Genomic DNA, 113,055 nt, shown 5'->3' with positions numbered 1-113,055 from the left:
CGCTGATGGTCAGGCTCCCGTCGGTGCTCAGCCCCCGGCGGGCGGCACCGGAACCGCACCTCCCGCAGGCGGCGGTCAGCCACCCGCGGCAGCAGGCACCCAGCCCCCTGCCGGTGGCGCACCTCCGGCCCAGGGCGCCGCGCCTCCGCCAGGCGGAGGCGGCTGATGCCAACCAGGCCACGCCCGCGTGCCGTCACCACCCCCGACGACACGCGGGCGCAGCATGCCGCGCATGCCCCGCGCGTGGTCTACGGCCGCGCCACGCCGCCACGGCAGACAAACCACCCCGGCGGCGCACGCGAACCAGCGCGGGGCGGGCTGGCGAGCAGTTGGCTGGCGGGTGGCTTGCAGGCTGGCGGCCGTTGGGCGAGTTCCCAGCCGGACAATGGTCGGTTGGCGAGTGGCTGGTGGGCGGGTAGCGGATCGCCTGGTCGTGGTGTTGCGGGTTGCTGGTCGACTAGTGGCCTGGCGAGTGGCGGATCGGATGGTGGGTCGGCGGGTCGGCAGGCTGGCGTTGGGTCAGAGGAGTTCGGGCTGGCGAGTGGTTGGTGGGCGGGTCGCGGGTCGTCTGGTTGTTGGTTGGTGGGTCGTGGGCCGGTTGATGGTGGCGGACTCGGTTGTGGGTTGGTGGGTCGCGGGTTGGCCGGCGGTGGGGTGGCGGGTTGCCGGTTGACGAGTGGTGGGCCGGCGAGTGGCGTGGGTGGCGGGTCGTCTGGTTGTTGGTTGGTGGGTCGTGGGCCGGTTGATGGTGGCGGACTCGGTTGTGGGTTGGTGGGTCGCGGGTTGGCTGGCGGTGGGGTGGCGGGTTGCCGGTTGACGAGTGGTGGGCCGGCGAGTGGCGTGGGTGGCGGATCGGCTGGTCGTGGGTTAGCGGGTCGCGGGCAGGCTGGTCGTGGCTTGGCGGGTTGCCAGCAGGCGAGTGGTCGGTTGGCGAGTGGCGGATCGGGTGGTGGGTTGGCAGGCGCGCAGAGCGAGACGCTCGCGCCCTCGTCCTTCCGTTCCGTCAGCAAGGGGCGCGTTGCGGGGCTTGGAGTTCGTGCTGCTTTGGCGGTCCGAGGGTGTGATCGCCGCGCGGTGGTTGGTGGGTGTGAACACCGCGTTGGGGGGCGTGGGGTTGGTCTGGATTGGGTGGGTGCGTGTGAGGTTTGCGCCGTAGGGCGTGGGGTTGAGTGGGCTTGGACGGTGTGGGAGCGCCGTGAAGGTGTGGGGCTGGCGGCTGGGCGGCGTGGGAGTGCCGGTACGGCCGCTGGTTTGGTGAGTTCCGGGCAGGATGAGGGTGTCTGATGTCGGGTCGCAACGGGGAGCCGCCGAGCCGAGGTGACTCGGCACGCGATGGGGAGTCGCGGGGTGCTCAGCCGAGGGGGGCTGGAGGCGGTTCGCCGCCTCGCGGGTCTGGGGGTGCGCAGGGCGCTGGGAATGCGCGCGGGCGTGGTGATCAGCGGGCTGCGGGGAGCGGTCGTGGTGGCTCCGGCGCCGGTGGACACGATGGCGGTGGCAGTAGTGCAGGCGGCCGAGGTGCAGGCCGTGGTGTGGATCCCCGGGGCGCTGCTGGGCGTGGCGGGGAATCTGGAGTCGCTGGATCTGGTGGTCGTCGGACGCCAGGTGGAGTCGGGCAGAACGGTCGGGGGAGCGCACGCGGTGGCACCGGCGCTGGTGCTCGTGGCGCAGCAGGCGGTGGGCGGGGTGTGCCGGGTGGCCGTGGGGCCGCAGGCGGAGCCGGGCGCACTGGTGCCGACGGAGGCGGTAGGGGAACTGGCGGCGGGCAGGCCGGTGGGGTCGGGCATTCCGGTGCTGGTGGTGGACGTCCTCGTGTCGATGGTGGTCATTCGGGGGCCGGCGGACGGGGTGTCGGGGAAGCAGGGCGCGTTGGCGGGGGAAGCGGTGTGGGCGCGCGCGGGGGGTATGGCCCCGGCGGGGGCGAGGGTGGTGGGGGTCGGGTAGGCGGGAGCGGGTATCGGGACGGTGCCGGCCACCCGGGTGGTGGGCGTGGTGCTGGGAGCCGTTCTGTCGCGGGTGGCGGCGGTGGCCGTGGTGCCGGTGCGCAAGGGGGCGTTGGTGGCGGGCGCGCTGTGGATGGGCGCGGCGGGGCTGGCGGCGGGCGTGGTGCCGTCGACGGGCGCGGTGGCGCAGTGGGTGGGCCTGGATCTTCGGGTGGGCGCGGTGGCGCTGGTACTGGGCGTGGCGCCATAGGGCGTGGGGGTGCTGGTGGCGGGCGTGGAGTTGTTGGCGGGCAAGGGAGTGCTCGCGGTGGACGTGGGGCTGTTGGCGGGTACGGAGCCGTAGGCGGGCGTGGGGGCGCTGGTGGTCGGGGTGGGCCTGCGCGGGGTGGCATGGTTCGCGAGTCGCCTGCGCCGGGGCGGATGCGGCAGGTTCGGAAGCGGGCGCAGGGGACTGATCATCGGGTTCGGGTTGTGGTGATTCGGTTCCTGCTGATCGCCTCGCTGGTGGCTGCCGGGTTGAAGTTGGTGCAGGTTCAGGTTTTCGAGGCCGACGCGTTGGCGGCTCGGGCTGAGCGGCAGCGAGTGGTGCCTATTCCCATTCCCGCGCGGCGGGGGTCCATTGTGGACCGGAACGGGGTGGAGCTCGCGTTCAGTGTTGAGGCGCGCGCGTTGGCTTATCGGCCTATCGCTGAGAAGGCGGCGTTGGAGGAGTTGCGGAAGAAGGAGCCTGCGACGCCGAGTTTTGAGGATGAGACCGCGCTGATCGCTCGGCGGGTGCATGAGGTTGTCGGGGAGGCGGCGCCAGAGGCGACGATTCTCGGGAAGTTGCGGGAAGACAAGAAGTTCGTCTACCTGGTCGAGAACGTCGAGCCCGCGAAGGCTCGGGAGTTGAAGACGAAGTTTCCGCAGCTCAACGTCGAGTACCGGGCACAGCGGGAGTACCCGGGGGTAACCTCGCGGCGAACATCGTTGGGTTGGCCAACTGGCGCAAGGACGACCCCGACATCAACAAGCACGCGTTGCACGGGCTCAGTGGGCTGGAGAACCTGCGGGACAACCAGTTGGCGGGGCAGCCGGGCAGACAGATGGTCGAGACCGACGAGCGCACCAGCGCCGTCATCCCGGGCAGTGAGCGCGACCTGCAGTCGGCGGTCGACGGGTCTGACCTCCAGTTGACCATCGACGCCGACTTGCAGTTCTTCCTGCAGCAGAAGGCGGCCGAGTTCGCTCAGCGCAGCCAGTCCAAGAACGTCAGTGTTGTAGTGATGGACGCCAAGACCGGCGAGGTCTACGCGTTGGCCAACGACAAGACGTTCGATCCGACCGCGCCCGGTGGGGTGGATCCCAAGGAGATGGCCGATCCGGCCGTGACCACGCCGTTCGAGCCGGGGTCGGTCAACAAGATCGTCACCGCGATGGGCGCGCTGGAGTACGGGGTCACCACGCCGGATGCCGTGTTGTCGGTGCCGGGGTCGATCAAGGTGGCCGACCGGGTGGTCGCCGACGCCTGGGATCACGGGCGGATCAATCTGACGACGACCGGGGTGTTCGCCAAGTCGTCGAACGTGGGGACGTTGCTGCTGGCTCAGCAGGTCAACGAGAACCGCTACGCCGAGCTGCTGGCCAAGCTCGGGCTCGGTACGCGAACCGGGGTCGGCCTGCCCGGCGAGAGCCCGGGCAGCGTGCTGCCGCGCAACCAGTGGTCGGGCAGCACCTTCGGCAACCTGCCCATCGGGCAGGGCCTGTCGATGACCGTCCTGCAGATGGCGGGCATGTACCAGGCGATCGCCAACGACGGGATGCGGGTTCCGCCACGGATCGTCAAGGCCACTGTCCGGCCGGACGGCACTCGGGTGGAGGAGCCGAGGCCGGAGGCCGTTCGGGTCGTTTCGCCGGAGACGGCGCGGACGGCGCGGGACATGTTCCGGGCGGTGACCCAGAAGGCGCCGCACCAGAACTCCGGCACCGCGCCCGCGGCGGCCGTGACCGGGTATCAGATCTCGGGCAAGACGGGCACCGCGCAGCAGTTCGACCGCGCGGCTGGCCGCTACAGCGACTCCAAGTACTGGATCACCTTCGCCGGGATCGTGCCCGCCGACAACCCGAGGTTCGTCGTCGGCATGGTCTATGACACGCCGAGCTACTCGACGCCCGAGGGGCACACCGCGGCGCCGTTCTTCCACGACGTCGCGTCGTTCCTCACGCAGCGCTACAACATCCCGACGTCCAAGGAGCCGACGCCGATCGTGCCGCTCGTCGTCCCGTGAACCGAACGAGCAGAACGACCAGGACACCCATCGCCACAGTCCGCTGAGGACGGTGAGCGCCCATCGGGCGGCGACTCGGCGAGTCGACGAGGGGTGTTCGAAACATGCGTTCGACTTTACCGGACGAATCCGGGATTTGAGCGGCGGAAACGCGAATCACCCGATCGTGTTGGAATCGGGTCTACCGCATCACCGTGGACGGTCGTGATCGAGGGGCGAGCGGGCTCAGCTTCCGCGCAGAGGTAGCCTTCGCGACGTGCCCGCCAAGCTCGAGGGCAAGGCTGTCACGGCACCGCCTCGCCCCACCCACACCGACCCTGTCGCGCTCTCCACGCTGGCTGACGCCGCGGGGGCCCGACTGATCGCGACCACCGACGGCACCGTCGTCACCGGTGCGACCCTGCGCGCCCAGCACGTGCGCCCCGGCGACCTGTTCGCCGCGCTCCCCGGCGCGCGGGCGCACGGCGCCGACTTCGTCGCGGACGGCATCGCCGCGGGCGCCGCCGCCATCCTGACCGACGAGGCGGGTGCGTCCCGCCCGGCCGTGCGGGACGCGGGCCTCCCGGTCCTGGTCCACGCTGATCCGCGCGCCGCGCTCGGCTCCCTCGCCGCGACCATCTACGGCGAGCCGTCCCAGCGACTCAAGGTTCTCGGCATCACCGGCACCTCGGGCAAGACGACCACCAGCTACATGGTCGAGGCCGGGCTCGCCGCCGCGGGCCGCACCACGGGCATGATCGGCACCGTCGAGACGCGCATCGCGGGCGAGCGCCTGGCCAGCGCGTTCACCACACCGGAGGCCCCGGACCTGCAGGCGCTGTTCGCCGTCATGGTCGAGCGCGGCGTGACGCACGTGCCGATGGAGGTCTCCAGCCACGCGCTCGCGCTCGGCCGGGTGGCGGGCACGAGCTTCGCCGTCGGCGCGTTCACCAACCTGTCCCAGGACCACCTCGACTTCCACACCGACCTCGAGGACTACTTCGCCGCCAAGCGCCTGCTGTTCGACGGCCGGTCCGCGCGCGAAGTGGTGTGTGTGGACGGTGAGTGGGGTCGCAGGCTGGTCACGCCCAAGACGGTCACCGTCGCCACGACCGGCGAAGCGCACTGGACGGCGAGCGACGTGCGCACCTCTCTCTCGGGAGAGCAGACTTTCGTGCTTCACACCCCAGCAGGCGAGGCGGTCCCCGCGTCGCTGCCGATGCCGGGCTCGTTCAACATCGCCAACGCGGTGCTGGCCGCGGCGATCCTGGCCGAGGCCGGGGTCCCGGTCGAGACGATCGTGCGTGGACTGTCCTCTGTGCGCGTTCCCGGCCGGATGGAGCGGGTCGACGTCGGCCAGGACTTCACCGCCGTCGTGGACTACTCGCACAAGCCCGAGGCCGTGGCGCTCGCGCTGGACGCGATCCGGGCGCGGGCCGACGGCAAGGTGATCGTCGTGCTCGGCTGCGGCGGCGACCGCGACACCGCCAAGCGCCCTCTGATGGGCGAGGCGGCGGCGCGGCGCAGCGATCTGCTGGTGGTCACCGACGACAATCCCCGCAGCGAGGACCCGGCGGCGATCCGGGCGGCGATGCTGGCCGGGGCCCAGGCGGTCGCGGCGGCCGAGCGGGGCGAGGTGATCGAGATCGGTGACCGGCGACAGGCGATCATCGCCGCGGTGGCCAGGGCGGGCGCGGGCGACGTGGTGGTCGTGGCGGGCAAGGGACACGAGACGGGACAGGAGATCGCGGGTGTGGTGCACTCGTTCTCCGACCGGGACGAGCTGGCCGCGGCGATCCGCGGGACAACATCGTGATCGGCAGGCAACCGGCGGCGGTGCGCGGCGTCGTAGTCAGTTGGAAAGGCAGCGCGACGACCGGCAGGGGGACCATGACGGCGGCCGGTTGTCCGCTGACCGAGGTGACCGGGCTTTGAATTCCGGGGAGGCGGACCAGTGATTCGTTTGACCTTGCGCGAGGTCGCCGATGCCGTGGGCGGCACGCTGCATCAGGCGACCGGGGATGAAGTCGTTGCCGGGTCGGTCGAATTCGACTCCCGCTCCCTGACCGAGGGCGGTCTGTTCGTCGCCATGCCGGGCGAGCGGGTCGACGGGCACGACTTCGCCGCGGCGGCCGTCGAGGCAGGTGCGGTGGGTGTCCTCGCCGCGCGGCCGGTCGACGCGCCCGCGGTGATCGTTCCGCCCGTGACCGACGCGCACACGCGCTCGGTGGCGCTCAGCGGTGACACGGACGGCTCCGGCGCGGCGGTTCTGGCTGGTCTCGGCGCACTCGCGCGAGCCGTGGTCGACCGGCTCGACGTGACCGTTGTCGGCGTCACCGGGTCCTCCGGCAAGACCTCCACCAAAGACCTCATCGCCCAGCTGCTGGCCCCGATGGGCCCGACCGTGGCCCCTCCCGGCTCGTTCAACAACGAACTCGGCCACCCCTGGACCGTCCTGCGCGCCGACGAGGCCACCAAGCACCTGGTCCTCGAACTCTCCGCGCGCGGGCCCGGGCACATCGCCGCGCTCTGTGACGTCGCGCCGCCGCGGATCGGGGTCGTGGTCAACGTCGGCAGCGCCCACCTCGGCGAGTTCGGGTCGCGGGCCGACATCGCCGAGACCAAGGGCGAGCTGGTCGAGAAGCTGCCCGCCGACGGTGTCGCGGTCCTCAACGCCGACGACCCGCTGGTCGCCGCCATGGCCGACCGGACTCGGGCGCGGGTCGTGCTGGTCGGCGAGGCCGCCACCGCCGAGGTCCGCGCGGAGAAGATCGAGCTGGACGAGCAGGCCCGCGCCTCCTTCACCATGATCACCCCCAAGGGCGACGCCGAGATCAGCCTCGCCCTGCACGGCGCCCACCACGTCGGCAACGCGCTCGCCGCGGCCGCCGTGGCGCTGGAGTTGGGGGCCTCGCCGCGGGAGATCGCCGAGCGGCTCTCCGGGGCCCGGCGGGTGTCGGCGCGGCGCATGGAGGTGACCACCAGGGCCGACGGCGTCACGGTGGTCAACGACTCCTACAACGCCAATCCCGAGTCGGTACGCGCCGCGCTGAAGACGTTGGCGACGATGGCGCGCACGGGCGATCGACGCCGGTCTTGGGCCGTTCTCGGCGTGATGGGCGAACTCGGCGACACAGCGGTCGCCGCGCACGACGAGATCGGCAGGCTCGCGGTGCGGCTGGACATCAACCGGCTGGTGGTGGTCGGTGATCAGGCCCGTGCGATGCACCAGGGCGCCCATCTGGAAGGTTCGTGGGGAGAGGAGTCGGTGCTCGTGCCCGACGTCGATGCCGCGGTGGCGCTGCTGCGCGCCGAACTGGCACCCGGTGACGTGGTGCTCGTGAAGGCGTCCAAGTCCGCCGCGCTGTGGCGGGTCGCCGACGCACTGCTGGAGGACACCAAGTGAAAAGCATCCTCATCGCGGCGGCGATCGCGATGGTCGTGTCGATCTTGCTCACCCCGTACCTGATCAGGGTCTTCTCCCGGCAGGGCTTCGGCCAGGAGATCCGCGAGGAAGGCCCGCAGGGGCACAAGTCCAAGCGCGGCACCCCGACCATGGGCGGCGTGGCGATCGTGGTGGCCATGTGGGCCGGTTACGGCACCTCCCACATCGTCAACGCCATGTCGACCCCGCGCGGCGAGTCGCCGACCGCGTCCGGCCTGCTGGTGCTGTTCTTGGGCACCGGTCTCGGCGTGGTGGGTTTCCTCGACGACTTCATCAAGATCCGCAAGCAGCGAAACCTGGGCTTGAACAAGACCGCGAAGATGGTCGGACAGCTCGTGGTGGGTATCGCGTTCGCCGTGCTGGCGCTGCGGTTCCCCGACGAGCGTGAGCTGACCCCCGCGTCGGATCACCTGTCGTTCGTGCGCGACATCGCCATCGTGTCCTTCGGCGGCATCGGCTTCATCGTCTTCTGCTACCTCGCCGTGTCCGCGTGGTCCAACGCCGTGAACTTCACCGACGGCCTCGACGGTCTGGCGGGTGGCTCGTCGGCGATGGTGCTCGGCACCTACGTCGTCATCTCGTTCTGGCAGTTCAGCCACGACTGCGCGCGGGTCCGCGAGGCCGCGTGCTTCGACGTGCGCGACCCGCTGGACCTGGCGGTCGTGGCCGCCGCGGCGATGGGCGCGTGTATCGGCTTCCTGTGGTGGAACGCCGCGCCCGCCAAGATCTTCATGGGCGACACCGGCTCGCTCGCGTTGGGCGGCCTGGTCGCCGGTCTGTCCATGGCCACCCGCACCGAGCTGCTGATGATCGTCATCGGCGGTCTGTTCGTGGTCGAGATGGTCTCGGTGGTCCTGCAGATCGCGGTCTTCCGCACGACCCGCCGACGGCTGTTCCGAATGGCGCCGTTCCATCACCACTTCGAGCTGGCCGGGTGGGCGGAAACCACGGTCATCATCAGATTCTGGCTGCTCGCGGGCGTGTGCGCGATGTTCGGGCTCGGCCTGTTCTACGCCGACTGGCTCGCACTCGGCGGCGGCGTGTGACCGACCTGAACGGCAGCGCCGTCCTCGTCGCGGGGGCCGGGGTCACCGGGAGGTCGGTCGCCGCCGCCCTCAAGGGCCTTGGCGCGAACGTCACGGTCACCGACGCCAACGCCGAGCGCCTCAACGAGCTGGCCGACATCGGCGTCGCGCTGGTCCCCGGCCTCAGCGCGCCCCCCGAGGGCACCGATCTCGTCGTCACCAGCCCCGGATGGCGCCCGACGAGCCCGCTGCTGGTCGCCGCCGAGGCCCAGGGCATCGAGGTGATCGGCGAGGTCGAGCTGGCCTGGCGGATCGGCCGGACGCTGCCCCGGCTGCCGGTCTGGCTGGCCGTCACCGGCACCAACGGCAAGACGACCACGGTCGGCATGCTCGAAGCGATGCTCACGGCCCACGGCGCCAACGCGGTGGCCTGCGGCAACGTCGGCCTGCCGGTGATCGACGCGGTGCTGGCGGGCCACGAGGTGCTCGCCGTCGAACTCTCCAGCTTCCAGCTGCACTGGCAGTCGTCGCTGCGGGTGCACGCGGGCGCGGTGCTCAACCTGGCCGAGGACCACCTCGACTGGCACGGCTCGATGGACGAGTACGCCCACGCCAAGGGCAGGATCTACACCGGGGCGAAGTTCGTCGTGCGCAACACCGCCGACGAGTGGTCCGAGCGGCTCGCCGCCGAGCACGATGGCACCCAGATCGGCTTCCGGCTCGACACCCCGCTGCCCGGTGAGCTGGGCGTCGTCGAGGACCTGCTGATCGATCGCGCCTACACCGAGGACCCCCAGACCAACGCCGTCGAGCTGGCCACCCTGGCCGATGTGCGCCCGGCGGGCTCGCACAACGTCGCCAACGCGCTGGCCGCGGCCGCGCTCGCCCGCTCGTACGGCGTCTCGACCGAGGCCGTTCTCGCCGGGCTCAAGGCGTTCGTCCCCGGCGCGCACCGGGCCGTCCCGGTCGGCACCGCGGCCGGGATCTCCTACGTCAACGACTCCAAGGCCACCAACCCGCACGCCGCCGCGGGCTCGCTGCGCGCGTTCGAGTCGGTGGTGTGGATCGCGGGCGGGCAGCTCAAGGGCGCCTCGATCGACGCGCTGGTCGCCGAGGTCGCTGGCCGGTTGCGCGGCGCCGTGCTGCTCGGGGTCGACGCCGAGGTGATCTTCGGCGCCCTGGCGCGACACGCCCCGGATGTCCGCGTCGAGCGGGTGGGTCCGGGAGACGATGAGCCCATGATCGCAGCGGTTCGCGCGGCACGCGCCATGGCCCGACCGGGTGACGTCGTCCTGCTCGCGCCCGCGGCGGCCTCCCTGGACATGTATCGCAGCTACGCCCATCGGGGTGAGGCGTTCACCGAAGCCGTGCTCGGGCTTCTGCGGGAGGACGACGGCGACACCGGGGCGGCGTGATGACCGTGACCGAGACCCCCGCCGCCGTACGGCCGCGACGCGCCGTCCGGGCCGCGGGGAAGCTGGGCGCGGTGCGCACCGCGCTGACGGCGTGGCTGGGCAGGCCGCTGGCCTCCTTCCACCTCGTTCTCGCCGTGTTCGGCCTGCTCACCGCGCTGGGCCTGGTCATGGTGCTGTCGGCGTCCTCGGTGGTCTCGTTCAACACCCCCGGCTTCGGCCTCTACACCGTCTTCAAGAAGCAGTTGCTCTACGTGCTCGTCGGCACCGTTCTGTTCTGGGTCGGCCTTCGCACCCCGTTGGCGAAGATCCGGGCACTGAGCCCGATCGCGCTCATCGGCGGCGTGATCATGCTGGTCCTGGTGCTGACCCCGCTGGGCGCCACGCTCAACGGCACCCGCAGTTGGTTCCGGTTCGGGCCGATCTCGTTCCAGCCGATCGAGCTGTGCAAGCTCGCGCTCGCGCTCTGGGGCGCGCACGTGCTGGTGGTCAAGCGGGCCGTCCTGCACCGCTACCGGCACCTGCTCGTCCCGGTCCTGCCGGTCGCCCTGGTGCTGTTCGCACTGGTCATGCTCCAGCCCGACCTCGGCGGCACGGTCACCCTCGGCGTCGTGCTGATCGCCCTGCTGTGGTTCGCGGGCGCCCCGCTGCGGCTGTTCGCGTCCTTGGCCCTCGGCGCTGTCGCGGGCGTCCTGCTGCTGGCGGTGGGCACCAACTACCGGCTGGACCGGGTGCTCAGCTTCCTCAACCCCGACGAGGACCTGAGCGGGCGGGGCTACCAGGCGCTCCAGGCGCAGTACGCGCTGGCCGACGGCGGCTTCTTCGGCAGTGGCCTCGGCCAGGGGTCGTCGAAGTGGAACTACATGCCCAACGTCCACAACGACTTCATCTTCGCCCTCATCGGCGACGAACTGGGCCTGCTGGGCTGCGGCCTGGTGCTGGGCCTGTTCGCGATGCTGGCCGTGGTCGGCATGCGCATCGCCACCCGCAACATCGACCCGTGGATCCGGATGGTCGCCGCGACGCTGACCGTCTGGCTGGTCGCCCAGGCCGCGATCAACGTCGGCTATGTGGTGGGCCTGCTGCCGGTCACCGGCATCACGCTGCCGCTCATCTCCTCCGGTGGCACGTCGGTCGTGGTGACCATGCTGGTGTTCGGGATCCTCGGCAACTGCGCGCGCCATGAGCCTGAGGCCGTGTCGGCACTACGCTCACAGGGGCCGGGTCGGTTCGGCAAGCTGCTGCACCTGCCCGCACCGGACCCGTACCAGCCGCCCAAGAAGCGCAAGCCGGTCCGGCCGACCGCACCGCCGCGCGGCGCCGAGCAGCGCAAGCGCGGCACGCCAGAACGAGCTAGGCAGAAGTCCGGCCGCGGGAACCCGCGGACCCCTAAAGGAGGACGTCGTTGACCGGTGGGAGTCAGGCCGCCCGTAAAGGCCCCTGCGTCGTGATCGCGGGCGGCGGCACGGCCGGACACATCGAGCCCGCCCTGGCCTTGGCCGACGCGGTGATGCGGCTGCGGCCCGACGCGCGGGTCGTCGCGTTGGGCACCGAGCGCGGCCTGGAGAAGACGATCATCCCGGCGCGCGGCTACCCGCTGGAGTTCATCCCGCCGGTGCCGATGCCCCGCAAGCCCAACGTCGAACTGCTCAAGCTGCCGCTCAAGGTGCGCTCGTCGATCAAGGCCACCCGCGAGATCCTCGACCGGGTCGGCGCCGACATCGTGGTCGGCTTCGGCGGCTACGTGGCCCTCCCGGCTTATTTGGCCGCGCGCGGCAGGCTGCCGATCATCGTGCATGACTCCAACGCCCGGGTCGGCCTGGCCAACAAGGTCGGCGCCCGGTTCGCCGAGCGGGTCGCGGTCGCCGTGCCCGACTCGGGGCTGCCCAACGCCGAGGTCATTGGCATCCCGCTGCGCGAGTCGATCATCAACCTGGACCGGGCCGCGCTGCGCGCGCAGGCCCGCGAGTTCTTCGGCCTCGACCCACACGCGCCGACGCTGCTGGTTTTCGGCGGCTCCCAGGGCGCGCGGTCGATCAACACCGCCGTATCCGGCGCCGCGCGGGCCCTGGCCGACGCCGGGATCGGCGTGCTGCACGCACACGGCCCCAAGAACTCACTGGTCGTGCAGGAGGTCCCGGGGGCCCCGAAGTACGCCACCGTGCCCTACCTGGAGCGCATGGACCTCGCCTACGCCGCCGCCGACGCCGCGCTGTGCCGCTGCGGGGCGATGACGGTGGCCGAGGTGTCCGCGGTCGGCCTGCCCGCGGTCTACGTCCCGCTGCCGCACGGCAACGGGGAGCAGGCGCTCAACGCCCAGCCTGTGGTCGACGCGGGCGGCGCGGTCATGGTCCCCGACGCCGAGCTGACCCCGCAGTCGGTGGCCGAGCTTGTGGTCCCGATGCTGACCAACCCCGACCGCCTGGCCTCGATGAGCGCGGTGGCCCAGGGCAGTGGCCACCGGGAGGCCGCCGACGTGCTCGCCCGGATGGTGCTCGACTCCATCGACAAGAGGTCCCGATGACCACCACCGACCGCCTGCTCGCCCGCGCCCACCTGATCGGCATCGGTGGCGCCGGGATGAGCGGCATCGCCCGGATTCTGCTGGCCCGCAACCGGATGGTGTCCGGATCCGACGCCAAGGAGAGCCGCACCTTCCTCACGCTGCGGGCCCAGGGCGCGAAGATCGCCATCGGCCAGGCCGCGGCGAACCTCGACCTGCTTTCCGAGCCGCCCACCGCGGTCGTGGTGTCCACCGCGATCAAGGAGGACAACCCGGAGTTGGTGGAGGCCCGCAGGCGCGGGATCGTCGTCGTGCACCGGTCCGAGGCGCTGGCCGAGCTGATGCGGGAGCACCGGGTCGCGTGCGTGGCGGGCACCCATGGCAAGACCTCGACCACGTCGATGCTGACGGTCGCGCTGCAGCACTGCAGGCTCGACCCGTCCTTCGCCATCGGCGGCGACCTCAACGAGTCCGGCGCTAACGCCCACCACGGGTCCGGCGGGATCTTCGTGGCCGAGGCCGACGAGAGCGACGGCTCGTTCCTCGCCTTCCGCCCCGAGGTCGCGGTGGTCACCAACGTCGAGGCCGACCACCTCGACCACCACGGCACCGTCGAGGCCTACACGGCCGTGTTCGACTCGTTCCTCGACCAGATCACCGCCGACGGCGTGCTCGTGGCCTGTGCCGACGACCCCGGCTCGGCGGCTCTGGCCGACCGCGCTGAGGCCAAGGGCATCCGCGTGCGCCGCTACGGCCGGACCGCGACCGCCGAGTCGGACGCGACGATGCTCGACTACCGGCCGCGCGACGGCGGGGGAGTCACCCGCGTCTCGCTCGACGGCCGCGAGTTCGAACTCGGCGTTGCCATGCCCGGCGAGCACATGGCCCTCAACGCGCTGGCCGCGCTGGTCGCGGGCCTGGAGCTGGGCGCGCCGCTGATCGAGCTTGGCGAGGGCATCGCCGCGTTCGGCGGGGTGCGCAGGCGCTTCGAGTTCAAGGGCCGGGTCGGCGGCGTGCGGGTCTACGACGACTACGCCCACCACCCGACCGAGGTCGCCGCGCAGCTCTCGGCGGTGCGGCCCGCGGCAGAGGACGGGCGGGTCGTGGTGATCTTCCAGCCACACCTGTACTCCCGGACCAGGCAGTTCGCCGCCGAGTTCGCCGAAGCGCTATCGCTGGCCGACGTCGTCGTCGTGCTCGACGTGTTCGGCGCCCGCGAGCAGCCCGAGCCCGGGGTGAGCGGCGCGCTGATCGCCGACGCCGTCACCGCCCCGGAGGTGCACTACGAGCCCGCGTTCGACCGGGTCACCACCCTGGTGGCCGACCTGGTGCGCGACGGTGACCTGGTGCTGACCATGGGCGCGGGCGACGTCACCTCCCTCGGCCCTGAACTGCTCGCGGAGTTCGACCGGCGCGCGAGCACTCCGTGACCAGTACAGGGACCACCGCGGCGTCGATCTCAGCGACCCGGCGCAGGCCCCGGCAGACCGAGCGGCCGGTCACCCGGGGCCGCTACCTGATGCGCCGGTGGGCCGTGCTCGGTGGGGTCCTCGGCGTGCTGGGACTGCTCTACGTCGTGCTGTTCACCTCGGTGCTGGGCGTGCGCGGCGTCGAGGTGCTGGGCAACACGGTGCTGACCGCCGACGAAGTGCGCGACGCGGCGAAGGTCGAGCCGGACAGCCCGCTGGTGCGGCTCGACACCGACGCCATCGCCGCGCGGGTGGCCGCGCTGCCCAGGGTCCGGTCGGTGGATGTGCGTCGGTCGTTCCCGAGCACAGTGGAGATCATCATCGTGGAGCGGTCCGCGGTGGCGGTCGCGATCGCCCCGGACGGGTTCCACCTGGTCGACGGCGCCGGGGTCGACTACAGCGTCGAGACCGCGGCCCCACCCGGATTGCCGCAGGTCACGGCTCCGGACCCGGCGACGACCAAGGCCGCGGTCGAGATACTGGCCGCCGTGCCGGAGCCGCTGCGGCCGCAGGTGGTGTCGGTGGTGGCGGAGACGGTGGGCAACGTGCGGCTGACGCTGACCGACGGCCGGGTGGTCAAGTGGGGCGGCACCGACGAGTCCGCCCGCAAGGCCGCGGTGCTGGGCCCCTTGCTGACCAGGCCGGGCAAGACCTACGACGTGGCCACGCCGGACTTCCCGACCGTCGCCTGATTCGTCCACTGTAGAAATTGCGATGCGGGCCGGGGCCGCTTCGGTGAGACTTCCGCCCATGACTTCCACTGAGACTGCCACTGACTCCCGGATCGATCCTCCCCGCACCGGCGGCGAACTCGACCAGCTCACCGCGTTCCTGGACTACCTGCGCGGCACCGTCGTGCGCAAGACACTCGGACTGTCCGAAGAGGACGCTCACCGGGTGCTGCTGCCGTCGGAGCTGATGACCGTCGCGGGCCTGCTGTCGCACCTGCGCTGGGTCGAGGCGTGGTGGTTCGACGTCGTGCTCAACGGCAGGCCCGACCGCGCCCCGTACACCGAGGAAGACCCCGACGGCGAGTTCCGCATCGCCGCCGACATGACGGTCGCGACGCTCGTCGCCGACTACGAAGAGCAATGTTCGGTCAGCCGCGGGATCGTCGCCGGTCTCCCGCTGGACCACGTGGCGACCTACCTGGACGGCAAGCAGGTGAATGTGCGGTGGGTGTTGATCCACATGATCGAGGAAACCGCCCGCCACGCAGGCCATATGGATATCATCCGGGAGCAGCTCGACGGCGCGACCGGGGAGTGAGCCTTACGTCCCGTGACGAACATCCGCGGCGCCGCACGGCGTGGCGGCTGGATCGACGGTCGAGGTATGCCTACCTTCCTTGCGTAGTCCGGGGTTGACATAACTCTCAGGCTCTGGTTGAGGTCGAGAGTTCCAGAGCCAGGACAGCATCATGCAGGACACGATCAGGAAGGCGGCCGTCATGACGCCCCCGCACAACTACCTCGCCGTGATAAAGGTCGTCGGCATCGGTGGCGGCGGCGTGAACGCCGTCAACCGGATGATCGAGGTCGGCCTCAAGGGTGTCGAGTTCATCGCGGTGAACACCGACGCGCAAGCGCTGCTGATGTCCGACGCCGACGTCAAGCTCGACATCGGCCGCGAGCTCACCAGGGGCCTTGGCGCGGGCGCCAACCCCGACGTGGGCCACAAGGCCGCCGAGGACCACCGCGAGGAGATCGAGGAGGTCCTCAAGGGGGCCGACATGGTCTTCGTGACCGCGGGCGAGGGCGGCGGCACCGGTACCGGCGGCGCGCCTGTCGTGGCCTCGATCGCGCGCAAGCTCGGCGCGCTCACCATCGGCGTGGTCACCCGCCCGTTCTCCTTCGAGGGCAAGCGGCGGGCCAAGCAGGCCGAGGACGGCATCACCGAGCTGCGCAACGAGTGCGACACGCTCATCGTCATCCCCAACGACCGGCTACTGCAGCTCGGCGACGTGGGCGTCTCCCTCATGGACGCCTTCCGCTCGGCCGACGAGGTACTGCTCTCCGGTGTCCAGGGCATCACCGACCTGATCACCACCCCCGGTCTGATCAACCTCGACTTCGCCGACGTCAAGAGCGTCATGTCGGGCGCGGGCAGCGCTCTGATGGGCATCGGCTCGGCCCGCGGCGAGGGCCGCGCGGTGCAGGCGGCGCAGAAGGCGATCAACTCGCCGCTGCTGGAAGCCTCGATGGACGGCGCCCACGGCGTGCTGCTGGCCATCGCGGGCGGCTCCGACCTCGGCCTGTTCGAGATCAACGAGTCGGCGTCGCTGGTCCAGGAGTCCGCGCACCCCGAGGCCAACATCATCTTCGGTACGGTCATCGACGACTCCCTCGGCGACGAGGTTCGGGTCACGGTGATCGCGGCGGGCTTCGACAGCGGCACCCCGACGCACAAGAAGCTCGACCCGACCGTCCTGGGCTCCCGCTCCACCAACACGGTGACGGCCACGCACGGCCAGGTCGCACCGCCCGCCACCGAGCGTCCGCCCGCCGCGGTGACGCAGCAGCCCCAGCAGCAGCCGGTGCAGCAGCATCAGACGCAGCAGCATCAGACGCAGCCGGTGCAGCAGCACCCTGGCGCATACCAGGCCCCGCAGGCCAACGGCTACCCCCAGGCGGCACCGCCCGCGGCGGGCGCGCAGTCGCTGCCCGGCGTGCGCGGCACCCAGGGCAGCCTGCCGAGCCGGGCCGTCCCGGTCGGCGAGGACCCGGACGAAGAGGTCGACGTCCCCCCGTTCATGCGCAGGTAGTGAAGCGTTGAGACCATACGAACCCCGGCGATGTTTCGCCGGGGTTCGTCTCGCTGAGGAGTGCTTGTGCGGATTCGTCGGGTGGTGACAACGCGCGAGGGTGGGGTGTCCGCCGCGCCCTATGAGTCGTTCAACCTCGGGGACCACGTCGGCGACGACCCCGCCGCCGTCGCCGCGAACCGGGGCAGGCTGGCCGGCGAGCTGGGGCTGGCGCCCGAGCGGCTCGTCTGGATGGAACAGGTGCACGGCCGATCCGTGGCCGTCGTCAACGGCCCGCAGGACGGACCTGTCGAGGCAACAGACGGTCTGGTGAGCGCCGAGCCCAACCTCGCCTTGGTCGTGCTCGTCGCCGACTGCGTTCCCGTCCTGCTCGGCGACCCCGAAGCCGGGGTCGTGGCCGCTGTGCACGCCGGTCGGGTCGGCGCACGCGTCGGTGTGGTGCCCGCGGCGCTGGCCGCGATGCGGGACGCCGGGGCCGACCTGGGCCGCGTGGAGGTGCTGCTCGGCCCCTCGGTGTGCGGCGACTGCTACGAGGTGCCGCAGGCGATGCAGACCGACGTCGAGAAGCACCTGCCCGGCAGCGCCTGCCGCACCCGCAAGGGCACCGCCGGGCTCGATCTGCGCGCCGGGCTCTGGCGCCAGCTCGCCGACGCCGGGGTCGCGCGGATCGGGATCGACCCGCGGTGCACAAACGAGGAGCGAACCCTGTTCAGTCACCGCAGGGAATCGACCACTGGGCGATTGGCCGCGGTCACCTGGTTCGAGCCGTGACCGACCGCGCCGCCGAGATCGCCGCGAACCTCGCCGACGTGCGCGAGCGGATCGACGCGGCCTGCGCCAAGGCCGGGCGCGACCCCTCTGACGTGCGGCTTCTCGCGGTGACCAAGACCTTCCCGGCCACCGACGCCGTCATCCTGGCCGACCTCGGGGTGCTCGACCTCGCCGAGAACCGCGACCAGGACGCCGCGCCCAAGTCCGACGAGGTCAGGGTGCTGCGCCCGGATTTGAAGGTTCGCTGGCACATGGTCGGCAGGCTCCAGCGCAACAAGGCCAGGTCGGTCGCGCACTGGGCCGACGAGGTCCAGTCGCTCGACTCGACCCGTTTGGCCGACGCGCTCGCGCACGCCGCGGCCGATCGGCCCACGCCACTCGACGTGCTCCTCCAGGCGAGCATCGACGGCGACCCGGCGCGCGGCGGTTGCCCCCTGGGTGATCTTGATTACCTTGCGGATCATGTAATTCGATCGAGTGAACTCCGATTGCGGGGGATCATGGCGGTGGCACCGCTGGGGATGGAACCGGCGGCGGCCTTCGAACGTCTTGCCGGTGCGGCGCAGCAGCTCCGCGCGCTGTATCCCACGGCGCGTGAGCTGTCGTGCGGCATGAGTAACGATCTCGAAGAAGCGGTCGACCATGGGTCGACGTGCGTGCGTGTCGGAACTGCCCTGCTAGGGGGTCGCGGGTTAGCCTCCCCTTGACAGGTCAACCATGACTGCGCACGTGGGAACCACGCACGGGGAGTCGCGGAGGAATGCCATGAGCACACTGCAGAAGCTGAAGGCTTACTTCGGAATGGTGCCTGCCGAAGAGCTCGAGGACTACGACGGCGACGACTACGAGGGTCGCGCCTACGGCCGCCGTCCCGAGTACCTCGACGACGACTTCGACGACTACCCCGGCGCCCGCCGGAAGTGGTTCGGCGGCCCGCGCGCGGGCTACCGCGAGGACGCCGACGACGACTTCGAGCCGCTCGACCGCGGTCGGCCGCGACCGGCCTGGGCTGGGCAAACGGCGCAATCCGACCCGCAGACCCACGGTGCGCTCGCGATGGACGCCCGTCGCGACCCGGCACCGCGCCCGCGTCAGCTCGAAGCCCCCGCGCAGGCGGGCGGCTACCCGATGGGCCGCGTCGTGACGCTGCACCCAAGCAGCTACAACGAGGCGCGCACCATCGGCGAGCACTACCGCGACGGGCGCCCGGTGATCATGAACCTGACCGAGATGGACGACGCCAACGCCAAGCGGCTCGTCGACTTCGCGGCCGGGCTCGCGTTCGCGCTGCGGGGCTCCATCGACAAGGTCACGAACAAAGTGTTCTTGATCTCACCCCCCAATGCCGACCCCACCGCGGAGGACAAGCGGCGGTTGGCGGAGGGCGGGTTCGCCACCCGAAGCTAAGTGATGGCAGAGTTGAGCTGTGGAACCAGTGCTTCTCGCCGTCTATTGGGTGTTGTTCACCTTCTGGCTGCTGCTGACCGCCCGGGTGGTCGTCGAGCTTGTGCGCACCTTCGCGCGCGAGTGGCGACCGGCCGGTGGGGTTGCGGTCGCGCTGGAGACCATCTACACAGTGACCGACCCTCCGGTTCGTTTGGTCCGTCGGCTCATACCGACTGTCCGAATCGGCGGCGTAGGCCTGGACCTATCGATTATGGTGCTGCTGCTGGTTGTGTTCATCTTGATGCAACTGGCGTATCCCGGGTCTTAGGGGAGACTTGGGTACTTGGCAGCCCTGGAGTGCGTGAGGTGATCAGATGTCGTTGACCCCCGCTGACGTGCACAACGTCGCGTTCAGCAAGCCTCCCATCGGCAAGCGGGGCTACAACGAGGACGAGGTGGACGCCTTCCTCGACTTGGTCGAGGTGGAGCTTTCCCGCCTGATCGAGGAGAACAACGACCTGCGCGCGCAGGTCGAGCAGCTCGACGCGCAGTTGGAGTCGGCTCGCGCCGACCTCGACGACGCTCGGACCGGCGGCGGCGTGCCCACGGTGGCGCCCTCCCGGGTCGAGGAGCCGCGTCGGCTCACTCCCGTTCCGCCGCCCAGCGCGCTGGAGCAGACCAGTCCCGGGGGCGGCGGTGATCACCACGTGCAGGCCGCCAAGGTCCTTGGCCTCGCGCAGGAGATGGCCGACCGGCTCACCGGCGAGGCGAAAGCCGAAGCCGACGGGATGCTGGCCGAGGCTCGGACCAAGTCCGAGCAGCTGCTCTCCGACGCGCGGGCGAAGTCCGACACCATGGTCAACGAGTCGCGTACGCGCGCCGAGACCATGCTGAACGACGCGCGGACCAGGGCCGAGACGCTGGAGCGTCAGGCCAGGGAGAAGGCGACCACGCTGGAGCGCGATGCCCAGCGGCAGCACACCGAGATCATCGGCGCGGTGCAGCAGGAGCGCACCACGCTGGAGAAGAAGATCGACGAGCTGCGCACCTTCGAGCGTGAGTACCGCACCCGACTGAAGACCTTCCTCGAGTCCAGCCTGCGCGAACTCGGCGACCGCGGTTCCGCGGCCCCGACCAGCGAAGGCGGCCGCGGGGCAGGCCAGCAGAGCGGCTACTCGTTCGGCCCGCGCGCGGAAGCGGGCTGACCTAGCGGTGTGTCCACGAACGTTGCCGGGCTCTCGACGGCCCAGCTTCCCGCTGGGCGCACCGCCGGAACGCCCAAGTACAACCCAGTACGAGCGGCATTCCGGCGGCACGCCCAGCGGAAACCTGGATCCGCCGATAGCCCGACAACGCTCATGGACACACCACAAGGCAGTCACGGCCGGGTCATCCCGCCGGACAGTAGGGCACAAGGTTGCTGTATATCGTCTTGCTGCTGGTGCTCGGCGCTCTCGGGTTGCTGATCACCGCTCTCACCACGGCCAACACGCTGTGGGCATGGCTCTCGGTCGGCATCAGTGTCGTGGCCGCCGCCATCCTCGTCCTCGACTGGCTCCGTAATCGCCGCCGGGCCGCAGCGCCATCAGCTGCTGCCCAGGTGGCCGACGAGCCGGAGCCGGACGACTTCGGCGACGACGACCCCGACGACGCCACTGGCTTCGATGACGAGCCAGAGGACGAAGACGTCCTCGCCGTCGCGGAGGAGCCGTCCACCGCTCCCACGCCACCGCTGGGCGCTTCGACCGCGGATGATCCCGACAGCGAGCCCGCCGAGGAGGAAACCGACGCGGCCGACCTGTTGGTGGTCTCCGGGTTGTCCGCCGACGTGCGGGTGCTCGACGAGCGACCGCGCTACCACCTGGTCAAGTGCGGGTGGCTGGCGAACCGGCCGTCGATCGCGCTGCCGGTGTCGGAGGCTCGCCAGCTCGGGTTCACCCCGTGCGGTCGGTGCGCCCCCGACGCCACTCTCGCGGCCAAGCACCGCGCTGGTCGAGGCGCCAGGACGACCGGCCAGTAGGGCCAGAAAGTCGATCGCAGGCTGTCCGACCCCCGTGGCACAGTGGACTGAGTCCTACTAGGGGGGTCTCAGGGTGAGTCGTGGCTGGGGATAGCGCGGTCCGATCCGCTTCGGACGACCGTGCGGCGCGGCCTCGGCTCGGTCGTGACTTCGGCAAACTCTGGGGCGCGTTCGCCGCGTCCAACCTCGGTGACGGCATCGCCTTGGCGGCGGGGCCGCTGCTGGTCGCCTCGCTGACCGACGACCCGGCGCTGATCTCCGGAGCCGCGGCCGTGCAGCAGCTGCCGTGGCTGCTGTTCTCGCTGATCAGCGGCGCCTACGTCGACCGGCTCGACCGGCGGAAGCTGATCATTGTGGTCAACATCCTGCGGGCGGCGGTGATCGCGGGGCTGGCGGTGGCGGTCTGGACCGGCCACGTGACCGTCGCGCTGGTCTACGTCGCGTTCTTCCTGGTCGGTGTCGCGGAGACGTTCGCGGACAACGCGGGGTCGGCGATGATCCCGGCGGTGGTGGACAAGGACTTGCTGCCGAGGGCGAACGCGCGGCTCAGCGCGGTGCACATGGTCGGCAACCTGATGATCGCGCCGCCGGTGGGTGCCGCGGTGTTCGTCGTGGCCGCGTCGCTGCCCTTCGGGATCAACGCGGTGGGCTTCCTGGTCGCCGCGGCCCTGATGGCGTCGATCCGCTACCGGCCAGAACCGGTCAAGGTCGTCGAGCGCAGGCCGCTGCGGGTGGAGATCGCCGAGGGGCTGCGGTGGCTCTGGGCACACCGGCTGGTCCGGGTGCTGGCGGTCTGTCTGTGTCTGATGAACATCACGTTCTTCGGTCCGTTCTCGATCCTGGTGCTCTACTCGCGCGAACACCTCGGCCTGCCGGAGATCGGCTTCGGCGCGCTGCTCGCGGCGAGCGCGGTCGGCGGCCTGCTGGGCACGGCGGCGGTGAGTCGGCTGCAGAAGCGCCTCGGCGACGGCGCGCTGCTGCGCATCGGACTGGTCGTGGAGACCGCCACCCACTTCGCGCTGGCACTCACCTCCGACGCGTGGCTGGCGGGCGCGACCCTGGTGGTCTTCGGCGCCCACGGCGCGATCTGGGGCGTGGTGTCGATGTCGGTGCGCCACCGGGTCGTGCCCGACCGCCTGCGCGGCCGAGTCGGCAGCGTCTACTACCTGCTGGTCATAGGCGGCGCGGCCATCGGCTCCCTGCTCGGTGGCCTGACCGCCAAGGCCTGGGGCGTGACGGCGCCGTTCTGGCTGGCGGGCTCGGCCATGGTCGTGATGACGGTCTTCGCCTGGCGCCACTTCTCGACGTCGGCCTTCGCTGAGGAAGACTGACCAGCATGCTCGATTTGATCGTCATCATCACCGTCAAGCAGTCCGAGGACGTGCCCGCCGTGGCCGACGCGCTGGCCCGGATGCGGCCGATGTGTCTGGCCGAGCCAGGGTGCGTGAGCTGGGAGGCGCTGCACTCGGAGGCTGATCCGCGGCGGTTCACCCTGGTGGAGCGGTGGGAGAGCCGTGAGCTCTGGGACGCGCATGGGGACTTGGACGCCATCCAGGGGGTGTATCTGCCGGAGATCCTGCCGGTGGTCGACCGCGAGGTGCACGTGTCGCGGCGGCTCTGACACCCGCTGTTCACCCCTCGGCACTCACTTCGCCTGGCACCTGTGCAACGCTGCGGTCCTGTACCTGCTGGTCAGGGTGGCGGCGGATCGAGTGTGGGAGGTCACGGGTGCGGATCGAGAGGGCGAGCGCGCAGGACGTCGACGGGCTGGCTGACGTCCTGCTCGACTGCGTGGCGGGCGGGGCCAGCGTCGGGTTCCTCGACACCCTGACCCAGGCCGAGGCGGTGGCGTGGTGGTCGGGCGCGTTGGCCCAGCCCGACACACTGACCTGGGTGGCTCGCGACGGCGGCCGGGTGGTCGGGGCCGTGCGGCTGCTCTTGGTGGCCAACCCCAACGGCACCCACCGGGCCGAAGTGGCCAAGCTCCTTGTGCACCGCGACGCCCGTGGGCGCGGGTGCGCGGGAAAGCTCCTGGACGCGCTGGAAGAGGCCGCGCGCGAGCTCAACCGGACCCTGCTGATCCTCGACACCCACACCGGCAGCCCCGCCGAAGGGCTCTACGAGCGGCGCGGGTGGAAGCGGGTCGGGACCGTCGAGGACTACGCCACCACGCCCGACGGCGGCCTGATCGCCACGACGTTCATGTCTATCCGGCTATAACACGGCTCGTCGGTAGGTAACGTCACGAGCTGGTTTCAGGAAAGCCGTTCCCCGGTCGGGTGGTCGCCGTCCTGGCATGCTGGGGTTCGCGCGACTGTCGCGCCTCGGGGGAGTTCGCGTCGTACTGGGGGTACAACGTGTCATCCACGCGCAAACGCGTGATTTTGTCCATTGGTGCCTTGGCGGTGCTCGTGTGCCTGGGTGCCGCTGTCTATGTGCTGCTCCCACGGGAGCGGGTGCCCGCCGCCGCGTCCACCAAGAACGCGACGCAGCCCACGCTGACGGCGGCGCAGGTGGGGGAGCGGTTTCTCAAGGCGCTGTCGGCGCAGGACTTCACCACCGCCTCGGCGGTGACGACCGACAAACAGGCCGCCGCCTCGACTTTGGCGGGCGTCAAGAACCTGCTCAAGCCCGCGAAGATCGCCGCGACGTGGACGGCGGCGCCCGCGCCCGCGCCGGACGCCACGGAGGTGGCGGTCCCGTTCCAGTGGGCTTGGGGTTTCGGTGAGCAGGAATGGGTCTATCCGAGCACGTTCACCCTGGTTCGCGGCGACCAGTGGCAGGTGCGGTGGGAACCCACGGTCGTGCACCCGAAGCTCGCGCCCGGGTTCGCGCTGGACGTCAAGGTCTCGACCCCGGACGCGGCCGCGGTGCTGGACAAGGACGGAAAGCCGCTGATGAAGTGGATCGGCGCGGCCCCCGGGCCGGTCGACCCCACGGTGGCGCCACTGCTCACCCCGGCGATGAAGAAAGCGGTGAGCGACGCGCCCGCGCCGTCGTCCAGGATCGTGCTGGTCAACGCGGGTGCCGAGGTGGAGAGCCTGTTCGGCGCCGAGGCCAAGGCGGCTGAGCCGCTGAAGTCGACGGTGGGACTGTCCGCGCAGAAGGCCGCGCAGGCCGCGGTGGACTCGGCGTCGGGCCCCGCGATGCTCGTCGCCATCCAGCCGTCGACCGGGGGCATCCTGGCGGTCGCGCAGAACGCCGCCGCGGGCGAGAGTCCCAAGGCGCTCAACGGACTCTATCCGCCCGGCTCAACGTTCAAGATCGCCACCGCGGCCGCGGTGCTGGACGCGGGCACGGCGACGATCGACACCGTGCTCCCCTGCCCCGAGCGCAAGACCATCGGCACCCGCAGCGTGAAGAACGATGGCTTCGGGCTGCCGGACAGCCCGCTGCGCACCGCGTTCGCCCGGTCCTGCAACACCACCTTCGCCGCGCTCGCGGGCGACCTGCCCGCCGACGCGCTGTCCGCATCGGCCGCGCGCTTCGGTTTGGACGCGAACTTCGAGGTGCCGGGGATCAGCACCCAGACCGGTCGGGTGAAGCCCGCCGCGGGCACGCCGGAGCAGGTGGAGAACAGCATCGGGCAGGGCACCGTGCAGACCAGCCCGTTCGGCGTCGCGCTGATGAGCGCGACGGTAGCGGCGGGCAAGCCGGTGACGCCGAGACTGTTCGCCACGGTCGACACCGTCGTGCAGACCGGCTACCGCGCGCCGTCCGGGGCCACGATCGGCGCCCTTCGCGCGATGATGCGGGAGGTCGTGACGTCCGGCACCGGCAAGGCGCTGGCCAAGTACGGCGCGGTGGCGGGAAAGACCGGTACGGCCCAGTTCGGTGACGGGTCGCAGGCCCATGGCTGGTTCACGGGGTATCGCGGGGATGTGGCGTTCGCCGTGTTGGTGGAAGGAGCCGGGTCGTCGGAGCCCGCCGTCGCGGTGACCGGTCGGTTCCTGGCGGGTCTGGGCTGAGTTACTCGACCACGCGGAGTTCGATCTGTTCGGCGCCGTCGCCGAACACAGCCACCAGTCGGCTGCGACCGGCGACGGCGGCCAGGGCCGGGTGGGCGGTCAGGTCGGTCCGCAGCGCGGGCGTCAGCAGCAGCCAGGACTGCTCCAGACAGGTGGCCGGGCATTCGGCCGGTCGGGTGGTGACCGACCGGGACCGGCCGCCGCGGACCAGGTCGACCCAGGTCGTCTCGTCGGTCATCACGACCGTTTCCGGCAGATTCACCCGCAGCCAGGTGGCCGCGTCGGCGCTGGGGCCGGGGTCGGCCGCCGCGGCGGCGCTGTGCCCGCCGATCCACGCGGGCACGGCGAAGCCGACCACGGTCATGGCCAGGGCGACAGTGGGGGCCAGGAACGGGCGCACCAGCGTGTGCCTGCCGATCCGGGCGCGATGGGTGACGCCGCACTCGACCGTGCCCGCCACCAGCAGCGCGGTCAGCGGCAGCAGCACCGCCAGCGCGCCCGTGCCGGGGCCGCCGGGGATGATCGCGACCACGATCAGCGAGAGCACGCCGACGGCCAGCGGGCGCAGCCGGTAGGAGAACAGGGCGCCCGCGGCGGCGAAGACACCGGTGGCGGCCAGGATCGGGTCGAGCGCGATCCAGTGCGCGGGGGCGGGTCCGTCCCCGGCCAGGTGGATGCCTTCGAGCACGGCCGTGGCGCCAAGGCCGATGCCGACGCCGATGCCGAACATCGAGGCGAGCATCAGCGACAAGCGCTTGCGGCGGCGGCGCCAGATCAGCCAGCCCGCGCCCGGCGCCAGCGCCAGCGTCACCGGGGCGGTGATCACAGCGATCACCAGGAACGCGGTGGCCCACAGGTCGGGGGCCAGTGACCGGTGCCGATTCTGTGTCCACAGTAGACCGAGTCCGGCCAGCGCCCAGGGCAGCGCGGCGTTCTCCGGACGGACGGTGGTCGACATAGACACCGCCAGCGGCGAGAGGGCGACGACCACGACCGCTGCGGCGGCCGTCCACCGGGACAACTCCATCCGCCTGGCGAACAACCAGATCAGCAGCGCGCTCGCGGCCGCGGCGAAGACCATCGGCTCGCGGGCGGCGGCCAACGCGCCCGCGTGCCGGGCGAAGGCGTCGGTGGCGGCGGCGTAACCGCCGATCTGCAACCACGCGAGCGGGGCCGACACCGCGCTGCCCGGGTCGAGTGACTGCCCTAACTCGGCGAGGGCGAACACCTGGGCGACGTGATGGGTTTCCGTTGGCTGGGCAGGGGAGTCGATGACGGCGACCCGCAGTGCCGCGGTCAGCCCGGCCAGGCCGAGCGGCACGGCGAGTCGGTGCAGGGTGCGGCCCGCCACCAGCGTGCGCGCCTCGACGCGCCAGCGCCAGGAACGCAGGGTGAAACGGGCCGCGGAGAGGACGCTCCAACGGTGTGCGGTCATATGGTTGCCCGGTTGGGGACGGGCATCTCCTTGCTGGGTGGGGTGATCCTGGGGCCGCGGTTCGACCATGGTAAACCGATGATCACGCCCTTGCGTACTGCAACTTTCCGTTAAGTGGCCTAGCGGCCTTACGGGTGATGCGGGAACGCTTGATGGGCCGTTCGGGTGTACCTCTTACGCCCTTGCGGCCACTGTGCTTCGCATGCGGCGGTGCAGGAATCGGACCCACGGCGACCACCGCGCGCGGCGGGCGGGCGGGTGTCCGACGGAGGTCGCTGCCCGGTCGAGCAGGTCCTCCAGCAGCGCGTCGTGCAGCCAGCGGATCGCCAGCGGCCAGGCGAGGTGGCCCATTCCGCGCGGGCGCGCGGCGATCACGTGGCGCAGCACGCACGAGTCGGGCGTCGGCCCGTCGAGCACGTCGAGGGTGTGGGTCCCCTCGATGAGGAAGCCGGGCGCGAAGGTGGCCTCGATCATCCGGCCGGGCCGGTAGGCGGTGCAGGAGTAGCGGACTATGCCGTGTCCGCCGACCGCGCCAACCGCGGTCGGGCGGTCGAAGCGCAGCGCGGGCCAGGCGTCGACCGGCCAGATCGGGCTGTCGGCGCCCTGGATCTCGTCCAGCAGGCGACCGACGACCGCTGGGGCGACCGGGAGTTCTCGTTGGTGCACATTGTGGATCATCAGGAGTCCTTCCATACGGAACCGTATAGTTCTTTCTGTACGGTACCGTATGGATCGTGCCGAAGCGGAGGACCAAGGACGACTGGACCGAGATCGCGCTGGCCGCCATCGCCGAGGGCGGTGCGGCCGCGGTCGCCGTCGAGCCGCTCGCGGCCAGGGTCGGGGCGACCAAGGGCAGCCTCTACTGGCACTTCCCCACCCGCGACGCGCTGCTCGACGCGGCGCTGGCGCGCTGGGAGCGCGAGCACACCGAGGCCGTGATCAGCTTCGCCGACCGGGGCGCGACCGCCCACGAGCGGCTGCGGCTGCTGTTCGGCGCCGTGCTCGACACGGGCGGGGAGATCGAACTGGCGCTGCTGGCGTCCACGTCGGATCCCAAGGTGTCGGCGGCGGTCTCCAGGGTCACCGAACGCAGGCTCGGCTACCTCACCACGCAGTTCGCCGAACTCGGGTTCGGCCGTGCCCAGGCCAGACGGCGGGCGGTGGTCGCGTACTCCATCTACCTGGGTCAGACCCAGCTCATGCGGGCGACGCCGGGGGCGCTGGCCCAGTCGCCCGCGGCCCGGCGGGCCTATGTCGACGATGTGCTGCACGTTGTGCTCGCGACTCCGGCGGATTCCTAGTGTTCCGGTTCGGTATCCGGGTCAAACCCGGTGTGCGCAAGGCGCGGGTCGGCGGCCGGTGGGGCGAGGGCGACACGTTGGTCGTCGCCGTCGCCGCGCCCGCGGTGGAGGGCAAGGCGAACGACGCGGTGCGCCGTGCGGTGGCCGAGGCGTTCGGCGTGCGCGGGCAGGACGTGAAGATCGTCACCGGCGACCGCGGCCGGGACAAGGTCATCGACGTCGACCCTGCCCCTCCAGACGCCGCCGAGACCCTGCGGCGGTTGCTAGATGATTGATTCCTGACTGTCACCAGGTCTCGACCGGCCCACGACGCCGCTGCCCGCGTTGCAGGAACAGCCACGTACACCCGGTACGCGCGCTGTCCCTGCGCCTTGGCAGCGACGCCGTGGACCAGCCGATACCAGGCGACAGTCAGGAATCAATCATCTAGACCTCGGGTGAGAGATGTCTCGGCGCGGCTTCGGAAGACGCGCGCGGGCCGCTGACAGGGGAGAATGCGTCCAATATCCGCCAGACCCCTGGAGGCCGCGTGGCCGATCTGACCGTGGCGCTGGGCATCGGCGCGGCCGTGATCCTGATGGCCGTGCTGGCGGTACGCGTGTCCGTGCGGGTCGGATTGCCCTCGTTGCTGCTCTACCTCGGGATCGGCGTGCTGCTCGGCGAAGCCGGGGCGGGCATCGAGTTCTCCAACGCGGAGCTGACCCAGGCGCTCGGCCTGGCCGCGCTCGTGCTGATCCTGACCGAGGGTGGGCTCACGACCCGGTGGGACGAGGTGAAACCGGCGCTGTGGCCGGGAATCGCACTGTCCACAGTGGCCGTCGCGATCAGCGTCGGGGTCGCCGGAGTGGCGTTGCACTGGATCCTGGGGTTCGACTGGCGGCTGGCTCTGCTGTGGGGCGCGGTGCTCGCATCGACCGACGCGGCGGCGGTGTTCAGCGTGCTGCGCAACCTGAAGGTCACCCGGCGGCTGGTCGGGTCGCTGGAGCTGGAGTCCGGTCTCAACGACGCACCCTGCTACATCGCGGTCGTGCTGCTCACCTCGTCCGACCCGATCACGTGGAAGCTGCCGCTGACATTGACCTACGAACTCGGCGTCGGCGCGGTGGTCGGGCTGGGTCTGGGCTGGCTGGGCACCCACGCCCTGCGTCGGGCCGCGCTGCCCGCGACCGGCCTCTACCCGCTGGCCACGGTCGCGGTGTGCGTGCTCGCGTTCGCCACCGGACAGTTCATCCACGCGTCGGGCCTGCTGGCGACCTATGTGGCCGGGCTGGTGCTGGGCAACTCCAAACTGCCGCACCGCGCCGACACCTTGTCGTTCGCCGAGGGGCTCGGCTGGCTCGCGCAGATCGGCCTGTTCGTCCTGTTGGGACTGTTCGCGTCGCCCGCGCGGCTGCTGGACGCGATCGTGCCCGGCCTGGTGGCGGGCGCGGTGGTGACGCTGCTGGCCCGGCCCGCGTCGGTGCTGCTGACGATGACCCCGTTCCGCGTGCCATGGCGAGAACAGGTCTTCCTCTCCTGGGCGGGCCTGCGCGGCGCCGTGCCGATCGTGCTGGCCATGATCCCGCTGTCCCAAGGCGTCGACGGGGCCTACCAGCTGGTCGACGCGGTGTTCGTGCTCGTCATCGTGCTGACCCTGGTCCAGGGCGGCACCCTGCGGACGCTGTCGAAGGTGCTGCGCCTGGACACCGGCGCCAGCGCCAGGGAGATCGACGTCGACGTGGCCACCCTCGACGAACTCGACGCCGAGCTGCTGCAGGTCACCATCCCGGTCGGCTCCAAGCTGCACGGCGTGTACCTGGCCGAGCTGCGGCTGCCGCCGGGGGCCACGGTCAGCCTGGTCGCCCGCGACGGCAAGGGCTTCACTCCGGGGCCGACGACCCGGCTGCAGGAGGGCGACCAGGTGCTCGTGGTCACCACCCAGGCGGTCCGCTCGGCCACCGAGACCCGGATCCGCGCGGTCGACCGGGCGGGCCGCTACGCGCGGTGGAAAGGCGAGACCGGTTCCGGCTAGTCGAATGCTTTGGAGTCCCAAGATTTGGACGGGGCTGCGTGAGTGTGTCTTGTGCGCTAGCGTCGGGAACAAGGTCATGAGCGCCAGCGTCAAGCCCCGGCTAGCTGGACGGCAACCCTCCTCCGCGGTGGGGTGCCCCGGGTGAGGACCCGGCCCGTCGCGTGGTGTGAGCGGGCAAGCGCGGACCCCTCGGTGGGGTCCCACGGACCCGGAGCCAGCCATGACGCTCGCCCTGCCGACCGCCCGAGTCGCCGAAGCCTGTGAGACCACCGTGCCCTCCGTGGTCGGCTCCCGGCTGACCGTGCCGCTGCTCGACGGCCGCGAGGTGCCCTACGCCAACCTCGACCACGCCGCCAGCGCCCCCTGTCTGGACGCCGTCCGCGACGCCGTCGACGAGCTGCTGCCCTGGTACGCCAGCGTGCACCGGGGCGCCGGGTTCGCCTCGAAGGTGTGCACGAGCGTCTACGGCCAGGCCCGCGACACGCTGCGGAAATTCGTCGGCGCGCGCTCGTCGGACGCGGTCGTGTTCACCCGCAACACCACCGACAGCCTCAACCTGCTGGCCCGCTCGCTGCCCAAGGGCACATCGGTCGTGCTGTTCGACACCGAGCACCACGCCGCCCTGCTGCCGTGGCGCGGGCCGCGCGTGCGTCGGATCGAGACCCCGCCGCACGCCGGTGACACCGTGCTCGCCCTCGACGCCGCGCTCGCCGAGTGCCCGGTCGGGCCCCGGCTGGTGGTGCTGACCGGCGCGTCCAACGTCACCGGTGAGGTGTGGCCGATCGCCGCGCTGGCCGCGGTCGCGCGCAGGCACGGCGCCCGGGTCGCGCTCGACGCCGCGCAGCTCGCGCCGCATCGGCCGGTCGACATCAAGGCGCTCGACGTCGACTACGTCGTGCTCTCCGGCCACAAGCTCTACGCCCCGTTCGGCGCGGGCGCGCTGATCGGCCGCTCCGACTGGCTGCAGGCCGCCGACCCGTACCTGGTCGGCGGCGGGGCCACCCGCCAGGTCGTGGACTGGGGCGACCGGCTCGGCGTGGCCTGGACCGCGGTGCCCGAGCGGCACGAGGCGGGCTCGCCCAACGTCGTCGGCGTGCACGCGCTGGCCGTGGCCTGCGAGGTCCTCGCGCGGGACTGGGCGGGCGTCGCCGCGCACGAGCGGGCGCTGTTCGCGCGGCTGCGCGCGGGCCTGACGGCCATCCCTGGGCTGCGGGTGCTGGAGCTGTTCGGCCCCGAGCAGGACCGGGTCGGCGTGCTCAGCTTCAGCATCGACGGCCTCGACGCTGGTCTGGCCGCCGCGGCGCTGTCGGCCGAACACGGCATCGGCGTGCGCGACGGCGCGTTCTGCGCCCACATCGCCACCCGCAGGCTCCTGGGCCGCGCGGGGGCGCGGGAGCAGCGGGCCGTGCGCGCCAGCATCGGCCTTGGCACGACCGCCGAACACATCGACCGACTCGTGGCCGCGCTGCGCTCGCTGGCCGCTGACGGACCCGCCTACGACTACGCCGAGGTGGAGGGCCGCTGGGTCCCGGCCGCGGACGACCGACCCCTGCCCGGGTTCCTGCGTGAGGTGTGCTGACCAGGCGTCGACGCACGCCGTGGACAATGGACCGGTGAACACTGAGCCAGGCGACGACCACGACACCTCCGAGACTCCGCCGGAAGTGAGCGCCCCACCCGCCCGGCGCGTGGCGTTGTTGCTGGTCGCGGCCCTGTCGGTGTACGTGGTGGACCTGGTGACCAAGATCATCGCGGTGGCCACGCTGGAGGGCGAGGCCCCGGTCCGGCTGCTCGGCGGCGCGGTCTATTTGCAGCTCGTGCGCAACCCCGGCGCCGCGTTCTCGATGGCCACCGGCATGACCTGGCTGCTGAGCCTGGTCGCGCTCGGCGTCGTCGTGGCGATCATCTGGATCCTACCCAAGCTGCGCTCCACCGGCTGGGCGCTGGGCCTCGGCCTGGTCCTGGCGGGCGCGCTGGGCAACCTCACCGACCGGATCTTCCGCGCCCCCGGCGTGCTGCAGGGCCACGTGGTCGACTTCGTGTCGGTCTTCGCCCCCAACGCCGAGGTCTTCCCCGTCTTCAACGTGGCCGACTCGGCGATCAGTGTCGGTGGTGCCCTGATCGTGCTCATGGCGATCCGCGGGCGCGACTACGACGGCACCCTCACCTCGGCCAAGTCCAAGCCCGCGAAAAAGGAAACCGCATGACCGCTCGCACGCTGCCCGTCCCGGACGGGCTCGACGGCATGCGCGTCGACGCCGGGCTGTCCAAGCTGCTCGGCCTGTCCCGCACCGTCGTCGCCGCGCTCGCCGAGAACGGTGACGTGCTGGTCGACGGCAGGCCGGCGGGCAAGTCCGACCGGCTGCTGGCGGGCACCTGGCTCGAGGTCACCCTCCCCGAGCCGGACCGGCCGGTGGAGATCCAGGCGATCCCGGTCGAGGGCCTTGTCGTGCTCTTCCAGGACGACGACGTGGTGGTCGTCGACAAGCCGGTCGGCGTGGCCGCGCACCCCAGCCCCGGATGGTCCGGCCCCACGGTGATCGGCGGCCTGGCCGCGGCGGGCATCCGCATCTCGACCTCCGGCGCGGCCGAGCGCCAAGGCGTGGTGCACCGGCTCGACGTCGGCACCACCGGCGTCATGGCGGTCGCCAAGAGCGAGTACGCCTACACCGTGCTCAAGCGCGCGTTCAAGGAACGCACCGTCGAGAAGCGCTACCACGCGCTGGTGCAGGGCCACCCGGACCCGAGCGTCGGCACCATCGACGCGCCCATCGACCGGCACCCGCGCCACGACTACCGGTGGGCGGTCGTGGCGGGCGGCAAGCCCAGCATCACCCACTACGAGACGATCGAGGCCTTCCGCGCGGCGTCCCTGCTGGACGTGAAGCTGGAGACCGGCCGGACTCACCAGATCCGGGTGCACTTCTCGGCCCTGCGCCACCCGTGTGTCGGCGACCTGACCTACGGCGCGGACCCGACGCTGGCCAAGCGCCTCGGCCTGACCCGGCAGTGGCTGCACGCGCGGTCGCTTGGGTTCCACCATCCCGAGGACAACCGCTGGGTCGAGTTCACCAGCGAGTACCCCGCCGATCTTGCCGCCGCGCTCGACGTACTCGCCGCCGACTACTGAAATCCCCTGCGGAGCCCGGTGGCTCGGCTAGTTTGGGCACCGTTGGTCCGGTGCTTGAGGGTGGGGAACGATGAACGGTGCTAACTGGGACAGCGCGAACGACGGCGACCCGTTCGCCACGGGCGGCCACGGGCGGTTCATGAAGGACGGCGCCTCGCCGCCGGTGATCGGGGCGGTCGCGGCCGATGACGTGGACGAGACGGTGCGGGTGAGCCCCGGTCAGGTGTACGACCGCGAGCCGCCGACGTCGCCGATCCCGGTGGCCGCGGCCGAGGAGAAGAAGAGCTGGTTCTCCCGGCTGTTCAGTTCTCGACCTTCCAGGTGAGGGTCCGCGTCTCCTCGTCGGGGCGCGGGCTCCAGCGCACGGCGGTCACCTCGGTGTCCTCCGGCACGACGTAGACGGTGTGTCCGCCCGTGGTCTCCCCGGGCGCCACACCGATCCGGTAGGCAGGCCGGGACGAGAGTGACACGGGGGCTTTGGAGATCGTCTTGCCCTCGGGGGTGACGAGCACGAGATACATGTCGGGCAGGGTCGCGAAGTGCACGGGGCCCCGGTTGGTCATCTCCGTGTGCACGACGATCGACCGCTCGCCCTCCTGCAGCCGGTAGCCTGCGGCGGTGAACAGGTAGTCGGCAGGGTCGACGACCTCGACGAGCTGGATCGCGATCCGCTCGCCCTCCAACCCCTCCGTCTCCAGCGTCGATCCGGCGACCCCTTGCCGGGAGCCGGGGCGCACGGCGGGCTGGGTGCGGTCCATGGCGTCCTGGGGCGGCTGGTCGCCGCGGGCCCAGGAGGAACTCTGCGGCGGGCCCCAGGTGGAGATCGGTTCGGGGACGGCGGGGAAGGGCTGGCTGGGCGGGCCGACCTGGACCGGCTGGCTCGGTGCGGCCTGCATGGGCTGGCCGGGATAGCTCGGGACTTGGTGGCCCATTGGGCCGCCGACCTGGCCTTGACCTTGCTGGCCGATGCCTTGACCCTGCTGGCCCATGGCCGGGCCTTGGCCGCCGAACTGCTGGCCGTACTGGGGTTGCCCCGGCATCGGCGGCTGTCCCTGGCCGAACTGCCCGGGATAAGGCTGGGCGGGGAACGGCTGACTCGGCGGCCCGGTCTGCGCCTGGTGCGGCCCAGGAAACTGCTGCGGATACCCCTGCGGCGGCGGATAGACCCCGGACGGCGTGCCCTGCACCCCGCCGCCCATCCGGGCCAGCGCGGCGCGGATGCCGTTCGGGTCGCACTCGACTCCCACCAGCAGCGGCAACCCCGCCGCCGACAGCGCGACCAGCCGCGACGCCACCTCACGGGGGTCCATCCCGAGCCTGGCGGCCACCTCATGCACCGCGGCACGCCCCATCTCGGCGACCACCCCGAGCACCCGGGCGTCAACAGCATCCGTCACGGATCGCACGCTACCGGGTCCACCGACCCGCCGCGCCGGAAGCCGCCGATCATCCGGACGGTGATCAACTGCTCACTCAGACTGCGCGAACCTCACCTCGGGGCCTCGTCCAGTACCGCCAACCGCAGTGGGTCGTCGGCCCGGACTCCCACGTCGGCCAGATACAGCGGACGCGCCTCCCGCTCATAGCGCGCGAACGCGGGCAGCGCCCAGTGCTCCTCCGCCGCCAGCCGCCGCGCCAGTGCGCCGGGTGACAGCCACAGGTGCACGGTGAGCTCGCCCGGCAGGCCCTGTCCCAGCAGGAACTCCCCGTCGACGATCACCACGCCGTCGGCTGGCACCTCGACATAGTCCGCGCGTGCCGAGCGGTCGGTCCGCGCGTTCCACAGGCGGGGGAGGACCCGGCCGGAGCCGCCCGCCGCCTGCGGGTCCAGCACCTCTCGCCGCAGGCCGCCGACGTCCAGCCAGTCGGAGTACCGCGCGTCCGGGTCGGTGCGGCCGCGTTCGAAGCGCAGGGACGCCGGGCGCAGGAAGTCGGCTGTCGAGACCCGCATCACAGGCCGCCCCGCGACCCTCAGTCGTTGGGCGATCTCGTCGGCAAGGGTCGCCGGGGCGGTGGGCGCGGCGCCGTCGATGAACAGGCGCAGGCGGCCTTCGCGGGCGGTGGCCCGCGCGGCCACCTCGTCGGCCAGGGCCGCGGGCGAGATGGGGCGGAAGCGCATCAGGGGACGATGCGGCGGCGTCGCTCGACGCCGCGCTGCTGTGTCTGGCCTTTGATCCCCGCGATGCCCGCGAGTTTAACCGGATGCGTCGAGCCCACCGCTCATTTTCCTGCACGACCATGCAGGAAAATACTGGTTCCCGTCCGCGTAGATGGGTTTTCAGTTCGTCCGTGCCGTTGCCTTCGCGGTCGGGCACGTCGTATTCGATGACCCGGTCCTGCGTCACGTGGATGGAGCAGCGTCCTTGTAGGAGCCCCTAGCGATACTGCCGAGTGTCCGTGTCCTCAGTCATCAGCAAGCAGAGGTTCGCCGTCAGGTAAGCGCGGCACGGTGCGGGGGCGCGGGTGAACAGGCGGGTCCGACAGGTCGGGCAGCGGCCCTGCTCGTCCGGGTGATGCTCGTCCAGCAACGCCTGTAGGGCGGCCACGACGCGGGGGAGTTCCGCTCGGGCGAGTTCGGCCGCGGTGTGGTCACCGCCCGCGACCACTCTGGTGCTGAGAGTGGACAAATAGTCCTGTAGCGACGCCTCCATGTGCCCGAAGATCGACTCGTTCACCCGTGTCCCTTCCGGTCGGTGGCGCGGCTCTCCCGCATGTGGTTTCCCAAGAGACTGCGTGGTCGCGCCCGCATTCTGCAAGTTGCAGTACACGATCGGGTGATATTCGTGAACGGGACAGTTAACCGCTCACAGAATCGCGGCGAAACACGGCGGACAGTCCCTTGTGCCCGGCAAGATCAGCATTGAGACTTGCATGCGATCCGCATCCACGGCGGACGCTCGCTCGTTCAGCCAGTGAAACGAGGTGAACCACACGTGGCGCGTGATCTCAGTCCGACCGTGCGGCGCCGGCGGCTCGCGGGCGAGCTGCGGCGGTTCCGTGAGACGGCGAACCTGACCATCGACGAGGTCGGCGAGAAGCTGGAGTGCTCGGCGTCGAAGATCAGTCGGATCGAGACCGGGCACGTGGGGGTCACCCCGCGCGACGTGCGCGACATGCTCGAGCTGTACGGCATCGAGGAGGACAAGCGCGAGGCCCTGGTCCAGCTCGCCCGTGAGGCCAGGCAGAAGGGCTGGTGGCACGCCTACACCGAGGTCTTCACCGGGTCCTTCGTCGGCCTGGAGTCCGAGGCCGCCTCCCTGCACACCCACCAGGCGCTGCTGGTCCCCGGGCTGTTGCAGACCGAGGACTACACCCGCGCGGTCATCCGGGCCATCCGCCCCGACGTCGCGGACACCGAGATCGACAAGCGGGTCCGCGGCAGGCTGGCCCGCCAGCGCCTGCTCACCGACCCGAACCCGCCCGAGTACTGGGCGGTGATCGACGAGGCGGTGCTGCACCGGCTCGTCGGCGGCCCCGCGGTCACGCGCGCGCAGCTGCTGCGGCTGGCCGAGGCCGCCGCGCTCCCGCACGTGACCCTGCAGGTCGTGCCGTTTACCGCGGGCGCGCACGCGGGCATGGAGGCGCCGTTCCTCATTCTGGGTTTCCCGGAACAAGCCGACCCCGATGTGGTCTATGTGGAGAACACGACCTCGGGTGTCTATTTGGAACAGCCTTCCGATGTGCGCCGGTATACGTTGATGTTCGACCATTTGCGAGCGGCGGCGTTGAAACCCGATGACACCGTCGCCCTGATCCGGCGGGCAGCCGATCGGCTGATTCGCACACCCGGAGAAAGCGAGAGGAGCGGGGCGTGACCGTAACCGACCTTGCCCGCGCGCACTGGCGCAAGAGCACGCACAGTGGTGCGGGGAACGACTGTGTGGAGCTCGTCGTGCGCAGAAGCGGCGCGGCGGTGCGGGATTCCAAGAACGCGGGCCATGGGCACCTGGCCTTCGGCGACGGCGGCTGGCGTGCCTTCCTCGCCACCGTCAAGGACGACGGCCTGACCACCGACTGACCCCGACCGGGATCCCTTACCCCGGCCTCAGCGGCCCCCGCGACGGCCGGGTAAGGGGTCAGACGCCCAGGACTGCGTGATCGTCTGATGTTCGCCCTGCCGCCTCAGCGGCAATCTCGTCATCACCAAGGAAACAGATGACGAGGAGTCAGACCATGTGGACACCGGAAGCCGTCGAGGCCGAGGTCAACTACCGCCGCAACGGCACCATGGACCGCACCAGCAGGCTGCACCTGCGTGAGGTCCGGCAGGCCACCCCCGTCTGGTGGCAGCGCATGCTGCGCCACCGGGGCGACCCCAAAACGAACGGGCGTTCGGCTGCCTGACCGGCCGCGACGAGGTTGTGCGACGATGCCAGCCATGCCGCGTCTGGGGTCAGGAATCCCGTTGGTGGCGCGCGGCCGCGAACTTCGCGGTCTGCGCGCCGCCTTCGACGCGTCCACGTCCGGGAAAGCGTGCGCGGTGCTGCTCGCGGGGGACGCGGGGGTCGGCAAGACGCGGATGACCGAGGAGGTCACCGCCTACGCCACCGAGCAGGGGGCGGTCGTGCTGACCGGCCGCTGTCTCGACGTCGGCGAGACCGGCCTGCCGTATCTGCCGATCGCCGAGGCGCTGACCGGGGTCCGCGACCGGGTGACCTACTGGACCGCGCTGGGCAGGCTGTTCCCCGAGGTCGCCCTGCCCGACCGGGCCGACCAGCGGCAGCTGGTGTCGGGGATGTCGATGCCGTCCGCGGGGTCGCGCTCGGAGCAGGACATCGGGCAGTTGCAGCTGTTCGACGCCGTCTACGGCGTTCTGGGTGATCTGGCCAGGGAGACCCCGGTAGTGCTGATCCTGGAGGACTTGCACTGGGCCGACGCGTCGACCCGCAGCCTGCTGTCGTTCCTGCTGTCGCGGCTTCGTGACCAGCGGTTGATGGTTCTGGGAACGTATCGGTCCGACGATCTGCACCGGCGCCACCCGCTGCGGCCACTGCTGGCCGAGCTGGTCCGGCTGCCGCAGGTCGAGCGGATCCAACTCGCCCCGTTCGGTTCGGCGGACTCGCGCGCGTTCGTCGCGGCGCTGGCCGAGGAACGGCTCAGCGAGCCGGTGCTGCGCGCGGTCGCGGGCCGGTCGGAGGGCAACGCCTTCTTCGCCGAGGAACTGCTGGCCGCGTTCGCCGAGTGCGGCGGCGGGATCCCGACGACCCTGATGGACGTGCTGCTCGCGCGGATCGAGCGGCTCAGCCCGGCCGCCCAGGGCGTCGTGCGGGTCGCGTCGGTGGCCGGCCGCAGGGTGCTGGACGCCCGGCTGCGCGCGGTCAGCGAGTTGAGCGACCCGGACCTGGAGGAGGCGCTGCGCGAGGCGGTGCAGCACCACGTCCTGGTGTCCGGCGACGGCGAGTACTACCTGTTCCGCCACGCGCTGATGCGGGAGGCGGTGTACGGGGACCTGCTGCCGGGGGAGCGGGTCCGGCTGCACGCCGCGTACGCCAGGGAGCTGACCGGGAAGTCCGGGATGCGCGGGGTGGCCGCCGAACTGGCCCACCACAGCATGGAGAGCCACGCACTCGGCCCGGCCCTGGCCGCGTCGGTCCTGGCCGCCGAGGACGCCGAGCAACAGGGCGCCCCCGCCGAGGCGCTGGAACACCTGGAACGCGCGCTGAAACTGTGGGACGCGGTGCCCGCCGACGCGCGCCCCGATGTCGACGAGATGGCCCTGCTGCGCCGAGCGTCGTGGACCGCGGGCACGTCGGGCGACCCGGAGCGGGCCATCGCCTTCGCCAAGTCGGCGACGGCGTTGGCGCGCAAGGGCGACGACCCGGTCGACTTGGCCAACCGGCTCGCGCGGTTGGCGATGGCTCTGTATGTCATCGACGGGCGCGAGCAGGAGTCGCTGGAGCACATCGAACAGGCGTGGGCGCTGCTGGCCGACCAGCCCGTCGACCCCGACCGGGCGTGGGTGCTCACCTACTACGCCACGATCCTGCGCGCGGTCGATCGCCCGACCGAAGCCCGCGAGATGGCCTGCAGTGCCGTCGAGGTCGCCCGCGCCGTCGACGCGGGCGGCGCCGAGGCCGACGCGCTGATCACCCTGGCCATCCTCACTGAGGCCGACGGCAAGGGCGCCGACGCCCGCGAACGACTCGCCGAGGCCCGCCAATGCGCCGTGGACGCGGACGTCATCTCGGTCGAGCTGCGCGCGCTGTATTCCTTGTGCGTCAACCTTTATGAACACGGAATGCTCGCCGACGCGATCCGCGTGGTCGACGAAGGCGTCGAACGCGCCCGCGACACCGGCCTGACGTGGAGCACCTACGGCTTGGAACTGCGCGTCGTGCAGGTCGTGATCCGCTACGCCGCGGGGGACTGGGACGGCAGTGAGGTCGCCGCCGAACCGCCAGGACACAAGGTCTCCAACACCGTCTCCGCCCGCCTCGCCGCGGTCGGCGCCTACGTCGCCGTGGCCCGCGGCCGCTTCGCCGAAGCCGAGCGCCTGGTCACCGAACTACGCGCCGAATGGCACCGTGACCTGCAGATCCCACTGGTCGCGGGCGGCGTCGGCGCCGAACTGGCAACCTGGCGCGGCCGCCCGGAACGCGCCGTCGAGTGGGTCCACGACGCGCTGGAGTGGGTCACCCAGACCGGCGGGCCGGTGCTCCTGGCGGGCATCCGCATGGCCGCCCTCGGTATCGCCGCGCACGCCGACCTCGCCCACGCCGCCCTGACCCGCCGCGACACCGAAGCCGCCCAGGTAGCCGTCGTCGATGGCAAGCGCCTCATCGACCTGGCCCGCGAAACCGCCCGCACCGGCCGCCCCCGCACCGGCGACCTTGGCCCAGAAGGCCGCGCCTGGCTGGCCCGAGCCGAAGCCGAAGCCAGCCGCTTGGACGGTCCAGGTGACCCGGCACTCTGGAAAGCGGCCGTCGACGCCTTCGACTACGGCGCTGTCTATGAACAGGCCGTGTGCCGCCGCCGCCACGCCGAAGCCCTGCTGGCCGCCGACCACCGCGACGAAGCCGCCATAGAGCTCCGCACCGCCGACGCGGTAGCCGCCCGCCTCAACGCCCGCCCACTCCGCGAGGCGATCCGCAAGATGGCCCGACGGGGCCGGATCTCGCTGGACGAGAGCACCGAGACCCGCGACGAACTTGATCTGTTCACGCCACGGGAACGATCGGTCCTGGCGTTGGTGGCGCAGGGCAGGACAAACCGGCAGGTGGGCGACGAACTGTTCATCAGCGAGAAGACCGTGTCCGTCCACTTGAGCCGAATCATGGCCAAACTCGGCGCGAGTCGACGCGCGGAGGCGGTGGCGGTGGCCTACGAACGCGGCCTGCTGACCGAACCGTCGGCCACCTAGGACCAGGCATCATGAAGGCGTGACGCCGAGCCCCACCGCCCCGCGCCGTGATCCTGATCAAGCCCAGCGCGCCCTCAGCCGGATCCGCCGCGACCAGGCCCAACCCTGGCGCACCTGGCCGGTTCGCCTCGGCGCCGCGATCGGCCGCGGGATCATGGCGATCCTGGACTTGATCGTCAGGTTCTTGAGCGGGATCCTCGAATTGATCATGGAAGCGCTCGGCGAGGCCCTGTTGGCCGTTCTGGCGCTGGCACTGTTCGCCGGGGTGGTGGCCGTGGGCATCTGGGGATGGAGCCAGAGCCCGGCCGCGACCGTAGTGCTCGCCGTCGGGCTGCTGGGCTTCCTGGCGTTCGGCGCCTACGAGTCCACCGCGAAACGATTCACCCGCAACCGAATCGTCGCGCTGGCGTCGGGAAGCGCCGTCTTCGTTGTCATCTGGCTCAGCTACGTCCTGCTTTACCTCTAGCGCGGCAAGCGCTTCAGGGCCTTCAGGCCGATCGTCAACGCCTTCGTCCAAGCCTTGGCGGGAACGCCCTTCCACGGCCGCAGCGGCACCACTCGCTGAGCCGCGATCGTCTGCGTTTCCGTGTACTTCGTCAGCCCTTCCTCACCATTGCGCCGCCCAACCCCGGAGTCCCCCATACCGCCCATGGGCGCGTCAAGACTGCCGAACGCCGCCCCATAGCCGTCATTGACGTTCACGGTCCCGGCGTGAATCCGCGCCGCGACCCGTTCCCCCGCGCGTCGATTCCGTGTCCACACGCTCGCGTTCAACCCGTACCGGGTCGCGTTGGCCTGGTGGATGGCCTCGGATTCGTCGCTGTAGCCGTAGATCGAGACCACCGGGCCGAAGGTCTCCTCCTTGTACAGCGTCATCCCGTTGCGCACGTCAGTCAGGATCGTCGGCTCGTAGAACAGCGGTCCGACCTCCGGCCGCGCCTTGCCGCCCGCCAGGACCGTGGCGCCCTTGGCTCGCGCGTCCTCGACGTGAGTGCTGATCGTCTCCAACTGCTCAGCCGACGTCAGCGAGCCCAAGTCCGCCGAGTAGGTCAGCTCGGTGCCCAGCTTCAACGCCCGCGTCTTGGCGACGAAAGCCTCGGTGAACGAATCGCGCACGCTGTCGTGCACGTAGATCCGCTCCACCGACACACACAGCTGCCCGGCCGACGAGAAGCACGCGGTGACCGCGCCCGCCGCCGTGCGGTCGATGTCGGCGTCCGGGAGGACGATCATCGGGTTCTTGCCGCCGAGTTCCATCGAGTAGCTGGTCAGCAGGGCGGCGGCCTTGGCGGCCAGGCTCTTGCCGGTCTCGGTGGAGCCGGTGAAGCCCAGGTAGTCGCCTTCCTCGATCAGCGCGGTGCCGATCTTGGAGCCGCGGCCGAGCACGATCTGCCACACGTCGGCGGGCAGGCCCGCCTCCTCGGCCAGCTCGTTGAGCCACAGGGCTGTCAGCGCGGTCTGGTTGTCCGGCTTCTGCACCAGCGCGTTGCCCGCGATGAGCGCGGGGATCGCGTCCATGCCGGTCAGCGCCAGCGGGTAGTTCCACGGCGAGATCATCGCCACGACGCCCTTGGGGTGGCGCACCTGAGTGGTCCGGGTGAACACCGGCAGCGCGCCCGCCTTGCGCCGCGGCGCGAGCAGCTTGGCCGCCTTGCGGCCGTAGTAGGCCGCGGTCATCGCGGTGACGGCGACCTCGTCGTAGGCGTCGAGCCGCGACTTGCCGGTCTCCACCTGCATCAGGTCGAGCACCTCGTCCTGGCGTTCCAACAGCAGGTCGTGCAGCTTGAGGAACACCCGCTGCCGCTGCCCCACCGGCGTGGTGGCCCACTCGGCCTGGGCGACCCTGGCCCGGGCGAAGGCCCGGCGCACATCGGGGTCATCGATCTGCGGGAGGCTGGCCAGCGGCAGACCGGTGAACGGGGCCAGCATCTGGACCGTGGTCGGCGCGGTGCCGGTGACCGCGCGGTCGATCAGGCTGGTGGCCCGGACAATGGTGGGGGCGCCGGGCACCGCGCCGAGAGTGTTCGTGGTCGTTGCGGTGCTCATGGGGGCTCCTAAGCTCGACTCAGGGTCCCATGTTACTTCCGAGTAGGTCCCAACGGGGAAGTGGCCGCCGTCACTTCGCCACGAAGTCGCGTTCCGCGCTGGAGACCCGCGCCTGCTCCACCGACAGCGCGACGCGCAGCATGCTGTCCTCGTGCCGGATCGACACCGGCAGCCCGGACGCGGCTGCCGCCCGCTCGAAGCCGACCTCCGACATCAGGCACCACGCGATCATCCGCCGGTGACCGCCCGCGCGGGCGATCTGACCGAGCCGGGCGATCATCGCCGTGCCCAGGCCCTGTTTCTGCCAGCCGTCCTCGACCAGCAGCGAGATCTCCGCCTCGGCCGGGTCGTTGGTGCGGATGAGCTGCGCCATGCCGATGACCTCGGTCCCGCTCACCGCGAGCAGCGTCCGCCCCCGGGGCGGCTGCAGCAGCCGGTGCAGCCAGCGGCGGGGCAGCGTGCGCAGGCCCGCGTGGTACCGGGCGAAAAGCGTCTGCGCCGAGCACCGGGCATGCAGGTCGGACACCGCCTCGGCGTCGCCGGGCGTGCCGTCGCGCAGGACGACGCCCGCACCGGTGCGCGTGATGACGGCGGTCGGGGCGGCCGCGCTGGTGGCACCGGCGGTCAGCACGTCCACGAAGGCGGCCATCCTGGCCAGCTCGACCTCGGTGAACGGGGCCCACCCCCGTCGGGCCACCAGCGTGGCCTCCTCGGACAGGGCGAGCACCGCGAGGTGCCCGCCCTCGTCGCCATGGACCGTCCCCGCGTCCACGATGCTGACCGAGTCCGCGCCAAGCAGCGTGCGCACCGACTCGGCGGTCGACCCCGGATCCCGCATCGCCGAACCGGCGGCGCGCAGCGCGGCGGTGGTCCGGTCGACCATCTGGCGCAGGTCGGCCCTGGTGATGCCGACGCACCGGCCGCCCTCGGCCCGGATGTCGTCGATCAGCGAGGCTGGCTCGACCCCGGCGGGTGTGTTGACCACAAGTTCGTCGATGACGCCGCCGGGCACCGGCAGCACCGAGAGCCCGAGCACGTTGCAGTCCCGCGCCGCCAACCGCGTGGTGACGCGCGCGAGCGTGCCCGGCCGGTCGTCGATGCGAACCCGCAGGCGCCAGGTCGTTGGGGTAGCGGTGGTGTCCATGCACCTATCGTGCGTGCCGACTGTTGCCAAGTGGGGGCTCGCGTGTTTCGAGCGTGTGAGGCTAGTGCGCTGACCACGAACCTTCACCGGGTCTCGACCTGCCCACGACGCGCCTGGCTGCGTTGTCGGAAAGCCCAAGTACAACCCGGTACTACGGTCTTCCCTCCGCCTTGCCAGCCACGCCGTGGACAGGCCGATACCCGGCGAACGTTCGTGCTCAACGCACTTGCCGCCACGCCCGAACTGCTGCCCCTTCGGTCGTCGTCACCGATCATTCGCGCCGCATACGGTTGTTGCGGCGCGAGAGGCGGCGACATGGGTGGGTCTGAGATCTCCCGGGACGGTGTCGGCTTCGGGTATGTCTTGCCCAGGACACCGGTCGCGACCGCCACTGTGGACATCGGTCATGTCGCCGTAACGGTGTCGCTGCGACTCGAAGGGGAGATCCATGTCACGACCTCGGCCGAGCCCGCGGCCGAGGCGCGTACCCGCTCCCTGGCGGCGTTGCGTGACGTGGCGACCGGGGTGATGGTCGGCGGGATCGGGTCTTCATCGCCGCGGATCACCGCTGGGGCCGGGCACGCGTTCACCCAGAACGGACGGATGTTCCGTCCGCCCAACATCGTTGCGTTCACTGGGGTTTGCGATGTTCGGTACACGCGGGTCGACACCGAGGTTTGGGGGCGCGTGGGGTACGCGCTGGACGTGTCGGCCCTGCCGCATCGGGAGCCCGCGGTGCCGCCTTGGGATGGGTCGCCGGACGCGCGGGCGTGGTTTGTGCGGCACGACCATGAGTTGTCCGCCGTCGGCGTGATGGTGTTGGTCGCGGTGCCGTTCGCGCCTGGGCCGTTGGTCGAGGTCAGCCGCCGATGATCACTGTGCCCGCGGCGATGATCGAGCCCTTGGGCAGCGGTGTTGGGTCGTTGCAGGTGTTGACCTTGTCGCCGTTGCGTGCGGCGGGTTTGTTGTTGATCAGGACAGTGCCGCTGCCTTTCAACACTGTGCCCTGGTTGGTTGGCGGCACCTGAAAAGTCGCTGGGGGAGGACAGATGTGCGGCGGCGAGTTCGTCACCGTGCTTCCAGTGACCGCCGCGGGCATGCCGCCGATCATCACATTGGTGCTGCAGCCGCCGGTGATCGTGCCGACGAACGGCAGCGGGGTGGGGGTGGGCACCGGGCCGCCGGGGGAGGGGACCATGAGGATGTGGGTGTCGGTGGCGATGACCTTGTCGCCCTGTTTGGCCGCGAAGCTCATGTGCGCACCCAGCGTTTGTCACCCGCGGGCGCCAGCTTCCCCGGCACGTCCTGATTGGACCGAAGGGCCATCTTCTCGGCGGGAGGCGCGATGTCGGTGTCGTCGGCGGCCACATAAGGCGCGCTCACGGAGGCGATGAACGCAGCCCTGGCGGGCATTCCCAGACTGCTCCACAGGTCTCCCGGGGCGTCCGGGGAGATGGACAGGAACACCGCCGCTTCGGTGAGCGTCCCACTTAGACAGTCTGGCGGGATGGCGTCGGCGAAGATCATGGTGCGCAGGGCCAGGTCCAGGAGCAGGTGTTCCTCGCTGACCTTCGGCGCCCGCGCGGTGACCAGATAGGACAGGACGCATCGGCGGACGGGTTCGCGGCGGGCGATGACGGCGCCGCGGTCGTCTCGGGTTTGGTCGAAGCCGGACTCGCGGCCGCGGGGGTCGCCGTGGAGGCCGAAGAGGAACAGGTCGATGACCTTCGACGGGCGTTCGGTCTGCCAGGTCGGCTTCGGCGGGTCGAGTCGGACCGCGGTGCCCTCGGGCAGGCTGCGGCCCAGCAGTTGGCACAGCGCGTCGTCGACCTCGGGGATCACGGTGGTCAGTGTGGGCGGTCGGCCGGTTCGACACGACGGGCGGCCGCCCGTCCTATCGGCGCCCCGGATTCGCCCGAAGGGGCGGTCCCACCTGCCCTTGCCCACGCCCCCGGGCGACTGCGCCCGGCTGGATCGCCGCAGCAAGCTCGGGGGAAGTGTCCCGCCGTCCGACGCAGGGAGATCCTTCGATGGCCAGCAGCTATCTCGCGCCCGGCGTGTATATGGAGGAGGTCTCCTCCGGCTCGCGGCCCATCGAGGCCGTGGGCACCGCCGTGGCCGCCTTTGTCGGGTTCGCTGAGCGCGGACCCCTGCACGAGCCCGTCCTGGTGACCAACTGGACGCAGTTCAAGACCAACTTCGGCGACTTCGTCGAGGGCTACTACCTGGCCCACGCCGTCTACGGCTACTTCCAGAACGGCGGCGGCGTCGCCTATGTCGTCCGGGTCGGGGGCGCGGGCGCCGAGGGCAACGGCCACACCGACGGGCAGATCGTGTCGGTGCCGATGGCCGAGCTGCCGGGCGCCGCGGGCGGCGGCCTGACGATCACCGCGCGCGCCGCCGAGGCCGCGGACCTTGCCGTGGAGGTCGCGCCCGCCAGCGAGGAGGGCGAGGACGTCTTCAAGCTGGTCGTCAAGAAGGCCGGCCAGCCGGTCGAGACGTTCGACAACGTCAGCACCCGGCGCGGCCCGAACAACGTGGCCACCGTGGTGCGGCAGCAGTCGAAGCTGATCTCGGTGGAGGAGACCAAGGGCAAGGCGCTCAGCGTGCCGAAGACCGGTGAGATCGCGCTGGCCGCGCCGCCGTCGGTGCCCGCGAAGGTCGACGCCAAGGAGTACGTCGGCAACTCCGCCGACCGCACCGGGTTCGGCGGCTTGGAGGCGCTCGACGAGGTCACCATGCTGTGCGTGCCCGACCTGATGGCCGCCCTGGAGCGCGGCGCGCTGACCATGGAGGACGTCAAGGCCGTGCAGCTGGCCATGATCGCGCACTGCGAGCTGATGGCCGACCGAGTGGCCATTTTGGACACTCCGCCGGGGCTCAAGGCGCAGGAGGTCAAGGACTGGCGGATGGACTTCGCCGGGTACGACTCCAAGTACGCCGCGCTCTACTGGCCGTGGATCAAGGTGGCCGACCCGGTCGCGGGCAAGCAGGTGTTCGTCCCGCCGAGCGGGCACATGGCAGGCATCTGGGCGCGCAACGACTCCAGCCGCGGTGTCCACAAAGCACCGGCGAACGAGGTCATCCGCGGCGCGGTGACGCTGGAACTCAACATCACCAAGGGTGAGCACGACCTGCTCAACCCGATCGCGGTCAACTGCATCCGGTCCTTCCGCGGCCAGGGCATCCGGGTCTGGGGCGCGCGCACGCTGTCCAGCGACCCGGAGTGGCGCTACCTCAACGTCCGCAGGCTCTTCAACTACGTCGAGAAGTCGATCCTGCAGGGCACCAACTGGGTGGTCTTCGAGCCCAACGACCCGAAGCTGTGGGACTCGGTCAAGCGCACCGTGACGATGTTCCTGCGCCGCGTGTGGCGCGACGGAGCGCTGTTCGGGCGCACCCCGGCCGAGGCGTTCTTCGTCAAGTGCGACGAGGAGAACAACCCCCCGGAGAACCGTGACGTCGGCATTCTGACCGTCGAGATCGGCATCGCCCCGGTCAAGCCCGCCGAGTTCGTCGTATTCCGCATCTCGCAGTTCGCCGAGGGCGCGGGTCTCGAAGAATAACTAGAAGGGATTCGCCATGGCCGCAGGCCTGAGCTCAAGCCAGCCGAACGACGCGCTGACCGCCGCCCGCTTCTCGATCACCATCGACGGCTACGAGATCGCCTCGTTCTCCGAACTGCAGGGCATCACCACCGAGGTCGAGCCGGTCGAGCTGATGGAGTCGACCGACAAGGAGGTCGTGCTCAAGAAGCTGCCGGGCAAGACCAAGCCCGCCACCCTGGTGCTCAAGCGCGGCAAGAACTCCAGCATGGAGCTGTGGGCGTGGCATGAGGCCGTGCTCATGGGCGACATCGTCGCCGCCCGCAAGAGCTGCTCGCTGATCATGTACGGCACCGACGGCAAGCCGGTCGCCCGGTACCACCTCGAACACGCCTGGCCGTCGAAGCTGGAGATCGGCGCCTTGAAGGCAGGGTCAAGCGAGGTGCTGATGGAGACGGTCACCATCGTGTCCGAGCGCATCCAGCGTGTGTCCGTATGACAGCTCTCCAGGAAGGGTTGCGCACGGAGTATCCGTTCACGCTCCCGCGCGGCTATGTCGACGAGCACGGCCAGGTGCACCGCGACGGCGTGATGCGCCTGGCCACGGCCCGCGACGAGATCACCACGCAGGCCGACCAGCGGTCCAAGCAGAACCCGGCGTACCTGACGGTGCTGCTGCTGGAGCGCACCATCACCTCGCTGGGCGCGCTGCCGTCGGTGGACACGTTCGTGGTGGAGAGCCTGTTCGCTTCCGACATGGCGTTCCTGCAGGACCTCTACCGCCGCGTCAACGCCGATGGGCACACCGAGGTCGCCGTCCACTGCCCGCAGTGCGGGACCGGGTTCGCGGTGGACGTGGCGGGTGATGCCCCGGGGGGATCGTGACGTACGCGCCCGACCGACTGTGGGAGGAGGTCGCGTACGTCGCCTACTACCTGCACTGGACGTTCGACTCGATCCTCGACCTCGAACACCCGGTGCGCGACCGGCTGATCACCGAGATCGGCCGAATCCACAGCAGACTCGACGAATGAGACGGGAGGGGCGCCGATGCGCTGGCCAATCCGCCGCCGCCGCGGCGCCACACCCCTGACAACCCAGGAACCGCCGAACCCCCAGCACGCAGCCCCCACCCTGCCCAGGGGGGACAGCCCTAGGCCAGTCTACCCGGCGGGGGTGCCAGTCGATCTTGGTTCGGGGGCGGCTGTGGATGACTCGGGGTCGCCCGAACGGGTGGAAAACCGGGGGCATGACTGGGTTCTCCTGCCGCCGCTGGCGCCGACGGTGGCGCTTGCCGCGCCGTTGGTGATGGGGCCCGCGCCGGTTCAGCCGCCGTTGCCTGGGCGGGTGCCGGTCCGGCGGGTGCGGATCGAGCCCGCGGTGGGGCGGGTCGAAGGGCTGGCGCTGGCGCTGCCCATTCGCCGGACCGATGGCCCGCCGCTGACGGTCCGACCCAGGAAGCGGCCACCCGCCGAGCCGGTAGAGGTCGAGGAAACTCCCGCCCCGATACCTCGGCCCGTGGTCGTGGCGCCGGTTCGGGACCGGCCGACGTTGACCGTGGCGACCGACGAGTTCGTTGGCGAGCCCCGAGTGCCCGCCGAGCCCTACCGGGCGCCCGCGTGGATGCGCTATGTGCCGACGTGGCTTGAACAAACCGGCCCGGAACCCATCCCCGACGCCCCGCTGGCCATCCCGTCGAACATCCCCGCCAACCCACCGATCTTCAAGCCCGAACCGATTCTCCCGCCGAGAGAGGCGGAAGTGCCGCTGGTGCCGCGGAAGCGCCCCTCGCTCGGACAGACGCGCAGGCTCGGCCTCGGCGCGCCGATCTCCTATTCGGCCCAGGAACCCGCTGTGGAGCCGCCGCCCGAACCGCCGCCCCCCGCACCGCCACCGCCACCGCCGCCACCGAACCCGGTGACGGCGGCTCCGCTGGTTCACCATGCCGAACTTCCCCAGGTCGCCAGCAGGATCGTGCGCGAGCAGGTCCCACCCGATCTCGCCGGTGCCGTCCGCCAGGAACGCGGCGCGGACGTCTCCGATGTCCCCGTCTTCCGCGGCCCAGCGGTCGACGCCGAGGCGCGGTCCCGGGGAGCGCGGGCGTTCGCCAAGGACGGCGCCGTCTACCTGCCCGACAGCGCGGGCCCGATCACCAGCGGCAAGACGAAAGCCCTCCTGGCCCACGAACTCGTCCACGTGGTCCAGCAACGCACCATCGGCGCGAACCTGCCCGGACTGTCCACACCGGAGGGTCGCAGACTGGAAGCCGAGGCGGTCGCGGCCGAACACCGGCACGCGGGCCTCCCCGACACGCCCCTGATCCACCCGCCGCACCCCACCGGCGGAGCCGCGCCCAGCCTCGCGGGCGCCGCCCAACTCGCGCTGACCCACACCACCCCGCCGGACCCGACCCGCTCGCACTTCGACCAAGAGGCGCGCGAGGAGATCCAGCAGGTGGCCGAGAGTTCAGCCCACCGTGTCCTTGAGGAATGGCACGCCCCCTCCGCGCAAGCCGACCGGGAGCGGCGGTCCGGAACCACCACGCCGCCTACGGCCGGTGGCTCGTTCGGCGACACGGTCAGCTTCACCGAACGGCGTGGTGCCGACGCGACGGCGCCGACCCGGTCCACGTCCCGGACCGGCCCCGGCCGTGCCGCGGCGAGGACCGTGGGCACAACCGACCGCGCCGCCCGCCGCCAGGAACTCGAAGCCGAATGGCTGGAGAACCTGAACATGGAACGCGCGTCCCAGGGCGAGCCGCTGCTCAGCTATCTGGAGGACGCCGACCTCGAACGCATCGAACGCGTCATCGACCAGGAGGAAGCCGGAGGCGGCGGGAGGACATCGGGTTCGTCGGCGCGGCCCATCAACCCGGAAGAGGGCGGCGCGTTCGGCGACACCGTCAGCTTCACCACGCGGTCCGGTGACGACCTGCTCAGCAGGACAGGCGCGGGTGCGGGCCGAGGCGGAGCCGGGGCGAGCCCGACAGCCGCCGCCGGGCGGCTGAGCCTCGCCGCCGCTCTCGCCCAGTCCGGCGGCAGCCCGGCGGCAGGCAGCGGCGGCTCCTCCAGCCAGTCCGACCAGCTCGACCCCGATGCGGGCACCTCGTTCGGCGACACCGTCAGCTTCACCGAACGATCCGGTGACGACCTCTACCGCGGCGGCAGGCGCCCAGACTCGGCGTCGTCGACCGGGGGGTCCGGCTCCACAAGGGACATGCACGGCAGCGAAGAGGAGCCCATCGACCTCGACCGGGTCGACATCGAGGACCTAGCCGCCCGCCTCTATGACCGCGTGCGCAGCAGGCTGCGCCTGGAACTGCTGGTCGACCGCGAGCGGTCCGGCCTGCTCACCGATTTCCGATAGGAGGGGACCGTGGCACTCAGCGACGCGAGCAAGATCGGCCTAGCCAACCGGTTCATCGTCACGATGAGCGGCAAGGAGATTTACAACCTCGGCAGCTGGTACAAGGCCGACGGCCTGGACGTGACGTGGGACGTCGCCGAGTACCGGGCGGGAGACAACGGCAACGATCGCTTCTACTACCCGGGAAACACCAAGTACAGCAACGTGAAGCTGACCCGGGCGGTCTCCGAGGAGACCAAGACGGTGCGAGAGTGGCTCAGCAAGAACTCCTTCGAGCATGAGAAGTTCGTCGCCAAGATCGAGCTGCGCGGATCCAAGCAGGGCGACGCCGTCATCACCGACTGGGAACTGCGTGACGTGATGCCGGTGAAATGGGCGATCGCGGGGTTCGACGCGGGGGCCAGCCAGGTGTCGCTGGAGACACTGGAACTCGCGCATCTGGGTTTCCTCGAAGACCTGATCAAGCTGGGCTGACCGATGGCCCTCAGCGTGTCCTCGATGCTCGCGCTCACCCTGCGGTTCCACGTTTCCGTCGATGGCGTGGACCTCGGCGGCTGGGCGCGGTGCAAAGGCCTGGCGGTGAAGTTCAACCCCGTCAAGGTCAAGGAGGGCGCGAACTACCTCTACGAGCCGCTGCTCCCCGGTCACCTCGAATACCCCGAGGTGACGCTGGAACGCGCGATGGACAAGGCGGGCGCCGAAAGCGTGCAGAAGTGGCTGCGCGGCCGGGCGAACGGCTGGGTGCAGTCGATGTTCGGCGCCCCCGGCGGCACCGCGCAGATCACCCTGTACGACGCGCGCGCCCAGGAGGTCTCGTCCTGGCAGCTGCGCAACGTCTACCCGAGCGCGTGGAAGGGACCGGACCTGGACGCGATGACGCTGGGGATCGCGATCGAGAGCCTGACCTTGGTGCATGAGGGTTTCTTGTAGGTGGAGTGGGGAGTTGACGGTGTGATGGTGGGCCTGATGTTGGTGCACGAGGGTATCCTGTAGGGAGCGCGAGATGACGATGAGTGTGGGCGTCGGCGCCAGCGTCGCGGGCAAGGTAAAGGGCGGCTCGGCGGCCGTGGGCGCGGCCAGTGCCGCGGTGGGCGGTGTGGTCAGCACGGCGATGATGGCGGGCGCGCGGGTGCCCGCGGTGCTTGTCTGCATCAACCCCAAGACGCCCGGCCTGGTGCCCTTCGACTTCAACCCCGAGAAGATCTCGATCAAGCGCAGCGCGACCTACACGGTCCGGCCGAACATGCAGTCGCTGCACGATCCCGGCGGCGCGTCGGGCACGATCACCAAGGCCGTCCAGGCGCCGATGATCACCATCAGCAAGATCATTTTCGAGGGGATCACCGCCAAGCTGCGCTGCGACCAGCTGCTGCGCTGGATGAGCCCGTTCAGCGGCATCGGGTCGATGGGCATCGCGGGCGCGACGCTGGAGACCACGCTGCCGGAGATCACCTTCCAGTGGGGTCCGCCGATGGTCGCGTTCCTGTACCAGGTGCGGCTGGTCAGTGTGAGCATCAACTTCGTCCGCTTCGACTTCACCGGGATCCCGCTGCGCGCCGAGGTCGACCTGTCCATGCGGCAACAGCCCAGCATGCTGGCCAGCCTGCCGACCAACCCGACGTCGGGCGGCCTGCCCGGCCGCCGCTCGCACACGGTGTCCTCCGGCGACAGCCTCCAGTCGATCGCCACCACGCACTACGGGCGGCCCGGGCTGTGGCGGCGGATCGCCGAGGTCAACGGCATCCAGGACCCGTCGCGGCTGCGGCCCGGCCAGACGGTCTACCTGCCCAACCCCGAGGAGCTGGCCTGATGATGCCGGGCGGTGAGAGCACGGGCGTGGTCATGCCCGCGTTGCTGGTCGGGTACCCGGTCGGCATCCCGATGCTGCCCACCGTCTCCCAGCTGCTCATCCGCGCGGTCGTCGACACCCACCTGCACCTGCCGGACATGTTCGAGCTGACCTTCCTGGACAACGCGGGCACCTTCCTCGACGACGCGGGCATCAAGATCGGCTCGGTGATCGAGGTCAAGGGCAACAAGGCCGGGACGCCCGCGGCGACGTCGCTGATCAAGGGCGAGGTCACCGCGGTCGAGGCGCTGTGCCAGGACTCGATGATCCTCACCGTCGTGCGCGGCTATGAGAAGGCGCACCGGCTGCAGCGGGCCAAGCGCACCCGCACGTTCGTCAACATGAAGGACTCCGACATCGCCCGTCAGATCGCCAAGGACGCGGGCCTGCGGTCGGGCACGATCGACGCGACGAGCACGACCCACGACCACCTCGCCCAGATCGCCCAGACCGACTGGGAGTTCCTGACCGAACGCGCCAGGGAGGTCGGCTACGAGACCGGCGTGGTGGGCGGGGAATTCTTCTTCCGCAAGGCCTCCGGTAGCGGAGCGGGCGGCGGGCTGATGGACGCGGCGGCGTCGATGGTCGGGCTCGGGTCGACGCTGACCTTCAAGGGCAACCTGCGCACGTTCCTGCCCCGGATCTCCGCGGCGAACCTGACCCCGGATGTCGAGGTCCGAGTCTGGGACACCAAGGCGGCCAGGGTCGCGGTCGGCAAGTCGGCCGCCGAGACCGGCTCGGTGAAGATCGACGGGCAGAAGCCCGCCGCGCTGGCCAACTCGTTCACCGACGGTCTCGCGCTGCCCGTGGCGCTGCCCGCCCCACCCGCGATCCCCGGCATGCCCGCGCTCAACCTGGGCACCGCGCCGAGCAACACCGCGTATGTGGTGGTCGACCGACCGCTCGCGCGCGGACCCAACGCCGACACCGTCGCGGGGATCGTGGCCAAGAGCCTGGCCGACCACGTGTCCAGCACGTTCGCCGAGGCCGAGGGCGACGCCGAGGGTGACCCGGAGATCCAGGCGGGCGGCACCGTCACCATCGCCGGGGTGCCCAAGCAGTTCGCCGGCCAGTGGGTCGTCACCAACGCGCGGCACGTCTTCGACCCGCTCGAAGGCGGCTACCACACCCGGTTCTGGGTCAGCGGCAGGCAGGACCGGTCGCTGCTGCGGCTCACGGGCGGGGCCGCCCGGCGCCCGCCGCTGGACGGGCTGGTGTGCGCGCTGGTGACGAACGTGAAGGACCCGGACAAGGCCGCGCGGGTCAAGGTCGCGATGCCGTGGCTGTCGCCGAACTACGAGTCGGACTGGGCGCGCGTGGCGCAGGTCGGGGCGGGGCGGCGCAGCGGGGTGATGTTCGTTCCCGAGGTGGGCGACGAGGTGCTGGTCGGCTTCGAGTTCGGCGATCCCCGGCGACCGTATGTCCTAGGTGGACTGATCAACGACAATTCCGCGTTCGGGCATTTGAAGACCGCGGTGAACGGGTCGGGTGTGGTGACCGAGCGCGGGCTGGCCTCGCCCGCGGGCAACCGGCTGCTGTTCACCGACGAACTGCCGCCAGGGCCGCCGGGGTCCGCCCCGCCGACCAAGTCCGAGGTCGTCGTCGGCACCAAGGACGACAAGCTCTCCCTCCACATCGACCAGGCCGCGGGCACGGTGAAGCTGGTGTGCGACCCGGCCAAGCCGGTCAGCAAGGGGCAGGGCGAGCTGACGATCGAGTGCGGCGCCATGGGCTCCATCACGATCAAGGCGGGCATGGGCGGCATCAAGCTGGAGACGACCGGGGCGCTGTCGCTGAAGGGGAAGACGGTCAAGGTCGAAGCGGACATGGTCACGGAGATCAAGGGTCAGACCGTGAAGTTGAACTGAGTCAAGTTGGGCTGTTGTCGATACAGGAGGCGCGATGTCGCAGGACTTCGTCGGTGCCGGGTGGGCCTTCCCGCTCGGCGTCGGATCGCAGGGCGGGATCGCCCTGGTCCGGCGGGAGGTGGAGCTGGAGCAGGCGATGCGGCTGATCCTGGCCACCTACCCCGGCGAACGCCCGATGCGGCCGGAGTTCGGCAGCCGCATCCGCGACTTCGTGTTCCGGCCGTCGAACATGGAGACTATCGCCGAGTTGTCGCACGAGGTGCGCAAGGCGCTGCTGCGGTGGGAGCCGCGGGTGGACATCGAGATTGTCGACGTGAATCCCGACCCGTATTCGGCGGGGACGCTCTACATCGACATCCGCTACCGGATCAAGGACACCAACGACCGGCGCAACCTGGTCTTCCCCTTCTACTCCATCCCTGAGGACGGGAGTGACTACTGATGGCGCTGCCCACCCCCAACCTCGACGACCGCCGCTTCCAGGACCTGGTCGACGACGCCAAGCGCATGGTGATGCGCCGCTGTCCTGAGTGGACAGACCACAACGTGTCCGATCCCGGTGTGACGCTGATCGAGACCTTCGCGTTCATGACCGACCAGCTGCTGTTCCGGCTCAACCAGGTCCCGGACCGCCTCTACGTCAAGTTCCTCGACCTGATCGGCCTGCGCCTGATCCCCGCCACCCCGGCCCAGGCACCGGTGACGTTCTGGCTGTCGGCCCCGGCGATCACCAGCGTCGGCATCCCGGTCGGCACCACGGTCGCCACCATGCGCACCGAGGTGGACGAATCGATCGTGTTCTCGACGACTCGCGACCTCAGTCTTGTGCCCTGTGCGTTGTCGGTGGTGGCGACGATCGGCAACGCGGACGGTGATCCGGTCGTCCGGACCGAGGAACTGAAGATGGGCGGGCGGTTCCCGGCGTTCTCGGCGGTGCCAGAGCCGGGGGACGTGCTGCTGGTCGGGCTGACCTCGGCCGTGCCGAACTGTGTGGTGCGGCTGGATCTGGACGCGAGTGTCGAGGGTGTCGGTGTGCACCCGGACCATCCGCCCCTGGTGTGGGAGGCCTACAACGGCGCCGAGTGGGTCGAGTGCCTGGTCAGCACGGACGGGACCGGGGCGCTCAACATGGGCGGCGAGGTGCTGGTGCACGTGCCGCCCGACCACCAGTCGGCGGTGTTCGCCGACGAGGCGGCGGGGTGGCTGCGGGCCAGGGTCATCGAGGTCGACCCCGAGTTCCCCACCTACCGGCATTCGCCGACCGTGGGCGGGCTCGCGGCCAGCACGGTCGGCGGGACCGTGGTGTCGGCGCACTGCGAGGTCATCGAGGACGAGGTGGTGGGGGTCTCGGAAGGCGTGCCGGGGCAGGAGTTCCCGGTGGAACAGGCCCCCGTGGTCGGGTCGGTCGTGCTGGAGGTGACCTCCGACGACGGCTGGCAGGAGTGGTCGCAGGTGCAGCACTTCGCGGGCAGCGGGCCAGACGACCGGCACTTCCTGCTCGACGCGGTGGCCGGGACGATCCACTTCGGACCCGCGATCCGCGAGGCCGAGGGCGGGTTGCGCCAGTACGGCGCGGTGCCGCTGCCCGCGGCCACCGTGCGGCTGAGGCGCTACGCGGTCGGCGGCGGCCGGATCGGCAACGTCGGCGCCGGGGCGATCCGGACACTCAAGTCGTCGATCCCGTTCGTCTCGGCGGTCGAGAACCTGGAGTCGGCGTCGGGCGGAGTAGACGGGGAGACCATCGAGCAGGCCAAGGCACGCGGCCCGATCCTGCTGCGCACCCGCAGCCGCGCGGTCACCGCCGAGGACTACGAGGCCATCACCCAGGAGGCCGCCCCGGATATCGCCAGGGTCCGGTGTGTGACGGCGGGTGACGACGATGTCGACGCCGGATCGGTTCGGGTGCTGGTGGTGCCCGCCGCGGCGCAGGTGGACGGGCGGATCACGTTCGCCGACCTGGTGCCGGAGGAGGACACCCTGACCCGGATCACCGACCGGCTCGACGAGGTGCGGCTGATCGGCACGCGGGTACTGGTGTCGCCGCCCCGGTACCGAGGGGTGACGGTCGTGGCGCGGGTGATCGCCCGGCCCCGGGTGGACCGCGCGCGGGTACGGGCCGACGCGCTCGCGGCGCTCTACGGGCACCTCAACCCGATCACCGGCGGGACCGAGGGGCGGGGCTGGCAGTTCGGCAGGCCGGTGCAGGCCGGTGACGTCTACGCGCTGCTGCAGCGGGTGCGCGGGGTGGACATGGTCGAGGACGTCCGCCTGTTCGGCGCGAACCCGGTGACCGGCGAACGCGGCGAGGAGACCCAGCGCCTCGAGGTCGACCGGTACAGCCTGGTGTTCAGCTACGAGCACCACGTGAAAGTGGAGGACCACTGATGCGCGGCCTGCTTCCCGGCCTGGCCACGGCCGTGCCGCTGCTGGAGATGCTGCCCGCGGTCTACCAGGAGGACCCGTTCACCGAGCGCTTCGTCGGCGGCTTCGACGACGTGCTGGCCCCGGTACTGGCCACTTTGGACTGTCTGGTCGAGTACTTCGACCCGCTGCTGGCGCCGGAGGACTTCCTGGAGTGGCTGTCGTCGTGGGTCGGCATCGAACTCGACGAGGGCTGGCCGATCGAACGGCGCCGCGCCGTGGTCGGCACGGCGGTGGAGATGTACCGGATGCGCGGCACCGTGGCGGGCCTGCGCGCCAACCTGGAGGTCCTGACCGGCGGCGACGTCCAGATCGCCGACAGCGGCGGCGTCGCCGCGTCTCGCGACCCGGCCGCCGACCTGCCCGGCGAGGCCAGCCCGCGCTTGGCGGTGCGGGTACTGGTGGACGACCCGTCGGCCGCGCCACTCGACCTGGTCGAGGCCGCGGTGGCGGCGGCCAAACCGGCACACGTGGTGCACAGAGTGGAGGTGGGCGGCCGGTGATCGTCTGCAAGAGCTGCGGCTACCACAACGGGGACCGGGACACCTTTTGCGGCAAGTGCGGAGGGTTCCTGGAGTGGACGGGGGAGAAGCTGGCCCCGCCGCCCGCGCCGGTGGTCGATGAGGAAGAGGAAGAGGCGCCGAAGAAGGGATTCCTGGCGCGGTTGCAGTCGGCGCTGTACCTGGACGTGGGGGACCGGGCGCCGGTGCCGGTCACCCCGAAACCGGGGATGCCGGGAGCGCCGGGGGCGCCAGGCCTGCCCGGCCGCCCCGGTGCGCCCGCGGCCCCCGCTCGCCCCGGCCCGCCTGGGCCGCCGAAGCCGCCAGGGGCGCCGCCGCCCCCGCCCGGTGGCGCGCCGAAGCCGCCGCCCCCGCCGGGAGGTGCGCCGAAGCCGCCGCCCCCGCCCGGTGGTGCGCCCAAGCCGCCAGCGCCGCCGCCTCCGCCAGGTGGCGCTCCGAAACCACCGCCGCCGCCCGGTGGCGTGCAGCCACCACCCGCGCCGCCGCCTGCCGGTGGTGCGCCCAAGCCGCCCGCGCCGCCTGGTAGCGCCCCCAGCCCACCGCCTGGTGGCGTGCAGGCACCGCCCGCCGGTGGTGCACCGAGACCACCTGCGCCGCCGCCTCCCCCTGGTGGTGCGCCCAAGCCGCCCGCGCCACCGCTACCCGCCGTGAGTGTGCCGAAGCCGCCCGCGCCGCCGTCTCCACCGGGTGGTGCTCCGATTCCACCGCCGCCTGGTGGGGTGCAGGTACCGCCTGCCGGTGGTGGGCCGAGACCGCCTGCGCCGCCGCTTCCGGCCGTGAGTGCGCCGAAGCCGCCCGCGCCCCCGCTTCCCGTCGCGAAACCGCCCGCGCCGCCGGAGCCGCCATCGCCCAACGGGGTCGAGGCCGCCGTCGACACGGCCGCGGCGAGCAACCTCGTCATCCCGGTCACCCCAGGCACCGGTCAACCCGACGCGCAGTTGCCGCAGGAGCCCAAGAAGGCCGCGCCGCCCAAGAAGCGGCCGCCGACGCGCAAACTCAAGCCCGGCGACCTCATCTGCGGCGACTGCGGTGAGGGCAACGCCGACACCCGCAAGTTCTGCAGCCGATGCGGTGCCTCCTTGGCCGAGGCCGAGGTGGTCAAGCGGCCGTGGTGGAAGCGGTTCATCCCCCGGCGCGGGGCCAAGGTGCGCAAGTCGGGGGACCGGCCCAAGGGCAGCAGGCGCGGCCAGTCCAAGGCGAAGGAAGCCTTTATGGCGACCTTCCGGGTGCTCCGCCGGATCTTCGCGGTGATCCTGCTGGTCCTGGGGATCATCTACGGCGTGTCCGGCCAGTTCCGCGGCTGGGTCAACGAGCGCGCGCTGGCGGTCAAGGCCGGGGTCGAGAAGATCATCTTCCAGCAGTACGAGCCGGTGTCGCCGGTCGAGATCGCCGCGACCAGCCAACTCCCCGACCACCCCGGCCAACTTGTCTTCGACGGCAAATCCAACACGTTCTGGGCGGCTCCCGGCGTCGGGCCGGAGCCCACGCTCGTCCTGAAGTTCGATCGCGAGGTCTCCATCGCGCGTGCCCTCGTCCGCAACGGGAACAAGGACGACATTCAGGGCTGGCACCGGCCACAGCGGCTGCACTTCGTGTTCTCCACCGGCCGCACGGCCGACGTGGACCTCAAGGACCACCCCGACCCCCAGGAGGTCGAGATCGCCAACGGCGACGGCGCCACCAGCGTCGAGATCCACGTCGTCGGCCTGTTCCGCTCGGTGAAGGGCCAGGATGTGGCGTTGAGCGAGATCGAGCTGTTCCAGAAGGCGGACTAGCTACGCTGCCGGTATGGGGAAGACTTATGAGCGGATCGACGGCAGGCTGCGCGAGTTCATCGAGCGGCAACCCGTGTTCTTCGTCGCCACCGCGCCACTGACCGGCGACGGGCACGTCAACCTCTCGCCCAAGGGGCGCGCGGGCTCGTTCGGCGTGCTTGACGAGCGCACGTTCGCCTACGTCGACTTCGGCGGCAGCGGCGCCGAGACCATCGCCCACCTGCGGGAGAACGGCCGGATCACCCTGATGTGGTGCTCGTTCGACGGCCCGCCGACGATCGTGCGCGTCCACGGGCGCGGCGAGCCCGTTTTCCGGGACGACCCGCGCTGGCCCGACCTGGTCGGCCGCTTCCCGGACGGCGGCAGTCCGTCGGCGCGGGCGGTGATCGTGGTCACGGCCGAGCGGATCAGCGACAGCTGCGGATTCGCGGTGCCGCTCATGGACTACCAGGCCGACCGCACTCTGCACGCGGAGTACTTCGGCCGCAAGACCGACCCCGAGTTCGCCGCTTACTGTGAGTCGAAGGACTACGTCGGGGTGAGCCTCGACGGACTCCCCGCCCTGCCGCTGCCGCTGCCCGCTCGACCGGACTAGTGCGTGTCGACACTTCTTGGGGACAAGCGTAGGTTCGCCGCCGAGGTCGGCGAGTGGGTCGGCGGGCTGCGTCGGGTGGACCTTTGGGCCGCCGACCAGTGGCTGACCTGCGACGACAACGCGGCGTACGTTCCGCGGTTTCGTCATGCTGTTCGGCAGACCGCTGCTGAGGTGAGCGCGGGGTACGGGAAGCCGCAGCCATTCGCAGACTTGTCCCCGGCGGCCGCTCACCGGCGGCTCGCTGCCGCGACTACGGAGGAGGAAGAGCTCTTCAGGGAGCGGTTTTGGATCTTCCACTGGGGACCGACGACCGACAACCTGAGGACCTTCGTGTTCCGCGACGGCGACGAGTTGGTGCTGACATTCCAGTTCTGGCGGGAGGCACATTTGCGCGAGCATCCCGAGCACGCGGAAGCCGTCTTCGCGGTGGCGATCCCGGCCGCTGAGTTCGTCGGAATCCTCGACGGCCTGGTCGCCTGCCTCTAGCCGCGGCCGACGAACTCCGCTGGGCTGACCGTGTTGATGACCACCAGCAGCGGTTTGTCGGCGGCGATCACCGGGGTCGCGCCGTCCACTGTGGCCACCACAGTCCGCTGCCCGACCGACGCCTTCGGGAACACCAGCAGCTGCACGGTGAACTTGCCGTTCGCATCGGTTGTCGCTGTCGCGCCGCCGACCGCGGTGGTGAAGCCGAGTGTCACCGTGCGGCCAGGGGGGAAGCCGATTCCGGTCGCCGTGCTCACCCGGCCCGGGGCGATCACGCCGGGGTTGACGTCGAGTACCGGTTGTACCGCCTGGCCGCGCACCGCGACCAGGTGTGGGCCGCCGGGGGCGTTGCTGGTGATGGTCAGGGCGGCGGCGCGGTCAACCGGGAGTGCTGGGCCCTGGGGGGAGTAGGTGACCGTCACCACACAGCTTCCGCCAGGAGGCACCGGCACGCCGAGGCAGCCTGCGGGGTTCACCGCGAAGTCCGGGGACGGCAAGGCGATCGCGCTGATCGTCATGGGGGAGCCGCCCGCGTTGCCGATGCGCACGTCGATCCCCGGTCCGGCCGACAGCAGCAGCCGTGATCCGAAGTCGGCCGGGTCCGGGCCCGCGGACAGTTCCGCGTTCTCCGGCACGGTCGGGGTGGGGGTGCCGGTGCCGATCAGGTCCACAGTGAACACTCGGTTGCCCCGCACCCGGACCCGCAGCGTCGCCGGGCGGGCGCCGTCGTCGGTCGGGGTGAACCGGACCGAGGACAGGCAGCTGCCGCCCAGGTGCAGGACCGTGCCGACGCAGGTGCCCGGACCGAGTTGGTAGTCGCCCGCGCCGGGGCCGGTGATGGTGACCTCTTCGACCGGCAGCGGGCCGAACCCGACGTGCCGTACGGTCGCGGTCCGGCTGACCGTGGTGCCGATGGTGACCGTGCCGAACTGGACGGGGTCACCCGCGATCGAAGGCTCGAAGGTGTGTACGAACGTGTCGATCGACTCGTTGTCGTCGGGGGAGATCAGGTCGTCGGCGCGCGAGTCGAAGGCGACGATCCGGCCATCGGCGGTCAATGACGGCGGGGTCGACCCGGTGCTATTGGGGCTGTCGTCGTTGCCCGCACACGCCACACCGTCGTCGGCGCACGCCTCGTCGGAGGACACCGACGCCAGCGCGGCGGGCAGTCTGGGCAGTCCGGCCGCCGCGCGTTCTCGGTCCGCCACCAGGTCGCGGACCACGACCTGACACGCCGTGCGGTCCTCACGCGCTGCCTCGACGGGCGGAATGGCGAGCGCGCGGTTCGTCAGCGTCAGGTCGTTTTCCGGCAAGATGCAGCTGCTGTCGTAGCCGTCGCGGATCAGACCATCGATGCCGTCGTGCACGCCGAGCGCGTCGGTGGCGAAGGCGAGGTAGCGCCCGTCGGCGGACAGTCCCGGCAGGTTGCCGTTGACCGGCGCCCCCGCCACATCGCGGGACACGATCTCCGAAGACGGCACGTCGGGCCGCACCACATACACATTCGGCTGGTAGGCCTCAGTGCTCTCGGCCACGAACGCGATCACCGAGCCGTCACCGGAGATCGCGGGATTGAACACGTCGATCTCGTCTGCCGCCACCGGTGTGCCGTTCGCATCCAGGTCGACCCGCCGGTTGATCCCGGTGGCCAGTTCGTGGCGCACGATGGCGCTGAACCTGGCTCCGGTCGGCATCGAGTACTCCGACGAGGTGACCACGAACCGGCCGTCGGCGGCGATGGCGGGCTCCACCTGGTGCCGCGCGGTGGCGACGGAGCCCTCCAGCCCGGTCGCCAGGAACTCGGCGGTGAACGGAGTGCCGATCTGCCCTGTCGTCGAGCGCAGCAGCGCGGTCTTGCCGACGATGCGGAAGCCTTCGCCGACCGCGCGTTCCTGCCAGACGGCGCGGCTGGCGTCGGCCGACAGTCGGATCCGGTCGGGGGACAGCGACGGCGCGCTCTGCAGCGGGATCGAGATCGCGAAGAACCGGTGGTCCATCTGGGTGTTCGGCTTGAGCTCGTCGAAGTCGCCGTCGCCGTCCGGGTCGCGGTCGACGCCGATCAGGATCCGGTTCTCCCCGCCGAAGGGCACGATGTTCGACGCCCACGAGGTGAACGCGACATAGCGGCCGTCCCCGGAGATCGTCGGGTCGAAGCTGTCGTCGTCGGCCGCGGTCTCGCCGGGGACCGGCTGCTGCTGGGCGGCGGCGAAGCTGAGCAGGGGCCGCGATCGGAGGTTGGGCCGGATCGGGGGCGGCGCGCTCGACGTGCTTGGCGGGCTGGGGAAGGTGAACTGGCCCCGGCTGATCAGCACGGTCCGGCTCCGCGCCAGGTCGCGCACGTAGATGTTGCGGGTCTGGGGGTCGACCGGCTGGGCCAGGGCGGACCGGCTGGAGAACACCACTGACCGCCCGTCCCCGGAGATCTGCTGGTCGGTGCCACCGGTCGCCGACTCTTGGTCCGCGGTGCCGACCGACGCGCGGACCGTCGATCCGGGCGCCACCGCCGCCGCGGCGTCCCTGGCCTTTCCGAGGAACAGCGCGTACCCGCCCACGCTGAGCGCGGCGGCGAGCACGACGGCGCAGGCGCGGCGCGCGGGGGAGACGGGCACAGGACGACCTCCGCTCGGTTGCCGCCCACGGTAGGGAGATCCGGCCGCCCATGGCCCCGGCGCGCGGGTGGCGATCAGGACCGCTACCTCCGCCCGATCGGGCGGACGTTGCTGCCCAGGGAGGCTCCCGTTCGCGGCCTGTGATCGACTGGCCGCCCCGCCCACACTCCGTGTCATGGGAGCCACCACGTCGCTGGCCGGAAAAGAGCTGTCCGTCGCCGCTGGCGCGACGGTCAGCTCCACGGTGCAGATCCGCAACTCGGGCACGCTGGTCGACCAGTTCACCGTGGATGTCGTCGGCGAGGCCGTCGAGTGGTCCACGGTCGAGCCGGACGTGATCAACCTGATGCCGGGCACCGAAGGACAGGTCACCGTGACCTTCGCCCCGCCGAGGGACTCCACGGTCCGCGCTGGCGTGGTGCCCTTCGGCGTGCGCGTGCTTTCCAGGGAGGAAGCGTCCCAGTCGAGGGTCGAGGAAGGCACGGTTCAGGTCGAGCCGTTCACCGACCTGCAGGTCGAGCTGGTGCCCAAGACGTCGAAGTGCAGGCGGGCGGCTCGGCATGAGCTGGTGGTCGACAACGCGGGCAACTACCCGATCGCCGTCGAGATGCAGGCCGAGGATCCCGAGGACGAGCTCAAACTCGACATCGACCACACGCAGCTGACCATCGAGCCCGGCACCTCGGCGTTCCTGCGCCTGCGCGCCCGCCCGCACGACCGGTTCCTGCGCGGCCAGGAGCGCCGCCACCCGTTCCAGGTCACGGCGTTGACCGGCGAGGCCGCCCCGATCACCGCGAACGGCACCGTGGTGCAGCAGCAGTTGCTGCCGAAGTGGCTGCTGCCCGCGCTGCTGGCGTTGCTCGCCTTGGCGATCATCGCGGTGACGCTGTGGTTCACGGTGCTCAAGCCGACCTTGGTGTCGGCCGCGCGGGACACCGCCGAGCAGGTCGTCAAGGCCGAACAGCAGAAGCTCACCGACAAGGCAGACGCCGCCGAGGCCAAGGCCGCGAAGGCCGAGGAACGGGCCGCGGAGGCGGAGAAGAAGGTCAGCGAAGGGGGCGCGGTCGCCGCGGCCAACCTGCCCGGCCCGGTCACCGGCCCCGGCGGGGTCGACCTCGCTCGCGGCCAGGCGTTCGACTTCCGCATCACCACCGACCCCGTTGCCACCTCGAACCTGTCCGACTTCGACGAGTTCACCAGCGACCCGCTGCCCGAGGGCAAGACCCTGGTGGTCACCGACATCGTCCTGCAGAATCCGCGTGGCGACTCCGGCACGCTGCGGATCCTGCGCGGCGACCAGGTTCTGCTGGAGTTCGGCCTGAACAACTTCCGCGACGTCGACTACCACTACCTGGAGCCGCTGACGTTCGCGCCGGGCCAACAGCTCAAGGTCGCGGTCAACTGCGCCCTGCCCGGTGCTCCCGAACCGGCCACGGGCCGGTGCAGGCCCTCGGTGTCCTTCTCCGGCCGGATCGCGGGCTGAGCTAAGGCTAGGGCATGTCCTGCGGATCATGGCGGGCGCTATCCGCGCCCGCTCGGCCCCTGGCCGCACCGCGGGAACGGCCACGGACAACCAGTACGCGACCGTCCCCGCGGCACGCCCAGGAACCAAGCGGATCACGAATCCCACCCACCATGATCCACAGGACACGCCCTAGTGGTCCTCGAAGCTGCCGTGCCGCCCCTTGCCATCGGCGAAGCGGGCGGCACCGGCGAGCGTGTCGTTGGCCAGCGAGACGAGCCCGTGCCGCCACTCGTTGGCCAGCGCCTCGGTGAGTGACAGGTCGTGCTGCTCGTGGGTCGACAACCGGTCTCGGCGCAGGCAGGTCTGCGGGAACCCGGCCAGTTGCTCAGCGAGCGCGACGGCTTCGGCGAGTGCGGCGCCCGGGGCGCTGATCCGGTTGGCCAGCCCCATTCGCCGCGCCTCTTCCGCGCCGACCGGACGGCCGGTGAGGATCATGTCCAGGGCGTGTGACTGGCCGATCAGCCGGGGCAGCCGGATCGTGCCGCCGTCGATCAGCGGGACTCCCCACCGACGGCAGAAGACGCCGAACGTGGCGCCGGGGTCGACCACGCGCAGGTCAGCCCAGATCGCCAACTCCAGCCCACCCGCCACGGCGTAGCCCTCGACGGCGGCGATGACCGGCTTGCCGAGCAAGAGCCTCGTTGGACCCATCCCCGCCGGACCCTCGCCGGGGCCGCCCACCTTCAGGTCGCCCGCGGCTGCCGCCTTGAGGTCGGCGCCCGCGCAGAAGTGCCCGCCCCGACCGTGCAACACCGCGACCGCGGCCTCGGGATCGGCGTCGAACTCCTCGAACGCCTCCGTCAGCCGCGCGGCATGGTCGGCGTCAACGGCGTTGCGCGCTTCGGGCCGGTCGAGGGCGACTACGGTGACGGGGCCGTGTCGTACGACGTGGACCGTCATCGGGTCTCATCCATGCGCGTGACGTTACAACTCTCGGTTAATCGTGCCAAGTGTGTAACGCGCGCGTCGGTCGCCCTCGAACCTCCCGAATTCCGTCAGATCAGGCCCTCGCGCAGGGCGTAGGCGACGGCGTGGGAGCGGTTGCGGAGTTGGAAGCGGTTGGTGACGTCGTGCAGGATGCTCTTCACCGTCCGCTGCGAGTAGCAGAGTTTGTCGGCGATTTCCTTTGTGGACAGTCCGGATGCGACCAGGCGCAGGACTTCGGTCTCCCGGTTGGTGATCCCGGCCAGGTGCAGCCCGCGCGGCTCCAGGACGTGTCGCTGGAGGCGGGAGACGCGGTTCAGCAGTCGGCCCAGCAGGTCGGGGGGCAGCGCGCCCTCGCCCGCTGAGGCGGCCTTGACGAGGCGGACCAGGACGTCAGGCGTGGTGTCCGCTCGTCGCGCGACCGCGCAGACCCCGCCCTCCACGGCGGTGAGGATCTCGCTGTCCTCCAGTTCGCCCGCGACGAGGACGACTCTGGCGAAACCCCGGCACTGCAACGTCTTGAGCAGGTGATTCGCCCGGTCGTCGAACCGGTCCGTCACGACCAGGGCCACCGCCTCGGCGGTGGCGTCCTCCTCGTCGACCAGCCAGACCTCCGGCCGGGTCCGCAATGCCATATGGACACCGTTCTGCAGGATCGGGTCCGTCGCACGCACGATCACGGGTGTCCTGCTCTGGTCCAGCATCACAAACCCACCTTCGCCTCAAAGGATCCCGGAGAGTCCACCTTGCCCCTTCGTGCGTCCCGGACGCATGGGACCCATGTCCCGATTGTGCCCGACCGGGCACGAACCGTGACCTCGGGCGCGTCCTAATGGCCGTCGCCCAGGCCCGCCTTTCGGGCGCGGACGATGGCCTGGGCGCGGTCGGCGACGTGAAGTTTGGTGAAGATGCTCGACACGTGGTTGCGGACCGTCTTGGGGCTCAGCGAGAGCCGGGTAGCGATGCCGGAGTTGCTGACACCGTCGGCGATCAGGGCAAGCACCTCGCGCTCGCGGACCGTCAGCTCCGGGAAGACCGGGCCGGGCACCTCGGGGCCCGCGTTGAAGAAGCCAAGGACGCGGGTGGCGATGTCCGGGCCGAAGATGGCCTCGCCGCGGCCGACCGCGTGCACGGCCCGCACGATCTCGTCCTGGCCGGAGCCCTTGAGCAGGTAGCCGCGGGCACCCGCGCGCATCGCGGCGAAGACGGACTCGCTGTCGTTGAACATGGTCAGCACCAGCACGCCGGTGCCGAGGCGTTCGCCGACGATGGCGCGGGCGGCGTCGATGCCGGTCATGTCGGGCAGGTGGACGTCCATCACCACGACATCGGGGGCCAACTCGCGGGCCGCGGCGATGGCCTCGGCTCCGGTGGCGGCCTCGCCGACCAGGTCGACGCTGGGTTCGGCGGCCAGCACCGTGCACAGACCGAAGCGGAACAGCGGGTGGTCGTCGACGACCAGCACCCGCGGGCGTGCCTCGGTCATGGAGTGGTGGCCTCCTTCAGCGGGTGTTCGCGGGATCCGGTCATCGTGGGTCGATCACTGAGCTGATCACTGAGCTGATCACTGAGTGGTGGCTTCCTTCGGCGGGTGTTCGCGGGATCCGGTCAATGTGGGTCGATCACTGAGCTGATCACTGAGCAGATCACTGGGTGGCGACCTCCTTGGGCAGCGGCAGGGTCGCCAGCACCCGGGTGCCGCCCTCGGCCTCGGCCGCGACCAGGCAGTCGCCGCCGAGTTCGGCGGCGCGCTCGCGCATGGACGCCAGGCCGACGCCGCCGAAAGTGTGCCGGGGCAGGCCGATCCCGTCGTCGACCACCTCGATGTGGAGATCATCGTCCACCCACAGCCGCACCGCGCACGATCTCGCGTACGCGTGTCGGGTGACGTTGGTGAGCGCCTCGCACACGATCCGGTAGGCCGCCACGTCGATCGACGACGGCAGCCGGGGCATCACCGTCGGCACCTCCAACATGATCGTGACGCCCTCGTCGGTGCCGTCGAGCTTGGCGGTGCGGCTGGCCAGCGCGCCCGCGTACTCGCGCAGCGCCGGGACGAGGCCGATCTGGTCGAGCACCGGCGGCCGCAGCCCGGCGGCGAGCCTGCGGATCTCGGTGATCGCGTCCTGCAGCTCGGCGCGCATCCTGGCCAGCAGGACGCCGGTCGCGGTGTCGGCGCCGACGCCGCGCCTGCTCGCGTCCAGTCCCAGCGCGATCGCGGCGAGGGTCGGGCCGACGCCGTCGTGCAGCTCGTGCAGGATCCGTCTTCGCTCCTGCTCACGCGCGCGGACCAGCCGGTCGCGGCTGCGGCGCAGGTCCATGGTCAGCCGCGCGGTGTAGACCGCCGTCCCCGCGTGCCGGGCGACATCGGCCAGCGCGAGCCGGTCGCGGGCGCGCAGGACCGCGCGACCGCCCACGACCAGGGTGCCAACGCGTTCGCCCTGGAAGGTCAGCGGCAGTTCGTGCCGGTCGCCCGACGGGGTGCCGGTGCTCGCGGCGACCTCCGGGCCGCCCTTGGCCTGGATCTCGATGGCCACGAACGGCAGCCGCAGCGCGTTGGCCACCGTCTCCACGATCCCCGGCAGCATCGCCCCCGGCTCGTGGGTGTTCTCCAGCCGCGACGCCAGCCGCGAGACCACCCGGTACGGGTCGTCGGCGAAGCCGAACAGCCGCCGGTTGACCAGGCCCTGCAGCCACCCGCGCAACGGCTGGACCAGGATCGCGACCGCCGCCGCGGCCACCGCCTGCTGCCACATCTGGTCCATCGGTGGGAACAGCAGCGACAGGCTCGCGACCACCGCGATGTAGGTGCCGACCACCCCCGCGCTCAGCGCGCCGTAGACCAGCGACCGGCTGAGCACGACCTCGATGTCGAGCGCCCGGTGCCGCAGCACCGCCAGGCCGACCGCGATCGGCACCGGCAGGAAGGCCAGCGTGTGGAACCGGTCCGGCAGCAGGGGAGCGCCCGCCACCATGGTTGGCACCGCCCACACCGCCAGGTACCCGACCGCGCCGGTGCCCAGGGTCGTGGCCAGCCACCGCAGTCGGCGCCGCGCGGCCGGGTCGGCGCAGGCGCGGTACTGGCGGGCGAGCACCGCGAGGATCAGCACGGGGAAGACGAACAGCGCGGGCACCGCGGGCGAGCCCAGGACGGCGAGCCGGTCCAGGGGTGAGTCAGCGGTGGCCAGCGCGATCGCGCAGACCACGGCGTAAAGCAGCGGCCCGGCCAAGTACCCCAGCGCCACCCACTGTCGGAACCGGCGGACGGTGACGGTGGGGAACGCGAGGGAGAAGTGCAGCATCGCCGACCAGAGCAAAACGAACCCGGCCTCACCGATGAACCACCGCCAGAACTGCTCGCCCGCGACCAGGTCCAGCGGCTGCAGCGGGAAGAACGTCGCCCCTGTCGTGGTGACGACCGCCAGTGCCGCGGCCACCAGGGCGGCGCGGGCGGCGGGCTCGCCCGGCCGGGCCAGGAAGATCAGCACCGAGGTCGCCCCGAGGACGCCGACGACCAGGATCGTCGGCCAGCCGTCGAGCAGGTCGCGGAACACCGGGTAGGCCCGGACGACGACCTCGACTTCGACGACTTGGCCGTCGCGCACGAGCTGGTAGGCCAGCCGGTCGCCCGCCATCGCCGCCGGACCGCCGGGCAGAATGTGACTGGCGGGCCGGATGTGATCGATGGTCAGGATCTCGTCGCCGACCCGCAACGGGCCCGCCCGCACCTGCTTGACCAGCACAGAGCCGGAACCGGTCGCGACGATGGCGGTGTCGCCCACGTTGACCGTCGCGCCATCGCTGGGCGCGAGCGCGCGGGACAGCAGGCACCACCCGGCCACCCCGAGGAGTGCGAGCGTGAGCACTAGGTACGACGCGGTCACCCGCCCCGCGCCCGCCGAGCCACCGGACACCACTGGATCATCCCGCAGGAGTAGCCCCAAACCCAGACGTGTCGCCTGGACGCACCTACCCCCGTCACCTGTCCGGGTGAACGGACGCTCGGATTGGCTGCGGAACGTGTTGCGGCGACCGGAGCAGTCCACTCGACACAGTGTCGTGCGGGCATGACGAATCGCGCCCCCGGCGCCGAGCGCCACTGAACACAACGCGCGACCGGGCAGCGGGATACGGCGCTTCCTGGAACGCCAACCCGATTTCGGCCTGTACCGGGGCATGCTCATCGACGACGCCACCATGCGGGTCTTCCTCAAGGACCTGGTGACGCAGCGCCATCGGGCAGTCGATCCCGCCCTTCCGGCCGGCTGCGCACCGCTCGCCGGACGCGGTCGCGGCGAGTCCACTGGACCCATGGCCGAGGCGGTGGTGACGGGCGCGGCGATCGTGCGCGAATACCGGCTGTTCGTCGCGCGCAGGTCCCGTCCGCAGTCAGTCGCGGGCTTCTGGGAACTCCCCGGCGCCGAGGTCGCGCCGGGACAGGACGAGCAGAGCGCGCTGTCGGACCGGTTCACCAGCGAGTTCAGCATCTCGCTGCGCTGCGTCGACCGGATCCTGAGCGACCGGGCACTGACCGCGTGGCCGACCGACGACGAGGACTACGACTCGGCGATCCTGCGGATCTGGCGCTGCCAGCTGCCCAGCGAGTCGACACTGGACCTGGACCTGGGTGATCCGCGTCCCAACATGTACGTCTACGACGAGACCCGATGGGTCCCGATCGACGAGTTGGACCAGGTCAGCCCCTGGCGCGACGCCGATCGCATCACCGCGTCGGAGATCGCCGACCACTACCTGGCCGACGACTGGTGGCAGGCCGCGGACTGAAAACGCGGCCTTTAGAGAAGTGTTAGCAAAAGCGAACGTCACTAAACGAGGATTCCCCCCTCTTCCTTATGTAGCAGGCGCCGACCCGAGCGAGGGCCGGGTCGGCCCCTGCGATCACTAGTCCGCCTCCCCGGAATTTTAGGCTGGGTCACCCTCTGTCCGAATCTTGCGGATGGCGGTCACCGTGGTCGTCCTGCGTCACGGTGCCCCTTGGGTGGCGGCTGCGTCGTGGGTCACGTGTCCGGTGGCGGTGATCAGCGGTGAGAGTTGAGCCTGAGTTGCACCGTGTCTGCTGATCGGTCCATGGCCGCAGGGGGCAGGGCGTAGGCGAGGATGATCAGGGGGAGCGCGACCAGGCAGGCCGCTGTCCAGGGCAGGGTGCTGGGGCCGACTCGCAGCAGTAGGCCGCCGACGAGTGCGCCGATGGCGACCGCGCCGTTCCAGGCGGCGATCGTGAGGGACTGGGCCGCGTCGGCCGTGTGGCCCGCGATGAGCGCGGTGGCGGCCTGGAACGCGGTCGGGGCGCCGCCGAACGCCGTGCCCCACACCGCGGCGGCGGCCACCATCAGCACCGGCTCACCCGCGCTCAGCTCCATCAGCACGACGCCTGCGGCCGACAGACCCGAACACAGCGCCAGGACCCGGCGCGGGTGGCGGTCCAGTGCCGCGCCGACCGCGCACTGGCCCGCGATGGTGGCGGCGCCGAACGCCAGCAGGGTGACACCGAGCAGGCCGCCGTTGCCCGCGTCGGCGAGCACCGGGCCGATGTAGGTGTAGATCACGTTGTGCCCCAAGGAGAACGCCACCACGATCGCCAGCAGCGCGGCCATCCCGGGCAGCCGCGACGCGGCCCGGGCGGGGGTGGGGCGGCTGACCTCCCCCGGCAGCCGGGGCAAAGCGATGACCACCCACATCAGCAAGGGAATCGTGATCAGCGCCATCGTCGCGAACGCCCAGCGCCACCCCGCCACCTCGCCGAGAAAGGTGCCCGCCGGGACGCCGACGGCGAATCCGATCGGGGTGCCCGCCATCGCCACGGCGAGCGCCCGGCCGCGGACCACGGGTCGGGCCAGCCGCATCGCGTAGCCCGCGACCAGCGACCACATCACCCCGGTCAGCGCGCCGGACACGATCCGGGCGACGAACACGGTCTCGTAGTCCGGCGCCACCGCGATCACCGCGTTGGTCACGAGGAACCCCACGATCAACCCCAGCAGCAGCGCCCGGCGCGGTACCCGGACCGTGGCCGCGGTCAGCGGGATGGCCGTGGCGGCCGTGGTGATCGCGTACACCGTTACCAGTTGGCCGGTCATCGACGGCGTCACCCCGAGATCGGCGGACATGTCGAGCAGCAGCCCGGCCGGAAGCACCTCGGCGAGGCAGCCGAGAAACACCGTGGTGGCCAAGGCAAGCAGAGCCGAGGCGGGTGGATTCCGGTAGTGGCGCACAGATCGAACATGCGCGACGCAGCGCCGCGCGGATAGTCCCGTTGGCGGATGTCGCCGCGTTATTCGTGTCGGGAATAACGCCGCGGCATCACCCGGTGGCACTGCCCGGAAGCCGACACCCGCTCGCAGGATGACCGGCGGGACGCCTCGTCGCGTCCGTAACCCTGCACTAGAAAGGCATCATCGATGACACCCAGGATCAGGCGGCTTGTGCCGCCGTCGGTCGGCGCGATCGCGCTGGTCGCCATGCTGACCGGCGGCGGCCCGCCCGCGGCGGCCGCGGAGTCCACGATCGGCACCGACGGCTATGTCCATGTCTCGCCCATGGGGACCGTGCTCGGTGCCGATCCCTACTACCCCAAGGACGGCAACGGCGGCTACGACGTCGGCGACTACAACCTCGCCATCGAGTACCTGCCCTCTTCCACCAGTATCCGGGCCAAGGCGACCATCACCGCCACGGCGACCCAGGACCTCAGCCGGTTCAACCTGGACCTGTGCGGGCTCTCCGTCTACTCGGTGAAGGTCGACGGTGTCGGCGCCACCCACGCCAGGGTTGGTGACCACGAACTCGTCGTGACCCCCAGGACCATGCTCGCGGCGGGAGCGGCGTTCACGGTCGAGATCGTCTACGGCGGCTCGCCGCGGCCGCTCGGCACGGCCAGGGGACTGGTCGGCTGGCAGCGCGGCTACGAATCCGCTGTCGCCGTTGGCATGCCGCGCTCGGCGATGACGTGGTTCCCGGTCAACAACACCGAGGTCGACAAGGCCACCCTGCACGTCGCGCTGACCGTGCCCAACGGATGGCAGGCGGTGTCCAACGGCACGCGCGTCTCCGATACGCCCATCAGCGGCTACCGGCACACCGTCACCTGGGCCGAGGAAACCGCGGTCGCCCCGAGTGCGGTGATGGCGGCCATGGGTCGCCGCTGGCAGGTCGACACCGCCACGCTGCCCGACGGCCGCAGCGTCTACAACGCATACGCGACGTGGGCGCTGGACAAGCGCGCGCTCGGGAACAAGCTGCCCGAGGTGATCGAGTTCCTCTCCGGCGTTCTCGGCGACTACCCGCAGTCCGCCGCGGGCGGCATGTTCCTGGACCGCCCGGCCACCACGCACCCGGCGCAGACCCGCCCGGTCTACGGCGTGTACGCCGGGATGTCCGACCTCGTCTACGCCACGGCATACCAGTGGTGGGGCGACGGCGTGACCACGAAGATGTGGAAGGACACGCAGCTGACGGAGTCCTTCGCGCGGTACGCGGTGTGGCTGTGGGACGCGGAGAAGAACGGCGTCGACCTCGACCAGCGCTACCTGGACCAGGTGACCGCGGCGAAAGCCGACGCGCGGTTCTGGGCCCCCAAGCTCACCGACCCCGGCGCGCGTGCCGAGTACACGCCCACCGCCAAGGGCGTGCTGATGGTGCACGCGCTGCGCAAGACGGTCGGTGACGAGCTGTTCTTCCAGATGTACAGCGGATTCCCGGCGATCAACCAGCAGAGCAACCAGGGCTGGTATGACTTCGGCCTCTACGCGGAGGCGGTGGCTGAACGAGACCTGAGCGGCTTCTTCGGCGCGTGGTGGAACGGCACGGTGATCCCGGCGGACGAGTTCCTGTTCCCCGGCGAAGGTCGATAAGCACACAATGTCGGGTCAACGGGTCCGTTGGGACCCGTTGACCCGACATTGTCAGTTGCAGGACAGATATCTGCGGTAGGCGGGGCTGCGTTCGGCCTCCGACCAGTACGCCTCGCTCAGGGCCGCGACCAGTTTCTCCTGCCGTTCGGCGACGAAGGTGTCGCCGCGCCAGGCCAGCACGTGCCTGCGGCGCAGGACTTCCCCACGCAGCGGTCGTATCGCGACGCCCGCGTGGCCCTCGCAGCACGGCTGGACGAGGCCCACCGCGCCCGAGCGCACCACCATCTGCGCCATCGGCTGGGAGCTCACCATATGGGTGATGTCGGGGACGAAGCCCGCGTCGGCGCAGGTCCGGGTGAAGAACTCGGTGAACACCGCGGACGTGCCGTTGCCCGCCAGCACCCAGTTCGCGTCGCGCAGGTCGGTCAGCTCGATCTCGGCGTTGCAGGCCAGTGGGTGGTGTTCCGGCAGCATCACGAAAGTCGGCTCGACCGCGACGACGGCCATGTCGACGGCGCGGGGGAGTGTGAGCTCATAGCCCGGGTAATCCTTGACCATCGCGCACTCCGCTCTGCCCTCCTCCAGTAGGGCCAGCAGTCCGTCGCTGTCGTCGTCGTGGACGATCGTGGTCTCGTCGATCTCGGGCCAGACGCTGGAGATGGCCGAGGCCAGGTGCGCCACGACCGCGCTGCACACCGCGCCGACGCGCGCGGTGCTCGGCGGGAGGTCCGCGCCGTTGGCCAGGCCGATGTCCTCCAGCAGCCGGTCCATCTGCGGTAGCACCGAGGTGATGCGGCGCAGCAGCAAGTCTCCCATCGCGGTGGGGACCACGATGCCGCCGCGCCGCTCGAACAGTTGGTAGCCCAGCAGTTGCTCCAGCCGCTTGAGCTGTGCGCTCGCCGCGGGCTGGGTGACGCCGAGCGCGGCCGCGGCCCGGGAGAGACTCCCGGATTCCGCGACCGCTCGCACCACACGTAGGTGGTGAACATCCAGATGCATGAAGTGTCCTACCTCCCGACGGCTCGGGATATCGCGCGGTTGGTGGTCACCTTGCTCAGCGCCACGTACATCACCAAGGCCGCGATCACAGAGTTGATCGTGGGAATCCCGATCGGCACAAGGAAGCCGACCGCGGCGCCGCCCGCCCAGCAGACAAGTCCCAAGGGTACCCAGTTCGGGCAAGTGGCGGGAAGATCGCCCGTGGCGCGGGAGGCTTCGAGTTCCGCGCGCCACCGCTTGACCAGGAAATACTCGGCGATCACCACACCGGCGACCGGGGGTGTGATCACCCCGATCCACATCAGGAACGTGGTGAAGTGGGTGAGGATGCCGATCGCGGACAGCACCGTGCCGATCGCGCCGAGCAGGCACGTGGCGGTGACGCGGTCCAGCGTCCGGGAGAACAGCACCTCGACGGTGTTGATCAACCCGAGCGACGACGAGTACAGGTTCCAGTCGTTGATCTTGAGGATGGCCGTGACCAGGATCAGCGTGCCGAGCACCCCGGACGACGAGGTGATGATGCCGACCACATCGGAGCTCTTGGCCGCGTGTGCGAGCAGCACCCCCACCAGGCCGATCACGTACTGGCCGAGGGTCACGCTGACCAGCGTCTGCTTCACCACGTCGGCGGGCGACCCGTTGAACCTGGTCATGTCCGGGGTCATGACCGCGCCCATGATGAACGCCCCCGCCACCAGGGTGGTGCCCTGCGCCAGCGACATCGCGGGCCCGGGCGGGGCCGCCGCGACCAGGTCGGCCAGCGAGTGCTCACCGAGCGCGTCGATGATCGAGTACCCGGCCAGCGCGAGGAAGGCGGGCACCGTGAGATAGGCCGTCCACGCCATCGCGTGAAAGCCGAACACCACGATCGCCGTGACCAGCGCGCCGCCTGCCAGCGCCCACACCCACACCGGCGGCCCGCCCATCAGCGCGTGCAGGCCGTGGGCGAACACGTCGTTCTGCACCCCGAACCAGCCCGCGAGGCTCAGCGAGATCAGCAGCCCGACCATGGCCGACCCGCTGCGGCCGAACCCGGTCCACCTGGTCAGCAGCGCCGTGGACAGACCTTCTTTGGTGCCCGCGATCCCCATCATGATGGTGATGATCTCCAGCATCACCGAGCCGACGGTGATGGCGATGACCGCTTCCCAGAACGTCATGCCGAAACCGAGCACGGCGCCGAGCAGGAACTGGTGGAACGACGACACCTGCCCGAACCGCTGCACGGCGACGGTGATCCACGAGACGCGCTGCTCCGGTGGGACCCGGGACAAGGAGTAGTCGTCGTGACCGGAAGGCTTCTGCGTAACAGTCACAGCGCACTCTCCGCGGCGACCTGTTCGGCGACGACCGGCTCGACGACGACGAAGCCCTGCGCCGGGTGCGGCTGCCAGGACAGCTCGCGCGCGAAGAGCTTCTCCAGGAACGGAACGCGCTGGTGGTAGGCGAACACCGAGCTGGACACGCCCGCGATCTCGACGGTGTTGACGAACATCGGCATCTCGGCAAGGAAGTAGCGCACCGCGTGCATCGACTGGGCGTGGGTGGGCTCCGCGTCGCGCAGCCGCTTCTCCAGCACCCACGACGTAGCCGACAGGCAATGCTTGGCGAAGCCGGGGTCGGAGGTGAACCGGTGGTGCGCCTCGGTCCGCAGCTTGGAGTACATCGGGTTCACCTCCAGCGCGGCCGAGTCGAGGATCACCGGGCCGGGGTCGATGGCGCACTGCGCCAGCGCACGGTGGATCTTGTTGCGGGTGTAGTTGCCTTGACGCTGTGCCTTACGCGCGGCGTCGCGCGGGGTGTACCCGATCGCTTCGAGGGTGTAGGCCGACGGCGCGTCGGGCACGAAGAAATGGAAGCTCGCGAATGACGACACCGCCCAGCGGGCGAGATCGGCGATCCGTTCGGTTGTGAAATAACTGTTGAACGGACTGACTCCGATGCATACGTGTTCGGCTTCGGCTAGTGGACTGGCGCAATGCTGGGTCAGCGGGAGTGGTCGCAGCACCATGACTCCTGGGGGTGATCGAAGGCATCCGAGGCAGGGAGCTCGGAGGTAGCGCCGACTATGACCCGCGTCCAGGGGGTCGGGTATTGCCTTTGTCCGTTGTCATCGGATTATGAGTTGCGTAGGCAATTGGGAATTAATTGGGAACTGGCAAGTATTCGGGAATGGGTGCTGGTAGCGGTATACCGAGGTATGCGGTTGCAAATTCGACATCTACGGGTGATCTGCGCGATCGCCGACTCCGGGAGCCTCAACCGGGCGGCGGGCATTCTCGGCCTCGGTCAGCCCGCGCTGAGCCACCAGTTGCGCCGGATCGAGCGGCTGGTGGGTGGGGAGCTGTTCCACCGCGACCAGAACGGGGTGCGGGCCACCGGGCTCGGGTCGATCGTGCTGCGCCGCGCCAAGGCGATAGTGCTCACGTTCGACGAGGTGGAGCGCGACTTCCAGCGCCGCGAGACCGACGACGGCCCGCTGCGGGTCGGGTGGAACGACAGTGTCCTCGCGGTTCCGCTGCTCGATTCGCTGCGGGACCTGCGGCCGGACGCGGAGGTCCGCTCGCGTGGGGATGGGTCGCGCGCGCGGCTACTGGCGCAGGCGGCCCACGGCGGAATCGACCTGGCTCTGGTGACCGCGTGCGGCACCCGCGGGCACACGACGCCCGCGTCCGTGCGCACGCTGACCCTGGTGGCCGAGCCGTCCTTTGTCGCGCTGCCCTCCGGGCACCCGCTCGCCGAGCGGGGCGAGGTCGCGCTCGCCGACCTGGCGCGGGAGAACTGGATCGTCCCGAGCTGCGGTGACGGCTGCCGGGTGACCTTCCGTGAGATGTGCCTGGCGCACGGCTTCGACGCCAAGATCGTCCACGACGTCGACGAGGTGACCGCGAGAGAGAACCTGGTGATCGGCGGGCACGGGGTCGGCCTGGTCCAGCCGACCCGGCCGCAGCGGGAGGGCATGGTGTGCAGGCAGCTGGCCGGGTCGCCGCTGTTCGTCCGGCACATGATCGCGTGGCGCGAAGGCGGCCCGTGCGCGGACTACGCCCAGGAGATCGCCAACCGGGTGACCGCGGACTACTGGCGCATGGCACAAGGCGTTCCCCATTACCGGTATTGGCTGACCCGAAACGCCAACGTCGAGGTCGGCGGCTCCCCGGCGGAGGGATAACGGTCCGACATGGACAGGCGGCATTAGAGGTTCGGTGCCACGCGACCCGACGATGAATTGGTGTCGATCACCTGTCCGAAAGGGTTGCCATGTTGCCGTTGATCAGCCGAGACGAACTGCGCTCCGCCATGACGGGGGGAACAGTAATCGTGGTCGACACGATGCCAGTCTCGTACTACGAGAAGGAACACCTGCCCGGGGCCCGCAACATCCCCGGATTTCCCTATGAGAACGCCGCCGAGTTCACCGACCGGTTCGCTCCGTCCGTCGTCCCGGACAAAGCCGCGACGATCGTCGTCTACTGCTCGAACATTCCCTGCCGCAACAGTGAGTTCGTCGGCAGGCGGCTGCTCGAACTGGGCTACGCCGACGTGCGCAAGTACCGGGAAGGCATCGAGGACTGGGTGTCGGCCGGACTGCCGACCGACACCGGCGCGTGACGCCCCACTCGGGGCATCGAGAAATCCCTGCACAGAAGGAGTTCACAGTGTCCACTTGGAAACGTCTACTTTGCGGCGCCATCGGCGTGCTCGCCCTGGTCACCGGCCCCGCCGTCGGCGCGGCTCAGGCCGCCCCCACCGCCCCGGCGGCTGAGAACGTCATCGATGTGACCGCGGCGAACCACGCTGAGGTCCTGAACATCTCGAAGACCAAGCTGGTGATCCTGGACTTCGGCGCCACCTGGTGCCCGCCGTGCCAGAAGATGAAGCCGGTCCTCGCGAAGCTCGCCAAGGAGTACAACGGCCGCATCCTGGTCGGCATGGTCGACGCCGACCGCAGCCGGGACCTGATGCGCCAGTACAGCGTCCGCTACCTGCCCACCCTGGTCCCGCTGCGCAACGGCAAGGAACTGCCGTCGTCGCGTCTGGTCGGTTTCCCGGGTGAGCGTCAGCTCAAGGCGTGGATCGACAAGCAGCTCGCGAAGGGCTGATCTCGCAGTGGCGGGGTCCGGAGCTTCTCTCCGGACCCCGCTTTCTCATGTCCGCAGGTAGCGGTCCAGGATCATGGCCTTCCACTCGTCGAGCAGCCGAGCACGCCGTCGCGGGTCGCCGCCGATCATGGCGTCGAGGGCGAGGCCGCGCACGAGGTTGATGGTCAAGAGCAGGACGGTCTCCGCGTCGGAGGCCGTTTTCTGGGGCTCGCCCTCCGCGGCCGCCCGCAGCACCTCCAGCGTCGCGTGGCCCAGGGCGCGGTCGACCGGGAGCAGGGTCTGCCGCAGTTCCTCGTCCGTGCGGGCCGCGACCCACAGTTCCACCGCCGCGGTCGACAGCGCGCCGGAGTACGCCTCCCACAGCAGGTCGATGCCCTTGATCAGCCGTTCGCGGCCGGGCGGCAGTGCCCCAGCGGCCTGCGTCACCTCCGCGATCAAGCGGTCGAACAGGTGCTCCAGCGCCGAGGTCAGCAGTTCGGCCTTCGTGGTGAAGTGATGCTGCTGCGCGCCCCGGGACACCCCGGCCCGCGCGCAGATCTCCTGGACCGTGGTCCGCGCGTAGCCCAGTTCGACCAGGGTCGCGATCGTCGCGTCGAGCAGGGCTTCCCTTGTCTGCGCGCGGCGTTCCTGCTGCGTGCGGTGGGTGCGCGTGATCACGTGTCCTCCTCGTGATGTCCAGGGCACTTTACGGACAGTCCGTCGTGCAGGTACCTTCGCCTTGTAACTTACATGCATGCCGGATTGTTTGCCTGACCCCAGCTGGAGGGGCCATGTCGTACCGCTCGCCGTGGATGGATGAAGACCTCGACGCCTTCCGTGACCTCGCGAAGAACTTCTGCGAGAAGGAGCTCACGCCGAACGTCGAGCGGTGGATGGAGAACCACGAGGTCGACCGCGACCTGTGGCGCAAGGCGGGCGAGGTCGGCCTGCTGTGTCTGTCGATCCCCGAGGAATACGGCGGCGGCGGTGGCACCTTCGCCCACGAGACCGTGCTGGTCGAGCAGCAGGCGCGGGCCGGGGACAGCGGCTGGGGCGTGCTGCTGCACAACGGCATCGTCGCCCACTACATCCTCGCCTACGGGACCGAGGAGCAGAAGCACGCGTGGCTGCCGAAGATGGCCTCCGGCGAGTGGGTCGGCGCCATCGCGATGACCGAGCCGGGCACGGGTTCGGACCTGCAGAGCGTGAAGACCAAGGCCGTGCGCGACGGTGACGAGTACGTCGTGAGCGGCTCCAAGACCTTCATCACCAACGGCGGCCAGGCCGACGTGATCATCGTGGTGGCTAAGACCGACACGTCCAAGGGCGCCGACGGCACCTCGCTGATCGTGGTCGAGGCCGACCGCCCCGGTTTCCGCCGCGGCCGGGTGCTGGACAAGATCGGGCTCAAGGCCCAGGACACCGCCGAACTGTTCTTCGACAACGTCCGCGTCCCGGCGTCGAACCTGCTCGGGTCGGCCGAGGGGCAGGGCTTCGTCCAGCTCATGCAGCAGCTGCCGCAGGAGCGGCTGATCATCGGCGTCACGTCGGTGATCGCGATGGAGCTGGCGCTGGAGACCACCCTGGCCTACACCAAGGACCGCCAGGCGTTCGGCAGGCCGGTCTACAACTTCCAGAACACCAAGTTCAAGCTCGCCGAGATCGCCACCGAGGCCCGCATCGGCCGGGTGTTCCTCGACGACTGCGTCGCCAAGCACCTCAAGGGCGAGCTCGACATCCCGACCGTGGCGATGCTCAAGTGGTGGACCAGCGAGCGCGCGATGGTCGCCATCGACGAGTGCCTGCAGTTGCACGGCGGCTACGGCTACATGAACGAGTACCCGATCGCTCGCATGTGGACGGACCAGCGCGTGCAGAAGATCTATGGCGGCACCAACGAGATCATGAAGGAAATCATCTCCCGCACGCTCTGACTCTCGAAGGAATGATCTATGGGACCCCTCGCCGGTCTGAAAGTCGTCGAGCTGGCGGGCCTGGCCCCGGCCCCGTTCGCCTGCACCGTCCTCGCCGACCTCGGCGCGGACGTCGTGCGGGTCGACCGGGCCAAGCCTGGCTTCGACGTGCTCTCGTTCCCCAATGACCCGCTCACCCGCGGCAGGCGCTGGATCGGCGTCGACATGAAGTCGCCGGAAGGGCTTGACTTGGTCCTGCGGCTGGTCGACGAGGCCGACGTGCTCGTCGAGGGCTTTCGGCCGGGTGTCGCCGAGCGGATGGGACTGGGCCCGGACGCGCTGCTGGCGCGCAACCCCGGCCTGGTCTACGGCCGGATCACCGGTTGGGGCCAGGACGGCCCGCTGGCCCCGGCGGCGGGCCACGACATCAACTACATCGCCATCTCCGGTGCGCTGGAGCCGATCGGCCAGGCGGGCGCCAAGCCGACCGTCCCGCTCAACCTGCTGGGCGACTTCGGCGGCGGCGGGCTGATGCTGGCCATGGGCGTGCTGGCGGCCCTGTTCGAGCGGCAGTCCTCCGGGCGCGGCCAGGTGGTCGACGCGTCCATGGTGGACGGTGCCGCGCTGCTCACCACGAGCCTGTTCGGGTTGAGGAACCTAGGCCTGTGGAACAAGCCGCGCGGGGAGAACCTGCTCGACGGCGGCGCCCCGTTCTACGACACCTACGAGACCTCCGACGGCAAGTACGTCGCCGTCGGCGCCATCGAGACGCGGTTCTTCGGCGAGCTGGTGAAGGTGTTGGGGCTGGAGGACGTGCCCGACCACCTGAATCCGGAGAACTGGCCCGCGCTGCGCGACCTGTTCGGCGCCACGCTGCGCACCCGCACCCGGGACGAGTGGGCCAAGCTCGCCGAGGGGACCGACGCGTGCCTGTCGCCGGTGCTCACGCCCGAGGAGGCGCCCAGCCACCCGCACAACGTCGCCCGCGCCACTTTCGTGGAGGTCGGCGGTATCACGCAGCCCGCGCCCGCGCCGAAGTTCAGCCGCACGGTCCCGCCGGTCCCGGCCCCACCGAGCCAGGCCCGTGCCGACACGTCGGCCGTTCTGGGTGAGCTGGGACTGAGCGAAGCGGAGATCAGCCGCCTGCGAGCGGCGGGCACGGTCGCCTGAGTCGCCGCGAGCCGCCTGTCCGAACGGGCGGCTCGCGGGCGTTCACCCCTCTGCGGAGTGAATGTTTCACCCCAATGAACAGGACGCGGCCAGGCCGGGGCAGCTCACCCGATCGAGACCGAGGGTCATACTGTGTCTCCTGGAGTGATGGTCGCCCTAGCCCTCTAGAGTGATCATCGAACAGTGAGAGTGTCGGTCCGAGCGATGTTCTCACCCAGCGTGCCGCCAAACGCGGGAAAAAGACCCTCTTTGGCGTCATCTTGGGGGATCATGGGTTGGGTGAGCCCGCAGGCCGGGCGGAGCGGACGGAGTGAGCCGATGGATGCGAAGAAGGCAGCGATCCTCGTGGTGGTCGCGATCAGCCTGTTCTACGTCATCACCCAGCCGACGGCCGCCGCCGACGCGGTGCAGGGGATCTTCGGCTGGCTGCGGGACGGCGCGGAAGCGATCATCACGTTCCTCAAGAACCTCTTTGCCTGACCGGGAACTTACCGGCAAGTAACACTGAGGTGAAGTCCGCCCGGAGGGTGGTCACCCTCCGTGTTGATCTTCGGTGGAAAAAGATCCAAATTGGACCGTCCGGGTGGATCTGCCCCCTGGAAGGCCAGGTTGGCGAAGTTCTGGGGCTTTGGGTCTGGCGATCTGTCGGTGCTGCCCCCTACGGTTTGGGCCATCGAGTGATCATGAGACCTCCAGGAGGCAGAATGCTCGACGACCCCGGGGTAGATGCTCTGGTTCGTCAGTGGACCGCCGAGCGTGCCCAGGACGCCGAAGCGGTGGAGGCGCACCGCATCGCATCGGAATGGCTCGCCGACGCTCCCGTGGCGCCGATCGTGCCTGGAATACCCGGCCAGCGGGTCCGCGGCGGTGCGGCGCGCTGGTCGACGGTGGAAGGCACCGATCCGCGCTACCTCGCGGCCATGCGCAAGCGGCTGCCAGAGGTGCCGGAGGAACTGCTCTCCGCCGCGGCGGGCTGGTGGCAGATGGTCGGCGGCGTGGCCGAGGCCGAGGAGTGGTGGGACGCGGGCATGAGCCCGCTGGACCAGCGCGCCCTCGACTACCGCGCGGCCGGACTGGCGCCGTCGGACCTCCGCCGCAGGCTCGGTCCCCTGACCGTGCTGGAACACCTGCGCCGGGGCAGTGCCCCCGCGTGGTGTGTGGCTAGGCTGCAGCGACAGCGCGGAGCGGCCTGAGCCGGTGGCGTGAGCCACTTCGAGTAACGCCGAAGTGCCCAGTTCGTTGATGCTGTCAGTGGCAGCGTTGGCGACCCAGGCTGGAGCACGGTGGCGGACACGGACGTGATGGCGGCCCGGCGTGGTCCGGGCATCCTCATCAGGCTTCTCGTGGTGGTGCTCGCCCTGGTCGCGATCGTGGGTGTGGGGTGGCTGGTCCGGGTCGTGGTCGTGCCGACCGCCGGACCACTCGCCGACGACATCCCGGCTCTGGAGATCGAGGCGGCTCCGGTCGAACCAGGTTCGGTGGCCCCTGGCGGGCTCGCCGCCCCCCAGCCGCAGGCTGCCGGGGGCGCTGACCCGCTGCGGGCCTGGGCAGAACGGCTAGCCGGGCCCACCGGAATCCCGGCCCGCGCGCTCATGGCGTACGGGAACGCGGAGCTGGCGGTGCGCTCGTCGTCGCCGGGGTGCAGGCTCTCGTGGGCCACCCTGGCGGGTATCGGCCGCATCGAGTCCAACCACGGCCGCTACGGCGGCGCCGAACTCCGCGAGGACGGTCGTCTGTCCAAGCCGATCATCGGCGTGCCCTTGAACGGCTCGCCGGGCGTCAAGGCCATCAGCGACACCGACGGCGGCCTCTTCGACGGCGACGCCCAGGTCGACCGGGCGGTCGGCCCCATGCAGTTCATCCCGTCGACCTGGCGCCGCTGGACCTCCGACGCCAACCTCGACGGCGTCGGCGATCCTCAGCAGATAGACGACGCCGCCTTTGCCGCTGGCCGGTACCTGTGCGCCAACGGACGGGACATGGGGTCGGCGCAAGGTTGGTGGGCGGGCGTTTTCTCGTATAACAATTCGGTGCCGTACGGCCAGAAGGTCTTCGGCCTCGCCGACGAGTACGCGCGGACGGCGGCGGCGTAGTTCGGTGTGAATCCCGATGTGCACTGTGCACCCTGGATCATTGGGTGACCGGTCGCACACGGGAGGTAGTCGGTGTCACCCAAGTCCATACCGCCGTTCCGCCGCCGCAGACTCGGCCGCCGCATCCGAGAGTTGCGCGAGGCCGCCCGGATGACGTTGGAAGTCGCCGCGAAGCAGCTGGACATGACCCGGTTCACCCTCGCTCGCCTGGAGAAGGGCGAGAACAAGATGGACGTGCACATCGGCAGATCGATGATGGATGTCTACGACTGCTGGGACGACGATCTCCTGGACCAGATCCGCAAGGCGGCGCCGACCGGCTGGTGGACGAAGTACGGGATCCGAGATCGCGGCTACATCGACATGGAGACCGAAGCCACCACGGTCGACACATTCCAGGTCGTGTACGTGCCAGGTCTGCTGCAAACCGAGGACTACATGCGGGCGGTCTTCCGATCGAGTCGCGCGGGATGGTCGCCGGACCAGATCGAGAATCAAGTCGCGGCCCGTTTGGTTCGCCAGCGGCGGCTCACCGACGCTGACTTCCCTCTGCGGCTGTCAGTGATCTTGGACGAGGCGGTGTTGCGGCGACAGGTCGGCGGGGTGTGCGCGATGAGAGCCCAACTCGGGTACCTGGTCGAATCCGCGACATTGGGGACCGTCACCTTGCGGGTTCTGCCACACACCGCAGGCGCCCACCCGGGGATGGACGGGGCGTTCAGCCTGCTCAGCTTTCCCGAGGAGGACACCGAGATCGCCTACGTCGCCTACTCGACTGGCGCGGTCCATATCGAGCGAGCGACAGAGGTGCGCGAGGCTAGACTGCTGTTCGATCAACTTCGATCGATGGCGTTGAGCCCGCTCGAATCAGTGGGTTTCATCGAACAGGTCGCATCCGACTGAAGGGCTGGCCACATGGCAGCGGTCTGGCGGAAGAGCAGCCACAGCGGGGGTGGGGGCAACGACGACTGTGTCGAGGTCGCCGTCACCGAGCTCGCCATCGGGGTTCGGGACTCCAAGAACTCGTCCGGTCCCCACCTCACCTTTCCTGCGGCTTCCTGGGCGGCATTCCTAACCCCCGTCGCGCCCGACTGAAGGGCTGGCCGCACCCAGCCTTGCGCGCCCTTGACCGGTCTCCGCCGGCAGCGGTCGGCACCCAGCCTTCGACCTGTCGAACGGTCTAGAACGGCGCGGGTTCCTCCCTCACGGTGGCGAGTTGCCGCGTGTCGCGTTGTCTTGGTGCGGGTGTGTCGTCGTAGTGGATGAGTGGTTCTTGGTCGACTGTGTGTGTCTCTCCGGTGGGTGTGGTCCAGATGAATAGTCCTGGTCGGGTTTGTTTGAGTCGCCAGCCGGGTTGGTCTTTGAGTTTGTGGTGGAACAAGCACAGGCAGCCGAGGTTGGGTGCGCTGGTGGTGCCGCCGTGGCTGTGCGGGATGGTGTGGTCGAGTTCGCAGGACACCGCTGGTCGGTGGCATCCGGGGAAGCGGCAGGTTTGGTCGCGGAGTCTGATGTGGCGGGTGAGGTCGGCGCCGGGGTGGCGGCGGGTGCTGACTTCGAGGACTTTCCCGACGGGGTCGGTGAGGATGCGCCGCCAGTGGGTGTCGTGTTCGCTGATCAGCTCCCGGATGGTGATGTTCGGGACGCTGCCGTATCCGTCGAGGGTGCCGCCCAGGTTCGCCCCCAGCAACACCGTGTAGGGCACGGCGACCTGCAACTCGACGGTCACACCGCGTCCGCCGCCATGGACGACCAGGTCATACAGGGCGTCGGCGCGCAGGGTGTCGAGTGTCTCCGGCGAGCCGTGGGCGCGCATCGTGCGCGCCATCTTGTCCACCACCAGATACACCGCGCGCAGCCGTTCTCCGGTGTCGTACACATCGAAGTGCGCCATGCCGTCCTCGGCGACATACAGATCGACCCGCCGTTCCCTGCGTCGTAGTTCGCGGCGGCGGTCGGCTCCGTCGGGGTCGATCCGGTCTTTCTTCGCCCGCAGGGCCTGCCGCCATCCGGCGATGGTCTTGTGCTCGTGGCGGGCGAGAATCCACGTCTCCACCTCGCGGGCGTGCTCGTCGGACAGGGTCGCCGTGATCTCGGCCAGCGCGTGCGCGCGGGCCAGGTCGATCCGGCCCGTGGCCAAGGCGTCCACTGTGGTCGGGAACAGGGTGGTCAGGCGAACCGCGCGGGTTACCTGGGTGGCCGCTTGGGCTGGGGTCCAGGTCAACGCCGCGCCGACTTCGGCGCCTGCGAAGCGGTGGCCACCGGCGTCGAGGTCCGGTCGCAGCCGGGCCATGTGGGCCAGCGCGCGGACTTTCGCGGCGTCGAGGGCGGCCTGCCTGCGCTCCAGCTCCCGCAGCAGATCCAGCGTTTCGACGTCGCTCATTTCCGCGATCACCTCAGCACTGAACATGTGTTCGATCTTACCGTCGAACCCGGCAGATTCCCGCAGGTCAAGCACTGATCACCCGATCGTGGAACGATGGCGGTTCGGGGCGCGTGCTCCAAGAACTCGTCCGGTCCCCACCTCACCTTCCCCGATACCGCCTGGAAGGCCTTCCTCACCACCAGGTGACGGCGGTCTCTCAGCTACCCCGGTCTACCATCGGCGCGTGGGTGACGGTTCCGGATATGCGCGTAAGGCCCTGGTCATCGGGGTCTGTGTGCTGTCGCTCGCCGCGTGCCTCGGCCTGGCCTGGTGGCAGTGGGAGCGGTTCGAGTCGACCAATGGAACCTTCCAGAACCTCGGCTACGTGCTCCAATGGCCCCTCTTCGGCCTCGCCCCCGCCTACATGGTCTGGCGCTATCGCAAGCTCAAGGCCCGCGAAGCCGACCGCCCGGACTCAGCCCCTAAGCCGGTCAAGCGACCCACACCGGCTGTCGAGGGCGATGACGAGCTCGCCGCCTACAACCGCTACCTCGCCGCACTGAACGAGCAGGAGAACCGATGACCACGACCGACACCCCGGCCAACAAGACCGGGGTCGCGCTTGTCCGGTTCCGGGTGCTGGCCTACATCGTCGGTGTCGGTCTGCTCGCCCTGGTCGGGGCGATGCTCATGAAGTACGTCGGCGACAACGCCCGGCCCATGGCGTTCGTCGGGCCTGCTCACGGCTTCCTCTACGCCGTCTATCTCCTGTTCGCGTTCGACCTCGCGCTCAAGGCCCGCTGGTCGGTCAAGGGGACGCTGCTGGTCCTGGTCGCGGGGATGATCCCTTTCCTGTCCTTCGTCATCGAGCGTCGGGTGACCCACAAGGTCCGCGCGGGCGAGAAACTGTAGACACACCTGTGCTGGTGTGAGCCCGCCCGCCATGGTTACGTTGCTCCGACACGAGATCGCGGTACTCGGGGTCCCGTCTTGGATTGGACGAATACATGGGTGGATGGGCGTTCCTCATTGGACGGGGAAGGCACCTTGGCCAGCGGGTTCTGCTGGCCCCGGACTTCTTGACCGACTACGGCTTCCTGGACGACGTCGCCGGGCCGGTGCCCGCTGACGAGGACTACCGCACGACCCAGGTCGGCGACTACGCGCTGATCTGGTTCGAGCACACCGTCGACGCCGATGAGGCGGGCGGCGACCCGCACGACGAGCACCGCAGGCCGTTGCGGTTCACCGCGGGCATGCTCTACGACGGCGACCCGGCGCGCCCGGAGGACCTGGCGCACGCCAGGGGCGCGGCACTGGACACCTATCGGCACTTCCTGGCCGACGAGGACGGTTATCGGGTCCGCCGCTCGACCGAGTTTGGGCCCCGGCGGGCGCGGCCCGCCGCTGAGGCTCCGGCGGAGATCGAGCAGCCCGCGGCCGAGCGGTCGACGCTGTTGATCGCGGGCTTGATAGCTGTGGTCCTGGTGATCGTCGCGGTGATCGCGTTCCTGTAATTGGGCGCCCCCTCCGTGGGCGCGCGCTCGGCCGCCTCAAGGTGACGTATCGGGCACGTGAACACGCCAGACTGGGTCTTTGGCGCCCCCTCCGGGGACGCGCGCTCGGCCGCCTCAAGGTGACGTATCGGGCACGTGAACACGCCAGACTTCGTCGGCGCGTTCACGCACCCGATACGTCACCGCGGCCGAGCGGTGGTGGTGATCGGGACCGGTGCCGTGATCGTGCGGAGCGTCACCTGACCCGCGTTCCACCATCAGGGCTTGATGTTCTGGTTCATGTGGAACAGGTTGTCCGGGTCGTACTTCCGCTTGACGTCCACGAGCCGGTCATAGTTGCCGCCGTAGTTGTCGCGGATGCGGCTCTGGTCGTCCTCGGACATGAAGTTGATGTAGCCGCCCGCCTCGGAGTGGGCGGAGGTGGCGTCGTAGTAGTCGCGGACCCATTGGATGCCCGCCTCGTTGGTCGCCGGATCCGGCCACATCCCGGCGATGACGGTGGCGAAGTTCGCGTCGCGGTAGGCGAAGGCGGTGTCCTCGGTGGCGACCCGGTGGCAGGCGCCGTTGATGGGGTAGATGTGCATCGTGGAGTTCAGCGCGGGCAGCTTCGGGCCGTGCTCCAGATGGGCGGCGATCGCGTCGTCGGTGAGTTCGGTGACGAAGTTCGCCTTCCAGTAGTGCTGCAGGCCGGGCGGCAGCAGCGCGTCGAAGGCGCTGTTCAGGGCCGGGTAGGGCATTGGGCCGACGGCCTCGGCCACGATCGGGGCGACCTCGCGCAGCGACTTCAGTGCCGCCTCGCCCTCGTCCAGGGGGCCCGACCAGCAGGGCACGAACAGGGCGAACGGCTCGCCGTGGCGGTCCTCCGGGATGAACGGCAGCGGCGGCGCGATCTGGAACGCAGGGAAGCCGCCGAACTGCTCCGGCGCGTCGGCGATGAACTCTCGGTACCAGCGCAGCAGGTCGGCCGCGGCGTCCAGCTCGAAGAACATCGGGCCGCCGTAGATCATCTCCACGTGGTGCAGTTGGAACTCGAACGACACGACGACGCCGAAGTTGCCGGTGCCGCCGCGCAGCGCCCAGAACAGGTCGGCGTTCTCGTCGGCGCTGGCGACCTGGAACTTCCCGTCCGCGGTAACCACGTCGGCTGAGACCAGGTTGTCGCAGCTCAGTCCGCACGCGCGGTCGAGGTAGCCGATGCCGCCGCCGAGGGTGAGGCCGCCGACACCGGTGGTCGAGATGATCCCGCCGGTCGTGGCGAGCCCGAAGGCGTGGGTGGCGGCGTTGAAGTCGCCCCACCGCGCGCCGCCCTCGGCACGGGCGGTGTGGGCGGCCGGGTCGACGCGGACACCGCGCATGCCGGACAGGTCGATCACCACGCCGCCGTCGCAGGTGCCGAAGCCCGGCACGCTGTGTGAGCCGCCGCGCACAGCGAGGTCGACACCGCTCTCCCTGGCGAAGTCGACGGCGGCCATCACGTCGCCCGCGTTGGCGGGCCGCACCACCACCTTCGGCCTGCGGTCGATCATTCCGTTGTAGACCTTGCGGGCCTCGTCGTAGCCCTCGTCGTCAGCGGTGATGACCGGCCCGCGCACGGTCTCGCGCAGCTGGTCGACAGTGGGAGCGACCATGATTCCTCCCGTGCTCTGGTGCCGGTGGGTTCGGGACCAGTCCACTTCGGGCGGTGCTCGCGGGCTAGGGGCGAAAGGGCCCAACCTCCCGGACAGCCCGATGCCCCGGTCACCCTGAGTGGGTGGCCGGGGCATCGGGAGTGAGAGTGCTACGCGAGCGCCTTGCGCACCCGGTACGGCGGGACGGTGCAGCCGCGCAGCGCGTCCGCGTCGATCGTCTCCGGGCGGTACGGCAGGGTCTTCAGCCGCTCGATCATCCGCTCGGTCGCGCCGTCCTCGGCGTCGTTCATGCCGAAGAGGAACGCCCACTCGTGCTCGTCGGAGCCGTAGTAGACCGTGGTGCCGAAGATGTCCCCGAAACGCTTCATCGAGCGGATCAGGGTCTCGTTGCGCCACATCGTCGGGCACCCGGCCTGGCAGATCACCACACCGCCATCGGCGAGCACGGCGCGGCAGCGGGTGAGGAACTCCTCCTCGTACAGCCGGTTGTGCTGGGCGAACTCGGGCCGCTCGTCTGGCAGGTCGACCAGCACGATGTCGTACTTCGCGCCCGCCTTCTCCGCGTCTATGAGGTACTGCCAGCCGTCGGCGTAGTGGACCTTGATGGGCCCGTCCTGCTTGACGGCCGCGGCCAGCTCATCGCTGGTGTAGCCGTAGGGCAGGTGCTCGGCGCACAGTTCGACGGCCTGCTGGTCGATGTCGACGTGGTCGACCACCGACGCGCCCGCCGCCACCGAGATCTGCGAGACGACACCCTCGCTGGACCCGATGACCAGGACCCGCTCGATCTCGCGGGCCAGCAGGAGGCCGGGGACCAGCAGCGCCTCGTGGTAGGTGAGCTGGCTGAACTCGGTGCTCTGCCGGTCGTTGTCGCAGAACAGGCTCACGCCCTGGCTCGTCTTGCCGATCACCAGGTGCTGGAACTCGGTGTTCGTGTCGACGATCACCTCGGGCATATCCCACACACGGGTCATGCCTTCGGCGAGGGGTTCAACAATGTTCGTGCTCATCGGGCGGGCTCCGCGGGAATCGGGTTGCCCCGGTGGATGGTGGTGATACGGGCTTCGAGTGCGTCCAGGCTGTCGCGCAGCAGCGCGGCGGCCAGTTCCGGGTCGGCGGTCTCGCCGCACGTGAAGATGTCGACGAACATCGACCCGATCTCCGGGTAGGTGTGGATCGACGCGTGCGACTCCGACAGCAGCGCCAGCACCGTCACACCCTGCGGCTCGAACTGCTTGGAGATCACGTCGCAGACAGTGGCTCCGGCCTTCTCCAGACAGTCCTCCAGTGTCGACCGCAGGAAGCCCAGATCGTCCAGAAGCAACGGATCCACACCGTCGAACTCGGCAAGCACGTGTCGGCCTGCGAAGTAGCCGACGTTCGGATCGGACGCACGGTCATACGACATCTGTCTAACCTCCTGCGGGGGGAATCAGCCGACGAACAACGTCGGCAGAGGCGGAAAACCGTTGAATGACACCGAGGAATAACTCGCGGTGTAGGCGCCCGCGTCGAGGATGTCGACGTGGTCACCGGCCCGTAGCGCCGTCGGGAGACGATACGGGGTGTGCTGGTAGAGCACGTCATCGCCGTCGCAGGTCGGGCCCGCGATGATCACCGGCCCATCCGGTGCGTCCGGGTGCGCCGTGCGCAGCCGGTAGGCGATGTATTCGTTCTCGGTTTCGGCCAATCCCGAATAGCGGCCGATATCCAGATAGACCCAACGGTGTTCGTCAGAGTCCGATTTGCGCGAGACCAGCACCACCTCGGTGCGGATCAGCCCGGCGGTCGCGACGACGGCGCGGCCGGGCTCGATCAGCAGCTCGGGGGCGGTCTCGAAGTGGGTGGCGACGGCCGCGCGGATCGCGGCGGCGTGCACGTCGAGCGGGGGAGCGGGGTCGGCGTAGCCGGTGGGGAAGCCGCCGCCCAGGTTCAGCGAGCGGGTCGGCACCCCGCACTCGGCCAGCGCCCGCGCGATGCGGCCCGCCTCGGCGATGCCCGACACCCACGCCGCCGGGTCGGTGTGTTGGGAGCCGACGTGAAAGCAGGCGCCGTCGGCGGCCAAGCCCAGGTCGGCGGCGCGGGCCAGCAGGCGGATGGCCATGTCGGGCGCACAGCCGAACTTCTTGCCGAACGGGGTGCCCGACTGCGGCGCGTCCACCAGGAACCGGCACGACACCCGGGCACCGGGTGCGTGCTCGGCCAGGTTCTCCAGGTCGCCGTCGGAGTCGAAGGTGAATCGACGCACACCCAGCCGATAGGCGTAGGCGATGTCCGCGGCCTTCTTGATGGGGTTGCCATAGGACAGCGACTCGGGGGTCGCGCCCTGCTCCAGGCACAAGTCGATCTCACCGGTGCTGGCGACGTCGAAGCTCGATCCCTCGGCGACGAGCGCCCGCACCACCTCCGGTGCCGGGTTCGCCTTGACCGCGTAGAACACCGCGGCCTCAGGCAGGGCGGACCGGATCGCCCGGTAGTTCGCACGGACCGCGTCCAGGTCGATGACCAGGCACGGAGTGACCGGCGTCCGCTGATCGAGGAACGCACGAAGCCGGGTGGGGATGTCCGGCACCCGCAGGGAGGTGTCTAACACGGGTCGAACTGTAATACCGCGGGTGCGCAGCGCGAATCGAGCGGCCTTAATCGACCGGAAGTCACTGGACGTACTATCCGGGCCGCGTCGCCACCGTACGACTACGCGGCAGGCACGGACGGAAACGCCAAGTGACCGGTCGGTTAACGGCCGATGCCAGTCAGCGAACGAACCTCCATCTCCTGCTGCTTGGCCGCGTCGGCCGGTTCCTTGCTCAGGATGGTGCCAAGGTAGCCGCAGAGGAACGACACCGGGATGGACACGATCCCGGGATTGGCCAGCGGGAACAGGTGGAAGTCCACTCCCGACACGATCGACGTCGGCGCGCCGGACATCACCGGTGAGAAGAACACCAGCAGCAGGCACGACCCGAGACCGCCGTACATGCCCCACAGCGTGCCCGTGGTGTTGAACCGCTTCCAGAACAGCGAGTACAGCAGCGTGGAGAGGTTCGCCGAGGCCGCGAAGGCGAACGCCAGCGCCACCAGGAACGCCACGTTCTGCCCGTTGGCCAGGATGCCGCCGACGATGGCCAGCACGCCGATCACGACCGCGGTCTGCCGGGCGACCCTGACCTCCGAGGCGGCGTCGGCGTTGCCCTTGCGGAAGATGTTGGCGTAGACGTCGTGGGCGAAGGAGGCCGACGCGGTGATGGTCAGGCCTGCCACGACGGCCAGGATCGTCGCGAACGCCACCGCCGCCACGATCCCGAGCAGCACCGTGCCGCCGATCTCGAAGGCCAGCAGCGGCGCCGCGGCGTTCTCCCGTCCGGTCGCGCCGAGGATCCGCTCGGAGCCCACGAGCGCGGACGCGCCGTAGCCGATGATCAGCGTCGCGCCGTAGAACACGCTCATGGTGCCGACCGCCCAGACCACCGAGCGGCGCGCCTCGCGGGCGTTGGGCACGGTGTAGAACCGCATCAGCACGTGCGGCAGGCCCGCCGCGCCCAGGATCAGCGCCAGCGACAGCGAGATGAAGTCCACAGTGGAGATCGGCGTCTTGCCGTACTGGGCGCCGGGTTCGAGCACGGCGGTGCCCTTGGCGTTGTTGGCCGCGGCCTGGTCGAGCAGCGCGCTGATGCTGAAGCCGAACTTGCCGATGAGGAACACCGTCATCAGCACCACGGTCAGGATCAGGATCGCCGCCTTGATGATCTGCACCCAGGTGGTGCCCTTCATCCCGCCGACCAGCACGTAGAAGATCATGATCAGGCCGACGACGGCGATGACGAGCGCCTGCCCGCCCTTGCCCTGGACGTTGAGCAGCAGCGCGACGACCGCGCCCGCGCCCGCCATCTGGGCCAGCATGTAGAAGAACGAGATGACCAGCGTCGAGGTCGCCGCGGCGGCGCGCACGGGGCGCTGGCGCATCCGGTAGGCGAGCACGTCGCCCATGGTGAAGCGGCCGGTGTTGCGCACCAGCTCGGCGATCAGCAGCAGGTTGACCAGCCAGGCCACCAGGAAGCCGATCGAGTACAGGAAGCCGTCGTAGCCGTTGATCGCGATGGCGCCCGCGATGCCCAGGAACGACGCCGCCGACAGGAAGTCGCCGGACAGGGCGATGCCGTTCTGCACACCGGTGAACCGGCCGCCCGCGGCGTAGTAGTCCGAAGTGGAGCTGTTGCGGCCGCTCACCCGGTAGACGACGTAGAGGGTGATCACCACGAAGGCGGCGAACACGATGGTGTTGAGAACCGGGTCGCCGACCTGGCTTCCGGCCGCGGCAAGGGTCTTCATCAAGCGTCCACCCCCGCGGCGGTGCGGATCTTGGCCACCTCGGGGTCGAGGTTCTTGCGCGCCCACCGCAGGTACCAGGCGGTGATGCCGATGGTGGAGGCGAACTGCGCCATGCCGAGAACCAGCCCGACGGTCACCGAGCCGAACATCCGCTGGCTCATGAATCCCTTGGCGTAGGCGGCGAGCAGCACGTAGGTCAGGTACCAGACGAAGAACAGCGCGCTCATCGGGAAGACGAACCGGCGGAACCGCGACCGCAGCGCGGTGAAGTCCGCGCTGCGGTGGATGGCGGCGTAGTCCGGGCCTGCCCAGCCGCGGTCGGTCGGCGTGGTGATGCCGCCGAACGTCGCCGGGATGGGCCGGGCCCGGTTCGCGCCAGGGGGGGAGCCGCGGTGTGAGCCGTGGTCCGGGCCTCGGTTCGGTCGCGCGGGGGGCGGGACGACCTCGGTCATGCATTCCTCCGTCTAGGCAGCGGCGGGCGAGCGAGTCAGGGGACTTCCGGTGCGGCTGATCGGCGCGGCGGTCTTATAACGAGCCGATAGCAAGGACCGGGCGGGCGCCATACTAACCACGATGTCGACGCTCGCCCTAATATTCGGCAGATATTTCGTCACGCCGATCACGGAACGATAGCGGCGGCAATTGGATACGGCCCGGTTCCGGACATCACACGGATCGGTGAACCCGCCGGTCACCAGGTGTGCCTGAGGTGGCGCTCGGCAGGCGGCCGGTCACCCATCGTGGACCGGACGTGGCGGCGATGTGGCCGCTTTCCGGCAACCACAAGGTGATCGTCGCAGGTAGCGGGCCTGCTGACGACCATGGCGGCGCTGGCCCCCCGGTCGTGGAGCAGGATAACCCGATCGAGCGATTAAGGTCGACAATGGGACGCATTGCGTGACTGAATAGCCCCAAGAGTGGATGGGGTAACCGCTCCCGAACCTGGTTTATCGGCGTTTACGCAGGTCAGTCCGGTGTTGCCGGAAAGGCTTGATGATCGCTGAATCGGGGGTACGCTGTGCTCTCAAGTTCTCGCCGAAGTAGCCGATGTCCCCAGAAGTGGCCGAAGTCCGGGGAAGGACGCGGCGACGCGGATTCGGTAATGCGCGGTTTGGGTGTCGAGGTGTGTCCCCGTTGGACCTGTGGGACCCGGTTCCCGTTGTGCCCTGTGCTGTCCGGGATTTGTCGTGGAAGGAGTACGGCGCGGTGAGGCAGAAGTTCCGACGGCGAGACCAGTCCGTCGTGGAGGAGTGCGTGTGAGCAAGTCCCGCTGGACGGCGCTGCGCCAGTGGCGCGACTGGGGCATCCCGGTGAAGCTGGCCGCCGTCACCCTGGTCCCCGTGTTGTTCGCCATCGTCCTGGGCGTGCTGCAGATCGGTTCGCAGATCGACCGCGCCGACTCCTACAAGCAGATCGACCGGCTCGTCACCGTCAACGACACCCTGCACAAGACCGTCACCTGGCTGCAGCGCGAGCGCACCAAGGCCGCGGTGCTGCTGACGTCGGGCTCCAGCGACATCGGCTTCGAACTGGTCGCCGAGCGGCGCAGCGCCGACGAGGCCAAGGCGGCGCTGCTGGCCGCGGCCGACGGCCTGGTGTTCTCCAACGAGACCACCGCCGCCCGCTACACCGACGTGCGAACCCGCTTCGGCGAGCTGGAGGTGCTGCGCGGCAAGGTCGGCGCCCGCGAGGTCGACGGGCCCGCCGCGCTCGCGGGCTACAGCACCGTCGTCCGCGCGCTGATCGCCTTCGACCGCGCCGCCGCCGAGGAGGTCGCCGACCCCGCGCTGTCGAGCACGGCGGGCGCGCTGCACGACCTTGAGGCGGCCAAGGAAGAGGTGCACTACCAACAGGGCCTGCTCGGCATCGGCATCGTCCGCGGCGCGCTGGCCGCCGCCGAGGTCGACGGCCTGCGCGCCTCCCAGGCCCGGCTCGACGACCGCCTCGCCGACTTCCGGGCGATCGCGAACCCGGCCCAGCAGGACGAGTACGCCCGCGCGCTGCCCGGCGCCGAGGCCGAGACCCGCAACGTCCTGGTGCGCCGGGCGCTCGACCGCGGCTCCAGACCCGGCATGCCGGTCGCCGCGGCGGACTGGAACAGCGCCAGCGACCTGGTGTCGGGCAAGCTGAGCGACATCAGCGGCACGCTCGGCGAGCAGGTCAAGAGCGGCTCGGCGGCGTTGCAGGACGAGGCCAGCGACGCCGCGGGCCTGGCCTCGGTCATCCTGATCGTCGCGCTCGTCGCCGCCGCCGCGATCATGCTCATCATCGGCAGGCACCTGCTGCGCTCGCTGAGCGCGCTGCGTCGCGGCGCGCTCGACGTCGCCGAGCACCGGCTGCCCGCCGCGGTCGCCGCGCTGCGCGACGGGCGGGACCTGGCCGTGCCCATGGTCGAGCCGGTCGCGGTGGTGTCGGCCGACGAGGTCGGCGAGGTGGCCCGCGCGTTCGACGCGGTGCACCAGCAGGCGCTGCGGCTGGCCACCGAGCAGGCCGGGATGCGCGCCAACTACGCGGGCGTGTTCGTCAACCTGTCGCGTCGCAGCCAGGGCCTGGTGCAGCGCCAGCTGCAGCTGCTCGAACGGCTCGAACGCGACGAGGAGGACGCCGACCAGCTCGCCACGCTGTTCCAGCTCGACCACCTCGCCACCCGGATGCGGCGCAACAACGAGAACCTGATGGTCCTCTCCGGCACCGCCACCGGTGAGGTCCACCACGGCCGCCGGTCGGCCCAGCCGGTGAGCCTGGCCGACCTGCTGCGCGCCGCCGTGTCCGAAGTGGAGCAATACCAGCGGGTGGTGATCGCGCCGCCGCCGAGCGTGCTCGTGGTCGGCTACGCCGTCGGCGACCTGGTCCGGCTCACCGCCGAACTGCTCGACAACGCCGCCGCGTTCTCCGCCCCCGCCACCCAGGTCACCATCTCCAGCCACCACGTCGACGGCGGCACGGTGCGCATCGAGGTCAGCGACCGCGGCATCGGGATGACGGCGGACGAACTGGCCGAGGCCAACACCCGGCTCGCCGAGGACGGCGTGGTCGACGCGACCACGTCGCGCCGGATGGGTCTGTTCGTGGTCGGCAGGCTGGCCGCCCGGCACGGGATCAAGGTCCGGCTGCGGCCGGGCGCCCCGACCGGCCTGCGGGCCACGGTCACGGTGGCGTCCGACCTGGTGACGTCCAATGTGGTCGGTCTGCCGCCAGTGCCCGCCCCGGTGCTGGACGAGCCGCCCGCCCACACCGCGGGGATCAAGCGGACCAACGGGTCCAACGGGTCCAACGGTGCGAAGGTCAAGGGCACCAACGGTTCCGCGGTCAACGGCACCAACGGTTCGGCCGTCAACGGTTCCGCGGTCAACGGCTCCACGGTGAACGGCCTGCCCCGCCGCGCGCCCACCAACGGCGTCGAGTCCTTCATCCCGATGACCCGCGGCGACGGCGCCGAGATGCCCGAGTCGCTGCCCGCCCCGCGCGACGCCGGTGACCTGGCCGCGCCGCTGCCGCGCCGCGACCCCAAGCCGGTCGAGCCCGCCGTCCCCGCTGAGTTCGGCATGCCCGCCGAGCCCGCCGGAGCGGTCGCCTGGCCGTCCCACCCGGCCCCGGACCTGCCCGCGGCGGAGGAGATCTCGGCGGACAAGCTGTTCGCCCCGCAGACGCCGGAAGCCGAGACCACCGGCTGGTGGGACACGACGCTGGTCTACGGGCGGCCCCCGGGCGCCGACCCGGTGCGCGATATCCAGGAGACCACGCCGATCTTCGACGAGATGATCTCGGCCTGGTTCCGCACCGTCACCGACGACCCGAACTCCACGGTCGCCGACGCGGAACAGGGCCCGGCATGGGACTTCGCCGCCGATCAAGGTTTCCAGGCGGCCAAGTCGGTGTCGGCGGCCGAGCCGGAGGACTTCACCCGCTCCGGCCTGCCCCGCCGCACCCCGCGCCGCAACCTGGTCCCCGGCAGCATCGATTCGTCGCCGCCCACTGTGCCGGGCCGCGACGCCGACGACCTGCGCACCAGGCTGTCGAGCTATCAGGCGGGCGTGCACCGCGCCCGCGGCGTGCACCACACCGGCCCAGCCCACGGCAACTCCGACGGCCTGGACCTGCGCGGCGCCCAGTGGCGCTTCGCCGCCGACGCGGGCTGGGACGCCGCCGCCACCCTCGGAGCGTCCACTCCGGACACTCCGGCCGACGGCGGCCTGCCCCGCCGGACCCCGCGCGAGCGGCTGCTGCCCGGCAGCCTCGACCCGGTGCCCGGCACGGAGATCCGCGTCGAACGCGACGCGGAGGCGCTGCGCGGCAGGCTCGGCAGTCTCCAGCGCGGCATCGGCCGCGGCCGGGAAAGCCTGGCCAGGCAGTCCACCGAACAGGAATCCGGGCTGGACGCATGAGTTCTGCGTTCCTCCCATCATGAATGGAGCACGATGACGTCCACGCAGTCCAAGCCAAGCCAATTCGGCTGGTTGGTCAACGACTTCGCGGAACGGGTCACCGGAGTGGCCCACGCCGTGGTGGTCTCGGCCGACGGGTTGCTGCTCACCTCCTCCGCCCGGCTCCCCGTCGACCGCGCCGACCAGCTCGCCGCGGTGGCCTCGGGGCTGATCAGCCTCACCTCCGGGGCGGCGCGGTGCTTCGACGCGGGCGCGGTCAAGGAGACCGTGGTCGAGATGGAGCGCGGGGTGATGCTGCTCATGGCCATCGGGGACGGCTCCTGCCTCGGCGTGCTCGCCGCGCCGAACTGCGACATCGGGCAGGTGGCCTACGAGATGACCCTGCTGGTCGACCGGGTCGGCCAGATTCTCACCCCGGAGCTGCGGGCGGCGCTGCAAGGCGCCGCCGGGAGGATGGTGGGGCAGCCCGCATGACCGAGACATGAGCAACCGAGATGATAGCCATCGACGAGAAGACGTTGCCGCCGCCGACATCGGCGAGCGCGGCGATGACCAGCATGGTGGTGAACTGTCTTTCGTGCGACTCGAATGGGGTGAACCGGCCCCCGAGACGAACATCGCCGACGTGATGAACGGCCTGTCCCTTGGCGGCGGGCGTCGGCGCAGGCACCGGAAGTCCGAAGTGGATGAACCGGTGGCGGTGGAACCCGAGTGGCCGCCCGGCGAGTCCGGCGAGGGGGAAAATCAGGTCGATCATGCCCCGGTCGACCTGGAACCCGCAGCCGACGCGTCGATGGTGCGTCCGTACGCCTGGACCCGCGGCCGCACCCGCTCCACCTTCGAACTGCGGGTGGAGACCATGGTCTCGGCCAAGGAGTCCGACGCGTCGGTCTTCGCCGAGTCCGAACACCGCGAGATCGGCGCGCTGTGCAAGCAGCCGCGCTCGGTCGCCGAGGTCGCGACCCTGTTCGGTGCGCCGCTTGGCGTGGCGAAGGTGCTGCTGGGCGACATGGCCCAACTCGGTCTGGTCACTGTGCACAAGACCGCTTCCGGTGGTGCCAACAAGGCCCACCTCGTGTTGATGGAAAGGGTACTGAGTGGACTCCGTCGGCTTTGAGGACTCGGCGGCCCCCACGCTGACCTCGGTCAAGATCGTCGTGGCGGGTGGCTTCGGCGCGGGCAAGACGACTTTCGTCGGCTCGGTCTCGGAGATCATGCCGCTCACCACCGAGGCGGTGATGACCACCGCCAGCATGGGCATCGACGACATCGCGGCCACCCCGAACAAGTCCACCACCACCGTCGCGATGGACTTCGGCCGCGTATCGCTCGACTCCGACCTGGTCCTGTACCTGTTCGGCACGCCGGGCCAGCAGCGCTTCTGGTTCATGTGGGACGACCTGGTCCGCGGCGCGATCGGCGCGGTGGTGCTCGCCGACACGCGCAGGCTGGCGGACTGCTTCTCCCCGATCGACTTCTTCGAGGAGCGCAACCTGCCCTACGTCATCGGACTGAACTGCTTTGACGGAATGCTCGGCCACGATGTCGAGGAAGTCCGCGACGCCCTGGCCGTAGGCCCGGAAGTCCCAATCGTCACGTGCGACGCGCGGGACCGTCAGTCGACCAAGAACACCTTGATCACCATGGTCGAGTACTCGATGCGCCGCTGGGTCACCCTGCACGGCGCGGGCGTCGGCTGAGCGAGGCGCGAAGGCCGTGCCCCCGTGCGGGACACGGCCTCCGTGGGAGGTGGTCGGATGGTTAGTCGAACACGTCCTCGGGGTCGCAGTTCATGACGACCTCGCAGTCGCAGTAGCCGCCGAGTTCGGCCAGCCCTCCGGCGATCGGCGTCCACTCGAGGTCATGAGCGCGGATCCAGACTTGGGTGTGTCGCAGGGTGTGGTCACAGCCTTCCGAGACCACGAGGTCGCCAACGAACTCGACAAGCTCCGCGAGCTGCTCACGGCTCATCGGAAGCGCCGCTGCCCGAGCCTCCCTTTCGGCGCGCTTGTACTGGTCACGTATCTGCTTGCGCCGCGCCTTGTCTGGTGGGACCGCCATCTCGCGATGCTCTCATGGCTAACTGGTCCTGTCTGTCGCCCAGACCCGCTGTGGTATTTCCTGTCGTCAGAGGTCGAGAGCTGTCCAGACGCGGTCGAGCACCCGGTCTCGGCGGGCGGCGTCGAAGGGGGCCTCGAATCCCGCCGTGACAAGGCCGTCGATGACGACGTCGAGGGTATCGATGACGACCTCGGGAGACGAGACACCGGATTCGGTGACGAAGTCGCGTAGGTGGGTGTCCCACCAGGTATTGAACTCGTTCAGCTCCGCCCGCAGCACCGGCTCGGCGTGGGCGGCGATCAGCAGGGCCAGCCAGAAGCGGTGCACCCGCTCGCCCAGGTCGGTCACCGCCCAGTGCACCAGGGCGCGCAGGCCGGTCGCGCCAGACAGGCCCGCGAGGGCGGTGTCGGCCTCGTCCTGCCGGATGGCGAGCTCGCGCCGGACCGCGCCGCGGAGCAGTTCGTCGCGGCTGGCGACGTAGTGGGTGACGACGGAGGTGGAGGCGCCCACGTGCTTGGCGACGGCGCGGATCGTCACCGCCGCGAACCCGTGGTCGGCGGCGATGGCGACGACTGCGTCACTGATCGCGTCGCGTCGGGTGGCGTGGTTGATCTGGCGGGGCACCTGAGCAGCGTACCTTGTCATGCAACAGGCGTTATGCAACGATCGTTGTATGAACGTGGTGGTGATCGGAGCGGGCTTCGCCGGACTCACGGCGGCCCGGGAGCTGCGCCGAAACGGTGTCGACGTGACGGTGCTGGAGGCGGCGGACCGCGTCGGCGGGCGCGCGCGGACCGTGATGTCGGTCGTGGAGTCGGCGGTTGACTTGGGCGGTACGTGGCTCGGCCCTGAACATCGCCGGATGAAGGCACTCGCCGCCGACCACGGCGTGTCCACCTTCGCCACACCCACCCTGGGCAAGCGCAGGTTCCTGGGCGGCGGCGGCGTCACGGTTCTCGTCGCGGGCGTCGCCCTGCTGCGTTTGTCCAGGCAAGCGCCCCAAGACGACCACACGATGATCGCCGACTGGTTGACCAAGATCCCGCACCGCAAGGCGCGCTCGCTCCTTGAGGTGATCATCGCCGAGGCCTTCGCCGCCGATGTCGACCAGGTGTCGCTGGCCGCGTTCTCGTCGGGCGTGCGCGCCGCTGGTGGGCTGCGGTCGATGCTCGGCGTCGAAGGAGGGGCACAGGATTCGCTGCTCACCGGGGGAGCCGGGGCGCTCGCCGACCGGGTCGCCGCCGGGCTGGACGTCCACCTGTCCCGTCCGGCCACGGCGATCCACCGCACACCCGACCACGTCGTGATCGACACCATGGCAGGCCCGATCCGGGCGGCCCACGCGATCGTGGCGATCCCACCCCCGGTCGCCGCCGACATCCGCCACGACCCGCCGCTGCCCAAGGACCGCGCCGCTTTCGAACGGGGCACGTTCATGGGCACGATCTACAAGGCGGTCGCCGTCTACGACACCCCGTTCTGGCGTCGGGACGGACTGAGCGGCGAGGTCATCGCCCTTGACGGACTGGTCCCGGCGATAGCCGACGTCTCGCCCCCCGGCGGCCCCGGCCACCTCGCGGTACTCGTCCCAGGACACCGCGCCCGCACCCTTGCCGCGATGACCTTGGAGGAACGCAAGAACACGGTGCTGACCACCGCGGCCCGCGCGCTGGGCGCCGGCGCGCGCCATCCGCTGGACTGGCACGAGAAGGCGTGGCAGGACGACCCACACGTCCGCGGCGGCTACTCCGCCCTTCCGCGCCCCGGCGCCCTGTCCGCGTTCACCGCGCCGCCGACACCGACGGGCCGGGTCCACTGGGCAGGCGCCGAGACGGCCCGGACCTGGACGGGATACCTGGAGGGCGCGGTCGAATCCGGCCTGCGGGCGGCTCGCGAGGTACTGACCTGACCAGGCCGGTGCTGATCTTCTTCGGTCTCCAAGTCAGGGTGACAGGGTCGCTCGCAGGGCCGTGAGGCCGTGGATGAAGGCGTCGAGGGCCAGTTCGAAGCTGTCGGCGTCGATCTCGTCGGCGTGGTCGCGGAGGCGGTGGGCCTGGTCCAGGTGGGGGTAGCGGTCGACATAGACCTGGACGTCGTCCTCGAAGCCGCGCGAGAAGGAACTCATCGCGGCACCGAGGACCAGGTATTTGGTTGAGGCGCCGATCATGGTGGCGTAGCGCGGGGGCCAGCCCGCGCGGACGAGGCCGCCGTGGACGGCGTCGGCGCGGGCCAGGGCGGTCTCGCGGCGGGCGGGGCCCGCGGCGATGACGGGGACCATGTTCGGGTGCGCGGCCATCGCGGCGCGGTACGAGCGGGCCCACGTCCGCACGCCGGCCGCCCAGTCCGTCGCGAAGTCACTGATGTCCACTGTGGACATGATGTCGTCGGCGATGTCTTGTAGCAGTTCGTCTTTCGTGCGGTAGTGCGAGTACAGCGACGGGGCCTGGACGCCGAGGTCGCCCGCCAGCTTACGCATCGACAGGCCGCCCAGGCCCGCGGTGTCCACCATCGCCAGCGCGTGCGCGCGGATGCGGGCGCGGCTGAGCAGTGGGGTGCTCGGGCGGGGCACGGGTGTCTCCTGGGTCACGTTGGTGGTCACGGGCGGTCGGGCCTATCCTGGGTAAACCTAACACCGTATGGTTTATCAGGGAGCGTCATGGACCTCGCACTCAGCGACGAGCAGCAGGCCCTGTGGGATCTCGCGCGCGACTTCATCGACAAGGAGGTCGTGCCGAATGCCGCCGAGTGGGACCGGCGGGAGCAGGTCGACCGGGCGATCGTCGGCAAGCTCGGCGCCGTCGGGTTCCTCGGCATGACCATCCCGGAGGAGTACGGCGGCTCCGGCGGCGACCACCTGTCCTACTGCCTGATGATGGAGGAACTCGGTCGCGGCGACTCCGCGATCCGCGGCATCGTCAGCGTCTCCCTTGGCCTGGTCGGCAAGTCCACCGCGTACTGGGGCGACGAAGAGCAGAAGCGGCACTGGCTGCCCCGGCTCAGCTCCGGGGAGTCCCTGGCCTGCTTCGGCCTGACCGAGCCCGACACCGGATCCGATGCCAGCAGTCTGGCCACCCGCGCGGTGCGCGACGGCGACGACTACGTCATCACCGGCTCGAAGATGTTCATCACCAACGGCACCTGGGCCGACGTCTCGCTGATCTTCGCCCGCACCGGCGGTCCCGGCCCCAAGGGGATCAGCGCCTTCCTGGTGCCCACCGACTCGGCCGGGTTCGCCCACCGGGAGATCAAGGGCAAGCTCGGCCTGCGCGGCCAGTCGACCGGCGAACTCGTCCTCGACGGCGTGCGCGTGCCAGCCTCGGCCCGGCTGGGCGACGAGGGCGTCGGATTCAAGATCGCGATGTCGGCGCTGGACAAGGGCCGGATGTCGGTCGCGGCGGGCTGTGTCGGCCTGGCCAAGGGCGCGCTCGACGCGAGCGTCAAGTACGCCACCGAGCGCACCCAGTTCGGCAAGCCGATCGCCGGCTACCAGCTCGTCCAGGAGATGCTCGCGGACATGGCCGTGGCCACCGACGCGGCCCGGCTGCTGGTGTGGCGGGTGGCCGACCTGATCGAGCGCGGTCAGCCGTTCGGCACCGCGGCGTCGATGGCCAAGCTGTTCGCCAGCGAGAACGCGGTGTCGGCGGCGAACCTAGCCATCCAGGTCTTCGGCGGCTATGGCTACCTCGACGAGTACCCCGTCGCCAAGTACCTGCGCGACGCCCGCGTCATGACGCTCTATGAGGGCACGAGCCAGATCCAGAAGTTGCTCATCGGCCGCGCGCTGACCGGGATCAACGCTTTCGTCTAAGGAGTGAGATGGATTTCTCGCTGAGCCCCGAGGAACGCGAAGTCCGCGACTGGGTGCGCACGTTCGTCCGCAAGGAGATCATGCCTCTGGAGGCGGAAGTCCTGCGCCGCGAGCGGGCCAACCAGCCTGGACTGCCCGCCGACGAGCTGAAAGCGTTGCAGCTCAAGGCGAAGGAGTCCGGCTTCTGGGGCGCGCAGACGCCGCAGGAGTACGGCGGCATGGGGCTCAGCGCGGTGATGACGGCCCTGCTCGAAGCCGAACTCGGGCGCTCGTTCGTCCCGTTCCGCTTCGGCGGCGCCGCCGACATCATTCTCTATCACGCCAACGACGAGCAGAAGCAGCGCTACTTGCTGCCGACGATCAGCGGTGAGCGCAAATCATGCTTCGCGATCACCGAGCCCGGCGCGGGGTCCGACGCCAAGGCGATTCGCACGTCGGCGCGGCAGGACGGCACCGACTGGATCATCAACGGTGAGAAGACGTTCATCACCGGCGGCCATGAGGCCGATTTCACGATGGTTTTCGCGGTGACGGACAGGGACAAAGGCGCCAACGGCGGCGTCACGTGCTTCCTGGTCGACCGCGCGGCCGGGTGGAAGTCCGAGCCGATCGACACCATGGGCCAGTGGGGTCCGGCGGCGCTGGTGTTCCAGGACGTCCGCGTGCCCCAGGAGAACATCCTCGGCGAGGTCGGCCGCGGGTTCGAGCTGGCGATGCAGTGGATCGGCCGCGGCCGGTACCTGCTGCCCGCGCGGGCGCTCGGGGCGTGTGAGCGGCTGGTCGGGATGGCCATCGAGCAGGCCAACACCCGTGTCACCTTTGGCAAGCCCATCGCCGAGTACCAGGCGATCCAGTGGATGATCGCCGACTCCGCGGTGGAGATCGAGGCGCTGCGTTGGCTGGTGCTGCACGCGGCCTGGCTGGTCGACTCCGGTGCCGACTCGCGGCACGCGCAGTCGGTGGCCAAGCTGTTCGGCGGGGTCAAGGCCAACGAGATCGTCGACCGGGTCCTACAGGTCCACGGCGGCATGGGCTACACCCGCGAACTGCCGGTGGAGCGCTGGTATCGGGAGTTGCGGCTGCTGCGGATCTATGAGGGCACCGACGAGATCCAGCGGCGCACGATCGCCCGCAACCTGCTCAAGGGCCACGCATCGGTGTCCGGCACTCTCGGTTAGGTTCAAGTCAGTTCCACGACCTCACAACCGCGCCTGACCAAATAGACCCGCGCCGTCAGGCTTCTAACTCGACGAGCCGCATGGCTAGGTTCGATTCAGTCCACAAATTTGAAGGAGTCCGAATGGTCAGGGCCGCCGTGCTTTCCGAGCAGGGGAAGCCGTTGCAGGTCACCGACATCGTCCTGCCCGAACCCGGCCCCGGGCGCGTGCGCGTGCGGGTGGTCGCGGCGGGGGTGTGCCACTCGGACCTGTCCCTGGCCAACGGCACGCTGCGGCAGCCGGTGCCCGCGGTGCTCGGCCACGAGGGCGCGGGCGTCGTGCTGTCGGTGGGGGAGGGCGTCACGAGCGTCGAGCACGGTGACCATGTCTTGCTGAACTGGGCGCCGCCGTGCCGGTCGTGCTGGTTCTGCGACGCGGGCGAGCCCTATCTGTGCGAGCGGGCCGCCGACGCCGTCGAGATCCCGCACGCCGAACTGGCCGACGGCACCGCGCTGTACCCGGGGCTGGGCGCGGGGGCGTTCGCCGAGGAGACGATCGTGCCGGAGCGCGGCGCGGTGAAGATCCCGCACGACATTCCGCTGGAGCAGGCCGCTGTCCTCGGCTGCGCGGTGCTGACCGGCGCGGGCGCGGTGTTCAACACCGCCCAGGTGCGGCCCGGACAGTCCGTCGTCGTTGTCGGGGTCGGCGGGGTCGGGCTGTCGGTGCTGCAGGCCGCGCGGATCGCGGGCGCCGGGCCGATCATCGCCGTCGACACGTCGGCGGCCAAGGCCGACTTGGCGCTCGCGCAGGGTGCCACCGACTTCCTCGTCTCCGACGAGACCACCGCGAAGGCGATCCGCAAGCTGACCGGCGGCCGCGGCGTCGACATCGCCTTCGAGTGCGTCGGCCACCCGGCGGCCATCCGCACCGCGTGGTCGTCGAGCAGGCGCGGCGGGCACGTGGTGGTCGTCGGGGTCGGGTCGGCCAAGGCGAAGGTGGAGTTCAGCGCGCTGGAGCTCTACTACTTCGGCCGCACCCTCACCGGCTGCCTCTTCGGCTCGACCGACCCCGATGTCGACGTGCCGCGCCTGCTCGACCTGGTCCGAAGTGGACAGTTGGACGTGTCGAGCCTGGTCACCGCCACCACCGACCTCGACGGCATCGAGGCCGCCTTCGCCGACATGCGCGATGGGCGCGGCGCCCGGACCCTGGTGCGGTTCAACCCGTGACCGGAGACCGGCGAGCGAGTCGCCTCGCTCGCCGGGGGAGATCAGCCTCGGTCCACGTCGTCGACGCACCAGTCGCCGCTTCGCTTCGCCAGTGTCATGACCGAGGTCGTGCTCTTGTCCTTGATCTTGATGATCAACGTCGCGGTCGCGGTGTCGCCACTCTCGGAGACATCGCCGAGCGTGACCTCGAAGCCGGACCTGGTGAAGGCCCCGGATTCGTCGACGCGGGACTTGTCCTTCTCGTCGCAGACCAGCGCTCGGGCCGCGTCCGGGTTCTTGGACCGCACGGCGCCGACGAACTTCTCCGCCGTGTCTCGGGCGCTCGCGTCTCGGGCGCTGCCGCCGCTCCCGCCGCTCTCGCCGAGGGTGAGGAACAGCGTGAGACCGATGCCGACCACCGCGAGAACCGCGACGGCGACGATGATCGGCGTCGAGTTGCGCTTCTGCGGAGCGCCATAGGCTTGCGGATACCCGTACGGCTGCTGCGGGCCGCCGAACTGGTTTTGGGCGTAGCCACCCGCGTGGGGGTCCCCCTGCGGGTGTCCCTGCTGTGGCGAAACCTGCGGATAGCCTTGCTGCGGGTAACCGGGCTGGGCGGTCTGCTGCTGCGGGAAAGCACCCTGCTGTGGGTAGCCGCCCTGGTACGGGTCGGCTTGGCCGAAGGGCGGCTGCGGCGGCTGGGACATGGCGGGGCTCCCCCTGGAGGATCAGTTGTAGTGCGATCACCGTCGGGGCCGACTCTTCCAGGAAGAATCAGGCGCACAACGGTCGTGGCCGCTTGCTGCAACTGTCTACTTCGGCCGCACGGGCCCGCGCCAGTGGTCCCGCTCCCATGGGACCCGCGGACCGGTCAGTCCACGCACCAATCGCCGTTGTTCTTCTTCAGATCGACGGTCTCGTCGCGAGTCTTGCCTTCGATCTTCATCTCGATCTTGGCCTTGGCGGTGTCGCCGGTCTCCTCGACCGAGAGGATCTTCATGTCCTGCGGCATGCGGTCCTTGTTCTTCTCGAAGACGTCCTCGGGCAGTCGGTCCTTCTCGTCGCACGCCAGCGCGTTGAGCGCCTTGATGTCGCGGGCCTCGATGGCGGAGATGTAGGACTCGACCACGCCGCGCGGCCCGCCGCCGGTGAGGGTGAACACCAGCGTCAGCACGATGCCGATCACCACGAGGCCACCGCCCGCGATGATCCACGGCAGCTTGCTGCGCTGGGGCGCGGCGCCGTAGGGGGCCAGGCCGCCGTACTGCTGCTGCGGGTAGCCCGGCTGCGGGTAGCCGCCTTGCTGGTGGCCGCCCTGGCCTGGCTGCGGATAGCCCGGCTGGGGCTGACCCGGCTGCGGGTAGCCCTGCTGTTGCGGGAAACCCGGCTGTTGCGGGAAACCCGGCTGCGGGGCGCCCTGCGGATAGCCGCCCTGCTGCGGGTAGCCGCCCTGGTAGGGGTCGGGCTGACCGTAGGGCTGCTGCGGCGGTTGTGACATTTCCGGTTCCCCCTGGGGACGTCGCGTGATCGTGCGGACACCGTAGAGGTCCGACTCCGCGCGGCGGCATTCGGTTCCGTCGTTACTTGCCCTCAGCGCACCCCCGCGCCGCTCCCCCATGAACGTGTCACCGGAAGGCTACCGTCGGTCGCCGACAGTCCGGTCCCGGCGGTCGCGCGGGTGGTTTATTGCAACACTCTGGTGTTAACCCATCAGGTGCAATTAAGCTGGCCGAATGAGCGCAATCGCCATGCACATGAGCGATGGTCTGCTGAACGCGACGACATCGATGCTGTTCGTCGGGGTCGCCGTGGTCGGTGTCGCCATCGCGGCCGCGCGGGCGCGCGGGGATCTCGACGACCGCACGGCGCCGATGGCCGGGCTGGTGGCGGCGTTCGTGTTCGCCGCGCAGATGATCAACTTTCCGGTGCTGCCGGGGGTGAGCGGCCACCTGCTCGGCGGCGCGCTCGCCGCGATCCTGGTCGGGCCGTGGGTCGGGGCGCTGTGCGTGTCGATCGTGCTGGTCGTGCAGGCGCTCGTGTTCGCCGACGGCGGCCTGACCGCGCTGGGTGCGAACGTCACCAACATGGCCATCATCGGCACCGCCGCCGGGTTCCTCGTGGCGCTGGCGCTCAAGTCGGTGGCCGCGCGCGGGCGGGGCGGGCTGGTCGCGGTCGCGTTCGTCGCCGCACTGGTCAACACCGTCCTCGCCTCGCTCGGCTTCGTCCTCCAGTTCGCCATCGGCGGCGACGCGGCGTTCCCGGTTGCCGGTGTCGCGGGCACGGTCGTCGGTGTGCACGTGCTGATCGGCATCGGCGAGGGCGTCATCACGGCGCTGACGGTCGGCGCGGTCGCGGCCGTGCGACCCGATCTCGTCTATTTGCTGCGCGGCGCGGCCAAGCCGCTCGAACTGCGCACGGGGGCGACGGCATGAAGAAGTTCTTCCTCGGATTCCTTTTCGCCGCACTGGTGATCGCGGGCGCGGTGTCCTACCTGGCCGACTCGAACCCCGACGGGCTCGACCACGCCACGCAGCAGGGCTGCGAGGTCGTCGACGACCAGCTCACCGGCTCCTGCATCGCGAACAACGCCGAGGAACACCGTCTGGCCGACAGCCCTCTGGCCGACTATGCCGTCGGCGGCTCGGAAGGGTCGACCGGCCTGGCAGGCGTGCTTGGCGTCGGCATCACGCTCGTGCTCTCCGGTGGGCTGTTCTGGTTGCTGCGCAAGCGATCCGTGCACACCTGATGGACCTGCTGCACCGGCCCGGCGACTCGCCGGTCCACCGGCTCCCAGCTCAGGTGAAGATCGTCGCCGCGGTGGCGACCGTCCTGTGTGTGGTGGCCACCCCGCGCACGGAGTTCCTCGCGTTCGGGCTGTATTTCCTTGTGCTGTCAGCGGTCTGGGTCGCCGCGCGGATCCCGCCCGGCTGGCTGGCGGCCCGCGCGCTGATCGAGACCCCGTTCGTCCTGCTCGCGTTCGTGCTGCCGTTCGTCGCGGCTGGGCCGACCGTCGACGTGCTCGGGTTGGCCCTGTCCGAGCCCGGCCTGCTGGCGGGCTGGAACATCCTGGTCAAAGGCACGCTGGGCGTCCTGGTGTCGCTGACCCTGGCCGCCACCACCGCCCCGCGCGACCTCATCCTCGGACTCCAGCGGCTGCGCGTGCCCGCGATGGTGATCACCATCGCCACGCTCATGCTGCGCTACCTCGACGTCATCGCCGCCGAGGCCCGGCGCATGCGCACCGCCCGGATCAGCCGCGGGCACGACCCGCGCTTCCTCTGGCAGCTCGGCGCCACCGCGCGCGGTATCGGCACCCTGTTCATCCGCAGCTACGAACGCGGCGAGCGGGTCCACCTGGCCATGGTGTCGCGCGGCTGGTCGGGCGTGCTGCCGGAAGAGGTCCGCCCGGCCCGCGGCTCGGTGTGGCTGGCGGGTCTGGCCCCCGCCGTGCTCGCCGCCGGGGTGCTGGGTGCCACCCTGTTGGCATGACTGTGTGGTCGGTCGGATGTGGCATGCCTGTGGTCGGTCGAATGTCCAATTCTCGCCGCGCTCATCGGGACGGTGTTAGGTGCCAGGCATGACCGCGCTGCTCGTCGACCGACTCGCCTACGCCTATCCCGACGGCAGGCAGGCCCTGTTCGGCGTCGACCTGCGGGTCGAAGCGGGGGAGCGGGTGGCGGTCCTGGGTCCCAACGGCGCAGGCAAGACCACTCTCGTCCTGCACCTCAACGGTGTGCTGACCGCCGGGTCCGGCCGGATCGAGGTCGCGGGTCTGCCGGTGGAGAAGGCCAACCTCAAGGAGATCCGCCGCCGCGTCGGCGTGGTCTTCCAGGACCCCGACGACCAGCTGTTCATGCCCACCGTCCGCGACGACGTCGCCTTCGGCCCGGCCAACTTCGGCCTGCGCGGCGACGAGCTGGACCTGCGGGTCAAGCAGGCGCTCGACGCGGTCGGGATGGCCGAGCACGCCGACCGCTCGCCCATGCACCTGTCCGGCGGGCAGCGCAGGCGCGTGGCGCTGGCCACGGTGCTGGCCTGCGACCCGGAGATCCTGGTCCTCGACGAGCCGTCGGCCAACCTGGAGCCGGTGGCCCGGCGCGAACTGGCCGAGGTGCTGCTCGGGTTGGAGCGCACGACGCTGATGGTCACCCACGACCTTCCTTACGCACTGCAACTGTGCCCACGCAGTGTGTTGATCGACGAAGGGGTCATCGTGGCCGACGGGCCGACCCGCGAACTGCTCGCCGACGCGTCGCTGCTGGCCGCGCACCGGCTGGAACTTCCGTTCGGCTTCCGGCTCGACTAGGGTTCGGCCCGACAACTGAATACCGGGCCGCACGAGCCGGAACGGGAGAGCCTCCACCGAGTTCGGGTGGGGCACCGAAGGAGCAAACTCCCCGGAAACTCTCAGGTAAACCTACCGTTCCAGGCCAGGCCACTCTGGAAAGCAGACGCGACCGTTCGCGTCTCACCCACGGTGCAAGCCGCGTTTCGCGGTGAAGCTCTCAGGTGCCATGACAGAGGGGGAGTTCCCAGTACGGGACAGGTGCGTCCTGTCGCGTCCGATGGAGGAGCTCCCGATGACCCTGTCCGCACTGTCAACCCCTGCACGCTCAACCCCAGCACAATCAACACAGCACGCTCAACCCCTGCACGCTCAACCCCAGCACGGATCGACCCCAGCACACTCAACACAGCATCCCTTAGCGCGGCGTTCTTGCGCCCGCCGTGCCACGCTGCGCTCAGTCATGTCAGCCGAGTCCGCTCGCGCGCCGAAGGAGACCGAACTTCCATGAGCAACCCCTCCCCGCTGCACGCGGTGCACGAGGCCCTAGGCGCCTCGTTCACCGACTTCGCAGGCTGGGCGATGCCGCTGCGCTACGGCAGCGAGCTGGCCGAGCACAAGGCGGTGCGCGAGGCGTCCGGGCTGTTCGACCTCAGCCACATGGGCGAGATCGAGCTGACCGGCCCCGAGGCCGCGCGGGCGCTGGACTACGCGCTGGTCGGCAACCTGTCCAAGGTCAAGCCGGGCAAGGCCCGCTACACCATGATCTGCGACGCCGACGGCGGCGTGCTCGACGACCTGGTCGTCTACCGGCTCGCCGACGACCACTTCATGGTGGTGGCCAACGCGTCCAACGCCGCGGTCGTCGCCGGTGAGCTGCGCGAGCGGGCCAAGGGCTTCACCGTCGAGGTCGAGGACCGCTCCGCCACCTGCGCGCTGATCGCCGTGCAGGGCCCGACGTCGGCCGACATCGTGCGCGCGGTGACCGGCGCCGACCTCGACGCGCTGGCGTACTACGCGAGCGTCCCGGCGACCGCCGCGGGCCACGACGTGCTGCTGGCCCGCACCGGATACACCGGCGAGGACGGCTTCGAGCTGTACTCCGAGGACAAGCACGCCGCCGACGTGTGGGCCGCGCTGACCGAGGCAGGCCAGGGGCACGGGATTGTCCCGTGCGGGCTGGCCTGCCGCGACACCCTGCGCCTGGAGGCCGGGATGCCGCTCTACGGCAACGAGCTCAGTGTCGAGCTGACCCCGTTCGACGCCGGTCTCGGCCGCGTCGTCAAGTTCGACAAGGGCGACTTCGTGGGCCGCGCGGCCCTGGAGACCCGCCGCGACGCCGACGTCGCCGAGAAGGTGCTCGTCGGCCTCAAGAGCGAGGGCAGGCGCGCGCCCCGACACGGGTACTCCGTGGTCGACAGCGACGGCGTCGAGGTCGGTACCGTGACCAGCGGCGCCCTCTCCCCGACGCTCGGCCACCCGATCGCCATGGCGTACGTGCCCACGGCGGTCAGCACGCCGGGCACGGCCCTGGCCGTCGACGTCCGTGGCTCGAAAACGCCGGTCGAGGTCGTCAAGCTGCCCTTCTACAAGCGTCCCGCCTGATCAGGAGAAAGAGAATGAGCAACCCGGAGAACCTCGGCTACACCGAGGAGCACGAATGGGTCGATCTCGCCGAGGCGAGCGCGACGGTCGGTGTCACCAAGTACGCCGCCGACGCACTCGGTGACGTCGTCTACGTGCAGCTCCCCGCGGTCGGCGAGAAGCTCACCAAGGGCGAGCCGTGTGGCGAGATCGAGTCGACCAAGTCGGTCAGCGACCTCTACGCCCCCGCCGACGGCGAGGTCGTGGAGATCAACGAGGCCGTCGTGGACACCCCCGAGCTGGTCAACACCGACCCGTTCGGCGACGGCTGGCTGTTCCGTATGCGCGTGGAGGACGAGCCCGAGCTGCTCGACGCCGCGGCGTACGCCGAGCTCACCAAAGAGGGGGATGCGTGAGTACTTTCGGTCAGTCGCTCGCTGAGGTCGACCCGGACGTCGCCGCCGCGGTCAACGCCGAGCTGCACCGCCAGCAGTCGACCCTGGAGATGATCGCCTCGGAGAACTTCGCCCCGGTGGGCGTGCTCGAGGCACAGGGCTCGGTGCTGACCAACAAGTACGCCGAGGGCTACCCGGGCCGCCGCTACTACGGCGGCTGCGAGCACGTCGACGTCGTCGAGAAGCTCGCGATCGACCGGATCAAGTCGCTCTTCGGCGCCAAGTTCGCCAACGTCCAGCCGCACTCGGGCGCGCAGGCGAACGCGGCGGCCATGTTCGCGGTCCTCAACCCCGGTGACACGATCCTGGGTCTGGACCTCGCGCACGGCGGGCACCTGACGCACGGCATGAAGATCAATTTCTCGGGCAAGCTCTACAACGTCGTCGCCTACAAGGTCGACACCGAGACCGGCCTGGTCGACATGGCCGAGGTCGAGCGCCTGGCCGTCGAGGCCAAGCCGAAGCTGATCATCGCAGGGTGGTCGGCCTACCCGCGTCAGCTCGACTTCGCCGAGTTCCGCCGCATCGCCGACTCGGTCGGCGCGCTGCTCATGGTGGACATGGCGCACTTCGCCGGTCTGGTGGCCGCGGGTCTGCACCCCAACCCGGTGCCGCACGCCCACCTGACCACCACGACCACGCACAAGACCCTCGGCGGACCCCGGGGCGGCGTGGTGCTGACCAACGACAAGGACCTGGCCAAGAAGGTCAACTCCGCGGTGTTCCCCGGCCAGCAGGGTGGCCCGCTGGAGCACGTGATCGCGGCCAAGGCGGTCTCGTTCAAGATCGCCGCGTCCGAGGAGTTCGCCGAGCGCCAGCGGCGCGTGCTGGCGGGTGCCAAGATCCTGGCCGAGCGGCTCACCCAGGCCGACTGCGCCGAGGCGGGCGTCAAGGTCCTCACCGGCGGCACCGACGTGCACTTGGTGCTGGTCGACCTGGTCAACTCCCAGCTCGACGGCCAGCAGGCCGAGGACCGGCTGCACTCGGTGGGCATCACGGTCAACCGCAACGCGGTCCCCAATGACCCCCGTCCCCCTATGGTTACCTCCGGCCTGCGCATCGGCACTCCCGCGCTGGCCACCCGCGGCTTCGACGCCGAGGACTTCGCTGAGGTCTCCGACATCATCGCGGTCGCGTTGCGGCCCGATTTCGACGATGCGACCAAGGAGGCTCTGCGCGACCGCGTGGACCTGTTGGTCAAGCGTCGCCCGCTGTACCCGGAATTAGGCTGAGCCAAGCGACTCGGGCCGCGTGACCCGCGGCCCGAGTACGCTGTATGAAGGTTGGA

The 113,055-nt window shown here is 70.3% G+C and carries 115 protein-coding genes, 1 pseudogene and 2 riboswitches (1 of these 118 running past the window's edge); of the genes and pseudogenes, 84 read left to right on the top strand and 32 right to left on the bottom strand.

The genetic code is table 11. The features are described 5' to 3' along the window. The 24 genes and pseudogenes from BN1701_RS16045 to BN1701_RS15930 all read left to right on the top strand — a co-directional run. Positions 1-166, top strand: the 3' portion of a protein-coding gene (locus tag BN1701_RS16045; protein ID WP_054049703.1) for a hypothetical protein. Its footprint begins 719 nt before the window's first position; only the last 166 of its 885 coding nucleotides appear in the window; its start codon lies off the left edge, out of view; its stop codon occupies positions 164-166. 1,181 nt (positions 167-1,347) lie between these two features. Next, positions 1,348-1,941: a hypothetical protein gene (locus BN1701_RS16040; protein WP_157368015.1), complete on the top strand. Its 594-nt coding sequence runs from the start codon at positions 1,348-1,350 to the stop codon at positions 1,939-1,941. 48 nt (positions 1,942-1,989) lie between these two features. Further along, on the top strand, positions 1,990-2,190 hold the full coding sequence (locus tag BN1701_RS16035) for a hypothetical protein (RefSeq protein ID WP_157368014.1): 201 nt from the start codon (positions 1,990-1,992) through the stop codon (positions 2,188-2,190). A gap of 140 nt (positions 2,191-2,330) precedes the next feature. Beyond that, positions 2,331-4,207 (top strand): annotated as a pseudogene (locus BN1701_RS16030) (peptidoglycan D,D-transpeptidase FtsI family protein). A gap of 256 nt (positions 4,208-4,463) precedes the next feature. Continuing rightward, positions 4,464-6,002, top strand: coding sequence for a UDP-N-acetylmuramoyl-L-alanyl-D-glutamate--2,6-diaminopimelate ligase (locus tag BN1701_RS16025; RefSeq protein WP_054049697.1), 1,539 nt, complete (start codon positions 4,464-4,466; stop codon positions 6,000-6,002). 138 nt (positions 6,003-6,140) lie between these two features. Beyond that, positions 6,141-7,592, top strand: coding sequence for a UDP-N-acetylmuramoyl-tripeptide--D-alanyl-D-alanine ligase (murF, locus tag BN1701_RS16020; protein WP_054049696.1), 1,452 nt, complete (start codon positions 6,141-6,143; stop codon positions 7,590-7,592). Further along, positions 7,589-8,677 carry a phospho-N-acetylmuramoyl-pentapeptide-transferase gene (gene mraY / locus BN1701_RS16015; protein ID WP_054049694.1) on the top strand — a complete coding sequence of 363 codons (1,089 nt, stop codon included), beginning with the start codon at positions 7,589-7,591 and terminating at the stop codon, positions 8,675-8,677. Before murF ends, mraY begins: the two co-directional genes overlap by 4 nt. Further along, the gene (murD, locus tag BN1701_RS16010; RefSeq protein WP_054049692.1) at positions 8,674-10,071 is read left to right on the top strand and encodes a UDP-N-acetylmuramoyl-L-alanine--D-glutamate ligase; all 1,398 of its coding nucleotides are present in this window, start codon (positions 8,674-8,676) and stop codon (positions 10,069-10,071) included. The genes mraY and murD overlap by 4 nt, the downstream gene beginning before the upstream one ends. Beyond that, positions 10,071-11,477, top strand: a complete 1,407-nt coding sequence (gene ftsW, locus BN1701_RS16005; protein ID WP_054049691.1) for a putative lipid II flippase FtsW — start codon at positions 10,071-10,073, stop codon at positions 11,475-11,477. Before murD ends, ftsW begins: the two co-directional genes overlap by 1 nt. Continuing rightward, complete coding sequence (gene murG / locus BN1701_RS16000; RefSeq protein WP_054049689.1) at positions 11,474-12,592, top strand: undecaprenyldiphospho-muramoylpentapeptide beta-N-acetylglucosaminyltransferase; 1,119 nt, start codon at positions 11,474-11,476, stop codon at positions 12,590-12,592. The genes ftsW and murG overlap by 4 nt, the downstream gene beginning before the upstream one ends. After that, positions 12,589-14,001 carry a UDP-N-acetylmuramate--L-alanine ligase gene (gene murC, locus BN1701_RS15995; RefSeq protein ID WP_054049687.1) on the top strand — a complete coding sequence of 471 codons (1,413 nt, stop codon included), beginning with the start codon at positions 12,589-12,591 and terminating at the stop codon, positions 13,999-14,001. The genes murG and murC overlap by 4 nt, the downstream gene beginning before the upstream one ends. Further along, positions 13,998-14,732: a cell division protein FtsQ/DivIB gene (locus tag BN1701_RS15990; RefSeq protein WP_067520747.1), complete on the top strand. Its 735-nt coding sequence runs from the start codon at positions 13,998-14,000 to the stop codon at positions 14,730-14,732. The genes murC and BN1701_RS15990 overlap by 4 nt, the downstream gene beginning before the upstream one ends. 58 nt (positions 14,733-14,790) lie before the next feature. Then, positions 14,791-15,309, top strand: coding sequence for a DinB family protein (locus tag BN1701_RS15985; RefSeq protein ID WP_054049684.1), 519 nt, complete (start codon positions 14,791-14,793; stop codon positions 15,307-15,309). A 181-nt stretch (positions 15,310-15,490) separates the two neighbouring features. After that, positions 15,491-16,804: a cell division protein FtsZ gene (gene ftsZ / locus BN1701_RS15980; protein ID WP_054055893.1), complete on the top strand. Its 1,314-nt coding sequence runs from the start codon at positions 15,491-15,493 to the stop codon at positions 16,802-16,804. Positions 16,805-16,870: 66 nt separating this feature from the next. Next, positions 16,871-17,575, top strand: coding sequence for a peptidoglycan editing factor PgeF (gene pgeF / locus BN1701_RS15975; protein ID WP_054049682.1), 705 nt, complete (start codon positions 16,871-16,873; stop codon positions 17,573-17,575). Then, positions 17,572-18,282, top strand: a complete 711-nt coding sequence (locus tag BN1701_RS15970; RefSeq protein WP_054049680.1) for a YggS family pyridoxal phosphate-dependent enzyme — start codon at positions 17,572-17,574, stop codon at positions 18,280-18,282. The genes pgeF and BN1701_RS15970 overlap by 4 nt, the downstream gene beginning before the upstream one ends. Positions 18,283-18,340: 58 nt before the next feature. Then, on the top strand, positions 18,341-18,982 hold the full coding sequence (locus BN1701_RS15965; protein WP_054049678.1) for a cell division protein SepF: 642 nt from the start codon (positions 18,341-18,343) through the stop codon (positions 18,980-18,982). A gap of 19 nt (positions 18,983-19,001) precedes the next feature. Then, on the top strand, positions 19,002-19,289 hold the full coding sequence (locus tag BN1701_RS15960) for a YggT family protein (protein WP_082859880.1): 288 nt from the start codon (positions 19,002-19,004) through the stop codon (positions 19,287-19,289). 46 nt (positions 19,290-19,335) lie between these two features. Continuing rightward, complete coding sequence (locus BN1701_RS15955) at positions 19,336-20,166, top strand: DivIVA domain-containing protein (RefSeq protein ID WP_054049674.1); 831 nt, start codon at positions 19,336-19,338, stop codon at positions 20,164-20,166. A 212-nt stretch (positions 20,167-20,378) separates the two neighbouring features. Beyond that, positions 20,379-20,981: a hypothetical protein gene (locus BN1701_RS15950; protein ID WP_054049672.1), complete on the top strand. Its 603-nt coding sequence runs from the start codon at positions 20,379-20,381 to the stop codon at positions 20,979-20,981. A gap of 80 nt (positions 20,982-21,061) precedes the next feature. After that, the gene (locus tag BN1701_RS15945) at positions 21,062-22,312 is read left to right on the top strand and encodes an MFS transporter (protein ID WP_054049669.1); all 1,251 of its coding nucleotides are present in this window, start codon (positions 21,062-21,064) and stop codon (positions 22,310-22,312) included. A 5-nt stretch (positions 22,313-22,317) separates the two neighbouring features. Continuing rightward, positions 22,318-22,602, top strand: coding sequence for a putative quinol monooxygenase (locus tag BN1701_RS15940; RefSeq protein ID WP_054049667.1), 285 nt, complete (start codon positions 22,318-22,320; stop codon positions 22,600-22,602). 107 nt (positions 22,603-22,709) lie between these two features. After that, on the top strand, positions 22,710-23,201 hold the full coding sequence (locus BN1701_RS15935; protein ID WP_082859879.1) for a GNAT family N-acetyltransferase: 492 nt from the start codon (positions 22,710-22,712) through the stop codon (positions 23,199-23,201). A 185-nt stretch (positions 23,202-23,386) separates the two neighbouring features. Next, a complete protein-coding gene (locus BN1701_RS15930; protein ID WP_231949859.1) occupies positions 23,387-24,949 on the top strand; it encodes a penicillin-binding transpeptidase domain-containing protein in 1,563 nt (520 codons plus the stop codon). A gap of 1 nt (position 24,950) precedes the next feature. Here the strand turns inward: BN1701_RS15930 and BN1701_RS15925 are convergent, their stop codons facing one another. Together BN1701_RS15925 and BN1701_RS15920 are read right to left on the bottom strand one after the other, a co-directional pair. Further along, entirely contained in the window at positions 24,951-26,384 is a 1,434-nt protein-coding gene (locus BN1701_RS15925) for a hypothetical protein (protein WP_054049664.1), read from the bottom strand. 174 nt (positions 26,385-26,558) lie between these two features. Then, positions 26,559-27,062 (bottom strand): hypothetical protein, encoded by a 504-nt coding sequence (locus BN1701_RS15920; RefSeq protein ID WP_054049662.1) that lies wholly within the window; start codon positions 27,060-27,062, stop codon positions 26,559-26,561. A gap of 56 nt (positions 27,063-27,118) precedes the next feature. On the opposite strand from BN1701_RS15920, the gene BN1701_RS15915 reads away from it, so the two are divergent. The 7 genes from BN1701_RS15915 to BN1701_RS15885 all read left to right on the top strand — a co-directional run bounded on the left by BN1701_RS15915 (position 27,119) and on the right by BN1701_RS15885 (position 33,151). After that, the gene (locus BN1701_RS15915) at positions 27,119-27,685 is read left to right on the top strand and encodes a TetR/AcrR family transcriptional regulator (protein WP_082859878.1); all 567 of its coding nucleotides are present in this window, start codon (positions 27,119-27,121) and stop codon (positions 27,683-27,685) included. Beyond that, positions 27,685-27,960 (top strand): DUF167 domain-containing protein, encoded by a 276-nt coding sequence (locus BN1701_RS15910; RefSeq protein WP_054049658.1) that lies wholly within the window; start codon positions 27,685-27,687, stop codon positions 27,958-27,960. The genes BN1701_RS15915 and BN1701_RS15910 overlap by 1 nt, the downstream gene beginning before the upstream one ends. Before the next feature lie 254 nt (positions 27,961-28,214). Continuing rightward, positions 28,215-29,696: a potassium/proton antiporter gene (locus tag BN1701_RS15905; RefSeq protein WP_082859877.1), complete on the top strand. Its 1,482-nt coding sequence runs from the start codon at positions 28,215-28,217 to the stop codon at positions 29,694-29,696. A gap of 72 nt (positions 29,697-29,768) precedes the next feature. Then, positions 29,769-29,883, top strand: a riboswitch (SAM riboswitch). A 33-nt stretch (positions 29,884-29,916) separates the two neighbouring features. After that, positions 29,917-31,275, top strand: coding sequence for an aminotransferase class V-fold PLP-dependent enzyme (locus tag BN1701_RS15900; RefSeq protein ID WP_054049656.1), 1,359 nt, complete (start codon positions 29,917-29,919; stop codon positions 31,273-31,275). A gap of 34 nt (positions 31,276-31,309) precedes the next feature. Then, positions 31,310-31,903 (top strand): signal peptidase II, encoded by a 594-nt coding sequence (gene lspA, locus BN1701_RS15895; protein ID WP_082859876.1) that lies wholly within the window; start codon positions 31,310-31,312, stop codon positions 31,901-31,903. After that, positions 31,900-32,826, top strand: a complete 927-nt coding sequence (locus tag BN1701_RS15890; RefSeq protein WP_054049654.1) for an RluA family pseudouridine synthase — start codon at positions 31,900-31,902, stop codon at positions 32,824-32,826. Before lspA ends, BN1701_RS15890 begins: the two co-directional genes overlap by 4 nt. A gap of 70 nt (positions 32,827-32,896) precedes the next feature. Next, positions 32,897-33,151 (top strand): hypothetical protein, encoded by a 255-nt coding sequence (locus BN1701_RS15885; protein ID WP_054049652.1) that lies wholly within the window; start codon positions 32,897-32,899, stop codon positions 33,149-33,151. Here the strand turns inward: BN1701_RS15885 and BN1701_RS15880 are convergent. From BN1701_RS15880 to BN1701_RS15870, 3 genes are all read right to left on the bottom strand, one after another. Next, entirely contained in the window at positions 33,129-34,223 is a 1,095-nt protein-coding gene (locus BN1701_RS15880; protein WP_231949613.1) for an AsnC family protein, read from the bottom strand. The two genes, BN1701_RS15885 and BN1701_RS15880, sit on opposite strands and share 23 nt — an antisense overlap. Positions 34,224-34,315: 92 nt before the next feature. Continuing rightward, entirely contained in the window at positions 34,316-34,945 is a 630-nt protein-coding gene (locus tag BN1701_RS15875) for a uridine kinase (protein ID WP_054049651.1), read from the bottom strand. A gap of 256 nt (positions 34,946-35,201) precedes the next feature. Further along, positions 35,202-35,501 (bottom strand): hypothetical protein, encoded by a 300-nt coding sequence (locus BN1701_RS15870; protein ID WP_157368013.1) that lies wholly within the window; start codon positions 35,499-35,501, stop codon positions 35,202-35,204. A 258-nt stretch (positions 35,502-35,759) separates the two neighbouring features. Between BN1701_RS15870 and BN1701_RS15865 the strand changes: the two genes are divergently transcribed. From BN1701_RS15865 to BN1701_RS15850, 5 genes are all read left to right on the top strand, one after another. Beyond that, entirely contained in the window at positions 35,760-36,641 is an 882-nt protein-coding gene (locus BN1701_RS15865) for a helix-turn-helix transcriptional regulator (RefSeq protein WP_054049649.1), read from the top strand. Then, positions 36,638-36,844, top strand: a complete 207-nt coding sequence (locus BN1701_RS15860) for a DUF397 domain-containing protein (protein WP_054049647.1) — start codon at positions 36,638-36,640, stop codon at positions 36,842-36,844. Before BN1701_RS15865 ends, BN1701_RS15860 begins: the two co-directional genes overlap by 4 nt. Positions 36,845-36,999: 155 nt before the next feature. Beyond that, positions 37,000-37,170, top strand: coding sequence for a hypothetical protein (locus tag BN1701_RS35595; RefSeq protein ID WP_157368012.1), 171 nt, complete (start codon positions 37,000-37,002; stop codon positions 37,168-37,170). Between the two features lie 25 nt (positions 37,171-37,195). Further along, a complete protein-coding gene (locus BN1701_RS15855; protein ID WP_054049645.1) occupies positions 37,196-40,186 on the top strand; it encodes an AAA family ATPase in 2,991 nt (996 codons plus the stop codon). A 19-nt stretch (positions 40,187-40,205) separates the two neighbouring features. Next, positions 40,206-40,652, top strand: coding sequence for a hypothetical protein (locus BN1701_RS15850; protein WP_054049643.1), 447 nt, complete (start codon positions 40,206-40,208; stop codon positions 40,650-40,652). On the opposite strand, the gene BN1701_RS15845 is transcribed toward BN1701_RS15850, so the two are convergent. Together BN1701_RS15845 and BN1701_RS15840 are read right to left on the bottom strand one after the other, a co-directional pair. Continuing rightward, entirely contained in the window at positions 40,649-42,232 is a 1,584-nt protein-coding gene (locus tag BN1701_RS15845; RefSeq protein ID WP_054049641.1) for a succinic semialdehyde dehydrogenase, read from the bottom strand. The two genes, BN1701_RS15850 and BN1701_RS15845, sit on opposite strands and share 4 nt — an antisense overlap. A gap of 70 nt (positions 42,233-42,302) precedes the next feature. Further along, entirely contained in the window at positions 42,303-43,376 is a 1,074-nt protein-coding gene (locus tag BN1701_RS15840; protein ID WP_054049639.1) for a GNAT family N-acetyltransferase, read from the bottom strand. A gap of 315 nt (positions 43,377-43,691) precedes the next feature. Between BN1701_RS15840 and BN1701_RS15835 the strand changes: the two genes are divergently transcribed. Beyond that, complete coding sequence (locus BN1701_RS15835; protein WP_054049638.1) at positions 43,692-44,249, top strand: hypothetical protein; 558 nt, start codon at positions 43,692-43,694, stop codon at positions 44,247-44,249. Here BN1701_RS15835 and BN1701_RS15830 read toward each other — a convergent pair. Beyond that, complete coding sequence (locus BN1701_RS15830; protein WP_054049637.1) at positions 44,236-44,631, bottom strand: PAAR domain-containing protein; 396 nt, start codon at positions 44,629-44,631, stop codon at positions 44,236-44,238. The genes BN1701_RS15835 and BN1701_RS15830 overlap by 14 nt on opposite strands. Continuing rightward, positions 44,628-45,218: a Pvc16 family protein gene (locus BN1701_RS15825; protein ID WP_054049635.1), complete on the bottom strand. Its 591-nt coding sequence runs from the start codon at positions 45,216-45,218 to the stop codon at positions 44,628-44,630. Before BN1701_RS15825 ends, BN1701_RS15830 begins: the two co-directional genes overlap by 4 nt. Positions 45,219-45,406: 188 nt before the next feature. Here BN1701_RS15825 and BN1701_RS15820 point away from each other — a divergent pair, with 188 nt between their 5' ends. From BN1701_RS15820 to BN1701_RS15770, 12 genes are all read left to right on the top strand, one after another. Next, positions 45,407-46,942, top strand: coding sequence for a phage tail sheath subtilisin-like domain-containing protein (locus tag BN1701_RS15820; RefSeq protein ID WP_054049633.1), 1,536 nt, complete (start codon positions 45,407-45,409; stop codon positions 46,940-46,942). 16 nt (positions 46,943-46,958) lie between these two features. Further along, positions 46,959-47,420: a phage tail protein gene (locus BN1701_RS15815; protein ID WP_054049631.1), complete on the top strand. Its 462-nt coding sequence runs from the start codon at positions 46,959-46,961 to the stop codon at positions 47,418-47,420. Then, on the top strand, positions 47,417-47,806 hold the full coding sequence (locus BN1701_RS15810; RefSeq protein ID WP_054049629.1) for a hypothetical protein: 390 nt from the start codon (positions 47,417-47,419) through the stop codon (positions 47,804-47,806). The genes BN1701_RS15815 and BN1701_RS15810 overlap by 4 nt, the downstream gene beginning before the upstream one ends. After that, positions 47,803-47,955 (top strand): DUF6760 family protein, encoded by a 153-nt coding sequence (locus BN1701_RS36475; RefSeq protein ID WP_091374686.1) that lies wholly within the window; start codon positions 47,803-47,805, stop codon positions 47,953-47,955. The genes BN1701_RS15810 and BN1701_RS36475 overlap by 4 nt, the downstream gene beginning before the upstream one ends. 172 nt (positions 47,956-48,127) lie before the next feature. Continuing rightward, the gene (locus tag BN1701_RS15805) at positions 48,128-50,287 is read left to right on the top strand and encodes a DUF4157 domain-containing protein (RefSeq protein WP_157368011.1); all 2,160 of its coding nucleotides are present in this window, start codon (positions 48,128-48,130) and stop codon (positions 50,285-50,287) included. A 9-nt stretch (positions 50,288-50,296) separates the two neighbouring features. After that, positions 50,297-50,761 carry a phage tail protein gene (locus BN1701_RS15800; protein WP_054049625.1) on the top strand — a complete coding sequence of 155 codons (465 nt, stop codon included), beginning with the start codon at positions 50,297-50,299 and terminating at the stop codon, positions 50,759-50,761. Between the two features lie 3 nt (positions 50,762-50,764). Next, positions 50,765-51,217: a phage tail protein gene (locus BN1701_RS15795; RefSeq protein ID WP_054049623.1), complete on the top strand. Its 453-nt coding sequence runs from the start codon at positions 50,765-50,767 to the stop codon at positions 51,215-51,217. 73 nt (positions 51,218-51,290) lie between these two features. After that, positions 51,291-52,097, top strand: a complete 807-nt coding sequence (locus tag BN1701_RS15790; RefSeq protein ID WP_082859875.1) for a LysM peptidoglycan-binding domain-containing protein — start codon at positions 51,291-51,293, stop codon at positions 52,095-52,097. A 2-nt stretch (positions 52,098-52,099) separates the two neighbouring features. Next, positions 52,100-54,004, top strand: a complete 1,905-nt coding sequence (locus BN1701_RS15785; protein WP_231949612.1) for a phage baseplate assembly protein V — start codon at positions 52,100-52,102, stop codon at positions 54,002-54,004. Between the two features lie 34 nt (positions 54,005-54,038). Beyond that, entirely contained in the window at positions 54,039-54,446 is a 408-nt protein-coding gene (locus tag BN1701_RS15780) for a GPW/gp25 family protein (protein WP_054049617.1), read from the top strand. Beyond that, a complete protein-coding gene (locus BN1701_RS15775; RefSeq protein ID WP_054049615.1) occupies positions 54,446-56,389 on the top strand; it encodes a putative baseplate assembly protein in 1,944 nt (647 codons plus the stop codon). The genes BN1701_RS15780 and BN1701_RS15775 overlap by 1 nt, the downstream gene beginning before the upstream one ends. Beyond that, on the top strand, positions 56,389-56,928 hold the full coding sequence (locus BN1701_RS15770) for a phage tail protein (RefSeq protein WP_054049613.1): 540 nt from the start codon (positions 56,389-56,391) through the stop codon (positions 56,926-56,928). Before BN1701_RS15775 ends, BN1701_RS15770 begins: the two co-directional genes overlap by 1 nt. Before the next feature lie 210 nt (positions 56,929-57,138). Here BN1701_RS15770 and BN1701_RS36470 read toward each other — a convergent pair whose 3' ends face one another. Further along, positions 57,139-57,582, bottom strand: a complete 444-nt coding sequence (locus tag BN1701_RS36470; protein WP_172803262.1) for a hypothetical protein — start codon at positions 57,580-57,582, stop codon at positions 57,139-57,141. A 140-nt stretch (positions 57,583-57,722) separates the two neighbouring features. Between BN1701_RS36470 and BN1701_RS15760 the strand changes: the two genes are divergently transcribed. The 3 genes from BN1701_RS15760 to BN1701_RS15750 are packed head-to-tail and all read left to right on the top strand — an operon-like array spanning position 57,723 to position 59,802. Next, positions 57,723-58,721 carry a zinc ribbon domain-containing protein gene (locus tag BN1701_RS15760; protein ID WP_054049609.1) on the top strand — a complete coding sequence of 333 codons (999 nt, stop codon included), beginning with the start codon at positions 57,723-57,725 and terminating at the stop codon, positions 58,719-58,721. Between the two features lie 13 nt (positions 58,722-58,734). Next, a complete protein-coding gene (locus BN1701_RS15755; RefSeq protein WP_054049607.1) occupies positions 58,735-59,316 on the top strand; it encodes a pyridoxamine 5'-phosphate oxidase family protein in 582 nt (193 codons plus the stop codon). Between the two features lie 3 nt (positions 59,317-59,319). After that, the gene (locus BN1701_RS15750) at positions 59,320-59,802 is read left to right on the top strand and encodes a hypothetical protein (RefSeq protein ID WP_054049605.1); all 483 of its coding nucleotides are present in this window, start codon (positions 59,320-59,322) and stop codon (positions 59,800-59,802) included. Here the strand turns inward: BN1701_RS15750 and BN1701_RS15745 are convergent. Then, entirely contained in the window at positions 59,799-62,411 is a 2,613-nt protein-coding gene (locus BN1701_RS15745; RefSeq protein WP_054049602.1) for a choice-of-anchor D domain-containing protein, read from the bottom strand. The genes BN1701_RS15750 and BN1701_RS15745 overlap by 4 nt on opposite strands. 175 nt (positions 62,412-62,586) lie before the next feature. Here BN1701_RS15745 and BN1701_RS15740 point away from each other — a divergent pair, with 175 nt between their 5' ends. After that, positions 62,587-63,894 carry a hypothetical protein gene (locus BN1701_RS15740; RefSeq protein ID WP_054049600.1) on the top strand — a complete coding sequence of 436 codons (1,308 nt, stop codon included), beginning with the start codon at positions 62,587-62,589 and terminating at the stop codon, positions 63,892-63,894. Between the two features lie 171 nt (positions 63,895-64,065). On the opposite strand, the gene BN1701_RS15735 is transcribed toward BN1701_RS15740, so the two are convergent. From BN1701_RS15735 to BN1701_RS37320, 4 genes are all read right to left on the bottom strand, one after another. Further along, entirely contained in the window at positions 64,066-64,836 is a 771-nt protein-coding gene (locus BN1701_RS15735) for a crotonase/enoyl-CoA hydratase family protein (RefSeq protein ID WP_054049598.1), read from the bottom strand. A gap of 95 nt (positions 64,837-64,931) precedes the next feature. After that, positions 64,932-65,564, bottom strand: coding sequence for a response regulator transcription factor (locus BN1701_RS15730; protein ID WP_054049596.1), 633 nt, complete (start codon positions 65,562-65,564; stop codon positions 64,932-64,934). A 125-nt stretch (positions 65,565-65,689) separates the two neighbouring features. After that, positions 65,690-66,346, bottom strand: a complete 657-nt coding sequence (locus BN1701_RS15725) for a response regulator transcription factor (RefSeq protein WP_054049594.1) — start codon at positions 66,344-66,346, stop codon at positions 65,690-65,692. A gap of 160 nt (positions 66,347-66,506) precedes the next feature. Continuing rightward, entirely contained in the window at positions 66,507-68,774 is a 2,268-nt protein-coding gene (locus tag BN1701_RS37320) for a sensor histidine kinase (RefSeq protein ID WP_157368007.1), read from the bottom strand. A 160-nt stretch (positions 68,775-68,934) separates the two neighbouring features. On the opposite strand from BN1701_RS37320, the gene BN1701_RS38220 reads away from it, so the two are divergent. After that, a complete protein-coding gene (locus BN1701_RS38220; RefSeq protein ID WP_157368006.1) occupies positions 68,935-69,645 on the top strand; it encodes a SidA/IucD/PvdA family monooxygenase in 711 nt (236 codons plus the stop codon). Between the two features lie 254 nt (positions 69,646-69,899). On the opposite strand, the gene BN1701_RS15710 is transcribed toward BN1701_RS38220, so the two are convergent. Next, entirely contained in the window at positions 69,900-71,093 is a 1,194-nt protein-coding gene (locus BN1701_RS15710; RefSeq protein WP_054049588.1) for an MFS transporter, read from the bottom strand. Between the two features lie 186 nt (positions 71,094-71,279). On the opposite strand from BN1701_RS15710, the gene BN1701_RS15705 reads away from it, so the two are divergent. Further along, entirely contained in the window at positions 71,280-72,731 is a 1,452-nt protein-coding gene (locus BN1701_RS15705; protein WP_054049586.1) for a M1 family metallopeptidase, read from the top strand. 51 nt (positions 72,732-72,782) lie between these two features. Here BN1701_RS15705 and BN1701_RS15700 read toward each other — a convergent pair whose 3' ends face one another. From BN1701_RS15700 to BN1701_RS15690, 3 genes are read right to left on the bottom strand one after another with little or no spacing between them, the layout of a single operon-like run. Continuing rightward, on the bottom strand, positions 72,783-73,730 hold the full coding sequence (locus BN1701_RS15700; protein ID WP_054049581.1) for a LysR family transcriptional regulator: 948 nt from the start codon (positions 73,728-73,730) through the stop codon (positions 72,783-72,785). A gap of 8 nt (positions 73,731-73,738) precedes the next feature. Then, positions 73,739-75,049 carry a cytosine permease gene (locus tag BN1701_RS15695; RefSeq protein ID WP_054049579.1) on the bottom strand — a complete coding sequence of 437 codons (1,311 nt, stop codon included), beginning with the start codon at positions 75,047-75,049 and terminating at the stop codon, positions 73,739-73,741. Further along, positions 75,046-75,744 carry a tRNA-dependent cyclodipeptide synthase gene (locus BN1701_RS15690; protein WP_231949611.1) on the bottom strand — a complete coding sequence of 233 codons (699 nt, stop codon included), beginning with the start codon at positions 75,742-75,744 and terminating at the stop codon, positions 75,046-75,048. Before BN1701_RS15690 ends, BN1701_RS15695 begins: the two co-directional genes overlap by 4 nt. A gap of 189 nt (positions 75,745-75,933) precedes the next feature. On the opposite strand from BN1701_RS15690, the gene BN1701_RS15685 reads away from it, so the two are divergent. From BN1701_RS15685 to BN1701_RS15675, 3 genes are all read left to right on the top strand, one after another. Further along, a complete protein-coding gene (locus BN1701_RS15685; RefSeq protein WP_054049577.1) occupies positions 75,934-76,902 on the top strand; it encodes a LysR family transcriptional regulator in 969 nt (322 codons plus the stop codon). An 89-nt stretch (positions 76,903-76,991) separates the two neighbouring features. Beyond that, positions 76,992-77,342: a rhodanese-like domain-containing protein gene (locus BN1701_RS15680; protein WP_054049575.1), complete on the top strand. Its 351-nt coding sequence runs from the start codon at positions 76,992-76,994 to the stop codon at positions 77,340-77,342. 47 nt (positions 77,343-77,389) lie between these two features. Next, positions 77,390-77,833, top strand: a complete 444-nt coding sequence (locus tag BN1701_RS15675; protein ID WP_054049573.1) for a co-chaperone YbbN — start codon at positions 77,390-77,392, stop codon at positions 77,831-77,833. 45 nt (positions 77,834-77,878) lie between these two features. Here the strand turns inward: BN1701_RS15675 and BN1701_RS15670 are convergent, their stop codons facing one another. Next, positions 77,879-78,490 carry a TetR/AcrR family transcriptional regulator gene (locus BN1701_RS15670; RefSeq protein WP_231949609.1) on the bottom strand — a complete coding sequence of 204 codons (612 nt, stop codon included), beginning with the start codon at positions 78,488-78,490 and terminating at the stop codon, positions 77,879-77,881. A 113-nt stretch (positions 78,491-78,603) separates the two neighbouring features. On the opposite strand from BN1701_RS15670, the gene BN1701_RS15665 reads away from it, so the two are divergent. The 7 genes from BN1701_RS15665 (at position 78,604) to BN1701_RS15640 (ending at position 84,083) form a co-directional block, all read left to right on the top strand. Continuing rightward, positions 78,604-79,746: an acyl-CoA dehydrogenase family protein gene (locus BN1701_RS15665; RefSeq protein WP_054049571.1), complete on the top strand. Its 1,143-nt coding sequence runs from the start codon at positions 78,604-78,606 to the stop codon at positions 79,744-79,746. A gap of 18 nt (positions 79,747-79,764) precedes the next feature. After that, positions 79,765-80,895, top strand: coding sequence for a CaiB/BaiF CoA-transferase family protein (locus BN1701_RS15660; RefSeq protein WP_054049569.1), 1,131 nt, complete (start codon positions 79,765-79,767; stop codon positions 80,893-80,895). Between the two features lie 318 nt (positions 80,896-81,213). After that, positions 81,214-81,375, top strand: coding sequence for a hypothetical protein (locus tag BN1701_RS36460; protein ID WP_172803261.1), 162 nt, complete (start codon positions 81,214-81,216; stop codon positions 81,373-81,375). A gap of 224 nt (positions 81,376-81,599) precedes the next feature. Further along, complete coding sequence (locus tag BN1701_RS15655) at positions 81,600-82,088, top strand: hypothetical protein (protein ID WP_054049567.1); 489 nt, start codon at positions 81,600-81,602, stop codon at positions 82,086-82,088. A 108-nt stretch (positions 82,089-82,196) separates the two neighbouring features. Further along, on the top strand, positions 82,197-82,988 hold the full coding sequence (locus BN1701_RS15650) for a lytic transglycosylase domain-containing protein (RefSeq protein WP_054055885.1): 792 nt from the start codon (positions 82,197-82,199) through the stop codon (positions 82,986-82,988). 72 nt (positions 82,989-83,060) lie between these two features. Further along, complete coding sequence (locus tag BN1701_RS15645; RefSeq protein WP_054049565.1) at positions 83,061-83,891, top strand: DUF5753 domain-containing protein; 831 nt, start codon at positions 83,061-83,063, stop codon at positions 83,889-83,891. Positions 83,892-83,903: 12 nt separating this feature from the next. Continuing rightward, positions 83,904-84,083: a DUF397 domain-containing protein gene (locus BN1701_RS15640; RefSeq protein ID WP_054049563.1), complete on the top strand. Its 180-nt coding sequence runs from the start codon at positions 83,904-83,906 to the stop codon at positions 84,081-84,083. An 85-nt stretch (positions 84,084-84,168) separates the two neighbouring features. On the opposite strand, the gene BN1701_RS15635 is transcribed toward BN1701_RS15640, so the two are convergent. Further along, positions 84,169-85,395, bottom strand: a complete 1,227-nt coding sequence (locus BN1701_RS15635; RefSeq protein WP_157368005.1) for an HNH endonuclease signature motif containing protein — start codon at positions 85,393-85,395, stop codon at positions 84,169-84,171. 69 nt (positions 85,396-85,464) lie between these two features. Here BN1701_RS15635 and BN1701_RS38215 point away from each other — a divergent pair, with 69 nt between their 5' ends. The 4 genes from BN1701_RS38215 (at position 85,465) to BN1701_RS15620 (ending at position 86,867) form a co-directional block, all read left to right on the top strand. Continuing rightward, positions 85,465-85,557 (top strand): DUF397 domain-containing protein, encoded by a 93-nt coding sequence (locus BN1701_RS38215; protein ID WP_082859873.1) that lies wholly within the window; start codon positions 85,465-85,467, stop codon positions 85,555-85,557. 37 nt (positions 85,558-85,594) lie between these two features. Then, complete coding sequence (locus BN1701_RS15630) at positions 85,595-85,933, top strand: hypothetical protein (protein WP_197672101.1); 339 nt, start codon at positions 85,595-85,597, stop codon at positions 85,931-85,933. After that, positions 85,930-86,262: a DUF3817 domain-containing protein gene (locus BN1701_RS15625; protein WP_054049559.1), complete on the top strand. Its 333-nt coding sequence runs from the start codon at positions 85,930-85,932 to the stop codon at positions 86,260-86,262. The genes BN1701_RS15630 and BN1701_RS15625 overlap by 4 nt, the downstream gene beginning before the upstream one ends. Positions 86,263-86,357: 95 nt before the next feature. After that, a complete protein-coding gene (locus BN1701_RS15620) occupies positions 86,358-86,867 on the top strand; it encodes a hypothetical protein (protein ID WP_054049557.1) in 510 nt (169 codons plus the stop codon). Positions 86,868-87,124: 257 nt separating this feature from the next. Here BN1701_RS15620 and BN1701_RS15615 read toward each other — a convergent pair whose 3' ends face one another. From BN1701_RS15615 to BN1701_RS15590, 6 genes are all read right to left on the bottom strand, one after another. Continuing rightward, complete coding sequence (locus tag BN1701_RS15615) at positions 87,125-88,495, bottom strand: FAD-binding oxidoreductase (RefSeq protein ID WP_054049555.1); 1,371 nt, start codon at positions 88,493-88,495, stop codon at positions 87,125-87,127. A 149-nt stretch (positions 88,496-88,644) separates the two neighbouring features. After that, positions 88,645-89,505 (bottom strand): spermidine synthase, encoded by an 861-nt coding sequence (locus BN1701_RS15610; protein WP_054049552.1) that lies wholly within the window; start codon positions 89,503-89,505, stop codon positions 88,645-88,647. Beyond that, positions 89,502-89,903 carry an adenosylmethionine decarboxylase gene (speD, locus tag BN1701_RS15605; protein ID WP_054049550.1) on the bottom strand — a complete coding sequence of 134 codons (402 nt, stop codon included), beginning with the start codon at positions 89,901-89,903 and terminating at the stop codon, positions 89,502-89,504. Before speD ends, BN1701_RS15610 begins: the two co-directional genes overlap by 4 nt. Before the next feature lie 24 nt (positions 89,904-89,927). Then, the gene (locus tag BN1701_RS15600; protein WP_231949608.1) at positions 89,928-91,088 is read right to left on the bottom strand and encodes a type III PLP-dependent enzyme; all 1,161 of its coding nucleotides are present in this window, start codon (positions 91,086-91,088) and stop codon (positions 89,928-89,930) included. Between the two features lie 143 nt (positions 91,089-91,231). Then, complete coding sequence (locus BN1701_RS15595) at positions 91,232-92,824, bottom strand: cation acetate symporter (protein WP_054049546.1); 1,593 nt, start codon at positions 92,822-92,824, stop codon at positions 91,232-91,234. Further along, positions 92,824-93,276, bottom strand: a complete 453-nt coding sequence (locus BN1701_RS15590) for a DUF485 domain-containing protein (RefSeq protein ID WP_082859872.1) — start codon at positions 93,274-93,276, stop codon at positions 92,824-92,826. The genes BN1701_RS15595 and BN1701_RS15590 overlap by 1 nt, the downstream gene beginning before the upstream one ends. A gap of 804 nt (positions 93,277-94,080) precedes the next feature. Between BN1701_RS15590 and BN1701_RS15585 the strand changes: the two genes are divergently transcribed. From BN1701_RS15585 to BN1701_RS15570, 4 genes are read left to right on the top strand one after another with little or no spacing between them, the layout of a single operon-like run. Then, positions 94,081-97,209, top strand: a complete 3,129-nt coding sequence (locus tag BN1701_RS15585) for a nitrate- and nitrite sensing domain-containing protein (RefSeq protein WP_054049544.1) — start codon at positions 94,081-94,083, stop codon at positions 97,207-97,209. Between the two features lie 33 nt (positions 97,210-97,242). Continuing rightward, on the top strand, positions 97,243-97,683 hold the full coding sequence (locus BN1701_RS15580; protein ID WP_054049542.1) for a roadblock/LC7 domain-containing protein: 441 nt from the start codon (positions 97,243-97,245) through the stop codon (positions 97,681-97,683). A 7-nt stretch (positions 97,684-97,690) separates the two neighbouring features. Next, positions 97,691-98,326: a DUF742 domain-containing protein gene (locus BN1701_RS15575; RefSeq protein WP_082859870.1), complete on the top strand. Its 636-nt coding sequence runs from the start codon at positions 97,691-97,693 to the stop codon at positions 98,324-98,326. Beyond that, positions 98,307-98,909, top strand: a complete 603-nt coding sequence (locus tag BN1701_RS15570; RefSeq protein WP_054049540.1) for an ATP/GTP-binding protein — start codon at positions 98,307-98,309, stop codon at positions 98,907-98,909. Before BN1701_RS15575 ends, BN1701_RS15570 begins: the two co-directional genes overlap by 20 nt. Positions 98,910-98,970: 61 nt before the next feature. Here the strand turns inward: BN1701_RS15570 and BN1701_RS15565 are convergent, their stop codons facing one another. Continuing rightward, the gene (locus tag BN1701_RS15565; RefSeq protein ID WP_054049538.1) at positions 98,971-99,270 is read right to left on the bottom strand and encodes a DUF2695 domain-containing protein; all 300 of its coding nucleotides are present in this window, start codon (positions 99,268-99,270) and stop codon (positions 98,971-98,973) included. 66 nt (positions 99,271-99,336) lie between these two features. Beyond that, positions 99,337-99,894 carry a TetR/AcrR family transcriptional regulator gene (locus BN1701_RS15560; RefSeq protein ID WP_054049536.1) on the bottom strand — a complete coding sequence of 186 codons (558 nt, stop codon included), beginning with the start codon at positions 99,892-99,894 and terminating at the stop codon, positions 99,337-99,339. A gap of 49 nt (positions 99,895-99,943) precedes the next feature. Here BN1701_RS15560 and BN1701_RS15555 point away from each other — a divergent pair, with 49 nt between their 5' ends. After that, positions 99,944-101,179, top strand: coding sequence for an NAD(P)/FAD-dependent oxidoreductase (locus BN1701_RS15555; RefSeq protein WP_304439917.1), 1,236 nt, complete (start codon positions 99,944-99,946; stop codon positions 101,177-101,179). 33 nt (positions 101,180-101,212) lie between these two features. Here the strand turns inward: BN1701_RS15555 and BN1701_RS15550 are convergent, their stop codons facing one another. Next, on the bottom strand, positions 101,213-101,869 hold the full coding sequence (locus BN1701_RS15550) for a TetR/AcrR family transcriptional regulator (RefSeq protein WP_231949607.1): 657 nt from the start codon (positions 101,867-101,869) through the stop codon (positions 101,213-101,215). 57 nt (positions 101,870-101,926) lie between these two features. Here BN1701_RS15550 and BN1701_RS15545 point away from each other — a divergent pair, with 57 nt between their 5' ends. The 3 genes from BN1701_RS15545 to BN1701_RS15535 all read left to right on the top strand — a co-directional run bounded on the left by BN1701_RS15545 (position 101,927) and on the right by BN1701_RS15535 (position 105,464). Continuing rightward, positions 101,927-103,078, top strand: a complete 1,152-nt coding sequence (locus tag BN1701_RS15545) for an acyl-CoA dehydrogenase family protein (protein ID WP_054049532.1) — start codon at positions 101,927-101,929, stop codon at positions 103,076-103,078. Positions 103,079-103,086: 8 nt separating this feature from the next. Next, on the top strand, positions 103,087-104,256 hold the full coding sequence (locus BN1701_RS15540; RefSeq protein ID WP_054049530.1) for an acyl-CoA dehydrogenase family protein: 1,170 nt from the start codon (positions 103,087-103,089) through the stop codon (positions 104,254-104,256). A gap of 122 nt (positions 104,257-104,378) precedes the next feature. Then, positions 104,379-105,464, top strand: coding sequence for a zinc-binding dehydrogenase (locus BN1701_RS15535; RefSeq protein WP_054049528.1), 1,086 nt, complete (start codon positions 104,379-104,381; stop codon positions 105,462-105,464). A gap of 41 nt (positions 105,465-105,505) precedes the next feature. Here the strand turns inward: BN1701_RS15535 and BN1701_RS15530 are convergent, their stop codons facing one another. Then, positions 105,506-106,150, bottom strand: a complete 645-nt coding sequence (locus BN1701_RS15530) for a hypothetical protein (protein WP_054049526.1) — start codon at positions 106,148-106,150, stop codon at positions 105,506-105,508. Between the two features lie 164 nt (positions 106,151-106,314). Next, positions 106,315-106,941 (bottom strand): hypothetical protein, encoded by a 627-nt coding sequence (locus BN1701_RS36855; RefSeq protein ID WP_054049524.1) that lies wholly within the window; start codon positions 106,939-106,941, stop codon positions 106,315-106,317. A gap of 235 nt (positions 106,942-107,176) precedes the next feature. Between BN1701_RS36855 and BN1701_RS15520 the strand changes: the two genes are divergently transcribed. From BN1701_RS15520 to glyA, 7 genes are all read left to right on the top strand, one after another. Next, positions 107,177-107,875, top strand: a complete 699-nt coding sequence (locus BN1701_RS15520; protein WP_054049523.1) for an energy-coupling factor ABC transporter permease — start codon at positions 107,177-107,179, stop codon at positions 107,873-107,875. Continuing rightward, on the top strand, positions 107,872-108,189 hold the full coding sequence (locus BN1701_RS15515) for a PDGLE domain-containing protein (protein ID WP_054049521.1): 318 nt from the start codon (positions 107,872-107,874) through the stop codon (positions 108,187-108,189). The genes BN1701_RS15520 and BN1701_RS15515 overlap by 4 nt, the downstream gene beginning before the upstream one ends. Further along, positions 108,189-108,932 (top strand): cobalt ECF transporter T component CbiQ, encoded by a 744-nt coding sequence (gene cbiQ / locus BN1701_RS15510; RefSeq protein WP_054049519.1) that lies wholly within the window; start codon positions 108,189-108,191, stop codon positions 108,930-108,932. The genes BN1701_RS15515 and cbiQ overlap by 1 nt, the downstream gene beginning before the upstream one ends. 88 nt (positions 108,933-109,020) lie before the next feature. Then, complete coding sequence (locus BN1701_RS15505) at positions 109,021-109,749, top strand: energy-coupling factor ABC transporter ATP-binding protein (RefSeq protein ID WP_054049517.1); 729 nt, start codon at positions 109,021-109,023, stop codon at positions 109,747-109,749. 32 nt (positions 109,750-109,781) lie between these two features. Then, a riboswitch (glycine riboswitch) is annotated at positions 109,782-109,876 on the top strand. Positions 109,877-110,235: 359 nt separating this feature from the next. Beyond that, positions 110,236-111,333, top strand: a complete 1,098-nt coding sequence (gene gcvT, locus BN1701_RS15500) for a glycine cleavage system aminomethyltransferase GcvT (protein WP_054049515.1) — start codon at positions 110,236-110,238, stop codon at positions 111,331-111,333. Between the two features lie 14 nt (positions 111,334-111,347). Beyond that, positions 111,348-111,728 (top strand): glycine cleavage system protein GcvH, encoded by a 381-nt coding sequence (gene gcvH, locus BN1701_RS15495; protein ID WP_054049513.1) that lies wholly within the window; start codon positions 111,348-111,350, stop codon positions 111,726-111,728. Beyond that, complete coding sequence (gene glyA, locus BN1701_RS15490; protein WP_054049511.1) at positions 111,725-112,999, top strand: serine hydroxymethyltransferase; 1,275 nt, start codon at positions 111,725-111,727, stop codon at positions 112,997-112,999. The genes gcvH and glyA overlap by 4 nt, the downstream gene beginning before the upstream one ends. Positions 113,000-113,055: the final 56 nt, after the last annotated feature.

Source organism: Alloactinosynnema sp. L-07 (assembly GCF_900070365.1).
GTDB lineage: Bacteria > Actinomycetota > Actinomycetes > Mycobacteriales > Pseudonocardiaceae > Actinokineospora.
This window is presented reverse-complemented; position numbering and strand designations above follow the sequence as displayed.

Excerpts from the sequence above, each read along its gene's own strand:
- ftsW (WP_054049691.1), top strand. The coding sequence starts at position 10,071 with ATGACCGTGACCGAGACCCCCGCCGCCGTACGGCCGCGACGCGCCGTC.
- murC (WP_054049687.1), top strand. The coding sequence starts at position 12,589 with ATGACCACCACCGACCGCCTGCTCGCCCGCGCCCACCTGATCGGCATC.
- BN1701_RS15985 (WP_054049684.1), top strand. The coding sequence starts at position 14,791 with ATGACTTCCACTGAGACTGCCACTGACTCCCGGATCGATCCTCCCCGC.
- ftsZ (WP_054055893.1), top strand. The coding sequence starts at position 15,491 with ATGACGCCCCCGCACAACTACCTCGCCGTGATAAAGGTCGTCGGCATC.
- BN1701_RS15965 (WP_054049678.1), top strand. The coding sequence starts at position 18,341 with ATGAGCACACTGCAGAAGCTGAAGGCTTACTTCGGAATGGTGCCTGCC.
- BN1701_RS15955 (WP_054049674.1), top strand. The coding sequence starts at position 19,336 with ATGTCGTTGACCCCCGCTGACGTGCACAACGTCGCGTTCAGCAAGCCT.
- BN1701_RS15940 (WP_054049667.1), top strand. The coding sequence starts at position 22,318 with ATGCTCGATTTGATCGTCATCATCACCGTCAAGCAGTCCGAGGACGTG.
- BN1701_RS15925 (WP_054049664.1), bottom strand. The coding sequence starts at position 26,384 with ATGACCGCACACCGTTGGAGCGTCCTCTCCGCGGCCCGTTTCACCCTG.
- BN1701_RS15920 (WP_054049662.1), bottom strand. The coding sequence starts at position 27,062 with ATGATCCACAATGTGCACCAACGAGAACTCCCGGTCGCCCCAGCGGTC.
- BN1701_RS15900 (WP_054049656.1), top strand. The coding sequence starts at position 29,917 with ATGACGCTCGCCCTGCCGACCGCCCGAGTCGCCGAAGCCTGTGAGACC.
- BN1701_RS15890 (WP_054049654.1), top strand. The coding sequence starts at position 31,900 with ATGACCGCTCGCACGCTGCCCGTCCCGGACGGGCTCGACGGCATGCGC.
- BN1701_RS15885 (WP_054049652.1), top strand. The coding sequence starts at position 32,897 with ATGAACGGTGCTAACTGGGACAGCGCGAACGACGGCGACCCGTTCGCC.
- BN1701_RS15875 (WP_054049651.1), bottom strand. The coding sequence starts at position 34,945 with ATGCGCTTCCGCCCCATCTCGCCCGCGGCCCTGGCCGACGAGGTGGCC.
- BN1701_RS35595 (WP_157368012.1), top strand. The coding sequence starts at position 37,000 with ATGTGGACACCGGAAGCCGTCGAGGCCGAGGTCAACTACCGCCGCAAC.
- BN1701_RS15855 (WP_054049645.1), top strand. The coding sequence starts at position 37,196 with ATGCCAGCCATGCCGCGTCTGGGGTCAGGAATCCCGTTGGTGGCGCGC.
- BN1701_RS15845 (WP_054049641.1), bottom strand. The coding sequence starts at position 42,232 with ATGAGCACCGCAACGACCACGAACACTCTCGGCGCGGTGCCCGGCGCC.
- BN1701_RS15840 (WP_054049639.1), bottom strand. The coding sequence starts at position 43,376 with ATGGACACCACCGCTACCCCAACGACCTGGCGCCTGCGGGTTCGCATC.
- BN1701_RS15835 (WP_054049638.1), top strand. The coding sequence starts at position 43,692 with ATGGGTGGGTCTGAGATCTCCCGGGACGGTGTCGGCTTCGGGTATGTC.
- BN1701_RS15830 (WP_054049637.1), bottom strand. The coding sequence starts at position 44,631 with ATGAGCTTCGCGGCCAAACAGGGCGACAAGGTCATCGCCACCGACACC.
- BN1701_RS15820 (WP_054049633.1), top strand. The coding sequence starts at position 45,407 with ATGGCCAGCAGCTATCTCGCGCCCGGCGTGTATATGGAGGAGGTCTCC.
- BN1701_RS15815 (WP_054049631.1), top strand. The coding sequence starts at position 46,959 with ATGGCCGCAGGCCTGAGCTCAAGCCAGCCGAACGACGCGCTGACCGCC.
- BN1701_RS15810 (WP_054049629.1), top strand. The coding sequence starts at position 47,417 with ATGACAGCTCTCCAGGAAGGGTTGCGCACGGAGTATCCGTTCACGCTC.
- BN1701_RS15795 (WP_054049623.1), top strand. The coding sequence starts at position 50,765 with ATGGCCCTCAGCGTGTCCTCGATGCTCGCGCTCACCCTGCGGTTCCAC.
- BN1701_RS15790 (WP_082859875.1), top strand. The coding sequence starts at position 51,291 with ATGACGATGAGTGTGGGCGTCGGCGCCAGCGTCGCGGGCAAGGTAAAG.
- BN1701_RS15785 (WP_231949612.1), top strand. The coding sequence starts at position 52,100 with ATGCCGGGCGGTGAGAGCACGGGCGTGGTCATGCCCGCGTTGCTGGTC.
- BN1701_RS15780 (WP_054049617.1), top strand. The coding sequence starts at position 54,039 with ATGTCGCAGGACTTCGTCGGTGCCGGGTGGGCCTTCCCGCTCGGCGTC.
- BN1701_RS15775 (WP_054049615.1), top strand. The coding sequence starts at position 54,446 with ATGGCGCTGCCCACCCCCAACCTCGACGACCGCCGCTTCCAGGACCTG.
- BN1701_RS15770 (WP_054049613.1), top strand. The coding sequence starts at position 56,389 with ATGCGCGGCCTGCTTCCCGGCCTGGCCACGGCCGTGCCGCTGCTGGAG.
- BN1701_RS15755 (WP_054049607.1), top strand. The coding sequence starts at position 58,735 with ATGGGGAAGACTTATGAGCGGATCGACGGCAGGCTGCGCGAGTTCATC.
- BN1701_RS15740 (WP_054049600.1), top strand. The coding sequence starts at position 62,587 with ATGGGAGCCACCACGTCGCTGGCCGGAAAAGAGCTGTCCGTCGCCGCT.
- BN1701_RS15735 (WP_054049598.1), bottom strand. The coding sequence starts at position 64,836 with ATGACGGTCCACGTCGTACGACACGGCCCCGTCACCGTAGTCGCCCTC.
- BN1701_RS15730 (WP_054049596.1), bottom strand. The coding sequence starts at position 65,564 with ATGCTGGACCAGAGCAGGACACCCGTGATCGTGCGTGCGACGGACCCG.
- BN1701_RS15725 (WP_054049594.1), bottom strand. The coding sequence starts at position 66,346 with ATGACCGAGGCACGCCCGCGGGTGCTGGTCGTCGACGACCACCCGCTG.
- BN1701_RS15705 (WP_054049586.1), top strand. The coding sequence starts at position 71,280 with ATGACACCCAGGATCAGGCGGCTTGTGCCGCCGTCGGTCGGCGCGATC.
- BN1701_RS15700 (WP_054049581.1), bottom strand. The coding sequence starts at position 73,730 with ATGCATCTGGATGTTCACCACCTACGTGTGGTGCGAGCGGTCGCGGAA.
- BN1701_RS15690 (WP_231949611.1), bottom strand. The coding sequence starts at position 75,744 with ATGGTGCTGCGACCACTCCCGCTGACCCAGCATTGCGCCAGTCCACTA.
- BN1701_RS15685 (WP_054049577.1), top strand. The coding sequence starts at position 75,934 with ATGCGGTTGCAAATTCGACATCTACGGGTGATCTGCGCGATCGCCGAC.
- BN1701_RS15680 (WP_054049575.1), top strand. The coding sequence starts at position 76,992 with ATGTTGCCGTTGATCAGCCGAGACGAACTGCGCTCCGCCATGACGGGG.
- BN1701_RS15665 (WP_054049571.1), top strand. The coding sequence starts at position 78,604 with ATGTCGTACCGCTCGCCGTGGATGGATGAAGACCTCGACGCCTTCCGT.
- BN1701_RS15660 (WP_054049569.1), top strand. The coding sequence starts at position 79,765 with ATGGGACCCCTCGCCGGTCTGAAAGTCGTCGAGCTGGCGGGCCTGGCC.
- BN1701_RS36460 (WP_172803261.1), top strand. The coding sequence starts at position 81,214 with ATGGATGCGAAGAAGGCAGCGATCCTCGTGGTGGTCGCGATCAGCCTG.
- BN1701_RS15655 (WP_054049567.1), top strand. The coding sequence starts at position 81,600 with ATGCTCGACGACCCCGGGGTAGATGCTCTGGTTCGTCAGTGGACCGCC.
- BN1701_RS15650 (WP_054055885.1), top strand. The coding sequence starts at position 82,197 with ATGGCGGCCCGGCGTGGTCCGGGCATCCTCATCAGGCTTCTCGTGGTG.
- BN1701_RS15640 (WP_054049563.1), top strand. The coding sequence starts at position 83,904 with ATGGCAGCGGTCTGGCGGAAGAGCAGCCACAGCGGGGGTGGGGGCAAC.
- BN1701_RS15635 (WP_157368005.1), bottom strand. The coding sequence starts at position 85,395 with ATGTTCAGTGCTGAGGTGATCGCGGAAATGAGCGACGTCGAAACGCTG.
- BN1701_RS38215 (WP_082859873.1), top strand. The coding sequence starts at position 85,465 with ATGGCGGTTCGGGGCGCGTGCTCCAAGAACTCGTCCGGTCCCCACCTC.
- BN1701_RS15625 (WP_054049559.1), top strand. The coding sequence starts at position 85,930 with ATGACCACGACCGACACCCCGGCCAACAAGACCGGGGTCGCGCTTGTC.
- BN1701_RS15620 (WP_054049557.1), top strand. The coding sequence starts at position 86,358 with ATGGGTGGATGGGCGTTCCTCATTGGACGGGGAAGGCACCTTGGCCAG.
- BN1701_RS15615 (WP_054049555.1), bottom strand. The coding sequence starts at position 88,495 with ATGGTCGCTCCCACTGTCGACCAGCTGCGCGAGACCGTGCGCGGGCCG.
- BN1701_RS15610 (WP_054049552.1), bottom strand. The coding sequence starts at position 89,505 with ATGAGCACGAACATTGTTGAACCCCTCGCCGAAGGCATGACCCGTGTG.
- speD (WP_054049550.1), bottom strand. The coding sequence starts at position 89,903 with ATGTCGTATGACCGTGCGTCCGATCCGAACGTCGGCTACTTCGCAGGC.
- BN1701_RS15595 (WP_054049546.1), bottom strand. The coding sequence starts at position 92,824 with ATGAAGACCCTTGCCGCGGCCGGAAGCCAGGTCGGCGACCCGGTTCTC.
- BN1701_RS15590 (WP_082859872.1), bottom strand. The coding sequence starts at position 93,276 with ATGACCGAGGTCGTCCCGCCCCCCGCGCGACCGAACCGAGGCCCGGAC.
- BN1701_RS15580 (WP_054049542.1), top strand. The coding sequence starts at position 97,243 with ATGACGTCCACGCAGTCCAAGCCAAGCCAATTCGGCTGGTTGGTCAAC.
- BN1701_RS15575 (WP_082859870.1), top strand. The coding sequence starts at position 97,691 with ATGAGCAACCGAGATGATAGCCATCGACGAGAAGACGTTGCCGCCGCC.
- BN1701_RS15565 (WP_054049538.1), bottom strand. The coding sequence starts at position 99,270 with ATGGCGGTCCCACCAGACAAGGCGCGGCGCAAGCAGATACGTGACCAG.
- BN1701_RS15555 (WP_304439917.1), top strand. The coding sequence starts at position 99,944 with ATGAACGTGGTGGTGATCGGAGCGGGCTTCGCCGGACTCACGGCGGCC.
- BN1701_RS15545 (WP_054049532.1), top strand. The coding sequence starts at position 101,927 with ATGGACCTCGCACTCAGCGACGAGCAGCAGGCCCTGTGGGATCTCGCG.
- BN1701_RS15540 (WP_054049530.1), top strand. The coding sequence starts at position 103,087 with ATGGATTTCTCGCTGAGCCCCGAGGAACGCGAAGTCCGCGACTGGGTG.
- BN1701_RS15535 (WP_054049528.1), top strand. The coding sequence starts at position 104,379 with ATGGTCAGGGCCGCCGTGCTTTCCGAGCAGGGGAAGCCGTTGCAGGTC.
- BN1701_RS15530 (WP_054049526.1), bottom strand. The coding sequence starts at position 106,150 with ATGTCCCAGCCGCCGCAGCCGCCCTTCGGCCAAGCCGACCCGTACCAG.
- BN1701_RS36855 (WP_054049524.1), bottom strand. The coding sequence starts at position 106,941 with ATGTCACAACCGCCGCAGCAGCCCTACGGTCAGCCCGACCCCTACCAG.
- BN1701_RS15520 (WP_054049523.1), top strand. The coding sequence starts at position 107,177 with ATGAGCGCAATCGCCATGCACATGAGCGATGGTCTGCTGAACGCGACG.
- BN1701_RS15515 (WP_054049521.1), top strand. The coding sequence starts at position 107,872 with ATGAAGAAGTTCTTCCTCGGATTCCTTTTCGCCGCACTGGTGATCGCG.
- cbiQ (WP_054049519.1), top strand. The coding sequence starts at position 108,189 with ATGGACCTGCTGCACCGGCCCGGCGACTCGCCGGTCCACCGGCTCCCA.
- BN1701_RS15505 (WP_054049517.1), top strand. The coding sequence starts at position 109,021 with ATGACCGCGCTGCTCGTCGACCGACTCGCCTACGCCTATCCCGACGGC.
- gcvT (WP_054049515.1), top strand. The coding sequence starts at position 110,236 with ATGAGCAACCCCTCCCCGCTGCACGCGGTGCACGAGGCCCTAGGCGCC.
- gcvH (WP_054049513.1), top strand. The coding sequence starts at position 111,348 with ATGAGCAACCCGGAGAACCTCGGCTACACCGAGGAGCACGAATGGGTC.